Origin of the sequence: Amycolatopsis keratiniphila subsp. keratiniphila (assembly GCF_001620365.2) — a bacterium.
Taxonomy (GTDB): Bacteria; Actinomycetota; Actinomycetes; order Mycobacteriales; family Pseudonocardiaceae; genus Amycolatopsis; species Amycolatopsis keratiniphila.
This window is the reverse complement of sequence record NZ_LQMT02000039.1, coordinates 231,119-341,766: the sequence shown is the minus strand read 5'-3', so window position 1 is coordinate 341,766 and position 110,648 is coordinate 231,119. Positions and strand designations below refer to the sequence as shown.

Below are 110,648 nucleotides of genomic sequence, written 5' to 3'. Positions count from 1 at the left end.
TCGCCACTAGCTTCGCCACTACACTGTTAGTGGCGAAGCTAGTGGCGAAGCTAGGACGGCGACATGCTCCACGAAGAACTGATCGAGATCATCGCGAATCTCCGCGTACTAGGCGGTGATCATGCGTTCGTGGAGGCAAAACGCGCAGAGACGAAGCTGCCCAAGAGCGTCCGCGAGACACTCTCCGCCTTCGCCAACACCAACGGCGGCGTACTGATCCTCGGCCTCGACGAAACCCAGGGGTTCGAAGCGACCGGCGTCCGAGATGCGGCGAAGCTGGAGGCCGATCTGGCCGCGATGTGTTCGGAGAACCTGGAGCCCCCTCTCCGGCCGCTGATCGGGACGCACCGCTTCGAAGACGCTGATCTGGTAGTGGCCGAGATCGCCGAACTGCCCGCCGGCAGCAAACCCGCGTACAACCGCGGCACCGGCATGACACAGGGCAGCTTCATCAGGGTCGCCGATGGAGACCGGAAACTGAGTCCCTACGAGGTCCAGTTGATGCTGGCGAACCGTGGTCAACCCCGAGACGACGAGCAGCCCGTCCCCGGCACCACGGTCGCCAACCTCGACGGAGCCCTGACCGGTACCTTCCTGAGCCGCCTCCGCCGTCACCGCGGCAGGGCCTTCGCGAACCTCGACGACACCTCGGCGCTGCGTCGCGCGAAGATCCTCGTCGGAGACGAGCTGTCCTTGGCCGGGCTCCTCTCGTTGGGCGAATATCCGCAGGAGTTCTTCCCTCAGCTCATGCTGACCTTCGTCCACTATCCGACCAAGTCGGGACCAGACCCTCGGAGTGGCACGAGGTTCATCGACAACATCGCGGCAGAAGGACCGATCCCGGCGATCGTCGACGAAGCCCTTGTCGCTCTTCGCCGCAACATGAAGCGTCGATCCACGATTCGTGGCGCGGGGCGAGCCGAGACTTGGGAGTATCCCGAAACGGCTCTACGTGAGGCAGTGGTGAACGCCTTGGTCCATCGCGACTACTCCGGCCCGTCGCAGGGAACTCAAGTGCAGGTCGAGATGTATCCCGACCGCCTCGTCATTCGCAATCCCGGAGGCCTCTACGGGTCGGTTCGCGAGGAAAATCTCGGCGTGGAAGGCACCTCCTCGGCTCGCAACGCGACCTTGCTGAAGGTCCTGGAAGACACGCCACTGCCCGGCTCGGACCGTCCGATCTGCGAAAATCGCGGCTCCGGAATTCCGGCGATGCTGGCCGCCATGCGAGACGCCAAGCTCAGTCCACCACGGTTCGCCGATGACATCTCCACGTTCTCGGCCACGTTCCCCAATCACACACTGATGGGAGACGGTGCCGTCCAGTGGATCGCGTCACTTCACGAACATGGACTGACCGACAGTCAATGCCATGGTCTCGCGATGTTGTTCCACGGCGAAACACTCAACAATCAGGCTTACCGCAACGCGAACGACCTGGACTCCCGTGTCGCTACCGAAGAACTCGGCGATCTGGTCGCCCGCGGCCTGCTCGTCCCTGCCGGCGGGCGGAGGTACGCGCACTACACGCTCGCCGACGACGTCGTTCCAGCATCCGTCGACGGCCCGGTCCGGGAACAACGCCGTGCCGATCGCCGTGAGGAGATTCTTTCGGCGCTGGACGAAAAGGAAGCGAGCCGTGCCGATTTGGTCGCGGAGACAGGGCTTCCTGACCGGACAGTGTCCCGGTGGATCGGCGTTCTTCTTCGCCAAGGCCTGATCGAGGCGACAGAGAAGAATCTGCGCAGTCCGAACGTCCGCTACCGCCGGACACGGCAGCGGACTCTCGACGAAACAAGTGGCTAGGCGCCGCTCGGCTTCGGGATGTCGAAGTACCCGCTGAACCGCACGGCAGGCGCGTACTCGCCCTTCACCTTCACCTTGCCCGTCACGAACATCGCCGCCACCGCCGCGTTGCCGGTCGCCATCCGGATGAAGTCGTCGACGGAAAGGGTGATGGTGGTGTCCGGAGTCCGCGCGAGATCCGTGCTCGAAACGCAGACACCGTCTTCGATGACGGTTTGAAAACGATCGAAACCGTCTTCTCCGTCACCATCGGTGAAACGCCATGCGACGACGAAGTCCACATGTCGCGCGCGTTCGGGAACGAAATGATCCGACATTCTGCGGAAAATCTCGTCGAGGAACGCCGAACGCAGTTCCGGGTGATCGGCGATCGCCTTGAGCTGCTCCCGTGACGCCCGTTGCACGACGTCGACCAGCACCTCGGTCTCCAGTGAGCTCAGCTCGATGCCCGCACCGGTTTCGCCCAGCATGTGCAGGGTTTCCAGCACCTGCGTGAACTGCTCCGGGCTCAATTTGGCGAGCTCGAGCTTCTCCGCGAACGCGTTGACGACGTGCTCGCCGCCGGTGCGCGTCTTGTGCGTCCTCAACGGACGGGAAAGGCGTACCTTCTCCCGCCAGCGCCGGTTCGGGGAATTTCGGGGCACGGCACGGAAGTGTATCTGCTCGGCCGGCTTCAGGACGGCTTCGGCAGGTCGAAGAAACCGATCAAGCCCGCCGCGAATGCCAGGTCACCTTTTACTTTGATCTTTCCGGTGACGAATAGCACAGCCGGTGTCGCCTGATGGGTGATGAGCCGGAAGAAATCGACGGGCGCGATCGTGATCGTCACCCTCGGCTTCTCCCTCATGTCGCGGCTGACCGTGCACTCGCCGTGCGAGATCACCGTCTCGTAGCGGTCGTATCCGCCGTCGCCGGTGCCACCGGAAAGCCGCCAGTGGACGACGGCGTGCAGCGTCTTCGCGCGGTCCTGCCGGATGTGGGCGCCCATACGGTCGAAGATCTCGCGCAGCACGCGTTCCCGGAGCGGCCGTTCGGCGACGACACTTTCGAGTTGCGTGCGTGAGGCGCGGGCGACGAGGTTCGCGAACCGGGCCGGGTCGACCTTGCGGAGGTCGAACGCGGGCGCGGATTCGGCGAGCCGTCCCAGCGCGGTGAGCAGCCGCCGGACGTCGTCCTTGCCGAGGTCCTTCGGGTCGATGGCGCCCGCGACCTCGTTGACGTCGAGAGAGTGCGCTTCGGCCGAATCCGGCTCGATCCGTTCCAGCGCGTCGACCAGCGCGCGGCCGGTCAGCCCCACGATCTCGGTCATCTTCCCTCCAGTTCCACCTACCAAGGCGTAAGGCTACCCGCCAGTAGGTAGGCGGGCAAGCGTGCCGAAATCACCCACGACGGTGGTAGCCCGGTAGCGTCTTACGCGAGCTAATGGGAGGTCTTGAGTTGTCCGAGGAAGTGCCGCGTCCCGCCGAACGCGCCAAAAGGCTGCCGAGAGCGGTGCGGGAACGCCAGATCCTGGACGCAGCGGTCTCGGTGTTCTCGCGCTACGGCTATCACTCCGCGTCGATGGACGAGATCTCCGAGGTCGCCGGCGTGTCCAAGCCGATGATCTACACCTACCTCGGCTCCAAGGAAGACCTCTTCGGCGCGTGCATCCGCCGCGAAGCCACCCGCCTGCTGGAGGCGGTGCAGGACGGGATCAAACCCGATCTGCCGCCCGACATGCAGCTTTGGCACGGTCTGCGCGCGTTCTACCGCTTCGTCGCCGACTATCGCGAGTCCTGGACGGTGCTGCACCGCCAAGCCATGACCGTCGGCGGAACCTTCGCCGCGGAGATCACCGACATGCGCACCCGCGCGATCGAGCTGGTCGCCGCGCTGGTCGTCTCCGCGGGCACGCGCAAGGGCCTCGGCGAGCAGGCCGAGTTCTCCGGCGCCGGGCTGTCCGCCGCGCTGGTCGGGGCGGCCGAGTCGCTGGCCGACTGGGCGCTCGACCACCCCGATGTCTCCGACGGCGTGCTCGCCTCGTGGCTGATGAACCTGGTCTGGCTCGGGTTCAACGACCTGGTCGAAGGCGAGATCTGGAAGCCGTCAGAGAGCGACGACTGAGCCTTCCAGGTGCGGCTTCGGCTTGCGCGCGTTCCACAGCTCGAATGCCCAGCCGTCGCCTTCGCTCCACGTGGTGAAAGCGGCCTTGGCGGGCAGCAGGACCGGCTGCTTGAACTTGACGTCGACGGTGAACGCCTCCGGCAGCCTGCCTTCGAACGCCGCGAGCGCGTGCGCCTTCGTCCACATGCCGTGCGCGATCGCGGACGGGAAGCCGAAGGCCTTCGCGGTGATCGGGTGCAGGTGGATCGGGTTGCGGTCGCCGGAGACCTCGGCGTAGCGGCGGCCGATGTCGCCGGGCACGTGCCAGATCGCGCTGGGCGAGGGCTGCGAGAGCTGACCGCGTGCGGCCTTCTCGCCACTGCCGCCACCGCGGCGCAGGTACGTGCTGACGTCCGTCCACACAGGACTGTCGTTGACGAGCAGCTCGCTGATCACGTCGAACTGCCTGCCCTTCTCGTGCGGGCGCAGATCCTCGGCGCGCACGCGCAGGGTGAACGACTCGTCGAGCCGCAGCTGCCGGTGCTGGGTGATCCGGTTGGCGACGTGCACCATGCCCAGCAACGGGAACGGGAAGTCGTCCTCGGTCATCAGCGCCATCTGCAGCGGGAAGGCGAGGATGTGCGGATACGTCGCCGGGAGCACGTCGTCGAGCCGGAATCCGCACACCTGGTTGTACGCGGCGAGGTGGGCCGGGTCGACGACGACGCCCTCACGGACGAATTCGGTCGACGGCAGCGTGTTCCCGCCGCTTTTGCGCAGCGAACCGAGCAACGCCTTGGGGTACAACGAAGACAGGCTCGGCGACTCGTGGAGTTCCTTGACCGCCATGTTCACGCCCCCAGCAGTGCCTGGCCGCAGACGCGGACCACGTTGCCGTTGACCGCGGCCGAAGCCGGGTTCGCGTACCAGGCGATCGTCTCGGCGACGTCGACCGGGAGCCCGCCCTGGCCGAGGCTGGACAGCCGCCGTCCGGCTTCGCGGATGAACAGCGGGACGGCGGCGGTCATCTTGGTCTCGATGAAACCGGGCGCGACGGCGTTGATCGTCCCGCCGTACTCGGCGAGCTTCGGCGCACCGACGTTCACCATGCCGATGACGCCCGCCTTGCTGGTGGCGTAGTTGGTCTGGCCGACGTTGCCCGCGATGCCGGCGATCGAGGAGACGCCGATGATGCGGCCGTTCTCGCGCAGCACCTTGTCCGTGAGCAGCTTCTCGTTCACCGCGAGCTGCGAGGCGAGGTTGACCGCGATGACCGAATCCCAGCCGCCTTCGGTCATGTTGCCCAGCGTCTTGTCGCGCGTGATGCCCGCGTTGTGCACGACGATGTCGACGCCGCCGTGGCGGGTGACGAGGTACTCGGCGAGCCTCTCGGGCGCGTCGGCGGCGGTGATGTCCATCTGCAGCGCCGAGCCGCCGACCTTGTTGGCCACCTTCGACAGGTCCGCGCCCTGTGCGGGGATGTCGAGCGCGACGACGTGGGCGCCGTCGCGGCCCAGCACCTCGGCGATGGCGGCGCCGATACCGCGGGAAGCGCCGGTGACCAGGGCGATCTTGCCGTCCAGCGGCTTCGCCCAGTCGGCGGGCGCGGAGGCGGTCTTGGTCTCGGTGCCGACGCGGATGACCTGGGCGTCGACGAAGGCGGACTTCGACGAGAGCAGGAAGCGGAGCGTGGACTCAGTAGCCTCTTCGGCTCCTTCGGCGACGTACACGAGCTGAGCGGTCGCGCCGCGCTTCAGTTCCTTACCGACGGAGCGGACGAAGCCTTCGAGCGCGCGCTGGGCGATCCGCTCGTTGCCTTCGGCCAGCTCCGGCGGCGTCCCGAGGACGACGACTCGGCCCGACGGCCCGACGCTCCGGATCACCGGGTGGAAGAAGTTGTAGACCTCGCGAAGCTGCTTCGGGTCCTTCACGCCTGTCGCGTCGAAGACGAGCGCGGCGTGCCTGTCCGTCGCGGCCGAGACGACCTCGATACCCGCGCGGTGCAGCTGCGCCTCGATCACCTTTTCGAGGCGGCCGCCCGGCGCGGCACCCAGAAGTGCGGGACCCTCGAGAGCGGGCTGGCCGGGCTTGTACCGGCGGAGCGTCGCGGGGTTCGGCAGGCCGAGCTTCGGCACCACGAATTTCCCCACGGGGCTCTTCGTGAACTGCTGGTACCTGTCAGCCATTACGTGCCTCCCGTGCAGTTTGCGTCACGTCGCATTCTAACCTACTCGCTAGTAGGTTACAGTGTGAGAGAGCCTACGGAGGAGTGGAAAAAATGGCCACGAAAAGGACGGCACCCGTGCGCAAGGTCGCGATCATCGGCGGCAACCGGATCCCCTTCGCCCGCTCGAACGGTCCGTACGCGAAAGCGTCGAACCAGGACATGTTCACGGCCGCCCTCGACGGCCTGGTCAGCCGCTTCTCCCTGCAGGACGAGGTGATCGGCGAGGTCGCCGCCGGCGCGGTGCTCAAGCACGCCCGCGACTTCAACCTCGCCCGCGAGAGCGTCCTCGGCAGCAGGCTGAACCCCGCCACCCCGGCCTCCGACGTGCAGATGGCGTGCGGCACCGGCCTCCAGGCGATCATCAACGTCGCCAACAAAATCGCCCTCGGCCAGATCGACTCGGCCATCGCGGGCGGCGTCGACACCACGTCCGACGCGCCGCTCGCGGTCAACGACGACCTGCGCCAGATCCTCGTGCAGCTCAACGCCGCGAAGACGCTCCCCGATCGGTTGAAGCTCGCCGCGAAGCTGCGCCCCGGGCACATCGTCCCCGAGATCCCGCGCAACTCCGAGCCGCGCACGGGCCTGTCGATGGGCGAGCACGCCGCGCTGACCGCGAAGGTCTGGGAGATCACGCGCGAGGCGCAGGACGAACTCGCCGCCACCAGCCACCAGCGGCTCGGCGCCGCGTACGACAAGGGCTTCTTCGACGACCTGGTGACGCCGTACCTCAAACTGGCGCGCGACCAGAACCTGCGGCCGGACTCCAGCGTCGAGAAGCTCGCGAAGCTGAAGCCCGCCTTCGGTGGCCCTGACGGCACGATGACCGCGGGCAACTCGACGCCGCTGTCCGACGGCGCGTCGACGGTCCTGCTCGCGACCGAGCAGTGGGCGAAGGCGCGCAAGCTGCCGGTGCTGGCGTACCTGACGTTCTCGCAGACCGCGGCCGTCGACTACGTCCACGGCGACGAAGGCCTGCTGATGGCGCCCGCGTACGCCGTCCCGCAGATGCTCACGCGCGCCGGGCTCACCTTGCAGGACTTCGACTTCTACGAGATCCACGAGGCCTTCGCCTCGCAGGTGCTCGCCACCCTCAAGGCGTGGGAGGACCCGCAGTTCGCGAAGTCGAAGCTGGGCCTCGACGAGCCGCTCGGCTCCATCGATCGGGCGAAGCTGAACGTCAACGGCTCGTCGCTGGCGGCCGGGCACCCGTTCGCCGCGACCGGCGGCCGTATCGTCGCCACCCTCGCGAAGCTGTTGAGCGAGAAGGGATCCGGCCGCGGGCTCATCTCGATCTGCGCCGCGGGCGGCCAGGGCGTGACGGCCATCCTGGAGAAGTAGACCGTTCGCCTGGAGCGGATCGGGGAAAAACCCCGGTGCCTTTGTCGGTGCCGGGGTCTAGGTTGACCGCATGTTCGCGGTTCAGGCGAAAGCGCTGGTCAAAACCTATGGGTCCACCCGGGCGCTCGACGGGGTCGATCTGTCGATCCCGACGGGCAAGGTGCTGGGCCTGCTGGGGCCGAACGGCGCCGGCAAGACGACGACGGTCCGCATCCTGACCACGCTGCTCCGCCCGGATTCGGGTGAGGCGGAGGTGGCCGGGCACGACGTGCTGGCCCAGCCCGACGCCGTCCGGCGGTCGATCGGGCTGTCCGGGCAGTACGCCGCCGTGGACGAGAACCTCACGGGCTTCGAGAACCTGTACATGGTCGGCAGGCTGTACGGGAGCAAGAAGGCCGCGGCGAAGTCACGGGCGCGTGAGCTGCTCGCCCGGTTCCGGCTGGAGGACGCGGCGGATCGGCCCGCCAAGACGTACTCCGGCGGTATGCGGCGACGGCTCGACCTCGCGGGCGCGCTGGTCGCCGAGCCGACCGTGGTGATCCTCGACGAGCCGACGACCGGGCTCGATCCGCGCGGCCGGATCGACACCTGGGAGGTCATCAAGGAACTCGTCGCCGACGGCACCACCGTGCTGCTGACCACGCAGTACCTGGAGGAGGCCGATCAGCTCGCCGACTCCATCGTGGTGATCGACAAGGGGAAGGTCATCGCGCGCGGCACCGCCGACGAGCTCAAGCAGGAGATCGGCGGCGAGCGGCTGGAGCTCGTCGTGGCGAATACGAGCGACCTCGCCATGACCACGCAGGTGCTCACCGAGGTCGGCTCGGGCACACCGTCGGTCGACGAGCACACCCGCAAGGTCGACGTGCTGGTCGAGGGCGGACCGAAGGCGCTGATCGAAGCTTTGCGGCGGCTGGACGCGCAAGGTGTCGCCGTCCAGGACGTCGCGCTGCACCGGCCGACCCTCGACGACGTCTTCCTTTCGCTGACAGGGCACGCCACGGACGAGGGGGAAAAGAAGTGAGCGCGGTCGCGAAGGCCTTTTCCGACGGTGGCGTGATCACCTGGCGGAACCTGAAGAACGTCCAGCGCAACCCGGACTGGCTGATGGCGGCGACCCTGCAGCCGATCATGTTCGTGCTGCTGTTCGCGTACGTCTTCGGAGACGCGATCGGCGGGGAGGCGGGCGGGCTCGCGTACCGGGAGTTCCTGATCGCCGGCATCTTCGCGCAGACGGTCGCGTTCAACTCGGCGTTCACCGTGATCGGGTTCGCGAACGACCTGCAGAAGGGCATCATCGACCGGTTCCGTTCGCTGCCGATCTCGCGGCTCGCGGTGATCTTCGGCCGCACGACGTCCGACCTGGTGATCAGCGTGGTCGCGCTGGTCGTCATGTCGCTGTGCGGGCTGCTGGTCGGCTGGCGGATCCGCGGCAGCTTCCTCGACGCCGTGCTCGGCTACCTGGTGATGCTGATGTTCGCCTGGGCGCTGTCCTGGGTCGGCGCCTGGATCGGGCTCGTCGCGCGCAGTGTGGAGGTGGCCCAGAGCGCCGGGCTGATGTGGATGTTCCCGCTGAGCTTCATCTCGACGGCGTTCGTCCCGGCGGACAAGCTGCCGGGCGTGCTGAAGGCGATCGCCGACTGGAACCCGTTCACCGCGGTGATCAACTCGGCCCGTGACCTGTTCGGAAACCGTTTCGGCGCACCCCCGACGGGCTGGCCTGCCGAGCACGCGTCGCTGTACGCGATCCTGTGCTGCATCGCCATCATCGCGATCTTCGCGCCGCTGGCGACGGCCCAGTACAAGAAGGTCGCGAGCCGCTAGAAAACTTTTGTGCAGAAATGTCGAACCGCCGTCGAGCCGCTCGACGCGTCGGTGAAGGCGGGGTAGAAACAGCCCCGCCAAGACACTGAGGAGCGACGATGCGGTTTCTGATGATGCACCGGCTGGACGAGAGCGCCCCGGAGGCCTGGAACCCCAGCAAGGAGTTCATCGAGAAGATGGGTGCCTTCATCGAGGACTCGTTCGAGAAGGGCATCCTCATCACGGCGGAGGGTGTGCACCCCTCCGAGCGGGGCGCGCGGGTCCGCAAGGCGCGCGGCGGCAAGATCACCGCGACCGACGGCCCGTTCACCGAGGCCAAGGAGGTCATCGGCGGGTTCGCGCTGATCAACGCCAAGGACCTCGCGGAGGCCGTCGCGTTCGCGGAGACCTACGCGGCGCTGTTCGAGGAGATCGAGGTCGAGGTCCGCACCGTCGTCGAGGCGGAGGACATCGCCGCTTTCACCGAGTGAGGTACCGGTTCGGCGGATGTCATGAACGACCCTTTCCTGACGAAAAACGTCAGGAAAGGGTCGTTCATGACACTCCCGCGGGGAACCGAGCTACTTTGTGATGGCCTTCTCGGCCTTCTTCGCCAGCTTCTCGGCGCGCTTCTCCGTCTTGGCGGCAGCCCGCTTGGCGCGCCAGCCGAGCGACGGCTTGCCCGCGGTGTCGGCGGCGGCGAGCAGCAGGCCACCGGCGAGGCCGGCGTTCTTGATGAACTGGATCTGCTGCTGCTGACGCTCGGCCGGTTCCTTGATCTCCCAGAACCGGTGCGCGGCCAGCGTGGTCGGGACCAGGCTGCCGAGCAGCAGCAGTGAGGCCAGGCGTGGCGCCTTGCCCGCGGCGAGCGCGACCCCGGCGCCGACCTTCACCGCGGCGTCGATCCGGACGAGGGTGGCGGGGTCGCGCGGCACCGATTCCGGCACCACGCCCTCCAGCTTGTCGAAGGACTCGGTGAGGAACGGCTCCACGGCTTTGGCGTGCCCCTGGGTGTCCCTCAGCGCGCCGATCCCGCCGGAGATGAAGATCGCGGCGAGGAGCGGACGTGCGACGCGACGGAGAATCACGGTCGTAAACCTTTCTGGATCCGGACCCGGGAAACAAACCTATCCCCAGTCTTCCCGCCCGCCACCGCGCCGAACCGCGCTAACGGTGTATCCCGGAATATTTCTCTGACGCTAGAAAGCGCTAGATTTCGCTAGCGGGCTCGATACGCCTTCGGCAGCTTGAAGCCGCGATCGGCCGCGACCTGCCGCAGCCGGTCCGGGTAGTCGGTGATGATGCCGTCGACGCCGTCGTCGATGAGCTTGTGCATGGTCGCCGGGTCGTTCATCGTCCAGGGCACGACCTTGATCCCCGCCCGGTGCGCCTCGGTGACCAGCGCCTTCGTGGTGAACGGCCGGTAGTCGGGGTCGCCGATCTTGCCGCCCTGCGGGTTGCCGTGCACCGGCGAGAGCGCCTTCGCACCGAACGACTTCACCGCGCGGACGGGGCTGCCGCCGAAGTCGTCGATGTCCAACCCGCCGAGCCACGGCGATTTGCCCGGCTGCCCGACCTGCAAGAACTCGGGCTGGGTCAGCGCGACCGTCGGGATCCACGGCGCGACCTCGCGGAACCGCATCAGCGCGCCCCAGTCGAAGCTCTGGATCGAGACGTTGTGCGCGAACCCGCCACGCACGATCTCGCGCACCGCCCGCTGGACGAACTGCTCACGCGGCGCCGTCTCGTGCGGGGCGGCGGCCTCGACCTTCGTCTCGATGTTGAACTTGATCCCCCAGGCACGGTGGTCGCGGGCGAGCTGGAACAGCTCGGCGAGCGTCGGCATCTTGGCGCCGGGGGAGAGCGTCTGGCCGGGGTGGGCGGGCTGCCGGATCGAGCCGCAGTCGAGCGTGCGGACCTGCGCGAACGTCAGGTCCTTCACGTACTTGCCGACGTACGGGTACGCCGGGTCGCCGGGAGTCGCGGGCGCGGTGTCGCGGCACTTCGCGGCCGTCGTCTTGCGGTCGTGGGTGATCACCTCGCGACCGTCCTTGGTGATCTGGATGTCGAGTTCGAGCGTGGTCACCCCCAGCTCCATCGCCTTGCCGAAGGACGCGAGCGTGCTCTCGACCGTGAGGCCGAGCCCGCCGCGGTGGGCCTGGATGTCGAAGGCGCGACGCGGCTGCGCGTCGGCGACCCCGGCCGTCGTCAAGGTCAGCGCAGCGGCCATGACCAGCGCGAATGTCTTCATTCGTGAACCATGCCACGGTCGGGTGAACTTCGATTGACTTTGACGCAACGTCAACCTCTACCTTCGTGGACATGCCGAACGAGACGGAGTGGTCGATCCAGGACATCGCCCGCTCGGCCGGGACCACGAGCCGCACACTGCGCCACTACGGCGACATCGGGCTGCTCGAACCGAGCCGGGTGGGGAGCAACGGATACCGCTACTACGACCAGGACGCGCTGGTGCGGCTGCAACGGATCCTGCTGCTTCGCGAACTCGGGCTGAGCCTGCCCGCGATCGGCGAAGTCCTCGAAGGGGAGCAGGACACGACAGCGGCGCTACGCACCCACCTGAAGTGGCTGGAGCAGGAGCGACAGCGGCTCGGACGGCAGATCGAATCGGTCAAAACGACCTTGAGGAAAACAGAGAGAGGTGAACAGCTGATGGCAACGGAAGTGTTCGACGGCTTCGACCACACGAAGTACGAGAAGGAGGTCACCGAGCGCTGGGGCGCCGACGCCTACAAGCAGGGTGACCGGTGGTGGAAGTCGCTGAGCGCCGAAGACAAGAAGGCGCACCAGCAGGAACAGAAGGACATCGCGGCCGCGTTCGGCGAGGCCCGCGCGCAGGGCCTGCCCGTCGACGGTGACGAGGCCCAGGCGATCACGCGGCGGCTGTACGAATGGCTCCGGCCGGGGGTGCGGGCCGTGTCGAAGGGCTACTTCGCCGGTCTCGGGCAGCTGTACGTCGACGACCCGCGCTACGGGCAGTACGACGAGAAGCACGGCGCGGGCACCGCGGAATACATCCGTGACGCGATGAAGATCTACGCGGAACGCAACCTGAGTGAGTAAGAACGAGGGACGGGGCTGCAGACCCGTCCACTCGGAGTAACCCGCCACGACACACCTATCCCTCTATGGCGGAATATCGGGCGAGAGCTAGAAACCCCGATAGCGTGGGAGAGTGGATCCCATCCGCAACCCCTTCGCCCCGGGTGCCGGCCAACGCCCACCCGAGCTGGCAGGTCGCGTCCGCGAGCTCCAGGCCTTCGAGGTCGTGCTCGAACGGGTCGCGCGGGGGAGACCCGAACGCAGCCTCATGCTGACCGGCCTGCGCGGCGTGGGAAAGACCGTATTGCTGGGCGAGCTGCGCTCTCGGGCCATCAAACACGGCTGGGGCGCGGGCAAGATCGAGGCCCGCCCGGACACCGAACTTCGGCGGCCGCTCTCGGCCGCGCTGCACCGCGCGATCCGCGACCTCGCCGTACGGCATCGCGCGCCGGACCGGGTCGAGCAGGTGCTCGGCGTGCTCAAGGCGTTCGCGCTGCGCGCCAACAAACCGGACGCGAAGCTCCGCGACCGCTGGCAGCCCGGCATCGACGTACCCGCCGCACAGGGCCGCGCCGATTCCGGCGACATCGAGATCGACCTGGTCGAACTATTCACCGAGGTCGCCGAGCTGGCGGCCGACGTCGGCACCGGGGTCGCGCTGCTGATCGACGAGATCCAAGATCTGCTGCCGGAGGACGTTTCCGCGCTCTGCGCCGCCTGCCACGAACTTTCGCAGTCCGGGGCGCCGTTGGTCGTGGTCGGCGCGGGACTGCCGCACGTGCCCGCCGTCCTTTCGGCGTCGAAGTCGTACTCGGAACGCCTCTTCCGCTACGCGCGCATCGACCGGCTGGAGCGCGAAGACGCCGACCTCGCGGTGATGGCGCCGATCGAACGTGAGGACGCGGGTATCGAACCGGAGGCACTGGACGCCCTGTTCGACGCATCCGGCGGCTATCCGTACTTCATCCAGGCCTACGGCAAGGCCGCCTGGGACGCCGCGCCGGCGGACCCCATCACCGTGAAGGACGTCCAGGTCGCCGCTCCAGAGGCCGAGTCCGAGCTCGCGGTCGGCTTCTTCGGCTCCCGCTACGAACGCGCGACACCCGCGGAACGCGAGTACCTGCTCGCGATGGCGGAGCTGACGCAAGGCCGGGACGAGTCCGCCGGGACCGCCGATGTGGCCGTCTACCTGGGGCGGAAGCCTTCATCGCTGTCGCCTGCGCGGGACAGCCTGATGAAGAAGGGCCTGGTGTACTCCGCCGAGCGCGGGCACATCGCGTTCACCGTTCCGCACTTCGGCCACTACCTGCTCGGCCGGGACTAAGCCTCTCTCAGGCTTTATAGATTCAGCTTTAGAAAGCGGTAGAGACCTCTACTGCACCACTCGATCGAGTGGCTTTCTCCTCTCGCGCTCGGACGCCGACCGCCTTGAAAGTCGCCCGCGGCGACGAAAACCAGGTGACGACCGGCAGGATGCTGCTGAATTCGCAGCACCATCGAGCGATGGCGGACCTACGCCCCGCAAGAACGGCAAAAAGTCGCCCGGAAGCCCGGCGGCGAGAATCGCTACCGTCGCTGCCATGCAGGCTCGGTCGGCGAAGAGTCGTTCATGAACTTCCGTCGTGTCGGCGGTGCTCCGGGAAGTGCGCCCCCCACCCGATTCCTCCCCCAGACGCTCGGTGTGGTCGCCGACGTGGCGGCGGTATCGGTCCTGATCGTCGGCGGTGGACTGCCGATCGTCTGGGCGACGAGCCTCGGCGCGGTACTCCTCGGAGTGTTCGCCATCTGGCGGCGATGGGGCACCTCGGTCGACGTCCGGCTCGCCGCCGGCGCCGCGGTCGCGGTCGCCGGCGCGGGAGTCTTCGGCTTCTCGCTGGCAACGGAACACAACACTCCCGATCGACCGCCCGGCTCGGGCCCGGCGGCCGGCACGCCACCCTCGGCCTCGTCAGCCCCCGTGCCGGCGGACGGCGGAGCGTGGCTCATCGATCTGCCGAAGATCGAGGGCGGCTACGGAGATTGGCGACGTGGCGAAGCCGCTGTCGGCGGACGGATCTTCAAGCACAGCTATGTCGGCACCACATGCTCGAAATCCGACGACGGCCATGAGGTCTTCACCATCGATCAGCGTTTTCAGCGTTTCCACGTGACGCTGGGCATCGCGGACGGCGCGCCCGCCGAGACCGTCACACGGTTCGCGGTGAAGCTCGACGGGCGAGCGCTGGCCACCCGAGACCTTCGCGCCGGACAGGTCGACGTGCTGGACCTGCCCGTGGGCCAGGGCAAGCAGTTGCTCCTCGAGGTGGACAACATCGACTCGCCGTGCAGCGCCACGGCGGTCTGGGCCGACGCGGTTCTGCGCTAGCCGCACTCTTCCGCCGCATAGAGAGCGTCAGCGTTATCAAGAAGTGACCGGCGCCACCAAATCTCTCCGGTTTTACGCTCATGTTGCCGATGATTCATCGGCAGGTGTGCCAAGTCACCGGATAATCGTTGGCTTCCTTGTGAAAAAGGGTGCATACTAGGAGCACAGCCACGAAGACGCAAGACCTACTCCCAAGGGGATGACAAAAACCGATGAACAACATCGCCGCCAAGCTCCGTGCCCGTCGCGCCGAGGCTCGCACTCGCCGGGCGCTGAACCGGGCGATCGACACCGCGGCCACCGCGACCGTTCGTCAGGAGCTCATCGCTATCTCCCAGGCGCGTCACACGCACATGCGCTGACCCGACAACAACCGTTGTAGGTGTCGCCCGTTCGAGTGACCTACGACACATAGTGCGTGAGGTGTAACGCCGTGGAACGCGGCGTCGATACCCACTACGACCCCGTGATGCTGGCGGACCCCCGACCTGGCAGCATCACGGGGTTTCCATATGTCCGGACCCGAAAGATTTCTTGCCTTCACCGCTTCGCGGAGTAACACTTGACTTCGTCAACGAATCTGTTGAGGTGGTCAAATGAATCGATCCGCGGACCGGGTGGCGACCGTCCGGGCCTTCAACCGCCTGTACACCGGCGTGATCGGCGTCCTCGACGAAGGGCCGGCCGACGCCGAGTACTCCCTGAGCGAAGCCAGGGTCATCTTCGAACTCGCGCAGCAGGATCAGACTCAGGTCACCGATCTGCGCAAACGTCTCGACCTCGACGCCGGGTACGCGAGCAGGCTGCTCGCGAGGCTCGAGGCACGCGGCCTGCTCACCCGTGAACGCAGCGACGAGGACGCCCGCCGTCAGATCGTCCGGCTGACTGAGAACGGCCGCAAGGCCTTCGCCGTCCTCGACGAACGGTCGGTGGGCAGGATCGGCACACTGCTCGGCCGGTTCGGGGACGACGAGCAGCGACGGCTGCTCGGTGCCATGGACACGATCACCTCGCTGGTCGGCGAGCGCGCCGCGGATCCCACGCTGGTCCTGCGCCCGCCCCGGCCGGGTGACTTCGGCTGGGTGGTCCACCGCCACGGCGCCCTCTACTCCCGCGAGTACGGCTGGGACGAACGCTTCGAAGCGCTCGTCGCCCGCGTCGTCGCGGAGTACGTCGACAGGCGCGACGATCCGCGCCAAGCCGGCTGGATCGCCGAACTCGACGGGGAGCGCGTCGGCAGCATCTTCTGCATGCCCGCCGAAGACGGCGTCACCGCGAAGCTGCGGATGTTGCTGCTCGAACCGGCCGCACGCGGGCGGGGTGTCGGGAAACGCCTGGTCACCGAGTGCGTCGAGTTCGCGAGGGCGGCGGGCTACCCGGCGATGGAGCTCTGGACGGTCTCGTTGCTGGAGGCGGCGCGGGCGATCTATCGGAAGGCCGGCTTCCAGCTGGTCAGCGAAGAGACGATCACAGGCTTCGGTTACGAGCTGACCGGGCAGACCTGGCGGCTGGAGCTGTGACGTGTTCGTCGTCTACTGCCCCGTCTGCGATCGGCGGTCCGTGGTCGGGATCGGCTCGATCGATTTCGTCGACGACCTGACCCCGGGCATGATCTCCGTTTCCGGCCGCTGCCCGGACGGCCACTACGCCGTCCTGCTGACCGGGAAGTCCTTCGCGCCAGAAGAGCCCTGCGTGCGCGAAGTCCAGCAGGTGTTGAAACGCCGTCGCCGCCGGACCAGGCTTAGTGCCTGGTTCGCGCGGCAGCGTGAACTGCACGACCGGCTCTTCCGTTATTGATGTCGATTCGCCGGGGGCTCGTTCGTCTAGGGGCCATCGATTCCCCAAGGAGGACACCATGCCCAACTACGTCGGTTTCCTGCGATCCCAGTCGGATTCGCACGATCACCTCGGCCCCGACGAGGCGCAACGCGTGCTCGAGAGCTACATCGCCTGGGCGGACGAACGCACGAAGGAAGGCCGTTTCGTCGGCGGTGGCGGGCTGTCGAGGGGCGGCCGGGTGCTGCGAGGTTCCGGCGGCGAGGTCGGCGCGACCGACGGGCCGCACACCGAAGCCACCGAGATCGTCGGCGGCTATCAGGTGATCGAGGCCGTGGACCTCGACCAGGCGGAGAAGATCTTCGCGACGCATCCGCATTTGAAGTTCGGACCGATCGAGGTGCGCAAGATCGGCGAACGCGGTTGTGAGGACTGATGGGCCCGGCCGGCGTGGTGGAGCATCTGTTCCGGCACAGTGCCGGGCGGATCGTCGCCACGCTGGCCAGGGCGCTGGGCCCCGAACGCCTGGACCTGGCGGAGGAGGCCGTCGCCGACGCGCTGGAACAAGCGCTGCGGACCTGGCCGCAGAGCGGGGTGCCGGACAATCCGCGCGGCTGGCTGTTCCGGGCCGCGCGGAACCGGGCGATGGACGTCGTCCGGCGCGAGCAGACCTTGCGCGCGCTGGTGCCGCGGCTCGTGGAGCTGAACGGCCACGAAGCCGACGGGCGCACGGACGACGAACTCGTGTTGATGTTGCTGTGCTGCCATCCCGCGCTGCCGAAGGTCTCGCAGGTGGCGCTGACGCTGAAGACCGTCGGCGGGCTCGGGGTGAACGAGATCGCGGCGGCCCTGCTGACGAAACCGGCGACCGTGGCGCAGCGGCTCGTGCGGGCGAAGAAATGGCTGCGAGAGTCGGGGAAGCCGCTCACCCTGCCCGGACCGGACGCGCTTGAGTCCAGAGTGGACAGTGTGCTGGCCGTGCTCTATCTGCTGTTCAACGAGGGCTACGACGCGACCACCGGCGAGGTCGCGGTGCGCGGCGAACTGTGCGGCGAGGCGATCCGGCTGGGTCGGCTGCTGCTGGCCGAGCCGAAGACGGATCTGCCGAGGGTGCGGGCGCTGGTCGCGCTGATGCTGTTGCAGGGGAGCAGGCTGCCCGCGCGGGTCGACCGGGACGGTGACCTGCTGCTTCTCGAGGAGCAGGACCGTGACCGCTGGGATCACGCGATGATCGCCGAGGGGACGCGGCTGTTCGAGCGGGCGTGCACCGGGCCGGAGATGTCGGCGTATCACGTCGAAGCGGCGATCGCGCTGTGCCACGGCACGGCTTCGTCGCCGGACTGGCGCCGGATCGTCGGCCTGTACGACGACCTGCTGGCGCTGCGGCCGTCGCCGGTGGCGCGGCTGAATCGCGCGATCGCGCTTTCGATGGTGGACGGTGCGGCGGCCGGGATCGCCGAACTCGAAGCCGTCGAGTCCGACCTGCCGGACTACACGCTGCTGCCCGCCGTGCTCGGCGCGCTGTGGCTGCGGGCCGGCGATCCAGGACGGGCCGCGGAGCACTACCGCCGGGCGCTCGCGCTGCCCTGCTCGGAACCGCAGCGGCGTTTCCTCACCCGACGCCTGGCGGCCTGCTCACCCGATTGACCAGGCCTTTTTCGCCTCCCCGCGCGTACCCCACCCCCCACCGCTCCCAGGAGGGCGCGCCCCGCACCAGCGTATCGGGAGGGGGTGACGCGGGATGGGTTCCGGCGGTCAAGGGGGCCGAGTTGTCCACAACGGCGGGGTGGGTGTGGACAACTCGGGGTGGGCGTCTCAAAGGGGGCCTTTGGGACATTGAGCGTCTCAAAGGGGCCCTTCAGGACTCGGAGATCCGGCGGGTGACACGTCCAGCGCGGAAGACACCCCCAGTTCACGTGGGCACGGTTACCTGGGGGAGTGAACTGGACGGCGTATGTCGACGGCTACTGCGAACGTCACGCCCCCGGCCTCTGGGGCGAGCCGCTCAACAGTCTCAGCAATCTCGCGTTCCTGATCGCGGCGATCGCGGTCTGGCGGCAGCCGAGGGGCCGTGTTTTCGCCGTCCTCATCGGACTGGTGTTCCTCGGCAGCACGGCCTTCCACCTGCTCGCCACCCGCTGGTCCGCGGCCGCCGACACCGCCTTCATCCTGGTGTTCGTCCTGTACTGCGCCGCCGTGTTCCCACATCTGTTCTTCGGCGTCCGCCGCGGGCCGTCGTGGCTCGGCATCCCCGTGTTCCTCGCCTTCACCGCCGTCGTCGCGTCGCTGGGTGGCGGGCTGTACCTCTCGGCCTTGCTCGGGCTCGTGATCTTCGCGATCGTCCTCAGGGGTGAACACCGCCGCAGGTTCGCCCTCGCCGCGGGCGTTTTCGGGGTGTCCCTTTCGTTCCGCACGGCCGACCACACGGTCTGCGGGAGCTTCCCCGCCGGAACGCACTTCCTCTGGCATCTGCTGAACGGCCTCACCCTCTACCTGGCGGCGACCGCGGCCACGAAAAGGGCCGCGTCCCGGCAGGACGCGGCCCCTTCGATCAGCGGTGACTAGTGGACGCCGATTTCGCGGAGGTCCTTGTCGTGTTCGTCGGCGTGGTAGTCCTCGGCCTCGGTGTCGTCCGTGCCGTTGAAGACCTTCAGCCGCCGCGCGATCACCGTGAAGATCACGGCGACCAGCAGGTTCGCGATCAGCGCCACGAACCCGACGTAGATCTGCAGCTGCGAGCCGCTGAACGGGTGCCAGCCGAAGATCGACAGGTCCCCGAGCTTCAGCGCCGAACCACCGAAATGCGCCTTGCCGGTCGCCGGGTTCGGGATGTTGTAGAGCATGATCATGCCCCACCCGATGCCGACCACCCAGCCGGCGATCAGGCCCCAGCGATGGAACCACCGCGTGTAGAGCGAGATCGCCACCGCGGGCAACGTCTGCAGGATCAGCACACCGCCGATGAGCTGCAGGTCGATCGAGAACTGCGGATCGATGAACAGGATGAACGCCACCGCACCGAACTTCACGATCAGCGAAGCGAGCTTGGCCTGCTTCGCCTCCTGGCCCGGCGTCGCGTCCTTCTTGATGTACTCCTTGTAGATGTTGCGGGTCCACAGGTTGGCCGCCGCGATCGACATGATCGCCGCGGGCACCAGCGCGCCGATGCCGATCGCGGCGAACGCGATCCCGGCGAACCACGACGAGAACTGCGAGTCGAACAGCACCGGGACCACGGTGTTCGTGTCGGGCTTGCCGGTGGCGTTGTTGGTGATCGGCTTGACCGAGGCGCTGATCGCGACGTAGCCGAGCAGCGCCAGCAGGCCCAGGACCAGCGAGTACGCCGGCAGCGCGACCATGTTCCGCTTGATCACGCTGCGGCCGCGCGAGGCGAGCACGCTGGTGAGCGAGTGCGGGTACAGGAACAGCGCGAGCGCCGAACCGAGCGCCAGCGTGGCGTACTGCAACTGGTTGTTGGTGTTGAGCAGGATGCCGTCCGCCGGCGACGGCGTCTGGTCGAACTTCGCGTCGGCCGCGTCGAAGATCGCCGACCAGCCGCCGAGCTTCGAGGGCAGGTAGATGATCGCGACGATGATCACCAGGTAGATCAGGATGTCCTTGACGAACGCGATCAGCGCGGGCGCGCGAAGGCCCGACTGGTAGGTGTAGACCGCCAGGATGATGAAGGCGACCAGCAGCGGCAGGTGGCCGACGATGCCGGAGCCGTTGATGCCCATGGTCCGCAGGACCGCCTCGAGGCCGACGAGCTGCAGCGCGATGTACGGCATCGTCGCGACGATGCCGGTGATCGCGATCAGCAGCGCCAGCGTCGGCGAACCGAACCGGCCGCGGACGAAGTCGGCGGGCGTGACGTAACCGCGGACGCGCGAGACCGACCACATGCGCAGCGCCGGCATCAACACGATCGGGTAGACGATGATCGTGTACGGCAGCGCGAACAGGCCCATCGCGCCGGCACTGAACATCAGCGCCGGGACGGCCACGAACGTGTAAGCCGTGTAGAGGTCACCCCCGAGCAGGAACCAGGTGATCCACGAGCCGAACTTGCGGCCGCCGAGACCCCATTCGTCCAGGTGGTCGAGGGTGTTGCCGGCCTTCCAGCGCGACGCGACGAAGCCGAGCACGGTGACCACCGCGAAGAGGATCGTGAAGATGATCAGCTCGGGCCATTGGATGTTGGTCACTTGACGTCCCCCTCGTCGAGCTGGTCCACGGACAGCCGGTCGGGACGCTCACTGGTCGGCTTGTCCTTGGTCATCACGTAGACGATCCAAGTGCACAGGACGCCGACCGCCACGAACACGAATTGGAACCAGTAGAAGAACGGCATCCCGAACAGCCGGGGACCGTCCGAATTGAACAAGGACGTGATCAGCACCAGCAACGGGATGATCAACAGGAGGTTCCAGGGGCTGAACTGAAAACCCCTCACCTTCCCGTCTGCCTTACCTGACGCCATCGGACCTCACCTAACGTTCCCGTACCCCCGGATCGACCCGATGACCCTAGAACCTCTCACCCGCCCGGGTCACGCGTGCCGGATATCGATTTGATCAGCGACACCTCATACGACGAAGGGCGGTTGCCGTCGGAGTCCCCGGCGGATATCAATAGCCGCAAGTCGCGAACAGGAACTTCGCACGCAACATCAAAGGGGCATCGGATGAAGAAACTCCGCTATGCGGTGGTGATCCCGGCTGTCGCCGGCACCATGCTGGCCGGGTTCACGCCTGCGTTCGCAGGTCCGGAGGCTGCCGGGCAGCAGCCGCTGAACTCCACCAATATTCCGGCGAAGTACGCGGACCAGAAGCTGGACTGGCACAAGTGCACCGCCAGTGAGCTGCCGTCCGCGCCGCCTCCGGGGGCCGAGAACATCGAGTGTGCGACCTACCGCGCGCCGCGTAACTGGTACAAGACGAACGAGGCCATCGACCTGACGATCGCCGTCAGCCGCCTCGCCGCCACCAGCGGCAAAGCGACGGCCAGTGTCATCACGAACCCGGGTGGCCCCGGCGCTCCGGGCCGTAACTTCCCGGCCCGTCTGCGTAACCAGACGAAGCTGCGCGCGAACCAGGAGATTATCGGTCTCGACCCGCGCGGCACCGGCAAGAGCACCAACATCACCTGCGGCAACGCGATCGGCACGGGCTCCGACCTGGACCCGCGCGACCGCAGCCGGGCGAACCTCAACCTGATCCTGGACGCCACCAAGTACGCGGCGGACTCGTGCCAGGTGAAGTCCGGCGAGCTGGGCCCGCTCATCAACACCGCCCAGACCATCCGCGACATCGACCTGCTGCGTGTCCTCCTGGGCCGCGACAAGATCAACTGGGTCGGCTACTCGGCGGGCACCTGGATGGGCGCGCACTACGCGCAGCAGTTCCCCACCCGGACCGGCCGCTTCCTGCTCGACTCCTCGACCGAGTTCACCACCACCTGGCAGAACTCGTTCGACGGGCAGCCGCTCGGCTTCGAGCGCCGCTGGCGTCAGGACTTCCTGCCGTGGATGGGCAAGTACGACAAGCTCTACGGCTTCGGCAAGACCGGTGAGGCCGCCCGCCAGACGTACGAGAAGGTCCGCTTCGCGCTGACCCAGAACCCGGTGGAGGTGGACGGCGTCCCGGTTTCGGCCAACGCCCTCGACTCGACCATCGCGTCGTACCTCTACTCGAAGCGCAACTTCCCGGCGCTGGCCGACTACCTGGTCAACCTGAAGACGCTGACCGAGGGCACCTCGACGCAGCAGCAGAAGTCCTCGGCCGCGCAGAAGGTCAAGGCCGAGACGGTCGACGGTGACGGCGTCATCGGCCCGCAGCCGCTGTTCGTCCCGACCGACGGCGACTCGTACAACGCCAGCTTCTGGACCATCCCCTGCAACGAGGGCAAGTGGACCGGCAACCGGAACAGCGTCATCCGTCAGTCGCAGAAGCTGATCGACCGTGATCTGCCGCTGCTCGGCGCGGGCTGGCTGATCCAGCCGTGCATCTTCTGGAAGAACAAGCCGGTCGACCTGCCGAAGCTCGACGGCCGCGGCGTCCCGCCGGTGCTGATCGTCCAGTCGGTGAACGACCCGGCGACCCCGATCGAGGGCGCGACCCGTGCGCACCGCGCGTTCGCCGGTTCGCGGATGATCACCGTGACCGGTGAAGGCGACCACGGTATCTACGCCGGCGGCAACGCGGGTGTGGACAAGGTCGTGGAGGACTTCCTCGTCGACGGCAAGGTGCCGAACGACCAGAGCCTCCCCGGACTCCCACTTCCGGTGCCCGCGGGCGCCTGAAGCCACTAGGGATTGTGGCCCCGTCGAGTTCCGGCTCGGCGGGGCCCTTTTCTTGGGGTTGTCCACGACCTGTGCACAGAGTTGTCCACAGGCTGGGGGTAACTCGGCACGCGAGCGGTATTACTATTGGGCTCATGGTGCGAGTGCCGTTGACGGACGAGGAACGCGAACGCGGCGAGCGGCTGGGGCTGGCGCTCCGGGACGCGCGCGCGGCGTCGTCGCGGAGCATGGTCGAGGTCGCGGCCGAGGCCGGGATCTCGGTGGAGACGCTCCGGAAGATCGAGACCGGGCGGATCCCGACGCCCGCCTTCTTCACGGTGATGGCGATCGCGGACGCCGTCGCGCTGCCGCTGGACGCGCTGCGTTCGGCCGCCGAGGGCGGCGCCGAAGAGGTCGCCGAAGCGAGTTGACGAGGGCTTCAACACCGCTTCGTGAGCAATGGGCGTACGCGACGGCGGTGAAGGACGCTTTCGCCGCATCGCATGCGGTCAAGGCCCCCTTCATCCCACTTTCCACAGGGCCCCGCCGTTGTGGACAACTACCGCCGCCGATCACCTTCCGCCCCGTTCCCGTCCCCCACCGCCGATACGCTGGTGCAGGGCGCGCCCCCCAGGGACGGGTGGGGGGTGGGGTGCGCGCGTGAGGCCGAGATCAGGGGCGCAGCGCGGCCAGGGCGTGTGCCCGGTCGTTCAGGTAGAGGAAGCCGTCGATCGGCAGGTCGAAGCTGTTCAGCAGGCTGTCCAAGGTGGCGTATTCGTCCACGCCGAGGTGCAGGTTCTCGTTCATCGCGTGCGCGACGAGGACGTCGGCCAGTTCTTCCCACTCACCCGACCAGTGCAAGGTGCGGTAGAAGGCCAGGAGGTCCGGCGCGATCCGGTCGCCGATCTGGTCGAGCAGGCTGTCGCCGAAGAAGCTGATCCGGCCGGCGGCGAGGTCGGCGACGGTGGGGTTCGCCGGGTCGGCGGCGGTGTCGGGGTTGCGGACCACGCCGGGGCCCGCCACCGGATAGCCCGTCTTGACGTGGCCGTTGTCTTCGACCAGCACGATCAGGTGCACGCCGTACCGTTCGCCGGCGCAGCGCCAGCGGCCGTTGTGGAGTCTGAGGCGGGGTTCGCTCGGATCGTTCGCGACGTCCTTGATCACCGCGATGATCTGCTCGTCGGTCCAGCCCGCGGGGAACTCGCTGGTCGCCCGCCGCCCCTTTCCCGGTGCGTGCCCGCCGCCCACTCGTGCTCCTTTCGTCGCATCGAGGGTAACCCGCGTTCGGAGTATCCGAATGATCCGAACGCGGGAACGGGTGACCTCAGGTGATCACGCTGAGCAAGACGGCACCGACCACGAGCACGTCGACGCCGCGCAAGGCCTGTAGCCCGGCCGCACCGCCGCTGACGTCGTAGTTCATCGGCGGCCGGGTCGCCGTCCGCACCGCGGCGAAGACCGCGAGCGGGAGCGCGAGCCACACCGGCCAGGCCGGGACCACCCCGAGGAGCAGCGTCGCCAGCCCGAGCAGGATCCCCCAGGCGAGCCCGAGCAGCGCGATCACCAGCCCGTTGACCAGCCGCAACTCCCAGTCGGACGCGCCGAGCCACCGCCGGCGGCCGGGGTTGCGCCACAGCTCGCCGAGCCCGCCGACGAACGGCACGAGCGCCGCGTACGCGCCGAGCGTGAACAGCGCCGCCGCGGGGATCGCCGGGAAGGCCAGGTGAGCGACGCCCACCAGGCTCGCGATCACCACACTCGCCGCCGCGTATCGCGTCCGGCCGAGCACCCCCGCCCAGGCGAGCCGCAGCGTCGTCGGACGCCGGAGCGACAGCCACGGCACCGGCTTCGACTCCGGGATCAGCAGCATGGGATCCATGAAGACCGCGGCCATCGCCCTCAGGAGCCGCGCGTTCCAGCCGTCGACGAGTTCCTGACGGCCGACCCCGGACATCGGCTCGCCGCCGAAGGCCGCCGCGACCGCCACCACGAACAGGGCACCGGCCAGCACCTCGACCGCGACCGGGCCCAGGCCCGCGGCCGCGAACGCCAGGCCGGCGACCGCGAGCACGACCGGCGCGAGCGTTTCCCCGCGGATCGCCGTCCGCCGCGCGGTGACGGCGGCCAGGATCGCGCCGGAGGCGGTCAACGCCGACATCGCGATCCACACGTCCCTCGCCCCGCCGCCGATCGCGGTGACCAGCGCGCCGGTGTAGCCGACCACCAGGACCAGCCCGGCCCAGAGCGTCCACATCCGCTTGACCACGACGCGGCGCCTGTCGACGCGGGCGAAGTCCATCCACGTCAGTGCCGCCGGTTCGGCCCAGACGAAGCCGCGGCGCAGCAGGGCGCGCCAGAACATCGCGCACAGCACGATCAACAACCCGAAAACCGCCGGAAAGTCCACAAGGGACTGTCCAAAGAGGAAATCGCGGAGCTTCGGCAGGTTCTGGAAAGCGGTGAACAGCGCACCGAATCCGAACAGTGCCAGGAAGGCCTGGTAGTCGCCGTTGAACAGGCCGCCGAAGCGCTGTCGTCCCGGGACATGCGTGGGGGCTTTCGTGGTCACCACAACTCGAGGGTGGAGTCGGCCGCTTCGAGCAGCGGAGGATGATGTGTGGCCACGACGACGGCGGCTCCGGCGGAGGTCGAGCGCTTGATCAACGACGTCAGCCATTCCTTCCCGGCGACGTCGAGCGCCCGCTCCGGCTCGTCGAGCAGGAGGACGTCGTGCGGTCGCGCCGTCGCGCCGAGGAGCAACAGTCGGCGGCGTTGCCCGGCCGAGAATTTGCCCGCGGTGACCTTCGCCCGCTCGGCGAGCCCGGCGTCCGCGAGGAGCGCGTCGTAGTCGCCGAGATCGGCGCCGAACGAACCCTCCAGCAGTTCGAGATGCTGGAGCGGGGTCAGCTCGGCGAAGAAATCGGAATCGTCGAACAGGACGGAAACCTTGCGGCGGAAGGAAACATCGCGTTCGTCGGGTTTCCCGCCCGCGACGACGACCCGGCCGCGCTGCGGTGTCTGCGTTCCGTACAGGCACCGCAGCAGGGTCGATTTCCCGACCCCGTTGGGGCCGACGATGACCGCGCATTCGCCCGCCTCGACCTCGAAGTCGAGGCCGTCGAACAACCAGTGCTCCCCGGCCTGGACGCCGAGCCCGCGTACGTCGATCATCGGCCGCGCAAGGTTTCGATCACCGGCGCGAGCGCGTCCATGTTGTGCTCCAGCACGGTGAAGTAGGTGAAACCGAAACGTTCGCGATGCGCCAGGATCTGTTCGGCGATCTGCTCGTGGGTGCCGACCAGGGCCGTCGGCAGTTCGGCGAGCTGATCGACGGTGAGCTTCCCGTCAAGCAGCTCTCGCAGGCTTTCCAAACCCTGTCGCCGATCTTCGACCACGGCGACGAAATGCGAGAGGATGTTGAATTCGACGGTACGGCCGTTCAATTTCCCACGGACGAAATTCACCCGTTCTTCGATTCCGGCCGCGTCGTCGACGGCGAGCGCGCCCCCGTCGGGAACGGCCGCCGTGCCGGTGAAGCCGATGATGTCGGCGTGTTCGGCGGCGAGACCGAGAAGCCTGTCGCCACGGCCGGCGATCATCAGCGGCGGGCCGGGTTTCTGCACCGTCGGCGGTTTGTGGTTTTCGTCGGCATAGAGCCTTTTCAGCACTTTGATGGTGTTTTCGAGATGGTCCACGCGTTTGCCCGCACGCGGGAACTCCATTCCCGCCGCTTGGAATTCGGCCTTCACGTAACCGGCCCCCAGGCCGAGCTCCAGCCTGCCTTCGGTGAACTGGTCCGTGCCGGTGACGTCGCGGGCCAGCAGCACCGGGTTGTAGAAGGCGGTGTTGATGACGAAGGTGTTGAGCCGAGGGCGGTCCGTCACCTCGGCGGCGAGCACGAGGGCCGGGAACGGCGGTGCCATGCCGAGATGGTCGGCCGCACCGATCACGTCGAAGCCGAGATCCTCGGCCTTCCGGCACTTTTCGACCCACGCGGCACGGCTTTCCGGGACGACCATGTTGACGCCGAATTTGACCATGCGGCCACGGTACCGAGCGCGAAAGAAGAAGGCCTCATCCTCGGGAATGACTCCGAGGATGAGGCCTTCTCCAGCACCAATCGGTCTCCCCAAGGGCGCCCCCGCGCCCGACGGAGACTTCACCGCTCGAGCGCCCTCTCTCGGGCCGAAGGCCCCCGGAAACTCGATGAAGGGGCGCCTCCCCGCATCACGTGAGTGAGATGCGGAACGGCGCCCCTTCGGCGAGTTTTCGTCAGCGCTCGAGCCGAGTACGCAGCGCGTCCAGCTCGTCACGCAGCGACGACGGGACCTTGTCGCCGATCTTCTCGAACCACTCCTCGATGAGCGGCAGTTCCTGGCGCCACTCTTCGGCGGAGACGTCCAGCGCGGCCTGGATGTCGGCCAGCGGCTCCTTGAGGCCCTCGGTGTCGAGGTCCTCGGCGTTCGGCACGAAGCCGACCGGGGTCTCGTTCGCGTTGCCCTTGCCCTCGACGCGCTCGATGACCCACTTCAGGATCCGCGAGTTCTCGCCGAAGCCCGGCCACAGGAAGCGGCCGTCGTCGCCACGGCGGAACCAGTTGACGTAGAAGATCTTCGGCAGCTTGTTCGCGTCGGCGTTCTTGCCGAGGTCCAGCCAGTGCTTGAAGTAGTCACCGGCGTGGTAGCCGAGGAACGGCAGCATGGCCATCGGGTCGCGGCGCACGTTGCCGACGGCGCCGGCGGCGGCCGCGGTGGTCTCCGACGACATGGTGGCGCCCATGAACACGCCGTGCTGCCAGTCGCGGGCCTCGTTCACCAGCGGGACCGTGGTCTTGCGGCGGCCGCCGAACAGGATCGCCGAGATCGGCACGCCCTTCGGGTCGTCCCACTCCGGCGCGAGGATCGGGCACTGCGACATCGGGGTGCAGTAGCGCGAGTTCGGGTGCGCGGCCTTCTCTTCCGACTCCGGCGTCCAGTCCTGCTTCTTCCAGGAGGTGGCGTGCTCGGGCTTCTCGCCCATGCCCTCCCACCAGACGTCGCCGTCGTCGGTGAGCGCGACGTTCGTGTAGACCGTGTTGCCCTTTTCGATGGTGCGCATCGCGTTGGGGTTGGTGTGCCAGTCGGTGCCCGGCGCGACGCCGAAGAAGCCAAACTCGGGGTTCACCGCGTACAGGCGGCCGTCCTCGCCGAACCGCATCCACGCGATGTCGTCACCGAGGGTCTCGGCGCGCCAGCCGGGGATGGTCGGCTGCAGCATGGCGAGGTTGGTCTTGCCGCAGGCGCTCGGGAAAGCCGCCGCGACGTAGTGGACCTTGTCCTCGGGCGAGATCAGCTTGAGGATCAGCATGTGCTCGGCCAGCCAGCCCTCGTCGCGGGCGATGACCGAGCCGATGCGCAGCGAGTAGCACTTCTTGCCGAGCAGCGAGTTTCCGCCGTAGCCGGAGCCGTAGCTCCAGATCTCCCGGGTCTCGGGGAAGTGCGAGATGTACTTGGTGGTGTTGCACGGCCACGAGACGTCCTCCTGGCCCGGCTCCAGCGGCGCGCCGACGGAGTGCAGGGCGGGGACGAACTCGCGCTCGGTGCCGTCCTCGGTGACGAACTTGTCCAGCGCGGCCTTGCCGGCGCGGGTCATCACGCGCATGGAAGCGACGACGTAGGCGAAGTCGGTGATTTCGATGCCGAGCTTGGGGTCGTCGGCGCCGAGGGGGCCCATGCAGAAGGGGATGACGTACATCGTGCGACCGCGCATGCATCCGCGGTACAGCTCGGTCATCGTGGCCTTCATCTCGGCCGGGTCCATCCAGTTGTTGGTGGGACCGGCGTCGGCTTCGTTCTCCGAACAGATGAAGGTGCGCTCTTCGACGCGGGCGACGTCATTCGGGTCGGAAGCCGCCCAGAACGAGTTGGGCTTCGCGTCGAGCTGCACGAACGTGCCGGCGGAGACCAGCTCGGCGTTGATCCGGGCGGCCTCTTCGTCGGACCCGTCGACCCACACCACACGGTCCGGAGTGGTCAGTTCGGCGACCTCCCGGACCCAGGACAGCACGCCACTGTGCGTCGTCGGCGCATTTTCCAGTCCGGGGATGGCGACTGCGGTCATCTCTACTCCTGACTTCCGACGGCAGAAGCCCACACCGGGAACGACGCTGTTCCGATGCGGGCTTCGATGCCGGCGACCGAATGGCTTCGCACACCGGCGGGAAGACCGGCGTGCAGGTTTTGGGATTCCCCGAGAGTAGCCGGATGACCGGCAGGTAACCGAGAGCTGACCTGTCGGTTCTCTCACAAGAACGATAAGGGAATCGATTCAGTATCACCGGAATGGGCCATACGCAAAAATTCTTCCGGTGATCGATCGCACAGCCCTCGGACGAATCGGACATGAGAAAACCCGGCACGAGGTCTCGCGCCGGGTTGTCCTGTGACCAGGATTACATTTGTCGCCTATAAAATGGACTAAACCATTCTTGTATTGGTCCAGGCCATTTCAGGATTCAGTTCGGGCTGATCCACTGACCGGTGGCGGAATCGATCTTCGCCACACCTTCGAGTGTTTCGGTGCCCTCGCCACCCCACGCGGCGTCGCCGGCCGGGTCGGCTGCCGTGTTGCCTTCGGCCGCCGGAGCGCTCGTGAAGGCCGAGTCGATGTCGTTGCTGACCAGGCCACTGCCGACCTCGGTCCACTGGCCGGGGCCGGTGTGCTCGTAGGTCTTGGAGTTGCCGGAGGCGTCGGTCTCCACCGCGATGTCGGCGCTGCCGTCGCCGTCCTTGTCGGTGAAGGCGATCGTGCGGCCGTCCTCGGTGTGGACGATGGCGGTGTCCGGGGTCCCGTCGTTGTTGGTGTCGACGGTCGGCGGGCCGACCTCGACGTCGCCGCTGGGCATGTCGGCGTGCATGGTACCGCTGGTACCCGCGTCGGAACCGTCGTCGCTGCCACTGCCACCCGCTTCGACCCAGGAGCCGGACGCCTCGTCGTAGACGGCTTCCTGGACGACCTTGCCGTTCTCGTCGAGCACCGCGTACTGGTCGGCCTCGCCGTCACCGTCGCTGTCGACGAACGCCTGGCCGGTGCCGTCCTCGTGCTGGATGACCGCGGCGTCGTTCACGCCGTCCTTGTCGAGGTCGTAGTTGAGCTCGGCCTGGTACTCCTCGCCGTCAACGTGGACGGTGACCGCTTCGGTGGAGCCCGACTCGGTGTCCGTGCCGCCGCTCTCGTCGACCCACATGGGATAACCCCCTCGTTGACCTGCTGGTGTGTCGAAGCTTAAGACTCACCGTAAGCCGGTTCGGTTCCGGTCCACAACAGGACCACCCGCGCGGGCAGTCCGGAGGTTCGTCAGGCTGGGAGCCCCGTGCCGCCCAGACCGACGCACCACGAGCCGCCCTCCTCCTGCGTCACCCACAGGATGCTCGGGTCGGGCGCCGCGTCCGTCCTGCGGATTTCCACGTCGAAGGACACCCGCGTCGCTTCGTTCTGCCGTCGCGCACCGATCATCACCGTGGTGCCGTGCTCCGCGAACCCGGCCACTGATTTCGAAGCCGGGTACTCGGCCGAAGGGGCACAGTCGACATTCGTCAGCTTGGCGGGATCCCGAGTCTCCACCGCGTCGGCGTAGGCACGGGCGATCTCGTCCGGGCCACCGGGAAGACGCTGATAGGCCACCTTGTCCGAGTTAGCGACGACGACGCCCAGCACGACCACCGTCGCGATGGTCAGCACGATCACCCCGGCCAAGACCCCGAGGCCGATGAAGAGCCTCTTTTTCTTCTTCGCCCTCTTCTCGACCACCCAAGGCGGCTCGGCGAACGGCTGCTGCGGCTGCTGAGGAAAAGTCACGCTTGATTGTCGCGCAGTGACCGGATGCGACCGAGCAGTGCCTCGGCGCGGTCTCGGCCGTCCGAGACGTCCTTCAGGCGCTTCGCGACGACCGAGATCTTCTTCGCCCGTTCCTGCGCGCCCATCTTGATCGTCTTGTCGACTTCCTTCAGCTCCGCCTCGATCGCGTCGATGCGGCGGCCGAGGGCTTCGTCGAGCGCCATCGAGAGCTGCTGTTCGGCTTCGATCAGCTGCTCCGCGACGAGCTGGTCCAACGTGGACCGCGCGTCGGCGATCGCCTCGACCAGCCATTGCTTCATATGCTGCTTGTCCGACGCGTGTTTGCGCGTCCGCGCCATCCACCAGCCGGCCCCGAGCCCGATGACGATCGTGGCGGGCAGGATCACCGGGTTCAGGATCGCGACGCCCGCCAGCGGCAGCGCGGCGACCTTCCCGGCGCCGAGACCGCCGGAAACCCCCATGAAGATGAGCAGTTTGTCCTCGGCCGTCGGCGGCTTCTTGTCCGGCGGGCGCAGCACGACCGGTGGGCCGCCCGCCCTGGCGAACTGGCCGCGGATGATGTCGAGCTCCTCGGCCGAGAACAGCTCCGAAAGCGCGACGTTGGTGACCTGGTTGAGCCGCTGGGAGAGCAGCATCGAGATCCGCTGCGACGTCGTCTGCAACGCGATGTCGACCTGCTGCGGCAGCGCGGCGAGCTCGTCCCGTTTCGCGCCGTCGATCCGCTGGCGGAAGCGGGTCGACGCGTCACGCATCTGCCTGCTGGTCTCGTGCCCGACCTCGACGCGGGTCCGTTGGATCTCCGCGCGCAGTTTCAGCTGCCAGCCGCGGGTCGAAGACCGGCGCTCGGTGGTCAGATCGTCGCGGCGCTGGCGCAACTGCTCCGCTTCGGCCTCGCCTGCGGACAACGCGCGGCTTTCCGCCTGCAGCTTCGCCTTGAGTTCGCCGAGCGCGCTCGACAGCGCCCGCAGGGTGTTGGCCTCGCCCAGCATCGCCGACCGGCCGACCAGCATCTCCTGCAACGCGCCCTGCAGCGCGGCGATACCCGCCTTCTCGCGCAGCATCATGGCCATCTGCTCGTTCGGGGCCTTGGCCGCCGTCTCGAACATACGCGCGGACACCGGGTGGAACACCGCGTCGGCGAACCGGGGGGCGTGCTCGGCGAGCAGCCGCCGGTCGGCTTCGAGCACCTCGCGCCAGCCGCGGAACTGGTCGGTCTTCGTCAGCGCGAACAGCACGGTCTCGACGCGTTCGCCCATGTCGTGCAGGAACTGGAGCTCCTGCGCGGTGAACGGTGAGGAGGAGTCGACGACGAACAGGAGCGCGGTGGCACCGGCGGCGGCCTCCTTCGCCAGCTCGCCGTGCATCGAATCGAGCCCGCCGACGCCCGGGGTGTCCACAATGGACACCCGCTCGAGCAGCGGGACCGGACCGGAGACCTCGACGTACCGCGGCGGGATCTGCCCTTCCGGCAACTCGTGGGCAGCCGAGACCCAGTGGATCAGGTCGTTCAGGTTGATCGGCACCGGCGCCAGCTGGCCCGGGTAGCAGGCCTGCGCGGACCACTGCTCGGCGTGCTCGAAGACGAGATACGTGGCCGTGGCGACGTCGGCGTCCACAGGGGACAGTCCCGGCATGGACAGGAGCGCGTTCACGAGCGAGCTCTTGCCGCGGTTGGTCTCGCCGACCACCACGACCGACGGCTTCTTCGGCCGCGCCTTCCGGATGTCTTCGACCCATTTCGCGGCCTGGGGATCGGCTTCGCGGACGACCGTGAGCAGCTGTTCGCGAGTGCTCTTCACGACCGCGGGCAGATTGGCCGCCGCGCTCGGAGCGGTCACTGTGCCTTCTTCGCGTAGACGATGACGATCGGCGCGCGCAGCACCCGGTCGTGATCGGCGAACCCGACGACCTCGGTCTCCGCGACGAGCCCTTCGAGTGCCGGATCCTCGGTCGCGACCGCGCCGCCCGCCTCGTGCACGGCGGGGTCGAACCGCTCGCCGTCCGGGCGCAGGGCACGGACGCCGATCGCGGCGAGACCGTGTTCGAGCCGCTCGACGACACCGCCGCTGCGGGCGCGATCGAGGGCGTACAGGCACATCTGGATCAGTGCCTGCCTGTCGGCGAGAGCCTGTTCGAGGTCGGCCGGACCCGTGGTCGTGGACTCCACATCGGGTTTCGACGCGGCTTCGACCTCCGTGGTTCCCTCGGATCGCGAAGTCTCGCCGTCCGCTTCGGCGATGATCGCCGCCGAGATCTGGCCGGTCGGCACATCGTCCGGATTTTCCTCGTCGACCGCCTTCTTGCGCAGCCAGGCACCCACCGATTCGACCCCCGTAACTGATGTCCCGGGCTTACCGATCAGCCCGGGGAGATTTCACCAGTGTCGGCCACCCGCCCGGCCGCCGGGGCCGAAATCGCCAGAACGGGACGAAGGAATCTGGCGATCAGCTCCTTCATCACCGCGAGTTCCGCCGCCGGATCGAGGTCCGGCTCCAGAATCACGCGGGAAAGCGGCGCGTCGACCAACGCGACGAGCCAGCTGGCCACCGTCGGCGGGGGCAACCCGGGGTCGATCCGGCCCGCGTCCACCGCCCGCGTCACGAGGCGGGTGAGCCCGTCGCGCAGGGCGCGGTCGTTGCCCTGGATGAGCCGGGCCAGGTCGGCGTCGCGGGAGCACTGCGCGGCGACCTCGAGGACGAGCTTGGCCGCGACCGGGTGCAGGAGCTGTTCGGACACGTGGACGACGACGTGGAGGACCGACTCCCACGGATCCTCGATCTCCCCGGCCTCCGCGAGCAGGGCCGCGGTCTCGTCGGCGTCCTGCTCGAAGATGCCAATGAACACCGCGCGTTTGTTCGGGAAGTAGTGGAACAGGCTGCCGGTGCTGATCCCCGCCGCGCGGCAGATCTCCGCCGTTGTGGTCTTCTCGAAGCCCTTCATCGCGAAACAACCGGCGGCGGCGTCGAGGATCGCGCGGCGTTTGGCCTCGTGCTTGGCGGGATCGACCGTCCTCATTTCACCGCCGGCGGCTCGTCGAGCCACGGATAGCCGTGGTCGAGGAAGGCCTTGGCGACGGCTTTGCGGTCGACGTCGCCCTTTTGCCGCACCAGTTCCCTGCCGTCGGCGGCGAGGAGGACGAGCTCCTTGCCGTCGAGGAAGACGGCTTCCAGCTCGGCTTCGTACGCGCGGCTGCGGCCCTTCGTGGTGAGCGTGATGCGGGCCGGCGTCACCTTGACGATCAGCCGTTCGTGCGCCCAGACCGCGGCGAACAGCAGGCCGAGGACCAGGCCCACGCCGATGCCGACGACCGTGCCCCAGGGCTGGGGGATCTCCGAGACGAGCTGGAACGGGCCTTTGAACGGGATCCAGCTCAGGGACGCCACCCAACCCGAGATCGACTGGAGGAACCAGCCGAGGGCCGCCCCCGCCAGCGGGCAGCCGATCCAGGAGGCCGTGCGCAGCCACTGGGGCTCGTCGACGATCGTTTCCATGCACTCATTATTAGACCGAGCGCTCGGTTTATCAATGCGGGAGGTCAGTCGCGGATCTGCTGCCAGATGAGGAAGTAGGCCCGGTGCACGACGTGCGCGACGCGGCTCTGGGCGGGCGTCGCGCCGAAGGACGCGAAGGAGCGCCACCAGCCGGCGCGTTCGAGGGCATGGGCGGCGAGCTCGGCGCGGGGAGCGCCCGGCTTGCCGAGCTGGGCGCCGATGTCGGCGTTGCTCCCGACCCTCAGCACCTCCTCGGACAGGTCCTCGGGCATGTCGACCGCGCCGGACGCGACCAGCGTGAGCGCTTCGAGCAGCCGCAGCTGATGCGCCTCGGGTTTGGCGAGGAGGACCTCGATCGCGTCGTGGACGCGCTGCCGCTCGGCCGGGTCGCCGGACGCGTGGGCCAGCGCGGTGACCGAAGCCAGCGCGGCGGCGGCCTTGATGCCGTCGGCGCGGGCGGCGAAGACGATGCTCAGCCGCTGGCGGACGGCTTCGAGCCCGGAGGCGTCGAGCAGCTTCCGCCGCAACGAGCCCGCGGTGATCTCGGGTTCCTTCCGGATCGCCTCGACGGCGTACCGGATGCCGAACAGGTCCAGTTTCTCCAGCAGCCGCAGCCGGGTGCCCGCCGCGACGTCGCATTCCCAGCTCGTGAAGATGTCCGCCGAGATCAGCATGGTCTCGAGGATGTCGTCGTCCATCTCGGCCAGCTGGCGCAGCGCCTCGGCGTCAGGGGAGGTGAACCCGCCGGACTCGGCCGACTCCGCGATCAGCCCGATCACCGGCAGCACGTCCGCGACGCGGGGCTTCAGTGTCGAGGCCTGCTTTTCCGACAGCAGCGTCGCGGCCTTCCACACGTCGCCGCCCGAGCCTTCGACCGACTCCGGCGCGATGGTGTCCGCCTTGTTGAGCACCGCGATCGCGTTGACCGGGCCCGCGTCGCGGCTCGCGGTCGCGGCGGTGAACGCGGCCAGCGCCTGCTGGTCGTCGGCGCGCACGCCCTGGGTGACCACGTAGAGCACGGCCTCCGCGCCCGCGACGGCGTTGCGCGAGGTGTCGTCCAGCTCGTCGGAACCTTCTTCTTCCTCCTCGTCATCGTCGGGCTTGCGGTGCTTCGCCGCGCCCAGCAGCTCCTCGGTCCGCGACACCGAAGCGGCGTCGAGCGAGCCGAGGCCCGGGGTGTCGATGACGGTCATGCCCTGCAGGACCGCGTTGGTGAGGTACGCCTCGATATGCGAGACCTGGTCGATGTCGATGCCCAGCTCGGCCGGGATCATCCCGTCGGCGGAGAAGGGCAGCACCTGTTTGCGGCCGTCGTTGAAGACGATCTCGACGCGGTCGACCGTGCCGTACTGGAACCGGGTGACCAGCCGGGTGCACTCGCCGACGTCGGTCGGTGCGACCCGGCGCCCGATCAGCGCGTTGACCAGGGTGGACTTCCCCGATTTGATCCGGCCCGCGACGGCGACCTGCAGCGGGCCGCCCAGCCTGCGCAGCACTTCGGCGAAGCCCGCCGCGGTCCGCGCGGACACCTGGGGCTGGAGGCGATGGCAGAGATTCGCCACCGACATCGACAACGGACCGGCGAGACGGCCCTGCTCCGTCGCTGAGGTCACGGCGCCCACCCCTCCCAGTCGTCGAGCACGCCGAGGAGAATCGTGCCATGCCGCTCATCCTCGGGTCGCACCGAAGGTGGTACCGGCGACCGACGCGCGGACGGCATCGCCCGACATAGTGTTACCAGGTGCGACGGTTAAGCCTCTGGATGCGTGCCCACCCCATGGCCGGGGACAGTGTCATCGCCGTCGCCCTGCTGCTCACGGACCTGCTGTTCTTCGTGGCGGCGGCCGAGACTCCCGAAGTCCCGATGCCGCCCTGGTACGTGGTCCTGCCGCTGGACATCGCGATGGTCGCCCCGCTGGTCTTCCGGCGGAAGGCGACGCTGTGGTCGGCGTATCTCCTGCTGCTGATCGGCATCCCGCACAGCGCGCTGGAGCTGGGCGCGGCCAGCGCGTTCGCGATGATGATCAGTATCTACTCGGTGCTGGTGTACGTCGGGCGCAAACAGGGGCTGCTGTACCTGCTGGCGACCGTCGTCGTCTCGGGGCTCCAGCTGTGGATCGACACACCGGAGGACGTGTGGATCCTGGCGATCATCGCCCTGTTCTCCACCGCGCTGTGCTGGACGCTCGGTGAGTTCGCCGGCGCGAGGCGCGCCTATCACGAGGAGGTGGAAGCCAGGTTGCATCTGCTTGAGACGGAACGGGACCAGGCGACCAGGATCGCCGTCGGCGAGGAGCGCGGACGTATCGCCCGTGAGCTGCACGACGTCGTCGCGCACGCGGTGAGCGTGATGGTCGTGCAGGCCGACGGCGCGTCCTACGCGGTCGACGGGAATCCCGAGATGGCGAAACGGGCCCTGCAGACGATTTCGGAGACCGGCCGCGGCGCGCTCGCCGAACTGCGGCGCCTGCTGGACGTGCTCCGCAGCGACGGTGACGACGAGCCGCGGGTGCCGCAGCCGGACGCCACCGCGCTGACCGACCTGGCGGACCGGATCCGCCAGGCGGGTGTGCCGGTGACGCTGGCGATCGGTCCGGAAGCGCTGGCCGGGCTGCCCGCCGGTGTCTCCCTCGGCGTGTACCGGATCGTGCAGGAATCGCTGACGAACACGCTGAAACACGCCGGTCAGGGCGCGCAGGCCGAGGTGGTGGTGCGCCGCGAGGCCGACGTGATCGACGTCAAGGTCACCGACGACGGCGCCGGCCGCGCGAAACAGCTGGTGCCCGTGGCGACGAAGGTGGCGGCGCACACCGCGCCGCCGCGGAAGCTCACCGTCCCCGGTGGGAACGGATTGATCGGAATGAGGGAACGGGCGAACGTCTTCGGCGGCACGCTGGAGGTCGGCCCCGCTCCCGGTGGAGGGTGGCAGGTGCACGCGAGGCTCCCGGTTAGGTTGGCGACGTGATACGGGTGGTGGTCGTCGACGACCAGGAATTGATGCGCGTCGGGTTCCGGATGGTCCTGGGCGCGCAGGCCGACATCGATGTCGTCGGTGAGGCGGGTGACGGCGCGCAGGCCATCCGGCTGGCCGAAGAACTGCGGCCCGATGTCGTGCTGATGGACGTCCGGATGCCGGTGCTGGACGGGGTCGAAGCGACTAAGCGGATCGTCGAGGCCGGGACGGCGCGTGTGCTCGTGATGACGACGTTCGATCTGGACGAGTACGTCTATTCGGCGTTGCAGGGCGGGGCCAGCGGCTTCCTGCTGAAGGACACGCAGCCGGATCACCTGGTGTCGGCGCTGCGGGCGGTCGCTTCGGGCGACGCCGTGGTCTCGCCGTCGGTGACCAGGCGGCTGCTCGACCGGTTCGTCGGCGGCGGCGGGAAGCCGATGCGCGACGCGGCCGAGCTGGACGTCCTCACCGAACGGGAGCGGGAGGTGCTCGTGCTGATCGCGAAGGGCCTCTCGAACCTGGAGATCGCGGAGACGCTGTTCCTGTCCGAGGCGACGGTGAAGACGCACGTGGGGCGGATTTTGTCGAAGCTGGATCTGCGCGACCGGGTGCAGGCCGTGGTGCTCGCCTACGAGACCGGGCTGGCGCGTCCCGGGGTCACCTGAGCCTCACTGCGCCACTGTCACGCTCGCTCGCTCATGTAGTACATGAAGGCCCCCTTCATTGCGCCTAGCGCAGTGAAGGGGGCCTTCATGTACTTGGGGAAGGTGTGAAGGTCGAGTTTCCTCGGCTGAGCCGAGGGAAGGGGGCCTTCACGCGCACCTGCTGTGACTGGCGGGACTGATGGGTCTGGTGGTGTCGCAGAGCAGTCTCGCCACTCACGAGTCCCTTCGGAAACCCGATCACGCGTGCTTGGAGGCGGAACTCGCGTGATCGGCCTTCGATCACGCGAGTTCGGAAAAGTGGTCATTCGGTGAGCACTTTGCAGTGAATCCTTCTTCTCAGAGCCACTACCTGAGGAGAAGGAAATGCTGCGAGGTCTCACCACCACCACGTTCTACGCTGACGACATGGCCGCCGCGATCGAGTGGTACTCCGATCTCTTCGGGATCGAGCCGTACTTCGTCCGCAACGGCCCCGACGGGACGCCGGCGTACGTCGAGTTCCGGATCGGCGACTACCAGCACGAGTTCGGCCTGGTCCGCGGCGACTTCCGGCCGCCGATGGCCCAGCCCGGCCCCGGTGGCGCCATCGCGAACTGGGCCGTCGACAACGTCGAGGACGCCTTCGCGAAGCTGCTGGAGAAGGGCGCGAAGGAGTACGAGCCGATCATCGAGCGCGGGCCGGGCTTCGTGACCGCGGCCGTCGTCGACCCGTTCGCCAACGTCCTCGGCGTCATGTTCAACCAGCACTACCTGGACGTGCTGGCCGGGAAGAAGTAGCTCCCCGGCCGGCACGATCCCTCAGCGGTACAGCGAGTGATCCGCCGTCGCCGGGTCCTTGCCCGTGTCCCGGACTTCGGCCATCCACTTGCCGAAGTCGGGACGCGAGCCGTCGACGTCGGTGAGGCCGTACTCGTTCATCAACGTCCACGACGCCAGCGTCTTGCCCGCGAACCGCGAGACCTCCGGGTCGGTCGCCAGCTTCGCGACACCGCGCCCGAGCAGCGCCGGGGTCTCCGAGATCGCGAAATCGACCGGCGCGGCCTTGCCGACCGCGTCACGCCACGTCTCCTCGGTGACCTTGAAGTAGTCGAGCATGGCTTCCGAACGCAGGAAGCCCGGCGTGACGGTCATCCCGACGCAGCCGTACTTCTTCAGCTCGGCGCCGAGCGCCCTGCCGATCGCGCGGATCCCGCATTTCGCGAGGAAATACGGGATCCCCGCGCCGACGTACTCGTCGTGGTCGCCGTCGGTGACCTCGAGGACGAGCCCGCCCTCCCGCTTCACCACCAGCGGGAGCAGCCGGTGCAGCGCGATCAGATGCGTGTCGATCGCGTTGTGCACCAGCGTGAGCGCGTCGTCGAGGCTGGAGTCCCAGTACGCCCCCTCGAAATCCGCGAACTGGTCGCCGCCCCAGACGTCGTCGACCAGGACGTCGATCCGGCCGTCCACTTCGGACTCGATCCGCGCCTTCAGCGCGTCCACATCGGACACGACGGTGAAGTCGGTCCGGACGGGGATCCCCCGGCCGCCCGCCGCGTCGACGAGCTCAGCGGTGTCTTCGATCGTCTCCGAACGCTTCATCGGGGACTGGTGCTCCCGCGTCGTGCGGCCGGTGACGAACACCGTCCAGCCGAGCCTGCCCAGTTCCACCGCGATCGCCCGGCCACATCCCCGCGTCGCCCCCGTGACCACGGCCACTTTCCGGTCCATTCAGGACACTCCCTTCCACGCGGTCAGCACCGCGTCCACGTCTTGCCCCAACCGTTCGGTGATCCGGCCCTTCGGCCGGATCGACCAGTCCAGCGCGGCCCCGTTCGCCACCCCCAGCAGCACTCGCGCGGCGCGGACGACACCGGGCGCGCCCGGCAGGTCACGCGCCGCGACGCGCACCAGCTTGCGCAATTCCGCTTCCACGGCGGTGAAATGTTCACCGAGCAGCGCACGCAACCCCGGATCGCCGATGTCCACCCCCAGCTGCCCGAGATGGTTCGCCGCGGTCTCCCCGTCGCCAAGGCCCTCGTAGACCACGACGACCGCCGCCCGTAGCGCTTCCACGGGATCGGCCAGCTCACCGCATTCCCGCATCGCTTCCACGACGGAGCGCGTGTTCTCCCGGCTCAACGCCAGCAGGAGACCGTTCTTCGAACCGAACCGCTGGGCGACGGTGCCGACCGCCACCCCGGCCTCCGCCGCCACCTGGGCCAGCGTGAAACCCGGCCCGACCATGCCGATCACGGTTCCCGCCGCGGTCAGCAATCGTTCGTCCGTGATGCTCCGGGGCCTCGCCATGCGATTATTGAACCACGGTTCATTAACCCTGGCGAATCAGGGTCACTCTCAGGGGTATCACCGATCGCGTACGCCGCCGGAAGACGGCAAGCTACGTCTCAGGTCGGGTATCAGGTTGGCACCTCAGGATGACGCGCTCGGCCACCCACATGGACGACGATTGTTCTCGCAGTCGCCGAGGGGAGCAGACATGATCGAGGCAGTGGGCCTCACCAAGCGGTACGGCAAGACACTGGCGGTGAACGACCTGTCCTTCTCCGTCGCGGCGGGTGAGGTCACCGGGTTCCTCGGCCCCAACGGGGCGGGCAAGTCCACGACCATGCGGATGATCCTGGGCCTGGACAACCCGACCGCGGGCCAGGTGCGCATCGGGGGCAAGCTCTACCGCGAGCTCAAGGAACCGCTGCGGACCGTCGGCGCGCTGCTGGACGCCAAATGGGTGCACCCCAACCGGTCGGCGCGGGCGCATCTGCGGTGGATGGCGAAGTCCAACAAGATCGCGGAAAGCCGGGTCGACGAGGTGCTCGAGATCGTCGGGCTCACCAGCGTCGCCGGAAAGCGCGCCGGCGGTTTCTCCCTCGGCATGTCGCAGCGGCTGGGGATCGCGGCGGCACTGCTGGGCGACCCGGAGGTCCTTCTCTTCGACGAGCCCGTCAACGGCCTCGACCCCGAAGGCATCCTCTGGATCCGGAAGTTCATGCACCGGCTTGCCGACGAAGGCCGCACGGTATTCGTTTCCTCGCACCTGCTTTCGGAGATGGCGCTGACCGCGAGCCACCTGGTCGTGATCGGCAAGGGCCGGCTGATCTCCCAGTCCTCCACCGAGGACTTCGTGGCGCGGGCCGCCGAAAACACGGTCAAGGTCCGTTCTCCGCAGCTGCCCGCGTTGCGCACCGCGCTGACGCAGGCGAGCGCTCAGGTCACCGACGCCGACCGCGCGCTCGTGGTGTCCGGTTTGGACAGTGACAAGATCGGCGAGATCGCCGCGGCCAATCAGATCGTGCTGCACGAGCTCAGCCCGCAGACCGGCTCCCTGGAGCAGGCCTTCATGCAGATCACCGGCGATTCGGTCGAGTACCACACCGGTCTCGAAGCCGAGGCCGCCGAAGTGGTCACCGCCGCCCAGTAGCCGCCACCTTTCGAGGAAAGAAAAGCCATGACTCTGCTCGCCGTGGAACGCATCAAGCTGTTCACCACCCGCTCACCGTGGTGGTGCGCGCTGGCCGCACTCGCGGTCGTGATCGGCTTCGCCGCCATCATCTCCAGTGCCGCGCCCGACGGGGAACTCACCGACGTCAGCCTCACCCAGTTCGGTTACGGCTTCGGCATGGCCGTGATCATGGTGCTCGCCGCGCTTTCGGTGACCACCGAATACCGTTTCAGCACCATCCGGACCACCTTCCAGGCCGTGCCGAACCGCACTTCGGCACTGCTGGCCAAGACCGGCGTGGTCGCGATCCTGTCGCTCGTGATCGGCGAGATCGCCGCGTTCGGCGCCTGGGGCCTCGCTTCGGCCATGCGGCCGGAAGACCTCATGCTGAACACCACCGCGGAATGGATCAGCGTCGCCGGGGTGGGCGTGGTGTTCGCCCTCGCCTCGGTGATCGCGATCGCCGTCGGCATCCTGATCCGGCACAGCGCCGGCGCCATCTCGCTCGTGCTGATCTACGCCCTCGCGGTGGAGAACCTGATCCAGCTCATCCCGAAGATCGGCAAGGACATCTACGACTGGATGCCGTTCCACGTCGCCGACCGGTTCCTCACCGGGGGCCCCGCCGCGGCGGACGCTCCGCTGAGCCAAGCCGGCTCGCTGGCCTACTTCGCCGGTTTCGCGCTGGTGCTGCTGGTCATCTCGCTGGTCGTCGCGAACAAGCGCGACGCGTAAGGACTTCCACAGGGGAGAAGGCCGGACGTCCCACTCGGGGGAGCGAGACGTCCGGACGGGGAGAAAAAGGGGAACAAGGACCGGGCCGCCTTATCGGGGGGCAGCCCGGTCCTTTCCCGCGTAATGTCGGAATCCACCTGGAGGGAGGGCTGATGATCGAAGCCACCGGACTCACGAAACGCTACGGCGACAAGCTCGCCGTCGACGATCTTTCCTTCACCGCCGAAGCAGGACGGGTGACCGGATTCCTCGGCCCCAACGGGGCGGGGAAGTCCACCACCATGCGGATGATGCTCGGCCTCGACAACCCCACGTCGGGTTCGGTGACGATCGACGGCAAGGCCTACCGCGAGCTGCATGATCCACTTCGGACGGTCGGCGGCATGATCGACGCCACCTGGCGGCATCCCGGCCGCACCGCGCGCGAACACCTCCGGTGGATCGCCGCGACCAACGGCCTCCCGGACAAACGCGTCGACGAGGTGCTCCGGCTCGTCGGGCTGGAGCCGGTCGCCCGCAAACGAGCCGGGCAGTTCTCGCTCGGGATGTCGCAGCGGCTCGGGATCGCCACGGCGCTGCTGGGCGACCCCCGGGTGCTGCTATTCGACGAGCCGGTGAACGGGCTCGACCCCGAGGGCATCGTCTGGATCAGGAAGCTGATGCACGCGCTCGCCGCCGAGGGGCGCACCGTGTTCGTGTCCAGCCACCTGCTGCCGGAGATGGCGCAGACCGCGCAGGACCTCGTCGTGATCGGGCGGGGAAAGCTGATCTACCAGGGCACGATGGAAGACTTCGTCGGCCGCGCGAAGGGCCTCGGCGTGCGGGTCCGCAGCCCGCATCTGCCCGAGCTGCGGACGGCGCTGACCGAGAAGGGCGCCGAATTCCGCGAGGAGGACGGCGCGCTCGTCGTGTCCGAAATGGACAGCGACACCATCGGCGAGCTCGCGTTCGCCGCGGGGGCGACCCTCCACGAGCTGAAGCCGCTCGCCGGCTCGCTCGAACAGGCATACATGCAACTCACCGCCGAAGCCGTCGAGTACGGCGCCGGCCAGGTACCGGAGGTCGTCGGATGACCGCGGCGAACATGCTCCGCGCGGAGCGGATCAAACTGCTGAGCACCCGCGCACCCTGGTGGTGCGCGGCCATCGCGGTCGTGGTCGCGCTCGCCTACACCGCGCTCTTCTTCGGCTTCGTGCCGCTGGAGGGCCAGACAGGCGTGAACTCGACACAGGTCGCCAGCGCACTCGGCCGCACCGTGGTGCTGGTGCTCGCGATTCTCGCGGCGGCGACGGAGTTCAACTGGGGCACGATGAAGCTCACCTTCCAGGCGGTGCCCTCGCGCGTGCCCGCCTTGCTGGCGAAGGGCGCCGTCGTCGGGGTGTTCTCGGGGCTGATCGGGCTGCTGGTGGGTTTCGGCTCGTGGGCTGTCGCGTATCTGATCAAACCGGCCGCCGACCTGGGCCTGGCTTCGGGCGCCGACTGGCGCGCGGTGGCGGGCCAGGGCCTGACCTTCTTCCTGACCGGTCTGCTCGGGGTGGGCCTCGGGCTGCTGTTCCGCAGCCCCGCGTTCGCGCTCGGGTTCGCGCTGGCCTGGACGCAGGTGCTCGAGGGACTCGTCGTGCTGATCCCGAAAGTCGGCGACGACATCTACCAGTGGATGCCGTTCTTCGCGGCGAATCAGTTTTCGGGACCGGATCTGACGGTTTCGATGCTGAAACTCGAACCACCGTTGGGACCGTGGGGCTATTTGGCTTATTTCGGCGGCATCTGCGTGATTGTTTATGCGGCCGGGCTGATGATCACCCATCGAAGGGACGCGTGAGCTTTTACCGCGGCCAAAGGAGTTAAGTCCACGTTAAGAGCCTGTGGCTTCTCTCACAGGGAGCGGACATACTGTTCCTGACCGGGCGATGCTCGGGACGAGCCTATTTTTCGGCTCTCGGCCCCGGAGGTGATCCTTGACGGTGGATTCCGGTCAGGGAGTAGAACGCATGATCCCGCAAGCCCGCACGGAAAGTATGCAGCCCCGCCTCGAGCCCATGCTCGACCTCGAATGGTCACAGGCGATCGAACTGCCCCGCACGGTGGCGTCCGCGACCCGGCCGTCGGATATCCGCCGCGCCTGGGTGCATCGCGCCCCCGAAGATCTCGTCGTCGCGTTGTACCGCGCGTCGAGCGGAATGCACGGCGAAATTCCCGCGCCTTGGTGGCTTCGCGCCATCGTGGAAGGACGGCTCGAATCGCGGGAGCTCGGTTTCCGCATCGAAGATCGCATCGCCGGCCTGCTCGGCAGGCGACCCGGCTGGGAATTCGTGCCGTGGGCCGCGGACGGAGAATCCGGTTACTGGGAGTTCATGCCTTCCGAACGCGGCGCGTCCGGGCATTCGATCCCGACCACGGTGCTGAACACCAGCCGCCACGACGGCTGGATCGACGTTCTTCCCGCGCACTCCAGCCCGACGCCCACCCCGATCGCGGTCGGCGGATTCGCCGGGCTGCGCTCGCGGCTGGGGGAGTTCGAAGCCGTCAGGTAACCGCCGCGTTTAATGGGCTGGTGGAAAACGAGGACCAGCCACGGATGCGCAGCGTGGTCAGCTATGTCAAACGCGGCGGCCGTATGACCGTCGGGCAGCAGCGCGCCTGGAACGAACTCTGGCCGTCCCTCGGCCGCACCGTCGGCGAACTGCCCGAAGGACCGGTGGACTTCGACGACTGGTTCGGCAGGCAGGCCCCGGTCATGGTGGAGATCGGTTCGGGCATGGGCGAGACGACGTCCCAGCTCGCCGCCGCCGCGCCGGAACTCAACTACGTCGCGGTCGAGGTGTACGACCCGGGGCTCGGCCAGCTGATGCTGCGCGCCGAGAAGCTCGGGGTGGAGAACCTGCGGCTGATGCACGGTGACGCCGTCGTGCTGCTGACCTCGCACGTGGAGCCGGGCTCGCTGTCCGGCGTCCGGCTGTTCTTCCCGGACCCGTGGCCGAAGAAGCGGCACCACAAGCGGCGGATCGTGCAGCCCGGGTTCGTCGCGCTGGTGGCCTCGCGGCTCGCGCCGGGCGGGACCTTCCACATGGCGACCGACTGGGAGAACTACGCCGAGCAGATGATGGAGGTCTGCTCGGCCGAGCCGCTCCTGCGCAACCGTCACGCCGGCGAGCCCGGCGGCTGGGCGCCGCGGCCGGAGTGGCGGCCGATCACGAAGTTCGAGAACCGCGCCGACGTCGAGGGCCGGATCTCGCACGACCTGATCTTCGAGCGGGTCTGAGCGCATTGAAAGGGCCGGTCAGGACGTCCCCACGTCCCTGACCGGCCCTTTCTTCACACCCCCGCACCTCGGAACGCCCCCTGCGCGTCCCCGGTGCCCGTTCGTCCCTCCCCCGACAGAGAGACGACCGGGCACCCGGCCCGTGGGTGGATCACCACCGACTCCACCCACGAGACCTGCCCGCCCAGGCGCCATGACGCCATTCGGGCGAACCTTTTTCCTACTCGTCGGCCAGGGGCTCCGACTGCACCCGCTTGAGCGCCGGGGTCGAGACGGATGCCCCGAGCAACGCCACCCCGATTCCCAGCACCACGGGCGCCAGCAGCCACGGGCTCAGCACGACCGCGTCCTTCTCGACCAGGCTGTAGAGCCCCATGCCGACGCCGATCCCGACCGCACCCGCACCGATGGTGGCCACCATCGCGGGCAGGGCCGCTTCCATCCGCAACGCCCTCGCCAGCACCCGGACCGGTGTCCCGGCCGCGATGAGCGCCCCGAAGGTGCGGCGGCGGTCCATCACCGAACCGGCGGTCGCCACGGCCGCACTGCAGCCGGCGAGCACCCCGGCGGCGATCAGGCCGATGACGGTGACCCGGCGCAGGTCGCCGAGTTCCTGCTGCTGGCCGATCAGGTGCAGGCCGCGGCTGCCGACCTCCTGGCCGGGAGCGGCGCCGACCAGGGCGGTCCGCACGGTCTCGGCGTTCTGCGGGGTCGTCGGCACGATCACGTCGAAGCGCTCCGGTGTGACCCCCGCGGGCACCAGGGCCGGGTCGATGACGATCGTGCTGGACGTGTCCTCGTCACCCTGCGGGAAGAGGTGCACGGGAGCCTTCGGGTCCAGCGGCGGACCGGCCTTGTCGTACTCCGCCAGCACGCGGTACTCCGCCGGATTGATGGCGTACCTGCTGTAGATCGCGGGTCCCGGTTGGCAGGAGCCGCCGAGATTCACCCGCAGGAGTTTCGAGGCGTCCTCGCAGGTCATCACGAAGGCTCGGTTCAGATTCTGTGAGCGGGTGCCCGGCTCGCCGGTGGACAGGTAGACCTGCCCGACCGAGACGGCCTTCTCGGTGATGCCGTAGCGGGCGAGGGACGCGTTGGTCTGATCGGCGATCTGCTTCGCCTGGGTCGCGTCGGATTGGGCGTAGAGGACGTTGTCCTTGAAGGTCCGGCCGCCGCCCGCCATCGACTCGAACGAGGGCAGCAGGGTGAGCGCCATCGAGCCGGTGAAGACGGCGAGCACGACGCCCGCGGTGGCGCGGTAGGCGCTCTTCGGGTCGTCGCGGAGCCTGCGTCCGGCCAGCAGCGACGCCGGTTTGCGCCAGATGCGGACGAACGTGCCACCGACCGCCGAGGTGACCCAGGGGCCGATGATGGCGGCCGAGCCGACCAGCAGGAACAGGCCGAGCATCACCATCGGCAGGCTGGCGTCGTCCTGGGCGACCGCGAAGAGGAAGAACGCGCCGGCCACCGGGACCGCGAGCAGCCGCCACCAGTGCAGCGGCTTTCGAGCGTGCGCCGATGCCGCGAACAGCGGCGTCTTCAGCACCCGGCGGATGCCGAGGATCCCGGCGAAGACGACCAGCAGCGGGATCGCGACGGCGACCGCGATGGTCGAGCCGACCGACAGGCTGAAGTCCGACGCGAGCCAGGTGCCGCCGCCCCACGGGACGAACGTCGAGAGCCCTTGCAGCGCGGGTGCCACGAGGATGCCGAGCAGCGCGCCGACGGTGGCGGACAACGCCGTCTCGGCGGCGACGATCTTCGTCACCTGGCCAGGGGTCGCCCCCGCCAGTCGCAGCGCGGCCATCCGCAGCTCACGCCGGGCGGCGGTGAGCCTGGCCGAAGACGCGACGAGCACCAGGCTCGGCACGAGCAGAACGATCACGCCGACCCAGGCGAGCAGTTCGAGCAGCGGATCGGGCTTCGCCTGCTTGTTGGGGAAGCCGTCCGCGGCGAGCGCCGTCTGCGGCATCGACTCCGGCGTGTGGCCGACGACGGCGACCAGCTGCTCCGGGTACATCAGGGATTCGGGTCCGAGCGCGTCGACGAGTTTGCCGAACCGGTCGCCGAGTTGCTCCTTCGGCGCGGACTGGATCAGTTTCCCGAGTTCGGGGGAAACGATCGACTCGCCGGGGCCGGGCAGCCTCGGGATACCGGGCGGCAGGCTGAGCATCGGTGAGGTACCGGTCAGTGCGATGTCGACGCGGATGATCTCGCGGTCGCCCGAGTAGTCCTTGTTCGACGCCATCAGCAGCGGCGCCGGCCGCTGGCTCTCCCCGGATTGGGAGTAGTAGCTGCCGATGTCCTGCCAGATCGCCCGCTGCGAACGGGCCTGCGTGGCACCGGGAAGTGAGGCGAGCAGGAGCACCAGACTGGTCGCGACGGCGACCCCGACCGCGGTGAGGATGGCCGACGTGCGGGTCCGGCGGTCGACCCGGAGCACCCGCATGGCCAGCTGGAAGCTGTTCATCAGGCGGCCAGCCTCGTCGCGATCAGGCCGTCCCGGATGGAGACGGTGCGGGGCATGGCTTCGGCGAGCTCGCGGTCGTGGGTCACCACGATCACCGCGGCGCCGCTGTCGGCGGCCGCGGCGAGCAGCGCGTCCATGGTGGCGCGGCCGGTGCGGGTGTCGAGTGCGCCGGTCGGCTCGTCGGCGAAGATCACCTTCGGCCGGTGCGTCAGCGCACGGGCGATCGCGACGCGTTGCGCCTCACCGCCGGAAAGCTCGCCGGGGCGGCGCTTCTCCTTGCCCGCGAGGCCGAGCTTCGCCAGCCATTCGCGGCCGGCTTCGATGGATTCCTTGCGGCCCTTGCCACCCAGCAGCGACGGCAGGGCGACGTTCTCCTCGGCGCTCAGTTCGGCGACGAGCATCCCGGACTGGAACACGAAGCCGAACTCGGTGCGCCGCAGTTCGCTGCGCTTGCGCTCGTTGAGCTGGTCGACGCGCTGGCCGGCCAGGAAGATCTGCCCGGAGTCGGCGCGGAGGATGCCGGCGAGCACGTGCAGCAGGGAGGTCTTGCCCGAGCCGGAGGGCCCGACGATGGCGACCGCGTCACCCGGCTGGATGTCGATGTCGATCCCGGCCAGCGCGTGCTGTGTGCCGTACCGCTTCACCAGCCCCCGGCCCGAAAGCACCGGCTGCCCTGTCCACTGTGGATCCACCACCGTGATTCTCCCTAGTCAGTCACTGTGTGTTCTGCTTCGGGAAAGAGCTTCGCGGTGAACCACCTGTGTCCACTTCGGGCAGACGGCCAGTGCTGATCACCCGCGCATCGGCCGATCGGCCGACCCGGCTCGGGCCGGTCGGCCAAGGTGCGGACGGCGGCCGATCCTCTACCGTCACGGTGTGACAGCAGGTCCGGCCCAGAACAAGTTCCCCGCGCGGGTGAGTGCGCTCGCGCGACGTATCGGCATGCCCGCCGTCGTCCTGCTGGCCGCGCTCGTGTTCGACCTGGTCTTCGTGACCGACGCGGCTTTCGACGACACGGGGCCGCGCGGCATCGACCTCCTGCTGTTCCCCGGCATCTTCGCGATGGTGTTCTGCGCGCTCTGGGCGCAGAAACGGGCCGCCGTCGCCGCTGTCGCGGCCTCGGTCGTGCTGGTGGCGTACACGCTGGTCGTCCGGTACTTCAACATCCCGACCTACTCGAGCGTGCTCGCGCATCTGTCCATCACCGAGGTGGTGGCGGGGGTCGAGATCCTGTTCTACGCCGCGCGCCGGACGCGGCCGGGGGTCGCCTTGGCCGTGATCTCGGGTCTGGTGCTGGCCACGTTGACCGCGGTGTCGGGCCGGTACTACTACGGCAGCGAGTCGAACGGCACCATGGCGCAGGCGATGCTTTTCGGCGGCATCCTGCTGGGCGGCACGCTGCTCTTCGCGATCCCCGGGCGCGACCGCGCGGCGAATCCGAGACGCTACGAGAAGCTGCAGAAGCTCAACAAGCTGGTGATGGGCCAGTGGCCGCTCATCGGTCTGCTGGGTGTGGCGCTGCTCCTGGAGTTCGGCTTCACCTATGAGAGCGGCGCGCACGGCTTCCCGATCCTGGTCTGCTCGATCGTGGCGGCGATCATCGCGGTCGCGGCGCCGCGGCGGCCCGCCGACGCGATGGTCGCGCTCACCGCGGTCATGCTGCTTTCGGCGCTGGTGACGCCGTTCCTCCGGCTCCGCTACGACTACGCCACGCCCGGCGGGGTACCGGGGACGCAGATCGTCGCGGGGATGGGGCTGGTCGTCACCCTGGTCCGGGCGGTCGGGCTGAGCAAGGCCGTGTCCCGGATCGTGGGGCTTTCGGCCGTGGTCGCCGTCGCCTCGATCCTCAACACCAAACGGCCGGGCCCCAAGCTGATGACCGACCCGGACGAGATCGCCGGTCTCGCCGTGGCCGCGGTGCTGCTGCTCGGCATCTCGGTGGCGGTCGGTCTGGCGTTGCGTTCGCGGGATTCGGAACGCACGCAGGTCATCCAGTCGGCGATCACCGACGCGCAGACGTCGGAACGGATGGCGCTGGCGCGGGAACTGCACGACGTGGTCGCCCACCACGTGACCGGGATCGTCGTGCAGGCGCAGGCGGCGAAGATGATGGGCGAGAAGAATCCGCAGGTCGCGGTCGAGGCGATGGGCCGGATCGAGGACGCCGGGGTGGAGGCGCTGGCGGCGATGCGGCGGCTCGTGCGGAGCATGCGCGGCGACGCCCCGGCCGGGAGCAGCGAGTTCAGCGAACAGGCCACCACCGATCTCGCCGCCGACCTGCGGACGTTGATCGAACGGTCGAACCACGGTGTGAAGACGTCGATGAAGCTCGAACTGCCGTCGAACGTGCCGCACGAGGTCGGGCGGTCGGCGTTGCGGCTGGTGCAGGAGTCGCTGACGAACGTCGGCAAGCACGCGTCGGGGGCGAAGGAGGCGCTGGTCATCGCCGAGGTGAGTGGGAACGAACTGCACCTCCAGGTGACCGATGACGGACAGGAGCCCCAGCGTCGTCCGGCGGGCGGGTCGGGCGGCTACGGTCTGATCGGCATGCGCGAACGGGTCGCCCTGCTGCACGGCCGGCTCTCCGCCGGACGGGCGCCGGGCGGCGGATGGCGCGTCGAAGCGTGGCTACCACTTGAAGGAGAAGAGTGATCCGGGTATTGATCGCCGACGACCAGGACATGGTGCGGATCGGCTTCCGGATGATCCTGGACGCGCAGGACGACATCGAGGTGGTCGCCGACGTGGCGGACGGCGTCTCGGCGGTCGCGAAGGCGCGCGAACTGCGGCCGGACGTCTGCCTGCTGGACATCCGTATGCCCGGCATCGACGGGCTCGAGGTCACCAAGCAGCTGGCGGGCCCGGACGTCACCGATCCGCTGAAGGTGGTGGTGGTCACGACGTTCGACCTCGACGAATACGTGCACACCGCGCTGCGGAACGGTGCGAGCGGTTTTCTGCTGAAGGACGCCGGGCCGGCGCTGCTGATCGAAGCCGTGCGCGCGGCGGCGCGTGGGGACGCGCTGGTCTCGCCGCAGATCACCGTCCGGCTGCTGAAGCATTTCGACGGCGGTGCGGTGAAGCGCGACGTCAGCCCGCCTTCGGAGCCGCTGACCGCGCGGGAGCTGGACGTCGTGAAGGCGGCCGCGAAGGGGCTGACGAACACCGAGATCGGGGCGGAGCTGTTCCTGTCGCTGTCGACGGTGAAGACGCATCTGGCCTCTGTGCAGGGGAAGGTCGGTGCGCGGAACCGGGTGGAGATCGCGGCGTGGGCGTGGCGGAGTGGCGTCGTGGAGTGACCGTAAGCTCGGGTCATGCAACGCCGTTTCCACGCTCCCGTCGTTCTCCCCGCCGACCCCGCCTGCTCGTTGCTGCGTGACGCCGTGGTCGACGTGGACGAGGCGGGGCGTATCGCCCATGTCGGTCCCGCTTCCGAGGCGCCCGGAACTTCCGCTCCCGTGACCCGGTTGAGCGGCATCCTCCTGCCCGGTCTGGTCAACGCGCACGCGCACAGCCCGATGACGCTGTTGCGCGGGATGGGCGGCGACCTGCCGCTGCTGCCGTGGCTGACCGAGATCATCTGGCCGACCGAAGCGAAGCTGAAGCCGGCCGACATCCGCACCGGCATGCTGCTGGGCTCGGTCGAGATGCTGCGGCACGGTGTCACGACCAGCGCGGAGATGTATTTCGAAGGTGAGCAGCTCGCCGACGCGGTGCTCACCACCGGTGGCCGCGTGGTGCTGGGCCCGCCGATCATGGAGCTGCCCGGGATGGACTGGCGCGCGATGCTGACGAGCATCGAACGCTGGATCGACACCGACGGCCTGCGGTTCGGGCCGGGCGAGCGGATCGAGGTCGGCTACGGGCCGCACTCGGCGTACATGCTGAACGAGGAGGCGCTGCGGGCGACCGCGGAATCGGCGGCCGAGCGGGGCGCGCTGGTGCAGATCCACGTGGCCGAGGCGGCGCTCGAAGACGTCAAGCAGCGTGAGGCGCACGGCTCGGTGCCTGCGCTGCTGGAGAAGGTCGGGATGCTGCGGGGCCGGACGCTGGCCGCGCACGCCATCCACCTGTCCGACGAGGACATCGCGCTGTTCGCCGCGCGTGGTGTCGGCATGGCGCACTGCCCGGGCTCGAACGCGAAGCTCGCTTCGGGCATCGCGCGCGTGACGGAGCTGCGAAAGGCGGGCGTCGCCATCGGGCTCGGCACGGACGGCCCGGCGTCGAACGACGACATCGACCTGTGGGAGGAACTGCAGCTCTCGGCGATGTTCGCGCGGCTCGCGACCGGCGACTCGACCGTGCTGACCGCGGCAGACGCGTTCCTGCTCGGCACCCGCGGCGGCGCGGACGCGCTGGGCCGGACCGACATCGGCGCGCTGGAAACCGGCCGGTGGGCGGATATGGTGCACGTCGACCTCGACGACCCGGCCTTCGCGGCAGGCATCGACGTGCCGGACGTGCAGCTGCTCTCGAACCTGGTGTGGGCCGCGGGCTCGCGCCGCGTGCGCGACGTCTGGGTGGCCGGCGAACAGGTCGTCGGCGACGGCGAATCCCTGCGGGTGGACCGCGCCCAGGTGCAAGCCGAAGTCGCCGACACCTCCGCACGCCTTCGCTCTTAACTCACCTACCCAGCCCCCCACCCGTCCCAGGGGGCGGCCCCGAAGCCAGTCTATCGGGGGTCGAGGGCGGGGCCTGCGGAAAAGTGCTGCTCAGGGGCTGGTTGTCCACAATGGGGCGGGGCTGTGGACAACTGGGCTCGTGCGCCCAATGTGGCATTGGGGACGTTGAGCGCCCCTAATGCCACATTGGGCGCACACCGCGAGCTGGCGGCGGGCGAGCGGAGCCGCGTTACACCAGGCCCCGCGGCCGGAGGGTCACCTCGGTCGGGTGCGCGTCTCCGGTCGCGGAGACCGCGGCGAGGACGGCGGACGCCACCGATTCGGGGCGCAGGAAGCGTTCCGGCTCGTAGGCGCGGCCTTCGTCGGCGATGATCGCCTGCTGCATTTCGGTGTCCGTGCGGCCGGGGTAGATCGACGTCACCCGAAGCGTGGACTCCTCCTCCCGCAGCGAGTCGGCGAAGGCGCGGACGGCGAACTTGCTCGCGGCGTACGGGCCCCAGCCCGGGCGGGCGTTGTGCCCGGCGCCCGAGTTGATCACGACGACGTGCCCCTTCGAAGCACGCAGCGCGGGCAGCAGCCGCCTGGTCAGCGTGACCACCCCGAGCACGTTGACCTCGAAGTTCGCCCGCCAGTCGGCGTCGGTCGCGGTCTCGACCGTGCCGAGCCGTGCCACGCCCGCGGAGTGCACCAGCACGTCCAGCTCGCCGAATTCGGCCGTCGCCGTTTCCAGTGCCTCGTCGTCGGTGAGGTCGATCGGCCACGGCCGGGCGTCGGGCAGCGTGCCCGCGAGCTCGCCGAGCGCGTCGGCATCGCGACCGCCGAGCAGCAGCCGGTGGGTCGGAGCGAGCGCGCGGGCGACCGCGGCACCGATGCCGCGGGTGGCGCCGGTGACGAGAGCCAGGGGGAGATCAGCCATGGCCGCCACGCTAGTACGGCGGCCTCACGTGATCGAAAGCGTGTCTCGCGTGATTGGGAAGCGAACTCACGTGATTGGAGGGCGAACTCGCGTGATTGGAGGCGTAACTCGCGTGATCAGGGGGCGCACACGACGGGAGGGGTCACCACCCGCGGGAACCGTACGGAACCGCGCGTGAACGAACCGGCGAAGTTGTCCGCGAAGCGGGCGGCGGTGAGCGGGTCGCGTACCGAAGCGTCGATCGCGCGGAGGGCCGGGCAGTCGAGGGCGGCGCGGGCGGCGGCGACGTCCTCGGCGCGGGCCGGGCCGCCCTCGGCGATCGGGAGCCGGGCGGAGTTCGCCAGTTCCCAGACCGGCGGCAGCCATTTCTGGTGACCGGGGCGGCCGTTGGGGAGCGAAGTCGAATGCGCGGCGAACGGGTTGGCGAGGCCGTAGCCGTCGCGCAGCCGCATGTCGAGCGGGATCAGCAGGCCGAGGGCGCCCATGCTGTCCGCCGCGACGGTCACGTACGGCCGGTCCGTCGGGTACGCGTACCAGCGCCTGGTCGCGTAGTCCTGGACAAGCACCGCCGGGCCGGTCGCGCCGTGGACGGCGTCCAGCGCCGACGGCATCAGCGGGTGGTCGGCGTAGTCGGCGGCCAGGACCGGGTGTTCGTGCCCGGTCGACCGCGACCAGAACGCTCGCTCGTCCGTGACGCCGACGGCGCGCGGAGAAGCCGAGGACGCCGGACGAAGCGACGCGGCGGCCACCAACGCCCAGACCCCGACGACGACCAGGAACACCACGGTCAGTCTCGTCACCGGTAAGGCCAGCACGGGCAACAGCAGGCAGAACAGCGCAGGAAGCAGCATGCGGCCGTGCATGAAATCCCCGCCGACGCGGATCACGTACCCCGCGAGCAGCACCGCGCCGACGAGCGGGACCGCGGTGAGCACCACGAACGTCTTGTCCACAGTGGACGAAACCGTGACGGCCGCGGCGGCGAGCACCAGCAGCGGGAGCCACAACCAGTACGGCTGGACGAGATCGACCAGGTAGGCCCAGCCGCGGGCCCAGTTCGCCTCCGACGCTTCCTTGACCAGGGCGGTGTTCGGTGTCAGCAGACCGTAGTAGCCCATGCGGAACACCTGATACGCCAACGGGAGCGCACCCGCCGCGGCCAGCAGACCCAGCGCACGACGGCGTCCCGGCCGCACCAGCACGAGCAGCGCCACCAAGGCGACGACGCTGAAGAGCGCGAGGTCCGGCCGCACCAACGGCCCGAGCCCGGCGACCACCGCGACCGGCCAGGTCCGCAGATCGTCCATTGTGGACGAACGGCGGACGAGCAGCCACCAGGTGCCGCCCAGCCACAACGTGATCAGGCCGGTTTCCAGCCCGGACGTCGCGAAGTCACGGAACGGCGGCAGCGCGCAGACCACCAGCGCCCCGGCGGGCGCGAGTCCGTGGAACGCCAGCGGCTGGTAGAGCCGCCGGGCGCCGTCCAGGCCGAAGAACAGCCCGGCGACCGAGAAGACCAGCCCGGTGACCACGGAGATCCACTCCAGCGGCACGCCGGGAAGCAGCCCGAGCACGCTCAGCACCGCCGTCCACAAAGGACTGGTGTTCGTCTCGACGCGTTCGCCGATGTTGAACACCGGCCCGTTGCCGGCGAGGATCTGGCGAACCGTGCGCAGCACGATCAGCCCGTCATCGCTCATCCAGCGACGGCGCCAGGCCAGGTCGGCGTAGACCATCAGCACCAGGCCGAACCCGAACCACGTCCAGGTCGACGGCCGGCGGAACCAGGCGCGCGAAGGCCAGTCGGGCGTGTTCTCACCCGTGGTCGTGTTCGTCTGCGTCATGGCCCCGCCCGGCTCGGTTGCGTGCGCAGGAGATCAGGTCCGCGGCCCGCGCGTCAAACCGCGCGGGCGGACAGACAGGCTTGTGGCCATTTCCTCCCTTCCATGGTCAGCCGCGCGGTGACCTCGAAGCCGGCCTCGCCCAGCTGGTCGGCGATCCGGCCGGGATCCAGCAGGTAGGCGTCGTAGCTGACCGGGTGGCCGTACGCCGTTTCCGGGCTCAGCCGCTCGTCACCGACGTGGAATCCGACCAGGAGACGGCCTCCGGGCGCGAGCGTGCGGCGGAACTCCGCGAACACCTCGGGGAGCACCTCCGGCGGTAGATGGAAGATCGACCACCAGGCGACCAGACCACCCAAAGAGCCGTCGCGGAAATCCAAGGCTGTCATCGAGCCGACGAAAAACCGCTGGTCAGGATACTGACGACGAGCCACCTCGATCATTTTCGGCGACAAGTCGACACCCGAGACGTCGAGGCCGAGCGACGCCAGGTGAGCGGTGACGTGACCGGGACCGCAGCCGACGTCGGCGACCGGCCCGCGTACCTGCTCGGCGAACGCGGCCAGCATCGCGCGGCTGATCGGCTCCTGGTCGAAGCGCGGGCCGATCAGCGCGGCGTAGTCCTCGGCGACTGTGTCGTAGGACTCGCGGGTGGCGTCGAGATGTGAGGTCACGGTGGGCGACGCTAGCGGCACCCACCGACAATTCACGGTTCGAGCAGCCCGGCGTCCCTGGTCAGGTCCTCCGGCGCCGCCACCGAAGCCACCGGCGTGCACCCGGTCGCGGGATCCGCCGCCGAATCCGTGCCGTTGTGGTGCGCGGCGCCGGATCGGGTCAGCTGACGCGAGCCGACGTCGAAGCACACCTGGTACGAGCCCGGAGCCAGCCGCTCGAAGGCGTATCGGCCGTCCGGCCCGGTGACGGCCGAGCCGACCTCCTTGCCCGACGCGTCCTTCAAAATCACCTTCACGTCCGGGACGCCGAGTTCGTCGCGGCTCTGGAGGCCGTCCTTGTCCTTGTCCAGCCACACGAAGTCGCCCAGCCTGCTCAGCGGCGCGACGAGACCCGCGGCGAGTGTCAGGTCGATCCGTTTGCGAGGGCCGACGGTGGTGGTCGCGGTGCAGCCGGTCGCCGGGTCGGCGTCCGAATCCTTCGCGTCGTCGCCTGCGTCCTTCGCCGTGTACGTGTAGGGAAGCCCGGCGATGTCGAAGCAGACCTGGTAGATGCCGTCCTTCAGCTTCGTGAAGCGATACTTCCCACCGGCGTCCGTGGTGATCGTCCCGAGCGCCTTGCCCGAGGCGTCCTTCAATGTCACCTTCACGCCCTGAACGCCCGGCTCCCCGGCGTCCTGCAGGCCGTCGCGGTCGACGTCGTCCCAGACGAGCTCGCCGATCTCGTCGATCGCGGGCGGCGGGGTGACCTTGATGGTCGTCGTCGCGGTCTTCTTCGGCAGGGTGCCGCTGGAGACGGTCACGGTGCTGACGTGGCCGTTGTCCGCTTCGGTGACGTTCTTGTGGTCGCAGGTGACGGTCGCGGACTTGCCGCTGTCGAGGGTCGCGATCGGCGCTGGTTTCACGTCGCAATACGGGTCTTCGACCTTGATGTCGGTCAGCGTCGTGGTGCCGTCGTTGGTGACGGTGAACCGGTAGTTCGCGGTGGTGCCCGCCTCGACGGTGGCCGTGGCGCCCCAGGTGCCGCTCGCCGGATCCCGCACCTCGGCCTTGGCCGAGAACGAGGCGACCTGCAGGTGGACGCAGTCCCACATGACCCAGTTGCGGTCGGTGGCGGCGAAGAACTTCACGGAGCCCGCCGACGGCGGCGCGATGGACGGCGGGAAGTCCTGCCGCGCCAGCGCGCCGTCGCTTTCGACGGCGTGCGTGACCTTGAGCTTGTTCTCCAGGACGACCTTGCCGGACCCGTCGTAGAACCGCAGGCCCGTCTCCTGGACGGCGTCCGTGCGCTGGAGGTTCGTGCCGGTCCAGTCGGTCAGGGTGTACACGGCACCGGGCACGAACTTCAGTGCCGCGTAGGCGGTGCTGACCATCTTGTCCGGGGTCGCGATGAGGGCGTATCGGCCGCCGTCGGGCTGGTAGCCACTCGCCGTCGACAGCCGCGGCTGCTTGCTCCGCGGCGTTCCTGGTGGCACCGGGGCGGCCGGGCTGAACGTGTACCCGGCGGGCGGGCTGCCCTGCTCGACGCTCGGATTCGGCGCGGCGCCGCCGGTGCAGCCGGACGGGATCGCCGCCGCCTGCGCGTAGGAAGGGACGAAGCCGAAGACGAGCGCGCCCGCCGTCATGAACACCAGTGCCCTTTTCACAGGGCTGAAGCTAATGAGCGCGGCGGGCTTCCGTCATCACCGAACGGTGTCGTCCGGCGCCCCGATCAGGGAGAACAAGTCTCGCCGAGAGTGATCGGGGCGCCGGAAGCGACTACTTGACGCCGATGCGGCCGACCTGGCCCCAGCGACCCTTCTTCCACACCGACACGATCGACGGACGCGGCTGCGAAGTGCCGCCGTCCGGCCAGTGCGACGTCGGGTTCGCGGAGCTGTCCGCGTCCTCACCCGGGTGCTGCACGGCGACGAGCACCAGGTGGTCGGTCACCACCGGGCCGCAGCATTCCGCGCCGACCGGGACCGACAGGAACTGCTTGACGTGCCCGCGTTCCGGACCGTCGACCGGCACCGAGAACAGACCGTCGTGCGCGCCGAGCGCGTTGCCGTCGGTGGAGATCCACAGGTTGCCGTGCCGGTCGAACGCGACGTTGTCCGGGCAGGAGATCGGGCTGACCTGCTCCTTCGGGAAACCGCCGAAGTAGGTGTCCGCCGTCTTCGGGTCACCGCAGACCAGCAGGAGGCGCCAGGAGAACTTCGTCGACGCGGCGTCGCCCCGGTCCTCTTCCCATTCCAGGACGTGGCCGTTGCGGTTGTTCGGCCGCGGGTTCGCCTCGTCGACGTTCGCCTTGCCGGCGGGGCCACGCTGGCTGTTGTTGGTCAGCGCGGCGTAGATCCGGCCGTTGACCGGGTTCGGCTCGATGTCCTCGGGGCGGTCCATCTTGGTCGGCTTGACCTTGTCCGCCGCCTCGCGGGTGAAGATGTAGACCTCTTCGGCGGTGAAACCGTCCACAAAGGACTTGTCGCCCGACGCCAGCGGGATCCACTCGCCGACACCGTCGAATTCACCGTCCGAGGGCAGTTTCCCGGTGCCGTCGATCTCGGCGGCCGGGCTGTCGCCGGTGAAGCGGCCGACGTACAGGGTGCCGTCGTCGAGCAGCGCCGAGTTGTGGCGGCGCGCGTGCGCGCTCTTGCCCGGCTTGTACTTGCCCTTGGAGACGAACTTGTAGATGTACTCGAAGCGCTCGTCGTCACCCGAGTAGACGGCGACGCGGCCGTCCTTGGTGATCTTGATGTTCGCGGCCTCGTGCTTGAACCGGCCGAGCGCGGTGTGCTTGATCGGCGTCGAGTTCGGGTCGTTCGGGTCGATCTCGACGACCCAGCCGAAGCGGTTGGCCTCGTTGGGCTCCTTCGCGAGGTCCCAGCGCTTGTCGAACCGCTCCCACTTACGGGTGCTTTCGGTGCCGGAGAAGCCGTACCGCTTCAACCGCGCGGCGGCGACCGGGTCGGTGACGCTCGCCGCGTTGGCGAAGTACTGGTTGACGTTCTCCTCGCCGGAAAGCACGGTGCCCCAAGGGGTCACGCCGCCGGCGCAGTTGTTCTGCGTGCCGAAGACCTTGCGGCCCGTCGGGTCCGCGGAGGTCTTGAGGTACTTCGAACCGGCGGCCGGGCCACGCACCTCGAAGGCGGTGTTCAGCGTGATGCGGCGGTTGAACGGGCTCGGCGTCACGCGCAGGGCGCCACCGATCGGGTCGCGGAAGGCCTGGACGACCGAAAGGCCGTGCGCGGCCCACGCGATCTTGACCTGCTCCTCGGTCGGGTTCTTCGGGTCGTACTGGTCGGCCGGGAACATGTGGACCTCGGTGGTGTACTCGTGGTTCACCACCAGCAGGTTGCGGATGCCCAGCGGATCCTGCGGGATCAGACCGACGAAGTCGCAGTTGTAGCCGAACTGCTTGGCCTGCGCGGCCGCGGTCTGCTTGTGGAAGTCGAACTTCGGCGCGCCCCATTCGACGGCGTCGCCCCAGCGGATGACGACACGCTGCTCGTAACCCTCGGGGATGGTGATCGCGTCGAGGGTGTTCGGCGGCACCGCTTCGAAGTCGGTGCCGGGCACCGGACGCCCGGGGCGGCCCGGCTTGCCGTGGCCCGCGGCGGAGACGTCAGCCGGGGTTTCGGCGGCGGCCGTGCCGGACAGCGCGGCGAAACCGCCCGCGGTGGCGGCCATCACGGCGCCCGCCTTCAGCGCGCCACGACGGGAAAGCACGTTCTTGACGACGTCGCCGAAGTATTCGTTGTCCGACGTGTTCGGCTCGGGGTGGGCGCACGCGTTGCCGCAGCGGTACTCGCAGGTGACCGCGGAGCGGCCACCGGGGTGGGAGGTGATCAACGGCAGGAGCCGCTGAGGCTCGAAGGACACAGGGCCTCCATGGTCGCGGTGGGTACACGTAGTCCAGTCGGGGGAACGCCGTGACGTTAAGCGACCAAAACGATCCAGCTCTGGCCAGAAGATGAACAGCGCGCGAACGAGCGATGGCGCGCTGCCGGACCCGGCAGCGCGCCATCGACCAAAAGTACTGCTAGATCGTTGCTTTTCGACTAGGAGCCGATGTCTTCCAGGCCATGCCTGCCCGGTTTCCACACCGCCACCACGGAGGGACGAGGCTGGGTTTCCTCGCCGTCCGGCCAATGGGAGGCCGGTTTGTCGGCGTTCGCGCCGTCCACTTCACCCGGATGCTGGACACACACCGTGACGATCTTCCGCTCGACGATCGGCCCGCAGGTCTCCGCGCCGCGGGGCACGGTGAGGAACAGCTTCAGCTCGCCGCGGTTGCGGCCCTCCAGAGGCACGGAGTAGAGGCCGTCGTTGATGCCGAGCGCGCCGGCCGAGTCGGTGGAGATCCAGAGGTTGCCGTGCCGGTCGAAGGCCACGTTGTCCGGGCTGGAGATCGGCGAGACCTGGTCCTTGGGGAAGCCGGCGAAGTAGGTGTCCGGCGAGGCCGGATCGCCGCACACCAGGAAGAGCCGCCAGCTGAAGGTCAGCGCGAGCGCGTCCCCGCGCCGCTCTTCGAGTTCCAGCACCTGGCCGTGCTTGTTGTTCAGCCGCGGGTTGGGCTCGGTGGCGCCTTCCTTGCCGGGGTTGCCGCGTTCGACGTTGTTGCTGAGCGCGCAGTAGATCCGGCCGGTGTACGGATGGGCCTGGATGTCCTCCGGGCGGTCCATCTTGGTGGCGCCGACCCGGTCGGCCGCCTCGCGGGTGAAGACGTACACCTCTTCGGCGGTCATTCCGTCCACAAAGGACTTCTTGCCGGACGCCAGCGGGATCCATTCGCCGCCGCCGTCGAATTCGCCGTCACTGGGCAGTTTCCCGGTGCCGTCGATCTCGGCGGGCGGGCTGTCGCCGGTGAACCGGCCGACGTAGAGCGTGCCGTCGTCGAGCAGGGTCATGTTGTGGCGCCGGGCATGCGCGCTGTTCCCCGGCTTCATCCGGCCCTTCGAGATGAACTTGTAGATGTACTCGAAACGCTCGTCGTCGCCGGAGTAGGCGACCACGCGGCCGTCCTTGGCGACGCGGATGTTGGCCGTCTCGTGCTTGAACCGGCCCAGATGCGTGTGCTTGACCGGGGTGCTGTCGGGATCGTGCGGGTCCAGCTCGATCACCCAGCCGAAGCGGTGGGCTTCGTTCGGCTCCCTGGCGATGTCCCAGCGCGCGTCGAACCGCTCCCATTTGCGGGTGGTCGCGGTGCCCCTGATGCCGTAGCGCGCGTAGCGCTTGCGCTTCACGGGATCGGTCACCGTTTCGGCGTTCCCGAAGTACTGGTTGATGTTCTCCTCGCCGGACAGGATCGTGCCCCACGGCGTGACGCCGCCCGCGCAGTTGTTCATCGTGCCCAGCACCACCGTGCCGGTGGGGTCGGCGGCGGTTTTGAGCAGGTCGCTGCCCGCGGCGGGCCCGGTCACCTTGAACGGCGTGTGCAGCGTGATCCGCCGGTTGTAGCGGGACATCTTCGGCCGCAGGTGCCCGGTGTCGCGTCCGCGCGACACCTGGACGACGGTCAGCCCGTGGGCCGCCCACGCGATCTTGACCTGCTCCTCCGTCGGGTTGTCCTTGTCGTAACCGCGGAACATGAACTCTTCCGAGGTGTACTCGTGGTTCGTGACCAGGAGCGAAGTGAGGCCCCAGTGGTCGAGCGGCAGCAGCGCGGCGAAGTCGCAGTTGTAGCCGAACTGCTTCGCCTGCGCCTCGGCGGTCTGGTGGTCGAAGTCGAACTCCGGCGCGCCGGGCAGCACCGCGTCACCCCAGCGGATCACAATGCCCTGTTCGTAGCCTTCGGGCACCACGACGGCGTCGAGCGTGTTCGGTTGAACCCGCTGGTAGTCGGTGCCGGGCGGCGGTTTCGGGCGCCCCTCGGGAGCGGCGGACGCCGGCGCCGCGAGCGCGAGCGGCGTCCCGGCGGCCAGTGCGACGACGGCCGTCGCCTTCAGCGCGCCACGGCGGCTCACCGCGCCGAGCACGTCGGCGAAGGTGGGGTTGTCCGAGGTGTTCGGCGCGTCGTGGAAGCACGCGTCGCCACAGCGGTAGGTACAGGTCACTGACGCCCGGCTTGGTGAGTGGCCGGCCAGCAACGGAAGGAATTTCACGCGGACCTCGCATCTGCAGTTCGGGAGGTCGACGCTAAGGCACCGGACCGACGAGAGGAAACCCCTCGTTGGTCCGGTGTTCACCCTTTGTTCCGATTTACATCTCTTCGCCGACGAGGACCGCTTCGGCCGGGATCGTGCGCGGGTCGGCGGTCTTCTCGCGGATCGTCAGCAGGGCACCGGCGAGCACGCACAGGATCGCGGCGATCACGAACGGCGCCTGCTTGGCACCGAACCACTCGGCCAGGTGACCGACGACGGTCGCGGCGACCGCGCCGCCGAGCCAGCGGCAGAAGTTGTACCCGGCGCTCGCGACCGGACGCGGGGCGCCGCTGATCGACATCGCCGTCCCGGTGAAGAGCGTGTTGAGCAGGCCGGACACCAGACCGGACAGGATGATGCCGACCACCAGCACCGGCTTGCTCGGGATCGCCATGATCAGCAGCAACACGGCGTAGCCGAAGACGGCGACGACGGTCGCGTGCCGCTCGCCGAGCTTCGCGGCGAGCTTCGGCGCCAGCACCACACCCGCGACGGCGACCGAGAGGCCCCAGCCGCAGAAGATCAGGCCGACGGCGACGGCGCTCCACTCCAGCACGAACGGCGACCAGGCCAGCACCACGAAGAACGCGGCCGTGTACAGCGCGGAACCGATCGAAGTACGCAGCAACCCGCCGTGTTTCAGCGCGCGGAACGGGTCGAGCAGGCGGATCTTCGGCCGCTTCTCCTTCGCGTCGGCGGTCAGGAAGATCGAGCAGAGCACGAGACCGCACAGCATCAGCAGCGAAGTGCCGAGGAACGGGCCGCGCCACGAGATGCTGCCGAGCAGGGCACCCAGCAGAGGGCCGACCGCGAGGCCGACGCCGAGCGCGGCTTCGTACAGCAGGATCGCGCCCGCCTGGCCGCCGGTCGCGGCGCCGACGATCACCGAAAGCGCGGTCGCGATGAAGAAGGCGTTGCCGAGTCCCCAGATCGCGCGCAGCCCGATGAGCTGCTCGATCGACCCGGACGCGGCGCACAGCGCGGTGGCGACGACGACCAGCGTCAGCCCGACGACCACGGTCCGCTTGGCCCCGAACCGGGCGCTCATCGCGCCGGTCACCAGCATGGCGACCGCCTGGACGCCGAGATAGCTGGAGAACAGCAGCGTCACTTCGGACGGCGTCGCCTTCAGGCCTTCCGCGATCGACAGCAGGATCGGGTCGACCAGCCCGATGCCCATGAACGCGATGACCGCGGCGAACGCGGTGATCCATACCTGTTTGGGCTGCCCCTTGACGGCGTCCAACAGGCTCGAGTGGGGCTCAGCGCTCATCGCGGATCAGTTCCTCCTTCTTGTCTTCGTGCAGCAACCTGGTGAGGGCGGGAAGCGCGGCTCGCGGAGGAACTCCTCCCGCGCGACGATCAATCGCCGATGGAAGCGCTGCCCGACCTCGGTGACCTCGACGAGCACGGCGCGGCCGTCGGCGGGATCACGGCGACGGCTGACCAGGCCCAGCCGTTCCAGGTCGGCGAGCGTGCTCATCCGGCGCGGACCGCCGTTGAGCAGCTGCGACAGCACCGAACCCTGCGTGAGGGTGAGCAGCACCTGCGGGTCGGCGACTTCCGTGGCCACTTAGCTATGCTAACTAAAATTACTGAGCATGGCTAAGTAATCTGCCGCACAGGTTTCAACGGCCTAGGGTTGAAGGCGTGGAAGCGGTGATCTTCGATCTCGACGGTGTCCTGGTGGATTCGGAAAAGATGTGGGACGAGGTCCGCCGGGCGGTCGTCCACGAGTTCCACGGCACCTGGCGGGAGGAATCGACCAGGGCCATGCAGGGGATGAGCACCCCGGAATGGGCCGCCTACCTGGCGCACGACCTCGGCGTCCAGCTGCGGCCCGAGGACGTGGCGCAGGTGGTGATCGACCGGATGGCGCGGCGGTACGCGGAAAAACCGCCGATCATCCCGGGTGCGCCGGGCGTCGTCCGCGAGGTCGCGAAGCACTGGCCGGTGGCGATCGCCAGCTCGTCGCCGCCGCTGCTGATCAAGGCGTTCCTCGACATCACGCGGCTGCCGGTGCCGACTGCGGTCTCGTCGGAGCAGGTCGGCGCGGGGAAACCGGCGCCCGATGTGTATCTGAAAGCGGCCGAGCTGCTGGGCGCGGAGCCGAAGAACTGCGCGGCCGTGGAGGACACCACGAACGGGCTGCGCGCGGCGCTGGCGGCGGGGATGACGGTGTACGCGGTGCCGAATCCGCATTTCCCGCCGGATCCGGCGGTGCTGGAGCAGACGACGGTGGTCTCGGTGATCACGGACCTGCCGTCGGTGCTTCAGGCGGACTGAAGGGCCTTGGACGACCGCGGCCGACGTTGCGAAAGCCACTTTCGCAACCTTCAACGTTGCGAAAGTGGCTCTCGCAACCCCGCCGGTCAAGGCCGGCACCCAGCGGGGCCACGGCGAGCAAGAAACGCGTGGACGACCGCGTGATCGCCAGTAGGTACCCAGGACACGGTTGGCTCTGCCCCTCTTTGCCACTCACGACTCTCCGCAAAGTGACCTACGGTGGAGCACGGCCTGGAGTCCTCGCTCACAACACGCAGCGAAGGCTCCCTGTATGTCATGAAAGGGCCGTTCCTGACGAAAAACGTCAGGAACGACCCTTTCATGACATTTGAGCGACCGGGAGGGTCACGCCTCGCCGGCGATGAACTTCTCCACCGCGTCGCGGGCGGTCGCGTCGTCGTACTGCTCCGGCGGCGACTTCATGAAGTACGAGGAAGCCGAGAGGATCGGGCCGCCGATGCCGCGGTCCTTCGCGATCTTCGCGGCGCGCACGGCGTCGATGATGATGCCCGCCGAGTTCGGCGAGTCCCACACCTCGAGCTTGTACTCCAGGTTCAGCGGCACGTCGCCGAAGGCGCGGCCTTCGAGCCGGACGTAGGCCCACTTGCGGTCGTCGAGCCACTGCACGTAGTCGGACGGCCCGATGTGGACGTTGCCCTTGCCGAGCTCGCGGTCGACCTGTGAGGTGACCGACTGGGTCTTCGAGATCTTCTTCGACTCGAGCCGCTCCAGCTCCTTCATGTTCAGGAAGTCCATGTTCCCGCCCACGTTGAGCTGCATCGTCCGGTCGAGCTGGACGCCGCGGTCTTCGAACAGCTTCGCCAGCACGCGGTGCGTGATGGTGGCCCCGACCTGGGACTTGATGTCGTCACCGACGATCGGGACGCCGGCCGCGCGGAACTTCTCCGCCCACTCCGGGTCGGAGGCGATGAACACCGGCAGCGCGTTGACGAACGCCACACCGGCGTCGATGCACGCCTGCGCGTAGAACTTGTCGGCCTCTTCGGAACCCACCGGCAGGTAGGAGACGAGCACGTCGACCTCGGCCTCGCGCAGCGCGGCGACGACGTCGACGGGGGTCTCGTCGGACTCCTCGATGGTCTCGCGGTAGAAGCGGCCGAGACCGTCGTAGGTGTGACCGCGCTGCACGGTGACACCCAGCGGCGGCACGTCCGCGATCTTGATCGTGTTGTTCTCCGAGGCGAAGATCGCCTCGGACAGGTCGCGGCTGACCTTCTTGGCGTCCACGTCGAACGCGGCGACGAACTCGATGTCGCGGACGTGGTACTCGCCGAACACGACGTGCATCAACCCGGGCACGCGGGTGCCGGCATCCGCGTCGCGGTAGTACTGAACGCCCTGGACCAGCGAGGCCGCACAGTTGCCGACGCCCACGATGGCCACCCGAACGCGGCGGTTCTCGCCCATGCCGGTTTCTCCTTCATTAGTCCAACAGTTGTAGGTAATGCGCAGCCGGGACCGCGGAGCGCCTCAGGTCTCCGGTCCTCGCTGCTCGGCCTGTTCGTGCGCGATCAGCTCGTTGAGCCAGCGCACCTCCCGCTCACTGGACTCCAGCCCGAGCCGGTGCAGCTCACGGGTGTAGCGGTCGATCTTCTCCTCGGCCCGCGCCATTGCCGTCCGAAGTCCTTCTCGGCGTTCCTCGACCCGACGACGACGGCCTTCCAGGATTCGCATCCTGACGTCGGCCGGTGTCCTCGAAAAGAACGCCAGGTGGACGCCGAAGCCTTCGTCGTCCCACGTCTGCGGCCCGGCGTCGCCGAGCAGTTCGGCGAACCGTTCCTTGCCCTCGGCGGTGAGCTTGTACACCCGCTTGCCCCGGCGTGCCCACGCCCGGTCTTCCACCTCTTCGAGCTCCTCGACGAGGTAACCGGCGCGAAGCAACCGGCGCAAGGTCGGATACAGCGAGCCGTACGAGAACGTCCGGAACATCCCGAGCGTCTCGTGCAAACGTTTGCGCAGCACGTAACCGTGCATGGGGGTCTCGTGCAACAGCCCCAAGATCGCGAGCTCCAGCACACCGCACCCCCTTCCGGGAACAAACCGCGACCGGTCGCGTTGGCCACCGTGACCGGCTCGGTCAACCTACCGGCCCACTATATCGCGCCGATACATCGAAGTGGCGTAGCTAACCCGATCGAGACCCGGTGGATCCGGACGAAATTCACCGGAGAGTTATCGAATCGTCGGCGTGTCCGACCGTGCGCGGACCGTCTCCCCGAGAACGGGGCGTGGACCACACAGCAAGAGCCCGTACTCTGTTGGCGTGCGAAACCAGCGGCAGGTCGTGGACTACGCCTTACAGCGGCGCGCGCTGCTCAAGGGCGTCCACTCCGGACGGGTCGGCACATACGACGTCTGCGACGCGGGTCCGTACCTCCTGCGGGCCGCGAAATTCCACGGCCGACCAGGCGAGCAGGACTGCCCGGTCTGTCATCGGGAGGAACTGACCCTGGTGTCCTGGGTGTACGGCGACGAGCTCAAGCACGCCGCCGGATCGGCCAAGACGCCGGAGGAACTGATGCGGATGGACGGGCTCTTCGCGGAGTTCACCGTCTACGAAGTCGAGGTCTGCCGGAGCTGTCACTGGAACCACCTGGTGCGGTCCTACGTCCTCGGAACAGGAGAACCGGGAACCACCCGGCCACGGACCCGGTCGCAGAGGACAGCGGGTCAGTGACAGGTATCGAAAACGCAGTTGACCACAGAGCGGCGTCCCCCGAAGCGCCGGTCTGGGAGGCCCATTCGTGAACGACGACCGCAAGCGCTCCTGGCCTGGCCAGGAGCCTGATGCACCTCGCCGTGCCCAATGGCCGGGCGAAACCGACGATCCGGGCTGGCCGAGCGAAGAACCGCCGCGCCGCCCGCAGCGCCGGACACCTCCGAACGGCACCCCCCGCTCGGCCCGGCCCCGGTCCGCGAACGATCCGCAGTGGCCGGGCGCCGACGCCGGCGGCCCGGAGTGGCCCTCCGACAACGAACCCCGCCGTCCAGCGGCCCCGCGTCGCGCGAACGGCATGCCCCCGCGCAGGCAGGGGCCCCCGCCGCCGGGAGCCCGAGGCCCCGCCGGTGACCCGCGGTCCCGCCAGGGTGCCGCCGGGCACCGCCCGCCGCCGCCCCCGCCCGGCAACCGCCGTCCGCCGGCACCGGCCGACCAGGCGACCGCGATGGTCCGGCCGGTGGAGCCGGAGCCGTACGAGCGCGAGCCCGAGCTCATCACGCATCACGCGCACAACGGCACCGAAGACCCGTACGGCTACGACCCGTACGACGACCGCTATGACGATCGTCACGAAAGCACCGCCCTCGGCGCCGAGGGCGAGGAGCCCTACGACGACGAGCCCGCCGAAGACGATCAGGACGGCAAGAAGAAGGTCCTCACGCCGAAGCAGCGCAAGAAGCGCCGCTGGCGGATCGTCCGCCGGGTCCTCTACGCGATGTTCGGCCTGTTCGTCGTGGTGCCCGCGATCGCGTTCGTCATCACCTACTTCCTGGTGGACGTCCCGTCGCAGGAAAGCGTCGCGAGCCTGCAGAGCCAGCCGATCACGCTGATGTACGCCGACGGCAGCCCGATGGGCAAGATCGCGCCAGCCAGCGGCGGAAGCCGGTACCTGCTGCAGCCGGGCGACGTCCCGGAAGTGGTCAAGAAGGCCGTTTACGCGGCCGAGGACTCGTCGTTCGAGACCAACTCCGGTTTCGACGTCGGCGGCATCCTGCGCGCGGTCTACAACAACCTGACCGGCGGCCAGGGCGGCGGTTCGACGATCTCCCAGCAGTACATCAAGAAGGCCACGGCCAACGAGGCACCGACGCTCACGCGTAAATGGACCGAGCTGGCGAAATCCTTCAAGATGAACAACCAGATGTCCAAAGAGGAGATCATCACCGCCTACCTCAACACCATCTACTTCGGTCGCGGGGCGAACGGCATCGAAGCGGCCGCGCAGGCTTACTTCAAGAAGCCGGCCAAGGAGCTCAACGCGTCCGAGGCGGCCCTGCTCGCCGGTCTGATCCAGGGCCCGAGCAAGTCCGAGAACGAGGCTTACGCCACCAGGCGGTGGACCTTCGTGATGGACCAGATGGTGGCGAACAAGTGGCTCGACCCGGGTGCGCGCGCCACCGCCACGTTCCCGAAGCCGATCCCGAAGGCGCAGGCGAAGGCCGACAACGCCGGGACCATGAGCCTGCACATCCGCAACCGCGTGATCGACGAGCTCGAAGCCCGCGGTTACGACCAGGACCGGCTCCACCAGGGTGGCTACAAGATCACCACGACGATCGACCCCAAGGCGCAGAAGATGGCCGAGGAATCCGTCGCCGAGGGGATGAAGGGCCAGACGGACGAGAACATCCTGAACGCGCTGGTCGCGATCGACCCCAAGACCGGCGGCGTGGTCGCGTACTGGGGCGGCCCGGACTGGACGAAGAACGCGCAGGGCCAGGACGTCCAGGCCATGGACTGGGCGAACGTGCCGCACAACCCCGGTTCGGCGTTCAAGGCCTTCGACCTGGCCGCGTTCCTCAAGATGGGCCGCGGTCTCGGCGAGACGTTCGACGGCTCCAACAACCGGAAGTTCGACGTCGGCGGCGGCAACTACCGCACGATCCGGAACGCGGGCGAGAGCTCCAACTGCGGCACGCAGTGCACTGTCGCCGAGGCGATGAAGGTCTCCGCGAACACCGTGTTCTACGACATGGTGATCAACAAGACGAAGGTCGACCCTGTGGCGAAGGCCGCGAAGGAAGCCGGCGTCAAGACCGAGGACGAAGGCGGCAAGTCGGTTCTCTACCCTGACCTGAACATCGCCCTCGGCGGTGGCCGAACGGTTACGACCGCCGAAGACATGGCAGCCGGGTTCGCAACCTTCGCAAGTGAAGGCGTTCGGCAGAAACAGCACTTCGTCGCCAAACTCACGAACTCCCAGGACGAGGTCGAGTTCGACGAGACGGCTCCCAAGGGCGCTCCCGCCTTCAGCGACGACGCCGACAAGAGCAAGCAGATCGCGGGCAACGTCACCGACGCGCTCGAAGAGGTCATCCCCTATTCGAAGCTGAAGTGCCCGTCGAAGCACGAGTGCGCCGGCAAGACCGGGACGCAGCAGTACGACCCCAGGGACAGCGATCCGGCAAATTACCGCGACCGCAACGCGCAGACCTGGATGGTGGGCTACACGCCGAGCATTTCGACCGCGGTATGGGTCGGCGGCGACGGCAACAAGCCGCTGCACGACAAGAGCGGTAAGCCGATCTACGGCCGGACGATCGCCGGGCCCATCTGGGAAGATTTCATGTCCCGGTACATGACCGGCAAGCCGTCGGAGAAGTTCGACAGCGTCAAGCCGATCGGCAAGGACGCGCGTTCTGTGCCGACGACGACGGTTCAGAAACCGCCGCAGACATCGACGCCTCCGCCCGAGACACCGTCAACCACCACGACGCCGACAACTCCCACCGAGCCCACCGAGCCGACGGACACTGGCAAGCCGACGAAGCCCACCAAGCCGAGCTGGACGAGGCCGGGGCCGGGGACTTCGGATCCGTTGTTCCCGAACGGCGAAGATCCGTGACGATCGGGCGGATAGCATAAAGAAGGTGTGCCGGGCCATGCCTGGCACACCTTCTTTATCGGACAGGACGAACTACGGTCCTACGATCATGAAACCCGCTCAGTGCCAGCGTGAAAGCACCTGAACACCGCCGTCCCGTGCGCCTGCGCGGAAGACCCATTGAGAACTTGAGCTGGTCTGCTTGGCTGCCGACGTGATGGACATCTTCCCCTTCGAGTTGTAGAACGGCCCGCACTGCAACCAAGTGCGGCCCCCGTCCTGTGACCAGTCCAGCCACACGCTGCTCTCCTTCGGCAGCCAGTCCTGCACAGGTCCGTTGTCGCTCGCGAACAGCATCGCCCAGCCACGGGTCACACCGTTGACCTTGCCGAAGTTGAGAACCAGCCAATGTGAACCGCTTCTGACCTGTTCGACCTCCAGCCCTGACAGGTTGTCCGGGATATCGACGAAGCCGTTGGCTCCGCCTGCACAATCCCTCGCTGCGGCCATCGCGGGCGACGGCGCGACAACGCCGACCCCCGCGATCAGTCCCACGACCGCCGCCAAGGCTCCGACACGTGCGAGGAAACCGTGGGTACCGAGATTCTTCACATGAACCCCTCGAATTACCGCCGATTAGGTGACCACTCAGATCGACCACCGACCGGAAACCTTAGCAGCAAAGACCCTCCAAGCAAAGAAGATACTGCGAACATGAGTTCGACCCGATACTTGCGATTTTTTGCGTAAACTCGTCAAATTCTTCGTTATTCGAAGAATTTTTCATTCAAACATACGAAAACCTGGGCCGGCCCGCACGCTACCCGAATGGCGGATGACACCGCGTGCACCAGGCCGGTTTGATGATCAGCATCACCAGCCCGCGCTGGCGAGCGCTCGCGGGAGCACTTCTCTGCAGCACACCGAGGACACGGTTACTCATTTGTTTGATTTGCCGAACGCTTCACCGAAAGGAAGTAACCTGCTCGATCGAATCACGCCTTCGTTTTGATGAGCTTTCGAAGGGGGAAGAATGAGAAAGGTCGGCCATAGAGCCGCAATAGCCGCTTTAGCCGTGGTGTCCGTGATGTCCAGTGTCGCGATGACCACGCCTGACGCCGTTTCTTCCGGTACCGAGCAAGCCCCTGCGTCGCCCGCGCCCTCGATCCGACCGGCAGCGGTCGACCTCGCCCAGCGAAACGACCTGCTCGGACCAGGTTGGAAGGCGTCCCAAGACCGGCTGTGGACGACCAGCGGCGACGCAAATGGCTTTCACGTCCTAGTGGCCGAGGCTAAGACAGGATATTCCTGGCGAACTGCCGCGACCCTGCGTCAGCCTGGTCTGGAAGCTGATCAGTGGATCGGCAACGCCTGCATCACCGGCTCCGGCGACCGAGCAGTCGTCGTCTACGCGCCGCGGACGTTCACGAACAAGGAGAAGCTGACCTCCAGGGGTGGTTTCACCGCGATCGTCGATCTTGTTTCCGGCGCGATCACCCAGCTGCCTGTACGCACTTCGCTCGCGTATTACAACCCCGGCTGCGGCGCGGGCGAAACCGCGGCTTTGACTCAAGAAGCCACTGAAGACCTTGGCAAGACCGGCGTACTCCTCGCCGATGCCGCCTCCGGCAAAGTCGGCTCCCGTAAGGAGCTGGCAGGGCAGGTCACCTCGGCGCTGCCTGTCCCGGACGGCTTCGTGGTCGCGGACTCAAAAGGCCTTCTGAAGGTCGCGGATGACGGGAAATCGACACGCTTGGTCGCGAACACCGCAGGTGTCCCATTCGCCGTGAAGGCCGACGGCGATCGCGGCATCGTGTTCATGGACCAGACAAGAGACGCCACGAGGATCTTCCGCGCAGTTACGGAAGGGTCGGGCAAGAAGGCGCAAGTGCACCAGCTGGCGTCGGGCAAGCGCGGCGCCCTTGGCCTGTCGTCCGGCTCAGGAGGGCGGCTGTTCATCACCGGCGCGGCCGATAGCCTCACCCAGCTGCCCCCCTCGATCTCAAAAGTGGACGCACCGGTGTCCGCCAGCGTCTCCACCCTCGGCGAGGCGGTTGCCGAGGTCGTTCGGACGACCCCGTCGTCACCTGACGCAAGCACTCCCGAACTGGTACATATCGAGGCCAGGAGCGCGAGGACGGGCAAGGCGCTGGCCTTCACCGTGAACCCCGGCGAGACGTTGAAGCCCCGGTGGACCGACCCACGGGATCCGGCTCGGACCTGCGCCGTTCCACGGAACAGCACCGGCAGGCAGGTGTATCAGCCCAAACCCAAGCAGGTGGAATGGGCGGCGAACATGGCCGTCAAGGGGCAGCTCTCGATCACCCGTCCCGCCAACTGGCGAGGTAACGGGCTGGGCGCGTATGTACCTCAGCAGCTGTTCAGGTCCATCGAAACAGGGGGAGACGTGCAAGTCCCGGCACAGATCCTCTTGGGGATCCTTGGCCAGGAGTCCAACCTGTGGCAGGCGAGCAGGCACACTCTTCCAGGTGAGGTCGGAAATCCTCTGATCGGCAACTACTACGGTCTCGCGATCTACGACGAGCCGACCACCAATGACTGGGATATCCGGTGGGACAGGGCCGATTGCGGCTACGGAGTCTCCCAGCTGACCGACGGAATGCGCCTTGCCGGTCACGCGCGGCCAGACGAACAGCTGCTGCCAGCTGACGAACAGATCGCAGCAGCCACCGACTATGCAGCGAATCTCGTGGCCGGCCTCCGGATATTGAAGTCGAAATGGAACCAGCTGCAGCGCGCCGGAGTAACCATCAACAACAACGATCCGTCGAAGATTGAGAACTGGTTCTACGCAACCTGGGCGTACAACTCCGGTTACCACACCGGAAAAGGCAAGGACGACGACGGTGTCGCTGGATTGGGCTGGCTGAACAACCCGGCCAACCCGCGTTACCCCCCAGGCCGTACCGCGTTCGGCAAGAACCCTCGAGACTTCGCGACGCCAAGCCGTTGGCCTTATCCGGAAAAAGTACTGGGTTTCGCGTCGTATCCACCGAGCGGTTACGAGAATCCGGAGCTTGCCGTTCCCTTCTTCCGCGCCGCGCGATGGCTCACCGACCTCTTCAGGGAAGCAGCCGTGCCGCCCCCTTGGCTGTTCTGCGTCCAACAGAACTCGTGCGCATGGGGGACATCGACAAAGCCCGACGGCGAGGGAGTGGAAGACGAACCCGCCGGCCCTTGCCAGCACAAGAACGCGGCGGGCAAGTTCGACTTGAAATGCTGGATAACCTATCCGCTCATGTCGAAAGACGATTGCGCCAGAACCTGCGGGTTCGAATTCATTCGATATCCATATCCGGAGTACGCACAGGAGCCCGACGACGGAATCAGCTATCCTCCCGTCTGCACCCCGGCAGGCCTGGTAGCGGATGCCATCACCGTCGATGACGTGCCCAATGAAACAAAACCGGTCCAAAACCCCGGCTGCAACGGAATCGGGAGAAACTACGGAAGTTTCGACTTCACCTTCAAGAAGAACGCTCAAGGGTTCGAACCCGGAAAGATCGACCTCCACCAACTCGGCGGAGGACTCGGTTCTCATTTCTGGTTCAGCCACACTCGCGGTAGTTATCAAGAGGGCTTGGACCTCGAAATCAACGGGACCTGGACTTTCGAACCAATCGACGGTCTAGCGCGCGTGAAGGTACACATACCCGCCCATATGAACAAGGGTTCGCTCGTCACGTATCGTGTCGAGAACGCCAACGGTACCGTCCCGGTTATCGTCGACCAGAAATCTAATGACAATCGATGGGTCGATCTGGGCGTGCACCCCTTTTCGAAGTCTTCCCCGCCGAAGATCCACCTCGGCACAATTCAGCCGGAAACCAACGGGGAGAAGACCATCGCCTGGGATGCCGCCGCCCTGGAACCCGCCTACCAGACCGGATCAACCACTCTGTACCAGCCCACTGTATGGAATGACGCCAACGGCAGATGCATGATGTTGCGCAACAATTCCACTTCCGAAACCGTGGTCGAGCAACGCGATTGCAACAAATTCAGCGCCAACTACTGGTACTTCGAAAAGGTCGGCACCGAACCCGAAAGCAATGCGGCGATCAGCAGAATCATCGACCGAGGGAATGGCCGATGTCTACAGTCGCCCGACGGGTCGACCGGCTGGGGGGTGCCAGTCATAGAAGCCACTTGCGACAGCAACAACCTTGCTCAGCTATGGGTTGTACCCGACCTTGTGAACACTCCCGAACCGAAAATGATCCGCAATCGAGATCGCGGAATGTTCATAACACCGAAGGACTCTTCATACCTGAGCGGAACTCCACTGGTACTGGAACCCGAAAAGGCTGACGAAAACGGCAACTCGACCGATCCCAGCCAGTCATGGCGACTGAGTATGGAGGCGCCGCCTTCGTGATACCCGCTCTCGCGGTCAGTGTGATCGTTCTCCTCGGCTCCCCGGCAGGCGCGCCTGCCGGGGAGCCGCAGTGGGTCGATCAACTCGGCCTTGCCCAAGCCTGGTCCCACTCGCGTGGTGAAGGTGTCCGAGTCGGCCTCGTCGACACGGGCGTGGACCTGTCCGAGCCCGCACTGACGGGGCGAGTCTTAGCCCAAGCGGACTTCCCCGACCTCGGTGGTGGCGCGGCGAGCGGGGAAGGCCACGGCACCATCATGGCTTCCCTGGTCGCAGAAGTCGCACCACAAGCGAAGATCCTCTCCGCGCGGATGACCGGCGGCCCCGAGGACGCGAACAGCGCCATTCGCTGGGCAGTCGACGACGGCGCCACGGTGATCAACCTCTCACTCGGCGGGCCGGTCGATTCGCCTGCGTTCGACACTGGACTCCGGTACGCGATGGAACACGACGCGGTCGTGGTCGCCGCCGCGGGCAACGCCGACGTCGACAGCGAAGTCACAAGCCCCGCCGACCGACCCGGCGTGGTCGCGGTGTCCGCTGTAGACAAAAACGGTCATTTCGCCCGAAATGTAAGTGTGTCGGGACACGAGGTCAGCTTCGCTGCCCCTGGTGTTGGTATCACCACGGCTTCGAAGAGAGCGGCGCCGACATCGGGTACCAGCCATGCAGCGGCTCTGATGACTGGCGTAGTCGCACTGGTCAGGGCTCGTTTTCCTCAGCTGACGGCCGAGCAGGTGGTTGAGCGGCTCGCTCGCACCGCCAAGGACATGGGGGCTCCCGGGCGGGATCCGGAGTACGGATACGGGACGGTCGATCCCGTCGCTGCTTTGCTCTCGCCGGCTGCGACGGAGACGGAAAGCAGCGCTTTGACGTGGTGGCTCGGCCCCCTCGGGCTACTGGTCATAGTGGGAGTGTGGCTACTGATTCGTGGGCGTACGCGGGTTTTTTCGTCGCATCGGTGAACCTGAACCGATCCGATACGTCTTCAGTAGAAGGAGACCTGCGACCGCAGGACCGCGCTCACCCACGGAAGGTTCGGAGGACGTCCCAGTGAACGACGATCCCCACGGCGGATGGCCAGGTCAGGACCCTGACCCCGCCCGTCGTCCGCAACGCCCGGCCGGACCGCCCCGTCGTCCCGCCGGTCCGCCCCCGGGATACGGGCAGCGGCCGGGACCCGGTCCGCAGGGACAGGCGCCGTGGCAGCGCCAGGGTCCGTCCCAGCAGCAGCCACCCCCGCGCCGTCCGCAGCGGCCGCCGGTCGCGCCGCAGCACGAGCCGGACCTCATCACGCATCACGAGCACAACGGCACCACCGATCGCGGGTACGAAGAGCCGTACGAGGACGAGCAGTACGGCCCGGAGACCGACGAGAACGGGAAACCGATCCTCACCCCGGCCCAGCGCAAGAAGCGCCGGTGGAGACGGATCCGGCGGGTGCTGCTCGCGCTGTTCTGCCTGTTCGTCGTCATCCCGGCGATCGCGTTCGTGATCACCTACTTCTCCGTCGACGTGCCGTCGCCGCAGTCCGTCGCGGCCACACAGGGCCAGGCGGTGACGTACTACTACGCCGACAACACCGAGATGGGCAAGGACGTCCCCAAGGGCGGCAACCGGCAGATCCTGACGCCGGAGCAGATCCCGGACATCGTCAAGAAGGCCGTGATCGCCACCGAGGACGCCTCCTTCGAGACGAACTCGGGCTTCGACATCGGCGGCATCCTGCGCGCGGTCTACAACCAGGTCACCGCGGGCAAGGGCGGTGGTTCGACCATCTCCCAGCAGTACATCAAGGTCGCCAGCGGGGACGACGAATCGTCGCTCGCGCGCAAATGGACCGAACTCGCCAAGTCCTTCAAGATGAACCAGACGTACGAGAAGAAGGACATCATCACGGCGTACCTGAACATCATCTACTTCGGGCGCGGTGCGTACGGGATCGAGTCGGCCGCGCAGGCGTTCTTCGGCAAGCCCGCCGGTGAGCTGAACGCGTCCGAGGCGGCGCTCCTCGCGGGCCTCATCCAGCAGCCGGGCCGCTCGGAGAACCCGAAGGTGGCGAACGAACGCTGGACCGTCGCGCTGAACCGGATGGTGCAGAACGGTTTCCTCTCCGCCGCCGACCGCGCGAACCTGCAGTTCCCGACGCCGATCCCGCAGGAGGACAAGCAGCAGGCCGGCGTGGTCAACCCGTTCATCCGCGACAAGGTCAAGGAAGAGCTCGCCGCGAACGGCATCACCGACGACGTCTACTACCGCGGTGGCTACAAGGTCTACACGACCATCGACCCGAAGGCGCAGGCCGCGGCCGAGCAGGCGGTGGCCGACGGGATGAAGGGCCAGACCGACGAGAACCTGCTCAACGCGCTCGTCGCGATCGATCCCAAAACCGGTGGGGTGAAGGCGTACTACGGTGGCCCGACCATCGTGAAGGGGCCCAACGGCAAGGACCAAAAGGGCCGCGACTGGGCGAACACACCGCAGAACCCCGGGTCGTCGATGAAGCCGTTCGACCTCACCGCGTACATGCAGCTCGGCAAGGGCGGCATCAATTCGACGTTCGACGGCTCCAACAACCGGCAGTTCGGGAAGCAGACGATCCGGAACGCCGGTCCCGGCAGCACCTGTTCGCAGCAGTGCACGGTGTCCGAGGCGATGCAGCGGTCGGCCAACACGGTGTTCTACGACATGGTCGTGAACGTGACCAAACCCGGGCCGGTGGCACAGGCGGCCAAGGACGCCGGGGTGAAACCCGCCCCCGACGGCAGCTCCGAACTGTTCGCCGACAACAACATCGCGCTCGGCGGCGGCAAGACGGCCATCACCCCGGAGGACATGGCCGCCGCGTACGCCACCTTCGCGGGTGAAGGACAGCGGCGGGACAAGCACTTCGTCGTCAAGGTGACCAACTCGCAGGACGAGGCCGCGTACTCCGCTCCGGAAGAGGCGAAGCCCGCGTTCGCCGACGACGCCGACAAGAGCAAGCAGATCGCCGGCAACGTCACCGAGTCCCTCAAGGGTGTCGTCCCGTTCTCGAAGCTCAAGTGCCCCAACAACCACGAGTGCGCCGGAAAGACCGGGACCCAGCAGCACACCTACCGGCCGGGCGAGCCCGCGTCGGCGAAGGACGCCAACTCGCAGACCTGGATGGTCGGCTACACGCCGTCGATCTCGGCCGCGGTGTGGGTCGGCGGCGACGGTGACAAGGCGCTGAAGGGCAAGAACGGCAAGTCGATCTTCGGTTCGACGATCGCCGGCCCGATCTGGCAGAAGTTCCTTTCCCTGTACCTGAACGGGAAACCGGGGGAGCGCTTCGACAAGGTCAAGATCATCGGCGGGGACGACAACAACACCGTCCCGTCGACGCAGACCCCGCCGGACGACGACGAGGGCTCGACCGAGACCGGCACGCCGTCGACCGGCCCGTCGACCGGATCTTCGTCTTCGCGGAACGAAGAGGACCCGCCTTCCAGCTCGAAGAACCCGCCTTCGTCCAGTGAGAACAACGAAGAGGGCGGCAACGGTCCCGGCCGGGGCGGCGGGGGCAGAGGCGATACCGAATAGCTAGAGGGTGACGACGCGCCGTTCGGCACCCGCGAGGTGAGCGGCTTCGATGACCCGGAGCGTCTCGACCGCGGAGGCGGGATCGACCGGGAAGCCGCCCTTGCCGAGCAGCGCGTCGCGCACCTGCGCGTAGAAGTCCTCGTAGCGGCCGACCTCGGTGGGCACGGTCTCGACGTCTTCGTTCACGCCGAGCACGCCCGCGTCCGACAGCGGCTCGATGCCCCAGCCGGGGTCGCCGGGCCGCAGGCCGTCCTTGATCTGCGGCTCCTGGACGTCGAGGCCGTACTTCGTGAAGGTCGCCTTGTCGCCGAGCACGCGGAATCGCGGGTTCCGGGTGCCCGCGAGCGCGGACGCCCACAGGTGCGAACGCACGCCGTTGGTGTGCTGAAGGGCGACGAAGGCGTCGTCGTCGACCGACACCCCGGCGCGGCGCCTGTCGACCTCCGCGTAGACCTCGGAGACCGGGCCGAACAGCTGCAGCGCCTGGTCGACGATGTGCGCGCCGAGGTCGTAGAGGAGCCCGCCCGCCTCGGCGGGGTCGCCGAACTCGCGCCAGTTGTCCCGCGGCTTCGGCACCCAGCGGTCGTAGCGTGACTCGAAGCGGAAGACGTCGCCGAGGCGTCCGGTTTCGAGGACCTTCCGGACGGTGAGGAAGTCCGAGTCGAACCGGCGGTTCTGGAACACCGTCAGCCCGACGCCCTTGGCCTTCGCGGCTTCGACGACCTTCGACGCTTCGGCCGCCGTCGGCGCGAAGGGCTTGTCGACGACGACGGGCAGACCCGCCTCGATCGCCCGGAGCGCGAGCGGAACGTGGGTGCGGTTCGGCGTGCTGACGACGACCAGGTCCAGCTCGCCGGCCTTCGCGAACAACGCGTCCGCGTCGGGCAGCACGTCGGCGGCCGGGTAGTCGGCGCGCGCCTGCGCGACCCGGTCCGGGTTCGAGGTGACGATGGCGGCCGGGGTCAGCCCCGGTGTCGCGTCGACCAGCGGCGCATGGAAGACGCGTCCGCCGGTGCCGTATCCGAAGATCCCCACTCGCAAGTCAGCCATGACCCCATTAAACAACAGTGTTGCGTAATCAGCCAGCCATGGCAGGATGCGCGCTATGCCGGAGACCGGGGTCAATCTGCGCGGCCTGCGCCAGCACAATCGGACACTGCTGCTCACACATATCCTGCGCGCGGGCGGTCTCAGCCGCGTCGAACTCGCCGAGCGCACCCGGCTCACCCAGCAGGCCGTCTCGAAGATCGTCCCCGAACTGCTCGAAGCCGGCCTGCTGGACGAAGAACGCCAGCCCGCGACCGGTGTCGGCAAGCCGCGCACCCTGCTGCGCGTCCGCGCGGACGCCCGGCACGCGCTCGGCGCCCAGCTCGACCGGGACTCCTTCCGGGTGGTCATGACCGACCTGACCGGCAAGATCATCGCGTCGCGCGGCGGGCCGCTGATCCCGGGATTCACCCCCGCCGAGGCCGTCTCCGCCCTCGGCGAAGCGGCCGAAGCGCTACTCGACGGCGTCGACGGTGTCCTCGGCCTCGGCGTCGGCAGCGTCGGCCCGCTCGATCACCACGAAGGAGTGGTCCGGGACGCCACGAACATGCCGGGCTGGCACGACGTTCCCCTGCGCGACCTGCTCGCGGAACGCACCGGGCTGCCCGTGCGGCTCGACAAGAACACCAACGCCGCCGCCTTCGCCCAGCACTGGCCGGAGGGCGACCAGGCCGCGACCGCCGTCGTGCTCGTCGGGACCGGGATCGGCGTCGGACTGCTGATCGACGGCAGGTTGTACCGAGGACCGCGGACCAACGCGGGCGAGTTCGGGCATACGACGCTCGCCTTCGACGGACCTCGCTGCGCGTGCGGCCGCCGCGGCTGCGTGGAGGTGCTGCACAACGCGGCGGCGACCACGGAGGAGGCGGCGGGCCTGCTGGCGATCGGGCTCGCCGACCTCGTCCAGGTGCTCGACCTCGAACGTGTCGTGCTCACCGGCCGTTCGGTCCGCGCGGCACCCGGGGTGTACCGCGACACCGTCGCCGCGCGGCTGCGCGAACTCCTGCCTTTGCCGCACTGGCAACGGATCCAGGTCGATCTCGACGAGATGGGCGACGACGTCGTGGCGTTCGGCGCGGCGGCGGAGGTGCTGGCGGGGTTCTACGAGAGCGGCGACATCACCTAGGAAGCCGTTTGTAACGGACGATGCTCCCACGACGACCTTGCATCGACATTCGGTAGCAAAGGGAGTCAGTTGCGCGCCAGGACGATCATCGCGACCATCACCGTGACCTGCGGGGTTCTGCTGTCCGGATGCGGCACCGCCGTGTCGCCACCCGATCCCAAGGCCGAATGGACGGCCGCGATGAAGAGTGCGGGTTTCGTACCGAACTCCCCGCGCACTTATGACGAGATGTTCGAGGCGGCGAAGAATTTCTGCAGCGCGGGATCCGCGCTGGCGATCAGCGGGCTCGCCCGCACCGTTCTGACACCTGAAATGGCCGACCGGACGGCGATGCCGGCTCGCGGCAAGGACCCCGACACCGCGGCCAAGGCATACGGGGACGCCACCTGGAAGTGGGCCTGCGGACACCAGTAGATCGCCGGCGGGGTTCTACGAGAGCGGCGACATCACCGGGTGGTCACCCGGATAGGCGCTAACATCCGCCACGTGCCCGACCAGACGCCCCAGCCCGAGGCTCCGCTCTCCCTCACCCCCGGCGAGCGGGTCATCCCGAGCTGGAACGAACCGCTCGTGGCCGCGGCGACCCGGCCGATCGGCGGTCCGCTCGGCGAGCACGCGGCCGTGGGGCGGCACTGGTTCTGGTCACCGCAGCGGGTCGGGCTGCTGCTGGCCTGCCTCGCGCTGGTGCTCTCGTGGTTCGGCAAGGCGTCGTGCATCCAGCAGTACACCGACGACTCCGGCACCCATCAGCTCGACTGGCGGGCGGGCCGCCCGTTCGTCGCGATGTGTTACTCGGACATCGTCCCGCTCTACAGCTCCGAGCGGCTGAACGATCCGGACACCTTCCCGTACGTGACTTCGTGGACCGAAAACGAGGGAACGGCGAAGGAGACCACGCGGTACATGGAGTACCCGGTGGCGACCGGGCTGTTCCAGTGGATCAACGCGAAGCTCACCGAAGCCTGGCTCTCGGTCGCGGAAGCGGGCTGGCTGCCCGGCGCGCTCCCGGTGGCCGTGTACTTCAACATCTCGGCACTGTGGCTCGCGCTGGCCTGGCTCGTGACGGTGTGGGCGACCGGCCGATCGCTGAAACGTCGCCCGTGGGACGCCGCGCTGGTCGCGATCTCGCCGCTGGTGCTGGTGCACGTCTTCACCAACTTCGACGCCATCGCGACCGCGTTCACCGCGACCGCGCTGCTCGCGTGGGCGCGGCGACGGCCCGAGGTCGCGGGTTTCCTGCTCGGGCTCGGCGCGGCGGCGAAGCTGTATCCGCTGCTCCTGCTCATCCCGTTGCTCTTCCTGTGCCTGCGCGCGGGCAAGGTCAAACAGTGGGCGCTCACCGCCGGGCTCGCCGTGGCGACGTTCGTCGTGATCAACGTCCCGTTCGCGCTCGCCGCGCCGACCGGCTGGTGGGAGTTCTTCCGGCTCAACACGGCGCGCCCGATGGACCCGGACTCGCTCTACAACGTGATCTCCCACCTTTCCGGCTGGGCCGGATTCGACGGGAAGCTCGCCACGGGTGAGACACCGGTCGTGCTCAACGCCGTCGTCGCGGTGCTTTTCCTCGCCGCCTGCGCCGGCATCGGCTACGTCGCGCTGAAGGCGCCGCGCCGTCCGCGGCTCGGCCAGCTCGCCTTCCTCGTGGTGGCCGCGTTCCTGCTGACCAACAAGGTGTGGAGCCCGCAGTACTCGCTGTGGCTGGTCCCGCTGGCGGTGCTCGCGATCCCGCGCTGGCGGCTGCTGCTCGGCTGGATGATCCTCGACGCGCTGGTCTGGGCGCCGCGGATGATGTACTACCTCGGCGTCGACAACAAAGGCCTGCCGCAGGACTGGTTCCTTGGCGCCGTCGTGATCCGCGATCTGGCGGTGATCGGCCTTTGCGCGCTGGTGATCCGCGACGTCTACCAGCCGCGCAAAGACCCGGTCCGCCTCGCCGGCGACGACGATCCGATCGGCGGATTCCTCGACGGCGCCCCCGACCTACGCGCGGTCAAGCACGCTTCAACACCTCAGGTCCAGGACGTTCGAGCCTGATGTGCTTGCCGAAGTCCTCGGCCCCGAAGTCTTCGATCCGCACGACGACGGCTTCGGGCGAGGTCTCGACGAGCCTGCAGGCGAACCAGTCTTCGCCGTGCCTGACCGACCAGCGCTCGGCGAGGATGGCCAGGCCCTCCGCCTCCAGCAACGCGACGGAGTCGTCGAAGGCGGCGGGCCCGCCGAGCGGGTAGCCGAAAACGGTCAGTGCCTGCCAACGGGTTACCGGCGCGGGGACGACGTAGCCGACGTGCTCGCCGTCCTCCGCCCGGTACACGGTCCGATTCTTCATGCGGCCAAGACTCGACCCTCCCGTGGCGAGAGGGTCAAGCCGATTCAGCGCACGAGGTAGCCGCCCGTGCTCGTTTCGAAGAACGGCACCGGCCCGGTGCAGGGCAGGACGTCCTGTTCGAAACCGCCGTACCCCCAGCTCCAGCCGATCCGGTCGTGGCCGCGCGGCACGTCCCGCACCGAGAAACCGACGCGGCGGCCGACCACGTTCACCGGGAAGGCGGGGATGTCGGCGCGTTCGATCACGCCGGTCAGGACGGCGAGGTCGCCGTCACGCGAGACGCAGTCGACCTTGCCCTCGAAATCGGCGACGAGTTTGCCGTCCTTCGTCAGGTGATTCACGTGGAACCGGCCGGAAGACCTCCCGGGTTCCCCGAAAGCGGCGAAGTCGAATCGGACCGGCTCGCCTTCGTAAGCGGGGAACGTCAGCGGCCCGCCCGCCGACCCGATGACCGCGGACCCCGCCGCCTGCGTCGCCGTCGCCTGGGTCGCCCCCAGCGTTCCCGCGGCGACGGCGAGCACTGCGACGGCGGCGATCTTGGCCTTGAGCTTCATGGCTTTCCCTCCAGTACCGGGTGTGTCCCGGCTGGATTCGAGCCTTCCTCGATCGGTGTGCCTGGCACTCCCGCTGGAGAGGGAACGGCCTCCCGCGCGAGTAGCCCTAGGCGGACGCGACGCGCTCCCGGACGAAGGCGATGTCCGCCGCCTGCCCGTCCGACGGAGTCTCGACCACCACCGGAGCGCCCGCTTCGGCCGCGACCGCGGCCAGCACCTCGGGATCGATCGTGCCGTCGCCGCCGACCACGTTGGCGTGCCGGTCCCGGGTGGAACCGAACTCGTCGCGCGAGTTGTTGAGGTGCACGAGGTCGATCCGGCCGGTGATGGCCTTGACCTTCTTGACCGCCTCGGTCAGATCCCAGCCGGCCGCGTACGCGTGGCAGGTGTCGAAACAGAAACCCGCGCCGAATTCGCCGACCTTGTCCCAGAGCCGGGCGATCGTGTCGAGGTCGCGGGTCATCGCGTTGTCGCCGCCCGCGGTGTTCTCGATCAGGATCGGCACGGCGAAGCCGCCCTTTTCCTGTTCCCGCTCGAAAAGCTTGCGCCAGTTGACGAGGCCCTCTTCGACGTCTTCCCCGGAACCGACGTGGCCGCCGTGCACGACGAGCCCTTTCGCGCCGATTTCGGCGGCGCCGTTCGCGTGCTGCGTGACGTTCTTCCGCGACGGGATGCGGATGCGGTTGTTCATCGACGCCACATTGATCAGGTACGGCGAGTGGATGAACACCTCGACCGGCGATTCCTTGATCGCTTCGCCGTGCGGGTGGGGTTTGGGAGCCTTCCAGCCCTGCGGGTCCGAAAGGAAGAACTGGAGGACCTCGGCTTCGCGTTCGGCGACCGCGGAGAGGGGATCGTCGTCGCGGACATGGGCACCGATTTTCATGCCAGCAAACTACCCTTGGCCAATTCTCACCGGCGCGCCCCAGTCCGTCACGCTCGTGGGGTAGCGTGAGCGCGTTCCGTTAAAACCGCGTGGGTCTTTGAGGGGCGGAGGACGAACTCGATGGGGAAGACTGCCGGGCGGATCACGGCTTGGGGATTCGCGCTTTCGGTCACGGCCGGACTCGCGTTCCCGATGACCGCGACGGCCGCCGAGGAACCGAGCCCGACCCTTTCCGGTGAATGCGGATCGACCCTGCAGAACGGGAAGTCCGGCAACGGCCTCACCGCCGACGTGGGCGCGCCGCTCGGTTCGTCCGAGGTGCTGACGGTCGGCCTCGATTCGAAGGCCAAGACCGCCGAGGGCCGGAAGCCCCTGCTTTCGCTGCCGGTCGGCGATCTCGTCAAGACGACCGGCCTCACCGACAACGCGGCGGGCGACCTCGTCGCGCAGGGTGTCTGCAAACCGGCGCAGGGCGCGGTGAACGCGGTCGGGAATCTGACCCAGGGCGTCGTCGGGGAGATCCCGGGGGTCCCGGAGATCCCACCCGGCCCGAACCCGCCCCAGCCGGAGCCGCCCAAGCCTGAGCCCCCGAAGCCGGGCCCTGGACAGCCCGGTGGCCCGGGCAGCGAACTCCCGGTCGAGACCGCCCCGGGTTCCTCCACCGGCATCGGCGGGGACTCGATCGCCGGCGTGATCAGCAACGCGGCACTGCTCCCCGGCAGCTTCGTCCAGGCGCCGGTGATCACCGAGATCATCCCCGGCGAGGTGCCGCCGCCCACCGTCGACGAAAAGGACACCGGCAACGCGCAGGCCGTCCAGGCGCCGGTCGCCCCGGCCAAGCTGCCGCTGCTGCTCGCGGTGCTGGCGCTGGCCGTCGTCGCCGCGGCTCTGGTCCGCGCCTGGCTGCGGGGCAAGCCCGCCTGATCTTCACCGTCAGTGACGCCCGCTTCCACTCGAATGCCTGACCTCTTCGAGTGAGCGGGCGTTACTTGTCTCCATTAGCGTCGTTGTCCGGGTAGGTGACCCCGACGACGGAGGAGTCGAAGGCATGCGCGAACGGACACGGAGGGCGACGGCCCTGGGTGCGTCGGCCTTCATTCTCGCGGGCTCGGCCGCCCTCGCCATGCCCGGCACGGCCGCCGCCGCGGAGACCAAGACCGCCACCTGCGGCGGCTCGGTGACCGCGAAGACCGGCGACACGATCCTCGGCAAGACCCCGTTGCTCGGCATTCCGCTCAACCTCGGCCAGGCCGGACCGGTGTCCGGGGTGCTCACGGGGACGATCAACGCGCTGCTCGGCACGGTCTGCAAGGTGACGGTGACCGTGGTGAACACCGTCGTCGCGCCGGTCCCGGTCGTCGGCGCGCCCGCCGCGGAGGCGCTGAACGGCGCCGTCAGCGGAACCCACGAAGCCCTGACCGGTGGTGGCGCCAAGCCCGCTCCCGGAACCCAGCCTCAGCCTGGGAAACCCGCTCCCGGAACACCCGGCAGCGGCGGTCCGCAGACCGGCGGACCGGGTGCTCCCGCGCAGGGCGGCGCCCCGGCGGGCGGCATTCCGGCGGCGAACAGCCCGCTCCTGCCCGGCACCTTCACCCCGAACTTCGGCGGCCTGCCGTGGGGTATCAGCACGGGCTACGCCCCGATGCGCGACTACAGCTCCATCCCGATGGCGACGGCCGGTCTCTTCAGCCCGTCGCCCGGCCTCCGGTACGGCGGCCAGATCCCGGGTTACGCGCCCCAGTTCGGCATCGAGACCGAGAACCAGGCCGGAAACCCGGACGTCCAGAACGCGGGACAGGCTGAAGCGCTACCGAGTGTGAGCGACGGATTCACTCAGGACGGGAAACTGCCGCTGCTGATCGCCGTTTTGGCACTCTCCGGAGTCAGCGCGGGCCTCGTACGCACCTGGGTCCTCCGCCGAATGGCCGCTACAAGTTAGGCCTACCGCCTAGTATCTTTCTGGTCACTCCCTCGTTATCCCCGTTGCAGTGATTCCTCATGCACTGCTTCACGCCCCCACCGACCCGGAGGATCGCGCCCGTGCGGAAGACCACCATCTGGCAGACCACCCGCAAGGCGCTCACCGTCACCGCACTCGCGACCATGGTCACCGGTGGCGCGCTCCTGACGGCCGGTACCGCCTCGGCGGCCACCACGCTGGCGAACGCGTGCAGCGGCACCGTGAACGGCGGGATGGGCGACACCGTCGCGATCACCGGCACCTCGGTCAAGGAACTGGTGCGGGCGGGCGCGCGGGAAGCGGGCACGCTGGCGCTGTACGACGTCGCCGCGAACGACATCGCGAAGGTCAACAAGATCGACCTCGGCTCCGTCCCGAACGCCGCGGGCGGTTCGATCGACGGCAAGGCGATCGGCGCGGCCGTGCGCCAGGCCGTCAAGGACACCAAGTCCTGGGGTCTCGGGCTGAACCCCGAAAAGACGCTGAATTCCATCGAGCACAAGGTCGCCGGCAGCTGCGGGCTGACCACGGTCGCCACGAACTACGTCGCGCCCACCCTGCCGTCGCCGGGCACCACCGCCCCGCAGCAGGGCGGCAACGGCGGCGGCACCAACGGCCTCCCGTCCTCGCCGAGCCTGCTGCCCGGCGGCAGCAACAACGGCACCGGCTACGCCCCGCCGCGCGACTACGGCAACCTGCCGGTCGCGCAGCCGGGTGTCGCGGTGGCGCCGGGCGTGCGCTACCCGGCCAACAGCCCGCTCCCCGGCGAGGGTGCCCCGCAGTACGGCACCGAGGGCCAGGCGGGGCAGGGTCCCGACGTCCGCAACGCGGGCAACGCCGAAGCGCTCGCGACCGACGGCATGCCCGGCGGCGACGTCCAGCTGCCGATGCTGCTCGCGGTGCTCGTGCTCGCCGGGGTGACCGCCGCGCTGGTCCGCACCTGGGTCCTGCGCCGCGTCTCCTGACCGCCAGGTACGCTTACCTGGACAAACCCTCCTGCCACGGACAGTCCGTGGCCGCGAGCCCATAGGAGGTGAGTGGTTGTGTCACGCCATTACGAGGTAATGGTCATCCTGGACCCCACGCTCGACGAGCGTACGGTGGCCCCGACCCTGGACAACTTCCTCAACGTGATCCGCACTTCGGGCGGAAGCGTCGAGAAGGTCGACGTCTGGGGCCGTCGCCGGCTGTCCTACGAGATCAAGAAGCACGCCGAGGGCATCTACGCGCTCCTCGACCTGAACTCGACTTCGGAAGCGGTCAAGGAGCTGGACCGTCAGCTCTCGCTGCAGGAGACCGTGCTCCGCACCAAGGTCATGCGCCGCGAGATCAAGCGCGCCGCGACCGCCGCCGCCAAGGCCTGAGCCGAAGGACTTTCCCGATGGCTGGAGACACCGTCATCACGGTGATCGGCAACCTCACGTCCGACCCGGAGCTTCGCTTCACCCCTTCCGGTGCGGCGGTCGCGAACTTCACCGTCGCGTCCACCCCGCGCACGCTGGACCGTCAGTCCGGTGAGTGGAAGGACGGCGAGGCCCTGTTCCTGCGCTGCAACATCTGGCGTCAGGCGGCCGAGAACGTCGCCGAGTCGCTGACGCGTGGCGCGCGAGTCGTCGTGCAGGGGCGCCTCAAGCAGCGGTCGTTCGAGACCAAGGAAGGCGAGAAGCGCACCGTCGTCGAGCTCGAGGTCGACGAGATCGGCCCGTCGCTGCGCTACGCCACCGCCAAGGTGAACAAGGTCAGCCGTGGCACCGGTGGCGGTGGCGGCGGCTTCGGTGGTGGCGGTGGTGGCCAGAGCGCCCCGCCCGCCGACGACCCGTGGGGTTCCGCCCCGCCCGCCGGTGGCGGTGGCGGCGGTTTCTCCGACGAGCCGCCCTTCTGATCCGGCGTCCACCGCGGGCGAGCAGCTCCGCGAGACGCCTCGAGACAACCACTACGTAGAAATTCAGGAGTAATACCGTGGCCAAGCCACCCATCCGCAAGCCCAAGAAGAAGGTCTGCGTGTTCTGCAAGGCCGAGAAGAAGGGCCGCCCGGAGAACATCGACTACAAGGACACCAACCTGCTTCGGAAGTACATCTCCGACCGCGGGAAGATCCGTGCCCGCCGGGTGACCGGCAACTGCAGCCAGCACCAGCGTGACATCGCCATCGCGGTCAAGAACTCCCGCGAAATGGCGCTGCTGCCCTACACCTCGACCGCGCGCTAAGGAGGCACGTCAATGGCGAAGATCATTCTCACCACCGACGTCGCCAACCTCGGTGGGCCCGGCGACATCGTCGAGGTCAAGGACGGCTACGCACGCAACTACCTGCTCCCCCGCGGCTACGCCATCGTGGCCACCAAGGGCGCGGAGAAGAACGTGCGCACGATCAAGCGGGCGCAGGAGAGCCGTCGCATCCGCGACCTCGACCACGCCAAGGAGATCAAGGCGACCCTGGAGGGCCTCGGCGCCATCCAGCTGAGCGGCAAGGCGGCCGAGGGCTCGAAGAAGCTCTTCGGTTCGATCACCACCGCCGAGATCGTGGACGCGATCAAGGCCGCGGGCGGCCCGCTGCTCGACAAGCGCGTCATCGAGCTGAAGGACCACATCAAGACCGTGGGCAAGCACTCGGTCGGCGCCCGTCTGCACCCCGACGTCCGCGTCGACGTGCGGCTCGAGGTCAAGGCCAAGTAACACCGCTTCGGCAACGGGCGGGACGTCTCCATCACGGAGGTGTCCCGCCCTTTGTTTTACGGGGAACCGCACCCCATCAGGTCACGTCTTAAGCTTGACTGGGGATCGAGGCATTATCGAGACTCGACGTCGAGGCACGGGGAGATCTGGACGCAATGGCTTACGACAGCAACGCCGAGCAGAACCGGCAGGAGAAGGTCTCGGTGTCCGCACCGGCCAACCCGGACAAGCCGGCGTCGGGCGGAGGCGGCGGCGGGTTCACCTTCGACAAGGACAAGATCGACGGCATCATCAAGAAGTGGACGGACCTGCAGGCCGAGCTCAAGCGGGACTACGCCGACGCGAACCTGATGGCGAACGTCAAGGCGCCCGGCAAGGAGTTCGCGAGCGGGGACTGGGAGAAGCTCGCCAACCCGTCGGGCAAGGCGTTCCTGGAGCAGAACCAGAAGATGCAGGACTACGTCAAGAACTACATCGACCAGCTGACCGCCGCGAAGCAGAAGATCGCCACGAACGAGGCCGAAACGCAGGCTTCGCTCAACAAGCACAAGGCCGTGTGATGCGACGTTCCCTCGTTCTCCTCCTGGCCGCGGGCGCGCTGGTCGCCGGCTGTTCCGGCACCAAGAACGGCACCGCCTCGTCGGAGCCTTCCTACACGACCGGGGCCGGCGCCTCGAGCGAGTCGAGCGGCTCGTCCGGCTCCGCGCCCAAGGTGTCGAACCCGCTGAAGACCTCGTCGATCGAGAGCGACGCCTGCGCCGCGCTTTCCGCGGCGAAGCGGACCGAGCTCGGCCTCGGCGAAGGCGAGCGGCGGACCACGAGCGCCGGACCCGGCTGCTCGATCTTCGCCGCCGACGACAAGCTGAACCAGATCGAGATCAGCCCGGTGCTCGCGAACAAGAACGGCCTGAGCGACGTCTACGACACGAAGGCCAACAACGAGTACTTCGAGCCGACCGAGGTCGCGGGCTACCCGGCGGTGTACGCCGCGTCGCTCGACCACCGCAAGAACGGCAAATGCGGTCTGTTCGTCGGCGTGACCGACCAGCTCTCCGTGAACATCCTGGTGCAGTACGACAACGGACCCGGCGCGAGTGATCCGTGCCCGGTCGCGCTCAAAGTGGGGGAAGCGATGATCGAGACGTTGAAGGAGGGCTGACACGTGTTCCTGCTGCCGATCATCGCCGGGTATTCGGCCTACAACCTGGCGACCACGAAATCCGGCGACTTCGAAGCGTCCGGCGGCGATCGCAAGATCGACTGCTACCACATCTGGGAGAAGATCGTCACCGGTCCGGGTACCGGGTCGATCCAGGAGGGCCAGGCCGCCGCGACCCGGCTCAAGGCCGGCTACCAGGACAGGCTGACCACCATCGACAACCTGTCGAAGGAGATGGACGCCGCCTGGACCGGTAAGAGCGCCGAGGCCGCGCAGCAGTCGGGCGCGCATCCGCTGCGGGCGTGGATGGAGGACTCCGGCAAGAAGCTGGTGGACTCCGACAAGTACCTCGGCGAGCAGAACACCGCCTTCACCACGGTGAAGGCGAAGGTGCAGCAGGTCCCGAAGGACCCGCCGAAGAACAACCTGCTCAACTCCATCACCCCGTGGACCACCGACACCGACCGCGCGATCCGGGACTACAACCAAAAGGGTCAAGCGAACGTCGACGCGTTCAACGAGTACTTCAAGGCCAGTTCCGAGAACGGCAAGAAGCTGCCCACCTACAACAAGCTGGAGGGGCAGAACACCAACGTCGACGTCAACGGCGGCGGCAAGGACAAAGACGGCAAGGACAAGGACGGCGGCGGCCAGGGCGACCGGAACGGCCACAACGGCATGCCGGGCATCTCGACGCCGCCCGGTTCGATGCCGAGCATCCCCGGTTCGGGCACACCGAACATCCCCGGTTCGAACATGCCGGGTATCGGCACGCCCGGCTCGAACCTTCCGGGCAGCAACCTGCCGGGGTCGAACCTTCCCGGCTCGAACCTGCCGGGTTCGAACCTGCCCGGCGGGCAGTACAACCCGAACATCCCCGGCAGCAACTACAAGCCGCCGTCCTGGGACGACGGGACGAACGCGTCCGGCTACACCCCGCCGAAGATCCCCGGCGCCGGCGGCTTCGGCCCGGGTGGCGGCGGAGGCGGCGGTGGCGGTGGCTTCGGCGGCACCGACATCCCCGGTGCGGGCGGCTTCGGCCCGGACGGTGGCTTCGGTCCCGGTGGCGGCTTCGGTCCCGGTGGCGGAAGTGGCGCGGCCCTGCCCGGCAACGCGGGTGCGATGGGTGGCGCCGGCGTGGGCGGCGGCGCCGGTGGCGCCGGTTCCGGAGCGGGCCGCGGCGCGGGCGGAATGATGGGCGGCATGGGCGGTATGGGAGCCGGTGGCGCCCGGGGTAAGGGCGGTGAAGACGAGGAGCGCAGCGCCAAGTTCCTGGTCGGCGACGACCCCAACGAGATCTTCGGAACCGACGAACTCACCGCACCGCCGGTGATCGGCGAATAAGTGTCGGGGCGGAGCCGGCGCTATGGCGGAATACGGCACAGAAGTGAACCCGCCTCTTCGATCGCGGTCGCGGGTTCACCGATGAAGGACTAGCTATCACGAGCAGGCCGGGCGCGTGCCAAGATTGGGGCCGCGCGCCCGGCTTGTCTTGTTCCGGGCTGGACGAACAGAACGACTAGGGGGCAGTTCCGGTGCTGGACAAACAGGTCACGATCACGACCGGCACCCTCATCACGCTGATCCGCCGCCGAGGCGGCGAACCGCACACGATCCTGTCGGAGACCCCGACCTGGTACGACGAGGACGCGCAGCGGGCCGAGGACGAGCGGACCAATGAGGAACTGGCAAGCCAGGGCCTCTTCGGCGCACGAGGACTGCACCCCGGTTTCAAGGCGACCCTCGAAGCGATCGCCAGGCCGTCGCTGGAGTACTACGGCTGGGTCGACGGCGGGTTCGAGGGCAAGGCGCTGAGCTTCAGCCTGCTCGCGGGGAGCGCCGGCGGCGAGGGTTTCGTGCTCGCCCGGCACAGCGAGCACGACGGTGTCGCGCTGGCCTCCGCGCGGCCGGAAGAGCTGCTCACCGAGTTCCTCGACCAGATCCCGAAGCTCGCGCCGGGACGCGGCCGTCCGCTCGCCGTGCCGAAGAGTCAGGTCGAGGCTCCGCGCTCGTCGTCGACGGCGCAGGACGAGGGCTTCGAGGTGCTTCGCAGCGGGCGGCAGAGCACCGGGAGCCAGGAAGCCGACGAGCTTCGCCGTATCCTCGCGTTACGCCGTTTGGGGAGCGGAAGCCTCTACGTCGCGGCCCGCGGCCGGAGCGGCGCGCGGCAGCGGATCGAACGCCCGGTGAACTACATCGATACGACCGAGGGCCGGTGGCTGACCGAAGAGGTACCGGGAAGTGGCGAGCCGAGGATCGCCTTCACACCCGCCGACCAGCAGGTTCTCGCGGAACGACTACGGAGCGCACAGGGCAGGTTGTTCGCGTCCTGAGTTCCGGCCCGTTCAGCCCGGCGGGTCACCCCTCTACCCTCCGTAGCATTCATCCACAGGGCGCCCCTGTGCGCCCGCGTGCGACACGCCGAACGACGAGTTTTGCCCGACACGCCGTCGCGAGGTGAATAAAGTTCTCCACAGTCTCTCCACAGGGGCTGACCAGCGCTTTTGTCAGACCATCCCAGCGTTGCCCACAAGTTGTACACAGGGTTTCGGCCACCTGTGAAGGGATGCCCGCAGTCATCCCCAGGTTGTCCACAGGGCGGTCCCCAGGCGAAATTGCGCTCGTCCTTTCGGGGGGCCTAGCGTGCCCGCCGGGCCGGTACACACCGTGGTGGTCGACCGGCCGGCAAGGGGAAGACAGGGGAGGGCCCGAAGCCGCGGGAGGGGCGGACGGGCACGGGCGGATCGACCGGGGAAATTCTGGCATAATCGAACGCGTGTTCGATGTCTTGAGGAGGTGGCAGCAGCGGTGGCGCTGACCGACGACCGCAATCCGATGTACGCGGAGTCCGACCCGGGTCCCAGCGACCCCGGTCCGCGTGGCGGCGAGTACGACCGCCAGCCTCCGCAGGACATCGCGGCCGAGCAATCCGTGCTCGGCGGCATGCTGCTGTCGAAGGACGCGGTCGCCGACGTCATCGAAGCCCTCGGCCCCGACGACTTCTACCGCCCCGCCCATCAAGCGATCTACGACGTCATCCTCGATCTCTACGGCCGAGGCGAACCCGCCGACCCGATCACCGTCTCCGCCGAGCTGGAACGCCGAGGCGAGCTGGGCCGCGTCGGCGGCGCCCCGTATCTGCACACCCTGATCGCGACGGTGCCGACGGCGGCGAACGCCGGGTACTACGCCGAGATCGTCTCCGAGAAGGCGGTGCTGCGGCGTCTGGTCGAGGCGGGCACCCGGATCGTGCAGTACGGCTACGGCGCGGCAGCGGCCGACGGCGCGAACATCGACGAGGTCGTCGACCGCGCGCAGGCCGCGATCTACGACGTCACCGAGCGGCGCACCAGCGAGGACTACGTCGCGCTGGAGGAGCTGCTCCAGCCGACCATGGACGAGATCGACGCGATCGCGTCGCGCGGCGGCCAGTCGCAGGGCATCCCGACCGGATTCGCCGACTTCGACGATCTGACCAACGGCCTGCACCCCGGCCAGATGATCATCGTCGCGGCCCGGCCCGGTGTCGGGAAATCGACGCTGGGACTCGATTTCGCGCGTTCGGCGTCCATCAAACACGGTCTGACCAGCGTCATCTTCTCGCTGGAAATGAGCAGGACCGAGATCGTCATGCGCATGCTCTCGGCCGAGGCTCGAATCCGCCTGGCGGATATGCGCGGTGGCAAGATGTCCGACGACGACTGGACGCGGCTCGCGCGCCGGATGAGCGAGGTCTCCGAGGCGCCGCTGTTCGTCGACGACTCGCCGAACATGACGATGATGGAGATCCGCGCGAAGGCCCGGCGGCTCAAGCAGCGCAACGACCTCAAACTCGTCGTCCTCGACTATCTCCAGCTGATGACCTCGGGGAAGCGCGTCGAGTCGCGGCAGCAGGAGGTCTCGGAGTTCTCGCGGCAGATGAAGCTGCTGGCGAAGGAGATCGAGGTCCCGGTGATCGCGATCAGTCAGCTGAACCGTGGTCCCGAGCAGCGGACCGACAAACGCCCGATGCTGTCCGACCTCCGTGAGTCCGGTTCGCTGGAACAGGACGCCGACCTCGTCATCCTGGTCAACCGCCCCGACGCGTGGGAGCGCGACGACCCGCGGGCGGGCGAGGCGGACCTGATCATCGCGAAGCACCGTGCCGGGCCGACGGCGACGATCACCGTGGCGCACCAGCTGCACTACAGCCGCTTCGTCGACCTGTCACACGACTAAAGCAAGAACTCGAAGACGTCCTTGGTGAAGCGCCGATCGCTCATCACGGTGTGGTGCCGCCGTCCCGGGTAGACCTTGAGATCGCCGCGGCGCGTCTTGTCGGCCACCCGCTCGGCGAGTTCGAGCGGGTAGAGGGCGTCCCGCGAGCCGGCGATCATCAAGGTGGGCGCGGTGATCTCGCCGAGCCGGTCTTCGATGTCGAAGGCGTCTTCCGCCCGCAGCATGGCCACCATGCCGTTCGGGTCCGCCGGGCGGCCGGAGGTCAGCGCCAGCAGCCCGGCCAGCAGAGCCCGGCCGGGCCGGGTTTCCGCGACCGTGGGCGCCAGCGCCATGGCCGCCGCCCGATGCCGTCCGGCGGCCAAAAGATCCGCGTATTCACGCTGGACGCGGCGGCCGGTCGAGCCGAGCCGGGTGCCCGCGGCCCCGACCACCAGCCGCCGCACCAGGCCGGGGTGGTCGGCGGCGAACTGCAGCGCCAGGCAACCGGCCATGGACACGCCGAGCACGTCGACCGGGCGGTCGAACCGTTCCCGCAGCTCTTCGGCGTGGTGGGCGGCGAGATCGGCCATGGTGACGCCGGGTTCGAGGCCCGGTCGCCTGCCGACCGTCAGCACGGTGAACCGCGCGGCCAGCGGTTTGAGGGACCGCACCTCCGCCCAGCGGGCGACGCCGGTGGGGTTGGCCGAGTCGGGCAGCACCGTCCGGAAGACCACGAGCGGGCTTCCCGTGCCGAACTCGAAGTACGGGGCACCACCGGCCAGTACACCTTCGCGCATGGTCACTCCTTGATCAGTCCCGCCGCGACGATGTCGATGAGCCGGTCGAGTACGGCGGGGTAGCGCTGCTCGCCGATGTCCTGCCGGTGCATGGGAAGCAGCAACACGGCTTGGAGCACCCCGGTCAGCTCGTCGTCGTCGGCGTCGACGAGCTGACCCTTTGCTCTGGCCGCCGCCAGGAATCCGGGCAGCGGCAGGACCTGCTCGGCTCTGGCCATCTCCTCGGGACCCATCCGCCGCGCCACCGCCCGCATCTCCTCGGGATGGGTGATCAGCCGGTGGTAGAGCGGGTTCTCCGCCAAGATCCGTACCGTGGCACGCAGGAAACCGCCGAGGGCCTCGCGCGCGTTTTCGGCCTCCTTCGTCACCGTGGCCAGCTGTTCGTGCAGCTCGGGGGCCTGGCGCAGCACAAGCTCCAGGTACAGCGCCTCCTTCGAGTCGAAGAAGGCGTAGAAGCTGCTTTTGGCGATCCCGGCCGGGGTCACGAGGTCGTCCAGAGAGGTCTTGCGCAGGCCCTGCGTGGCGAAGAGGGCACGTCCGGCGTCCAGGAGCCGCTCGGTGATCCTGGCGCGGTCCTCGGCACTGAACGGGCTCGGCATCCGGCTCCCCGTGGGCTATGAACGAAATCAGTTTTCGTTCATAGCACCTTAGCCTCAGTCTCGCTGGAAGAACGCGAGCATTTTCCGGGAAGCGTCCGGAGCCGTCAGGAGTTCGTGGACCCGCTCGGACATCCGGGCGGCGGCACTGGTGCGGTCGAACATCTCCCGTTCGTACTCCTTGACGGCGGCGGGGAAATCGCCCGGCTGCCCGGCCAGCGCGAGGCCGAGGAGGGCGCCGTCGAGCAGGGCCATGTTGGCACCTTCGCCCACCGCCGGCATCAGATGCGCGGCATCGCCGAGCAGGGTGACGTCCGGTGCCGATGGCCAGGTCAGGCCCACGGGGAGGGCGGTGACCGGCCGTGGCACGACCACGTCGTCACAGGCTTCGATCAGCGAGGTGAACCGCGTGTCCCAGCCGTCGAGCCGCCCGATCAGCCACTTCCGGGCGGCGGCCGGATCGTCGAGCGGCATCCCGCCGGTGGCGAACCAGTCCTCGGCGGTGTTGTAGAAGCTGAGGCCGACGCGAACGGTGCCGTCGCCGTTGCGCTGCGCGGCGAGGGATTTCCCGTCGCCGAGCACCCAGTAGGTGCCGCGTCCGACCATCGCCGCGAGGCCGGGATGGGTGCGGTCGATGTCGGGGATGCGGAGTTCCACCAGGTTGTGGCCGAGATGCGCCGGGCGGGCGTCGGTGACCAAGGCACGCACGCGAGAGTTGGCGCCATCGGCACCGACCAGGAGGTCGTACGTCGCGCTGTGCCCATTCGCGAAGCGCAAGACGCCGTCCCCGGCCGATTCGAACGCGTGTCCCCAGCGCACCGTGTGCTCGGGGAGCGAATCCAGCAGCAGGTCACGCAGATCGGCCCGATCGACCTCGGGTCGCTCGAAAGGCGCGTCGTCCGGCGTGTCTTCCTGCAGCAGCAGGGTGCCGTCCGGTTCCAGAAGCCGCATGTCCTGGCCCTCGCCGCGGGCGATCTCGGAGAACCGGTCGATCAGGCCTGCTTCGCGGAGCGCCCGCTGCCCGGTGTCGGCGTGGATGTCGAGCATGCCGCCCTGGCCACGGGCGTCACGTGACGTCTCCCGCTCGTACACGACGGCCTCGATGCCGTGGCCGTGCAGGACACGGGCGAGGGCCAGGCCGCCGAGGCCCGCTCCGACGATGGCGATGGTCATGATTCACACCTCTCGATACACTGTATTGGTCAATACACTGTATCGAGCGATGCGATGTATTGTCACCGCCATGGTGGTGTGGGAGCGGCCGGAGCCGCCGGAACGGCCTGCTCTGGCCCCGTTGAGCCGGGAGCTGATCGTGCGGGCGGCGATCCGGCTCGCCGACGCGGACGGCCTGGACGCGGTGTCCCTGCGCAAGATGGCGACCGCGCTGGACGTCGGCCCGATGCGGCTGTACGGCTACATCGAGAACAAGGAGGAGCTGCTCGACCTGATGGTCGACGCCGCCCACGCCGAGATCCGGCCGGCCGGGGACGGCTGGCGGGAAGTGCTGCGGTCGCTCGCCGACGCGATGCGCCGCGCCGTCCACCGGCACGAATGGCTCGCCGATCTCCTCGGCGGCAGGCCCCAGCTGGGCCCGCACGCGCTGGCCACCGCCGAGGCCGTCATGTCGGCGCTGGGCGACGTCGGCGTGGATTCCGCGATGCCGGTGGTCTCGGCGGTCAACGCGTACACGATCGGTGCGGTCCGCCGGGAGATCGCCGAGCGGCGCGCGGAACGGGCCACCGGGCTGGACGAGCAGCGGTGGCAGACCACGCTCGGGCCCTATCTGACGCGCGCGTTCGCCGGCGGGAATCTCCCCTCGCTGGCCACGGTCGTCCGCGACGCCGTCCACCTCGACGCCGACGAGACCTTCCGGATGGGCCTTGATTTCCTCCTCGACGGCATCGAGGCCCGCGTCTCAGGCTGACGCGCGTTCGAGGGCGGCCCTGGCCGCCGGCTCCCAGGTCGGCTTTCCGCCGGGACGGCCGAGCCTGCCGTTGCGACCGATGCCGATCAGGTGCAACGCGCGCAGGACGGCCCAGCCGCGGGCCCGCGCGATGGTGGCCTCGTCCGCGACCGCGTAGGCCTCGAAGAACCCGCCCGCCGTGCCTTCGGGCAGCAGGAGCCAGGCAGCCGACAGGTCGGTCGCGGGATCGCCCGCGCACAGGTCGCCGAAATCGATCACCCCGGCGAGTGTTCCGTCCCGCACGATCACGTTCGCGGCATGAAGGTCGCCGTGCAGCCAGATCGGCGCCCCGTCCCACGTGGGCGCCGCGAGGGCCTTGTCCCAGATCTCCCGTGCGGAGTCGGTGTTCGCGTCGCCCTCGATGAACTCCAGCCCCTGGTCGAAACCGTCGCGCAGGTCGGCGAGCGGGATGCCGCGCGTCGAGCTGACGGGGGCATCCGCGGGCGCCTCCCGATGCAGTGCCGCGAGAAAACCCGCGAGTGTCCCGGCGGCGTCCGGACGGGTGATCGGCGCACGATCCGAAGGCTCGCCCTCGACCCAGCGCGTGACCGTCCAGGTGTGCTCGAACAGGGCCGAAGGCTCACCGATCCGGACCGGCACGGGAGTGGGCAGCGGCAGGCACCCGGCCAGCACGGGAAGCCATTTCTGCTCGCCGCGCAACAACTCCGGCGCGCGTTCGGTGCGCGGCAGGCGCACGGCCAGCTCCGATCCGAGGCGCCACTGCTGGTTGTCCCAGCCGCCTTCGACGTCGCGGAGTTCGAGCTCCGCGAGATCCGGATGCTGTTCCCGCAGCAGAGCCCGCACCAAGTCCTGCTCGAACCTGAATTCGTCCATGATCGAGACTCCCATGTCAGCGCCGTGACCGTCCCGTGTCAGCGCGGCCCGCGAACGTGGTCGCCATGACCAAGACACTGAAGACCTTCCGCCGCATCGGTCTCACCGCGTTGGCCGCCGCGCTGCTGGCGGGCGTCACCGCGCCCGCCGCCTCCGCCGGCCAGGACCGCCCGGAACTACGGCAGGCGGCCCAGGAATTCGTCGACGCGGGCTTCGGCGGGATGCAGCTGCGCGTCCGTGACGAGCGGGGCGAGTGGACCGGCAGCGCCGGGGTCCGCGAGCGGGGCGGGACCGCGAAACCGCCGACGAACGGCCATTTCCGCGTCGGCAGCACGACGAAGAACTTCACCGCGACGCTGGTGCTGCAACTGGTGGCCGAGGGCCGGATCGGACTCGACACCCCGGTCGCCGGGTTCCTCCCGCAGTTCGGGCTCGATCCGCGGATCACCGTGCGGATGCTGCTGCAGCACACCAGCGGGCTGTTCAACCACACCGGCCAGTACCACCCGGACGGCACGGTCACGCCGGGGATCCCGTGGGCCGGACAGGAATGGGTGGACAAGCGCTTCCACACCTACCAGCCGGAGGAGCTGGTGCGGCTGGCCGTGTCCAAGCCCGCGGTGTTCGCGCCGGGAGCGAGCTGGAGCTACTCGAACACGAACTACGTGGTGGCGAGGCTGCTGGTCGAGAAGCTCACCGGCCGTCCCTTCGCCGACGAGCTGGACCGGCGGATCCTGCGGCCGCTCAAGCTGCGTGACACCGTTTCGCCGGGGGCGTGGGCAGGCATGCCCAAGCCGTACGCCCACGCCTACTACCGCTACGAAGACGCCGGCCAGTGGAAGACGATCGACGTCACCCACCAGAACCCGTCGTGGATCTCCAGCGCGGGCGACATGATCTCGACGACCAAGGATCTCCAGACGTACTTCTCCGCACTGCAGAGCGGAAAGCTCCTCCCGGCCCGGCTGCTGGCCGAGATGCGCGAGACGCACCCCGGCAGCGAAAGCCTTTACGGTTTCTACGGTCTCGGGCAGTTCACCCAGGACTTGGGTCCGGGCTGCGGCACCGTCCTCAACCACAACGGCGGCGTCAACGGCTACGGCTCGCTGATGTACAGCTCGCCCGACGGCAGCAAGACACTGACCGCGTCGATCACCGGCGGGGACTCCGCGAAGGACCCGCTGCCGTCGTACCCGGCGGCGCTGGACAAGCTCGTCCGGACGGTGTTCTGCGGCAAGTGAGCGATCAGCGCGCCCGCTCGGCCAGCCGGGCCGCCAGCGCGCCGAACAGGTCACGAAGCTCGGCCGGCCGTTCGATGTCGAACGGCCGGTCGAGTGCGGCCAGCAGCGGCGGGATCCAGTCCAGCCGCTGCGCCCGGATGCGGGCACGCACCCGGTCGCCGTCGGTTTCGAGGGTGGCCACCGACGGCGGGAAGACCGCGCGGATCTCCTCCGGCGTCGCCTGGATCCGCACGGAGACGTCGTGCCGGTACGGCGTCTCGGCCAGCGCGGTCAGCACTCGCTCGGCCGGATCGAAACCGTCCGGCGCCTCGAAGGTCCCGGACCGCGTCTCGGCCGACTTGATCCGGTCGACGCGGAAGGTGCGCACCTCACCGCTGGCCGAATCGAAGCCGGTCAGGTACCACCGTCCGGAGTGCGCCACCACGCCGTACGGATGGACGACGCGTTCGCTCGCCCCGCCGTGACCGGCGAGATACGCGAGCCCGACGGGACGCCGGTCCCGCGCCGCCTCCGCGACGGTGAGCAGCACTTCGGCCTCGGCCGACAAGGCCTTGCGGGCGGGAGCGGTGAAGTCGGCGGTCTCCAGCAGTGCGTCCAACCGGCGTCCCAGCGCTTCGGGAAGCACCCGCCGGACCTTCGCGACCGCGCTCTCGACGGCCGCGACCGACGTGGTGATCAGCCCCGCACGCCGTCCCGCGACCAGGCCGAGCAGGACGGCCAGTGCCTCCTCGTCGGTGAGCATCAGCGGCGGCATCCGGTAGCCGGGGGCCAGCCGGTAGCCGCCGTACCGGCCGCGCACCGAGCGGACCGGGATGTCCAGGTCGACGAGGTGTTCGGCGTAGCGGCGGACAGTGCGCTCGTCCACGTCCAGCCGCTCGGCGAGCTCCCCGACGGTGCGTGTGCCGCCGCTCTGCAGGATCTCCAGCAGGGCGAGCACACGGGCGATGGGCCTGGTCACAAGCCGGAGAATACCGGGCGGATTCTGCCCGGTATTGCTCCTAGCGTGACCGGTGTCCCGCTTTCTGGCACCCGAAAGGATCCATCGTGCAGTTCGTTTCCGTCCGTGTGATCACCCACGACGTCGCCCGCCTCGCCGGTTTCTACGAGAAGGCGACCGGCCTCGACGCGCGGTGGCGCTCCGAGCAGTTCGCCGAACTCGTCGGCCCGTCGTGCACCTTGGCGATCGGCAGCGCCGAGACGATGCGGTTGTTCGGCGCGGGCGCCGCCGTGCCCGAATCGAACCGGACCGTGATCCTCGAATTCCGCGTCGAGGACGTCGACCGCGAGTACGAGCGGCTGGCGGACCTGACCGAGATCGTGCAGGAGCCGACCACGATGCCGTGGGGCAACCGGTCGCTGCTGTTCCGCGACCCCGACGGCAACCTGGTCAACTACTTCACGCCGAGTGCCCCGTAGTTCCGGACGAACGCGGTCAGCAACCGCGCGAATTCGCGACGGTCGCCGTCCGGCCAGTCCGCCATCGCCTCGGCGAACACAGAGCGGCGGAATTCGTGCATCCGCGTCACTTCGGCGCGCCCGGCCTCGGTGAGCACGAGGACGGCGCGGCGGCCGTCGCGCTGATCGGCCTCGCGCCGGAGGAAACCACCCTCGACCGCGCGGGCGACCAGGCGGCTCGCCCGCGGCTGGTCGATGGCCAACGCCGCCGCGAGGCTGGTGACGGTGCCCGGTTCGCCGCTCTCTTCAGCCGCCTCGACGGCGTCCAGGAGCCCCTGTATCGCCTGGTCCGGCATCGTTTCGGCGCGGTCGCGGGCGAGTTTCGACAGCGATCGCCTCGCCTGGCTTCGCCGGATGGCGATCATCGCGCGTTCCACGTCGGCCACGGCGTCCGTCATTGCCCGTCCTCACCAAATGCATGTATTTTTACATGTAGTTGTCGTCTGCCTCAGGAGTATCCATGAAGCCCATCGGATTCTGGTTCGCCCACCTTCACCAGGCTCTCGAATCTTCACTGGACCGCATCCTCGCCACCGAGGCACTGACCCGCCGCCACTGGCAGGTCCTGAACACGGGAGCGTCGCCCGCCGAGGCACTGAAGCCGTTCGGAGATCTCCGGGAAACCATCGCCGACCTGCGCCTTCGCGGCTGGATCGACGAGGACGGCCTGACCGGAGCAGGCCGGGCGGCGCACCTCCGGCTGAAGACCAAGGTCGATGAGTTCCGAACTCGCGTGACCGAAGGCATCGGCGACGACGAGTACCGGGCGACGGTCGGCGTACTGGAACGCATGGCGGCGAACCTCGCCCGGGAATAAGGCGAAGGCGGCCGACGTCGTCTATCCTGGTAGTTGAAAGTTCAAACACCTGGAGCTGACATGACGCCGGTGCTCTACCTCAGCCACGGCGCGCCGCCGCTCGCCGACGACGCCACCTGGACCCGCCAGCTCGCCGGCTGGTCGGCGGACCTCGAGAAACCGAAGGCGATCCTCGTCGTCTCGGCGCACTGGGAAGAGGCGCCGCTGACCCTCGGCGCCACCACAACGGTGCCGCTGGTCTACGACTTCTGGGGCTTCCCGGATCGCTACTACCAGGTGGAATACGCCGCGCCCGGCGCTCCCGCACTGGCGGACAAGGTGCGCAAACTCCTGCGCTCGTCCCAGACTCCGGTCCACGACGCGCCCGACCGCGGCCTCGATCACGGCGCGTACGTCCCGCTCGTGGAGATGTACCCCGACGCCGACATCCCGGTGCTGCAGGTGTCGATGCCGTCGCTGGACCCGCGGGAGCTGTTCGACCTGGGCCGGAAGCTCGCGCCACTGCGCGACGAAGGCGTGCTGATCATCGGCAGCGGCTTCTTCACCCACAACCTGAGCGCCATGCGCGAGACCGACGGCACCGACGGGACGCCGCCGTCATGGTCGAGCGAATTCGACCACTGGGGTGCGGAAACCCTGCGCGAAGGCGACCTCGACGCGTTGCTGGACTTCCAGCGCAAGGCCCCCGCCGCGGCGATCGCGCACCCCAGGATCGAGCACTTCGCGCCGCTGTTCGTTTCGCTCGGCGCGAGCTCTTCGGAGGGCAAAGGCGAGACCGTGATCGACGGCTACTGGCACGGCCTCGCCAAGCGTTCCCTCCAGTTCGACTAGCGGGATCGCAGTACACCGGCGCCCGCCACCAAACCGAGCGCCAGCAACGTGACCACCGCGAAGGACACCGTCAGCGACGTCAGGTCGGCGATCCCGCCGATGAGCGACGGCGCGACGAGACCCGACGAATAGGTGATGGTCGCGACGCCAGCGATCGACTGGCTCGGCGTCGGCCCGCTGCGTCCTGCCGCCGCGAAGGCGAGCGGCACGACGACGGAGACACCGAGTCCGATCAAGGCGAAACCGGCCATCGCCATCACCGGATGGACGGCGAAGACGACCAGCAGGCCGCCCGCGGTCGCGAACACCCCGCCCGCGCGGACGGTCTTGACCGAGCCGAAGCGCCGCACCAGCGCGTCGCCCGAGAGCCGCGCGACCGCCATCGTGCAGGTGAACGCGGTGGTCGACGCGGCCGCGATGCCCGGTGAGGTGCCGAGGACGTCACGCAGGTAGACGGCGGACCAGTCGAGGCTCGCCCCCTCGGCGAAGACGGCGCAGAACGCGACGGCACCGATGATCACGGCCGACTTCGGCGGCAGCGCGAACCTCGGCGGCGGGTGCTCGTCGGGTGCGCTCCGGACGTCGAAAACCCCCTGGCAGATGAGTGCGCCGGCGACGGTGAGCACGGCCGACGCGATCACGAAGTGGATCCGGGCGTCCAAGCCGGCGTGCGCGGCGAGCGTGCCCGCCGCGGAGCCGACGAGCGCGCCCGTGGTCCACATGCCGTGCAGCCCCGACATGACCGACTTGCCCATCTTCTCCTCGACGTCGACGCCGAGGGCGTTCATCAGCACGTCCGAAGTCCCGGCCGCGGTGCCCATGACGAACAGCGCGAGACACAGGGTGACGAGGTTTCCCGCCAGGGACGGGAGGATCAGCGCCAGCGTCCAGTACGCGAGCAACAGCCGGAGCCCCAGCCTGCCGCCGAGCCGGTGCCCGATCCGCGCGGCGAGCGGCATGGTGAGCGAGGCACCGATGGCGGGAAAGGCGAGCGCGAGGCCGAGCTGGCCCGCGCTGATCCCCGCGTGTTCCTGGATCCAGGGGATCCGGGTGGCGAAACTGCCGGTCACCGCGCCGTGTACGGCGAAGACGGCGGCGATGGCGACCCGCGCCTGCCGCACCCGCCGCGTCGGCCCGCCGACGGTTTCCACTGTGTTGGTCACTGGGCCCCCAAGGTCCATGAGACGACTCGACGGCGTCAGCGTAAACTATCAGGAAGGGAACCTGATAATTAATTCTGGGAGGATCTGCCGGTGAGTGTCATCCGGACGCCGTCCGCCTCCCCGAGCACGGCGCGTGCCATCAACGACCGTCTCGCCCTCGACCTGCTCCACCGCGAGGGCTCGCTGACGGCCGCCCAGCTCAAGACGTTGACCGGGCTTTCCCGGCCGACGGTCGCGGACCTCGTCGAGCGGCTGCGGGACGCGGGCCTGATCGAAATCGTCGGCGAGGCGGGCGCGGACCGCCGGGGCCCGAACGCGAAGCTGTACGGCATCGTCGCCGAACGCGCGTACCTCGCCGGGCTCGACGTCCGCACCCACGGCATCGCCGTTTCGGTCGCCGACCTGCTGGGCCTGACTCGCGCGGAGGCGTCGCTGCCGTTCGACCTGGACGTCGACACCGACGAGGCCGTGGAGCGGGCGATCGCCCTGCTGAAGTCCACCACCGCCGAAGCGGGCGCGTCCGCGCTGCACACGATCGCCGTCGGCGCCCCCGGTCTGGTCGACCCGGCGACCGGCGGGCTGCGGCACGCCGGGGGATTGCCCGCGTGGCACGGGAAACTCGTCGACGAACTCCGGCGGCGGCTGGGTGTCCCGGTGCTGCTGGAGAACGAGGTCAACCTCGCGGCCGCCGCCGAACAGCGGCTCGGCGCCGCCCGCGACCGGGACACGTTCGTCCTGCTGTGGCTGGGCTTCGGGGTCGGTGCGGCCGTCGTCCTCGACGGTTCGCTGCGGCGGGGCGCGTCGGGCGGCGCGGGCGAGATCGGGTTCCTGCCGATGCTGGGCCCCGGTCGGCTCCCGACCGCGACGGACTGCGACGGCGGCTTCCACACGCTGGCCGGCAGCGCCGCGCTCTGCGAACTGGCCCGCGCGCACGGCATCCCGGCGTCGCCTGCCGACGACGCCGCCGCGGCCGAAGCGGCCATCGGGTACGCGATCGACTCGAACGCCGAGGACTTCCTGGAGATCGTCGCGGAGCGGATCGCGATCGGCGCCGCCGCGGTCACCGCGGTACTGGACCCGGGCTGTCTCGTCCTCGGCGGGGAGATCGGCCGGGCAGGCGGCGACGCGCTGGCGGCACGGGTGAGCCGGCGGCTCTCGGAGATCTCACCGCTGCGGACCGAGGTGCGGGCGGGGACCGTCGGCGGGGGCGCGGTGCTGGCAGGCGCGGTGCTGACCGCGATGGGCGCCGCGCAGGACGCGCTTTTCACCCCGAGGGGCTGAACACGCAAAGCGGGCCCGGGAGTGTCTCCCGGGCCCGCTTCGGTTCATTCAGTGGCGCTAGCCGACTGGCAGGTTCACATGGTGTGGAACTTCTTGCCGGTCAGGGTGCCGATGAAGCGCTGGAACATGCTCAGCGGCGACGAGTCGACGCCAGCCAGAGCCGGGACCTGCGCGGTCGGCATCGCCGGGGTGCTGTTCACCGCGGGCAGGGTGCCCGTGGTGGGCAGCTGCACCGGCAGCGCACCGGCGGTGGGCAGCGCACCCGCGGTGGGCAGGTTGCCCGCGCCCGGGAGCTGCACCGGCAGCTTGCCCGTGGTGGGCAGGCCCTTGGTCAGCGCCGGGAGGGTCGGCAGCTGCGCGACCTTGGGGGCGTCCGCACGAGCGGCGTCACCGGGCAGACCCGGGGTCTTCGGCAGGGCCGGGACACCGGGCAGGGCCGGGGTGCCGGGCAGCTCGGGCAGGTCCGACTTCGGCAGCTGCGCCGGGATGTTCTGCAGCTGCTTCAGCGCGGTCAGGCCGGCCACCTGCACGGGCAGGGTCGCCACCTGGGGACCGTCGGCGCGGGCGCCACCGATCGCCGGGGTGGACGGCAGTGCGCCGGCACCGTCGAGCGCGGGGGCACCGAACGGCAGCGCGGGCAGCGCGTCGATCGGCATCTCCGAACCGACCGAGTCGGTGAAGGCGCGGGTGAACTCCTCCTCGTTGATCACGGTGGAGTCGGTCGAGTTCTCGTCCGCGATCGCCAGGATCGGGATCTCGAACTCGTTCAGCGGGATCACGAAGACCAGCGGGTGGTGGAAGTTGAAGCCCGAGAGGGCCGATCCGCTGCCGTCGGTGATGCTGTCGCCACCGGCCTGGCCGGTGATCATGCTGTCGGCTTCGGTCTCGGACACGGCACCCGCCACCGCGACGGCGTTCCCGAACACCTCGGGGTCGACCGCGGCCGGGATGTCGAGGATGTTGCCCGAGAGCGATCCGTCGAGACCGGAGGTCTCCACGTCGCCACCCGAAAGGGCGTCGACGGTGTTGGCGCCCTCGGCGTCGGCCAGACCGGCCGCCGCGACCGCGTCGTGGGTGACCGGCACGATCGGCAGCGCCTGCGCGCCGATGATGTTGCCCGAAACCGCGCCCTCGTCACCGGTGGTGGTGGCGTCGCCGCCGGCCTCCGACAGGACGTCGCTGACGCTGTCGCCCTCGGCGATGCCCGCACCGGCGATGCCGTGCCCGGTCACCGGAACCGCGCCGCCGACCGGCGTCTGGACGATGTTGCCCGCCAGCGCGCCTTCTTCACCGTTCGCGGTGGCGTCGCCGCCCGCGTTCGAGTCGGTGAGGTTCGTGCCCGTGCCCGAGGCGATCCCGCCGAGCACCGCGGCGAAGTTGTGCGCCTGGACCGGCAGGGAGACCGGACCGTAGACCAGGTTGCCCGAGCCCGCGCCACCGTCACCGGTCGCGTGGACGTCGCCGCCCGCGTTGGAGGTGGTGTCACCGTCGGCGCCGCCGTGGCCCTGGCCGATGAACGCGCCACCGATCCCGAACGCCTGCACCGGCAGCGAAACCGGCACGGTGCCCAGGTTGGAGCTGAGGAAGCCGTTGTCGTCGGCGGTGTTCCCGCCGCCGCCGCCGGAGACGACCTTGGTCTCCTCGGCCGAGGCGGTGCTCTGACCGATGAACGAGCCACCGACGCCGAAGACCTCGGCCGGAACGGCGGCCGGGACCTGGACGATGTTGCCCGAGCCGGACGAGTCGTTGCCCGTGGTGCCGTCGTACGCACCCGCGGTCACGGTCTTCGTCTCGGACGCCTCGGCGGTCGCCTGTCCGATGTGCGAGCCGGCGACGCCGAACACCTCGGGGGCCAGCGCGGCCTGGGTGTTGACGACGTTGCCCGCCAGGGTGGAGTCGTCACCCGTGGTGTGGGTGCCGTTCCCGGCGTTCGCGTCGACGGTGTTCTCGCACGAGGCGACGTTGGCGCTGCCGATGTAGGTGCCCGCGATGCAGGTCACCTCGACGGGAGCGGCCACGGCCGGGTCGACGATGTTGCCGCCGCCCGCGGAGCCTTCGCCCTCGCTGCTGATGAACCCACCGGCGTCGACGGTGCTGGACTGGCTGGTCCCGCCTTCCGTGCCGGTGTTCGCGAGGCCGATCCAGCTGGCGGCCACGCCGCCGACGTTCGCGACGTCCGCGGTCTGCGGCACGATCGCGTTACCCGCGACGGCCGAGTCCTCGCCGGAGGTCTGCACGTAGCTGGGGACGTTGCTCCAGCCGGGGGTGGTGTCACCGGCGGTGGCGTCCGCGGAGGAGCTGCTGTTGGAGTTCGCGAGCGAGCCCCACGCGGCGGCCGCGTTGTCGTTCACCTTCACCGGGAGGGCGATCGGCACCGCGCCGACGTTGCCGCCGAGGGCGGAGTCGTCACCGTCGGTCTCGACCCAGCCGCCGGAGGTGGCTTCGGTCTCGGCCTCGTAGCCGGAGCTGTTGGCGTTGCCGATGATCCAGGAGGCGGCGTTGCCGGTGACCTGGACCGGGGTGGCGAACTGGCCGGCCACCACGTTGCCGGACAGGGCGGAGCCCTCGCCGTCGGTGGTGATGTTGCCGGTCTCGGTGGTGCTCTGGCTGGCGGAACCGCCGACCACGCGGCCGGTGCCGCCGGCGAGCCCGCCGCCGTTGCCTGCGATCTGCACGGGCAGTGCCCAGTCGAGGGACACGACGTTCCCGGCGAGGCTGGAGTCCTCACCGGTGGTCTCGATGTCCTGGTTGTGCGCCCAGGTCTGGTCGTGCGTGCCGCCCTCGACCTCGGCGTCGCCGATCACGCCGATGGCGTTGTCGACGATCTGGATCGGGACGACGACGTCACCGACGACCTTGTTGCCCTTGAGGATGTCGTCGGTGGTGGTGAACCCACCGCCGGTCACCCCGCCGCTGACCTGACGGGCCGAGTCCTTGGCCGCCAGCGGGGCCGGGACCGCGTTCTTGCCGGAAAGGCTGGGGAGCCCTCCACCGATGCCGTCGGTGCTGCCGCCGGGCGACGAAGCCGAGTCCAGCGCCTCCGAGACGGGCTTGGTGACGGCCTTGGTGCTGATCTCGCCCTTGTAGCCGGGGAGGTCGGCCTGGCCGAGGGGCGTGCCAACGGCGTTGTTGTCGATCTCGACCGGAACGGTGACGTTCGCGTCGAGCGGGGAGGCCGGGGTGTCGGGGTTGACCTGTTCGTCAGCCGAGGCGATGCCGGTGCCCAGCATCAACAACCCACCCGTGACCAACGCGGTCTGGAGTCCGCGCTTTGCCCAGGATTGCATGGGGTTTTTCTCCTTCATTTCGGGTTCCCTTTCGGGTCTGAGGAGGTGCCTTCGAACAGGCACCAGAGGGGGGTGGAGCGAGTGCGGGCGCGACAAAGCGCACCGCCGTTTCGCGGGGGATCAGGAGCGGACGCGAAGCCAAGCCCGGAATCGGGAGGCGTGAGGCGCGTCGGCTACCCCGCGGAGGGAGGTGTTCAGTCGGGAGTGACGCCGGGCTGCGAGCCCGGGGTGAGCGGCATGTACCGCGTGCCTGCCAGCGCGTAGCCGGTCAGGGAACGCTCGACGGCGGCGGCGACCCAGGCGGGAACGCCGTGGGTCAGGCCGTCGAGGTGACCACCGGGGGCGGAGCCGCCGGGGACAGTCGGGAAGGAAGGCGCGGCGGGAAGCGGCGCCGGGGTGATCGGACGCGGGAGGTCACCACGGTGACCGTCACGCGACGGGACGTCCTCGACCTGGTCGAAGGCATCGTGCGACTGCACGAAGGCCGGCATCGGGAGGACGGTCTCGGCGGAAGCGGGGAACTGCGTCGTCGCCAGCTGCGCGAAGTCGGTGACCTGTTCGCCGGCGCCGATGGTGTCCAGCGGGGAGTCGGGGTCCACCGGGGATTCGCCGACCGGGAGTTCCGGGACGAGGTCGCCGTGGCCGTTCCGGTCCAGGAGTTCCCAGACGCCGGGCGTCGGAGCGAAGGTCTCGTCCAGCACCTGTCGGGTGTCCTGCGGCTTGCGCACGATGTGCTCGACCGCGCCGAGGGTCCGCTTGACCGGGGTGACCACCGAGCGGTCCGCGAAGTCGGTGACCGCGTCGCTGACGCGGGTCGAGACCTCGTGCTGATCGGCACGGAGGTCGCCGCAGTGGTGCTTCGCGGGAGCGGACGCGTTCTCGCCCGGCATCGACCACGTGGTGGCGTCCTGGTGGGCTTCGCCGCACATCGCGCCTGCGACGTCGCCGGCGAACTTCGAGGCGCCGCCGGAAACATCGGTCAGGCCTGCCGCGGTGGCGTCGGTGACCGGGGTGACGCTGGTTTCGGGAGCGGAGACCACCGGGGCGACGTCCGCGGAGGCGGAAGCACCGGAAAGGGCCCACGCCGCGGCGGAACCGGCGACGGCACCACCGAGCACGAACAGCGCACGCGAAGCGAGACGGCCGAAGCGCACAGCGCCCCGCCTCTCGTTCTTCGCCGCGTTCGTCACTCGGTCTCCTGTCGCTTCGGTTCGTGGTTGCGGGACCGAGGTAAGCAAAGTGCGGAAGGCTTGCGCGAGTTTGAAGGGACTTGATGGCACGATCGTGTGAAGAACACACGGTGTAACCCGAAATCACGATCGGTGATCAAGGCTGGCGGGGCCCGGTTACTCCCGAGTCGATCAACGGGCGATGTGTCAAGCGTCGCATCGGGCGAATTCGCCTCTCGCGCGTTGCCCTGAATGTTCAAGAAACGTCGCCTCGGACCGATACGGTGTCCGCGTGAGCGAGCCCCAGCGCAAGCAGCCGGAATTCGACCCGGCGAACCCGTTCCTTTCGGAATCCACCGAAGACGTCACCAACCTCGTGCCCCGCGGCCTGCGGATCGGCGCGGCGTTGTCGTGGCGCTTCATCGTGGTGATCGCCGCGCTCTACGTCATCGTGTTCCTCATCGGCTATCTGTCGGTGGTCGTGATCCCGTTGTCGATCGCGCTGCTGCTGGCCGCGCTGCTCGCGCCGGCGGTCTCCAAGCTGACGGCGCTGAGATTCCCGCGCGGGCTGGCCGCCGGGATAGTGCTGATCGCGGGCCTCGCGGTGCTCGGCGGGCTGCTGACGTTCGTCGTCGCGCAGTTCTCCTCCGGCCTGCCGGAGCTGCAGAAACAGCTGACGGAGAGCCTCAACCAGATCAAGGTCTGGCTCATCGACGGGCCGCTGCACCTGCGCCAGGAGCAGATCCAGGAGTTCATCAACCAGGCGATCAGCTTCCTGCAGAACAACCAGGCGTCGATCACCACCACGGCGCTCACCACCGCGGGCACGGTCGGCGAGATCGTCACCGGTTTCATCCTGACGCTGTTCATCCTCATCTTCTTCCTCTCCGGCGGCGACCAGATCTGGAAGTTCCTGGTCCGCGGGGTGCCGGGCCGGGTGCGGAACCGCGTCGACGTCGCGGGACGGCGTGGCTTCGCGTCGCTGGTCAGCTACGTGCGCGCGACGGCGGCGGTGGCCGTGGTCGACGCGGTCGGTATCGGCATCGGCCTGGCGATCGTCGGCGTGCCGCTGGTGATCCCGCTGGCGACGCTGGTGTTCCTCGGCGCCTTCATCCCGATCATCGGCGCGGTGATCGCGGGCGCGGTCGCGGTGCTGATCGCGCTGGTGACGAAGGGCGTCGTCGGCGCGCTGATCGTGCTGGCCATCGTCATCGGCGTCATGCAGCTGGAGAGCCACGTGCTGCAGCCGATCCTGCTCGGCCGCGCGGTGAAGCTGCACCCGCTCGCCGTGGTGCTCGCGATCACCGCCGGTCTCGTCGCCGCCGGGATCGCCGGCGCGCTGCTGTCGGTGCCGCTGCTCGCGGTGCTCAACGCCGGTATCCGGTCCCTGTTGCACGAACAAGATCCCGATCCGGCCGAGATCGACGTCCTGCGGGATCAGGCGGCGCAGCCGAACGATTCCGGGGAAGAGTCCGAAGCCAAGTCATGACCGAACCCCCGCTCTGGCGCGCCGTTTCGGCGCTCGGCACGCGGGACCCGGCCACCCCGCTGTGGCGCGGGGTGATCGTGCTTCGCGTGACGACGCTGCTCTTCGCGCTCGGCTCGTTCATCGTCCATTACGACGGCTACGCGAATAAGTGGCTCGCGTGGACGTCGTTCGGCGTGATGACGCTGTGGACGGTGCTGAGCAGCGTGTTCTACGCG

105 protein-coding genes and 1 pseudogene (1 of these 106 cut by a window edge) are annotated in these 110,648 nt (G+C 68.5%); 58 read left to right on the top strand and 48 right to left on the bottom strand.

Features of this window, described 5'->3' with window-relative positions; all coding sequences use genetic code 11:
• Positions 1–63: 63 nt before the first annotated feature.
• Positions 64–1,806, top strand: a complete 1,743-nt coding sequence (locus tag AVR91_RS36960) for an ATP-binding protein (RefSeq protein WP_063274061.1) — start codon at positions 64–66, stop codon at positions 1,804–1,806.
• Here AVR91_RS36960 and AVR91_RS36955 read toward each other — a convergent pair.
• A complete protein-coding gene (locus AVR91_RS36955) occupies positions 1,803–2,393 on the bottom strand; it encodes an SCP2 sterol-binding domain-containing protein (RefSeq protein WP_063274062.1) in 591 nt (196 codons plus the stop codon). The two genes, AVR91_RS36960 and AVR91_RS36955, sit on opposite strands and share 4 nt — an antisense overlap.
• Positions 2,394–2,479: 86 nt before the next feature.
• Positions 2,480–3,115: an SCP2 sterol-binding domain-containing protein gene (locus AVR91_RS36950; RefSeq protein ID WP_063274063.1), complete on the bottom strand. Its 636-nt coding sequence runs from the start codon at positions 3,113–3,115 to the stop codon at positions 2,480–2,482.
• 128 nt (positions 3,116–3,243) lie between these two features.
• Between AVR91_RS36950 and AVR91_RS36945 the strand changes: the two genes are divergently transcribed.
• Positions 3,244–3,909 carry a TetR/AcrR family transcriptional regulator gene (locus AVR91_RS36945; protein ID WP_016338219.1) on the top strand — a complete coding sequence of 222 codons (666 nt, stop codon included), beginning with the start codon at positions 3,244–3,246 and terminating at the stop codon, positions 3,907–3,909.
• On the opposite strand, the gene AVR91_RS36940 is transcribed toward AVR91_RS36945, so the two are convergent.
• Positions 3,892–4,737 (bottom strand): MaoC family dehydratase, encoded by an 846-nt coding sequence (locus AVR91_RS36940; RefSeq protein WP_063274064.1) that lies wholly within the window; start codon positions 4,735–4,737, stop codon positions 3,892–3,894. The two genes, AVR91_RS36945 and AVR91_RS36940, sit on opposite strands and share 18 nt — an antisense overlap.
• Before the next feature lie 2 nt (positions 4,738–4,739).
• Complete coding sequence (locus tag AVR91_RS36935; protein WP_063274065.1) at positions 4,740–6,074, bottom strand: 3-oxoacyl-ACP reductase; 1,335 nt, start codon at positions 6,072–6,074, stop codon at positions 4,740–4,742.
• Positions 6,075–6,166: 92 nt separating this feature from the next.
• On the opposite strand from AVR91_RS36935, the gene AVR91_RS36930 reads away from it, so the two are divergent.
• The 4 genes from AVR91_RS36930 to AVR91_RS36915 all read left to right on the top strand — a co-directional run bounded on the left by AVR91_RS36930 (position 6,167) and on the right by AVR91_RS36915 (position 9,750).
• Positions 6,167–7,456 (top strand): acetyl-CoA C-acetyltransferase, encoded by a 1,290-nt coding sequence (locus AVR91_RS36930; protein ID WP_037334323.1) that lies wholly within the window; start codon positions 6,167–6,169, stop codon positions 7,454–7,456.
• Positions 7,457–7,526: 70 nt separating this feature from the next.
• Complete coding sequence (locus AVR91_RS36925; protein WP_016338223.1) at positions 7,527–8,480, top strand: daunorubicin resistance protein DrrA family ABC transporter ATP-binding protein; 954 nt, start codon at positions 7,527–7,529, stop codon at positions 8,478–8,480.
• Positions 8,477–9,280 carry an ABC transporter permease gene (locus tag AVR91_RS36920; RefSeq protein ID WP_037334316.1) on the top strand — a complete coding sequence of 268 codons (804 nt, stop codon included), beginning with the start codon at positions 8,477–8,479 and terminating at the stop codon, positions 9,278–9,280. The genes AVR91_RS36925 and AVR91_RS36920 overlap by 4 nt, the downstream gene beginning before the upstream one ends.
• A gap of 98 nt (positions 9,281–9,378) precedes the next feature.
• Positions 9,379–9,750, top strand: a complete 372-nt coding sequence (locus tag AVR91_RS36915; protein ID WP_083715311.1) for a YciI family protein — start codon at positions 9,379–9,381, stop codon at positions 9,748–9,750.
• A gap of 90 nt (positions 9,751–9,840) precedes the next feature.
• On the opposite strand, the gene AVR91_RS36910 is transcribed toward AVR91_RS36915, so the two are convergent.
• Positions 9,841–10,347 carry a DoxX family membrane protein gene (locus tag AVR91_RS36910; RefSeq protein WP_063274066.1) on the bottom strand — a complete coding sequence of 169 codons (507 nt, stop codon included), beginning with the start codon at positions 10,345–10,347 and terminating at the stop codon, positions 9,841–9,843.
• A 131-nt stretch (positions 10,348–10,478) separates the two neighbouring features.
• Positions 10,479–11,510 (bottom strand): glycerophosphodiester phosphodiesterase family protein, encoded by a 1,032-nt coding sequence (locus AVR91_RS36905; RefSeq protein ID WP_063274067.1) that lies wholly within the window; start codon positions 11,508–11,510, stop codon positions 10,479–10,481.
• A 71-nt stretch (positions 11,511–11,581) separates the two neighbouring features.
• Between AVR91_RS36905 and AVR91_RS36900 the strand changes: the two genes are divergently transcribed.
• The 9 genes from AVR91_RS36900 (at position 11,582) to AVR91_RS36865 (ending at position 19,028) form a co-directional block, all read left to right on the top strand.
• Positions 11,582–12,343, top strand: coding sequence for a MerR family transcriptional regulator (locus tag AVR91_RS36900; RefSeq protein ID WP_063274068.1), 762 nt, complete (start codon positions 11,582–11,584; stop codon positions 12,341–12,343).
• Between the two features lie 112 nt (positions 12,344–12,455).
• Positions 12,456–13,646, top strand: coding sequence for an ATP-binding protein (locus tag AVR91_RS36895; RefSeq protein WP_007032375.1), 1,191 nt, complete (start codon positions 12,456–12,458; stop codon positions 13,644–13,646).
• 285 nt (positions 13,647–13,931) lie between these two features.
• Positions 13,932–14,687, top strand: coding sequence for an NPCBM/NEW2 domain-containing protein (locus AVR91_RS36890; protein WP_076857522.1), 756 nt, complete (start codon positions 13,932–13,934; stop codon positions 14,685–14,687).
• 212 nt (positions 14,688–14,899) lie between these two features.
• Positions 14,900–15,049, top strand: a complete 150-nt coding sequence (locus AVR91_RS43450; protein WP_007032374.1) for a hypothetical protein — start codon at positions 14,900–14,902, stop codon at positions 15,047–15,049.
• A 234-nt stretch (positions 15,050–15,283) separates the two neighbouring features.
• Positions 15,284–16,207, top strand: coding sequence for a bifunctional helix-turn-helix transcriptional regulator/GNAT family N-acetyltransferase (locus AVR91_RS36885; RefSeq protein ID WP_063274070.1), 924 nt, complete (start codon positions 15,284–15,286; stop codon positions 16,205–16,207).
• Between the two features lies 1 nt (position 16,208).
• On the top strand, positions 16,209–16,484 hold the full coding sequence (locus AVR91_RS36880; RefSeq protein WP_016338230.1) for a hypothetical protein: 276 nt from the start codon (positions 16,209–16,211) through the stop codon (positions 16,482–16,484).
• A 58-nt stretch (positions 16,485–16,542) separates the two neighbouring features.
• A complete protein-coding gene (locus tag AVR91_RS36875; RefSeq protein WP_063274071.1) occupies positions 16,543–16,899 on the top strand; it encodes a YciI family protein in 357 nt (118 codons plus the stop codon).
• Positions 16,899–18,110: an RNA polymerase sigma factor gene (locus AVR91_RS36870; protein ID WP_063274072.1), complete on the top strand. Its 1,212-nt coding sequence runs from the start codon at positions 16,899–16,901 to the stop codon at positions 18,108–18,110. Before AVR91_RS36875 ends, AVR91_RS36870 begins: the two co-directional genes overlap by 1 nt.
• A gap of 291 nt (positions 18,111–18,401) precedes the next feature.
• Positions 18,402–19,028, top strand: coding sequence for a hypothetical protein (locus AVR91_RS36865; protein WP_063274073.1), 627 nt, complete (start codon positions 18,402–18,404; stop codon positions 19,026–19,028).
• On the opposite strand, the gene mctP is transcribed toward AVR91_RS36865, so the two are convergent.
• Positions 19,025–20,668: a monocarboxylate uptake permease MctP gene (gene mctP / locus AVR91_RS36860; protein WP_063274074.1), complete on the bottom strand. Its 1,644-nt coding sequence runs from the start codon at positions 20,666–20,668 to the stop codon at positions 19,025–19,027. The genes AVR91_RS36865 and mctP overlap by 4 nt on opposite strands.
• Complete coding sequence (locus AVR91_RS36855; RefSeq protein WP_063274075.1) at positions 20,665–20,943, bottom strand: DUF3311 domain-containing protein; 279 nt, start codon at positions 20,941–20,943, stop codon at positions 20,665–20,667. The genes mctP and AVR91_RS36855 overlap by 4 nt, the downstream gene beginning before the upstream one ends.
• A gap of 204 nt (positions 20,944–21,147) precedes the next feature.
• Between AVR91_RS36855 and AVR91_RS36850 the strand changes: the two genes are divergently transcribed.
• Together AVR91_RS36850 and AVR91_RS36845 are read left to right on the top strand one after the other, a co-directional pair.
• Positions 21,148–22,764, top strand: a complete 1,617-nt coding sequence (locus tag AVR91_RS36850; RefSeq protein WP_063274076.1) for an alpha/beta hydrolase — start codon at positions 21,148–21,150, stop codon at positions 22,762–22,764.
• Between the two features lie 134 nt (positions 22,765–22,898).
• Positions 22,899–23,174, top strand: a complete 276-nt coding sequence (locus AVR91_RS36845) for a helix-turn-helix domain-containing protein (protein WP_016338237.1) — start codon at positions 22,899–22,901, stop codon at positions 23,172–23,174.
• A 241-nt stretch (positions 23,175–23,415) separates the two neighbouring features.
• Here AVR91_RS36845 and AVR91_RS36840 read toward each other — a convergent pair whose 3' ends face one another.
• The 12 genes from AVR91_RS36840 to AVR91_RS36785 form a co-directional block, all read right to left on the bottom strand.
• Positions 23,416–23,991 carry an EndoU domain-containing protein gene (locus tag AVR91_RS36840; RefSeq protein ID WP_063274077.1) on the bottom strand — a complete coding sequence of 192 codons (576 nt, stop codon included), beginning with the start codon at positions 23,989–23,991 and terminating at the stop codon, positions 23,416–23,418.
• Between the two features lie 76 nt (positions 23,992–24,067).
• Positions 24,068–25,315 (bottom strand): DUF6297 family protein, encoded by a 1,248-nt coding sequence (locus tag AVR91_RS36835; protein WP_063274078.1) that lies wholly within the window; start codon positions 25,313–25,315, stop codon positions 24,068–24,070.
• Positions 25,309–25,914 (bottom strand): ABC transporter ATP-binding protein, encoded by a 606-nt coding sequence (locus AVR91_RS36830; RefSeq protein WP_063274079.1) that lies wholly within the window; start codon positions 25,912–25,914, stop codon positions 25,309–25,311. The genes AVR91_RS36835 and AVR91_RS36830 overlap by 7 nt, the downstream gene beginning before the upstream one ends.
• Positions 25,911–26,783, bottom strand: a complete 873-nt coding sequence (locus tag AVR91_RS36825; protein WP_083737884.1) for an LLM class F420-dependent oxidoreductase — start codon at positions 26,781–26,783, stop codon at positions 25,911–25,913. Before AVR91_RS36825 ends, AVR91_RS36830 begins: the two co-directional genes overlap by 4 nt.
• A 232-nt stretch (positions 26,784–27,015) precedes the next feature.
• Entirely contained in the window at positions 27,016–28,842 is a 1,827-nt protein-coding gene (locus AVR91_RS36820; protein WP_063274080.1) for a phosphoenolpyruvate carboxykinase (GTP), read from the bottom strand.
• Positions 28,843–29,236: 394 nt separating this feature from the next.
• The gene (locus tag AVR91_RS36815) at positions 29,237–29,968 is read right to left on the bottom strand and encodes a hypothetical protein (RefSeq protein ID WP_063274081.1); all 732 of its coding nucleotides are present in this window, start codon (positions 29,966–29,968) and stop codon (positions 29,237–29,239) included.
• Between the two features lie 110 nt (positions 29,969–30,078).
• The gene (locus tag AVR91_RS36810) at positions 30,079–30,579 is read right to left on the bottom strand and encodes a hypothetical protein (protein ID WP_076153344.1); all 501 of its coding nucleotides are present in this window, start codon (positions 30,577–30,579) and stop codon (positions 30,079–30,081) included.
• A complete protein-coding gene (locus AVR91_RS36805) occupies positions 30,576–32,417 on the bottom strand; it encodes a dynamin family protein (protein ID WP_063274083.1) in 1,842 nt (613 codons plus the stop codon). The genes AVR91_RS36810 and AVR91_RS36805 overlap by 4 nt, the downstream gene beginning before the upstream one ends.
• Entirely contained in the window at positions 32,414–32,899 is a 486-nt protein-coding gene (gene grpE / locus AVR91_RS36800; protein ID WP_016338245.1) for a nucleotide exchange factor GrpE, read from the bottom strand. The genes AVR91_RS36805 and grpE overlap by 4 nt, the downstream gene beginning before the upstream one ends.
• Positions 32,900–32,937: 38 nt before the next feature.
• Complete coding sequence (locus AVR91_RS36795; protein WP_063274084.1) at positions 32,938–33,594, bottom strand: TetR/AcrR family transcriptional regulator; 657 nt, start codon at positions 33,592–33,594, stop codon at positions 32,938–32,940.
• Positions 33,591–34,070 (bottom strand): YqeB family protein, encoded by a 480-nt coding sequence (locus AVR91_RS36790; RefSeq protein ID WP_063274085.1) that lies wholly within the window; start codon positions 34,068–34,070, stop codon positions 33,591–33,593. The genes AVR91_RS36795 and AVR91_RS36790 overlap by 4 nt, the downstream gene beginning before the upstream one ends.
• A 44-nt stretch (positions 34,071–34,114) precedes the next feature.
• Positions 34,115–35,638, bottom strand: a complete 1,524-nt coding sequence (locus AVR91_RS36785; RefSeq protein ID WP_143254223.1) for a dynamin family protein — start codon at positions 35,636–35,638, stop codon at positions 34,115–34,117.
• Positions 35,639–35,832: 194 nt separating this feature from the next.
• Here AVR91_RS36785 and AVR91_RS36780 point away from each other — a divergent pair, with 194 nt between their 5' ends.
• From AVR91_RS36780 to AVR91_RS36770, 3 genes are all read left to right on the top strand, one after another.
• Entirely contained in the window at positions 35,833–37,035 is a 1,203-nt protein-coding gene (locus AVR91_RS36780; RefSeq protein ID WP_427846414.1) for a sensor histidine kinase, read from the top strand.
• Positions 37,032–37,688 carry a response regulator gene (locus AVR91_RS36775; protein WP_005167029.1) on the top strand — a complete coding sequence of 219 codons (657 nt, stop codon included), beginning with the start codon at positions 37,032–37,034 and terminating at the stop codon, positions 37,686–37,688. Before AVR91_RS36780 ends, AVR91_RS36775 begins: the two co-directional genes overlap by 4 nt.
• Before the next feature lie 363 nt (positions 37,689–38,051).
• A complete protein-coding gene (locus tag AVR91_RS36770; RefSeq protein ID WP_063274087.1) occupies positions 38,052–38,465 on the top strand; it encodes a VOC family protein in 414 nt (137 codons plus the stop codon).
• A 21-nt stretch (positions 38,466–38,486) separates the two neighbouring features.
• Here the strand turns inward: AVR91_RS36770 and AVR91_RS36765 are convergent, their stop codons facing one another.
• On the bottom strand, positions 38,487–39,398 hold the full coding sequence (locus AVR91_RS36765; RefSeq protein ID WP_016338252.1) for an SDR family NAD(P)-dependent oxidoreductase: 912 nt from the start codon (positions 39,396–39,398) through the stop codon (positions 38,487–38,489).
• Complete coding sequence (locus AVR91_RS36760; protein WP_063274088.1) at positions 39,399–39,977, bottom strand: TetR/AcrR family transcriptional regulator; 579 nt, start codon at positions 39,975–39,977, stop codon at positions 39,399–39,401.
• Positions 39,978–40,167: 190 nt separating this feature from the next.
• Between AVR91_RS36760 and AVR91_RS36755 the strand changes: the two genes are divergently transcribed.
• The 6 genes from AVR91_RS36755 to trmB all read left to right on the top strand — a co-directional run bounded on the left by AVR91_RS36755 (position 40,168) and on the right by trmB (position 45,124).
• A complete protein-coding gene (locus tag AVR91_RS36755) occupies positions 40,168–41,106 on the top strand; it encodes an ABC transporter ATP-binding protein (RefSeq protein ID WP_063274089.1) in 939 nt (312 codons plus the stop codon).
• 27 nt (positions 41,107–41,133) lie between these two features.
• A complete protein-coding gene (locus AVR91_RS36750; protein ID WP_063274090.1) occupies positions 41,134–41,862 on the top strand; it encodes an ABC transporter permease in 729 nt (242 codons plus the stop codon).
• A 152-nt stretch (positions 41,863–42,014) separates the two neighbouring features.
• On the top strand, positions 42,015–42,935 hold the full coding sequence (locus tag AVR91_RS36745; RefSeq protein ID WP_063274091.1) for an ABC transporter ATP-binding protein: 921 nt from the start codon (positions 42,015–42,017) through the stop codon (positions 42,933–42,935).
• A complete protein-coding gene (locus AVR91_RS36740) occupies positions 42,932–43,684 on the top strand; it encodes an ABC transporter permease (RefSeq protein WP_063274092.1) in 753 nt (250 codons plus the stop codon). Before AVR91_RS36745 ends, AVR91_RS36740 begins: the two co-directional genes overlap by 4 nt.
• Positions 43,685–43,853: 169 nt before the next feature.
• Positions 43,854–44,396, top strand: coding sequence for a hypothetical protein (locus tag AVR91_RS36735; RefSeq protein WP_063274093.1), 543 nt, complete (start codon positions 43,854–43,856; stop codon positions 44,394–44,396).
• 44 nt (positions 44,397–44,440) lie between these two features.
• Positions 44,441–45,124, top strand: coding sequence for a tRNA (guanosine(46)-N7)-methyltransferase TrmB (gene trmB / locus AVR91_RS36730; RefSeq protein ID WP_063274094.1), 684 nt, complete (start codon positions 44,441–44,443; stop codon positions 45,122–45,124).
• A gap of 220 nt (positions 45,125–45,344) precedes the next feature.
• On the opposite strand, the gene AVR91_RS36725 is transcribed toward trmB, so the two are convergent.
• Positions 45,345–47,594, bottom strand: a complete 2,250-nt coding sequence (locus tag AVR91_RS36725) for an FtsX-like permease family protein (RefSeq protein WP_063274095.1) — start codon at positions 47,592–47,594, stop codon at positions 45,345–45,347.
• Positions 47,594–48,289 carry an ABC transporter ATP-binding protein gene (locus tag AVR91_RS36720; RefSeq protein ID WP_063274096.1) on the bottom strand — a complete coding sequence of 232 codons (696 nt, stop codon included), beginning with the start codon at positions 48,287–48,289 and terminating at the stop codon, positions 47,594–47,596. Before AVR91_RS36720 ends, AVR91_RS36725 begins: the two co-directional genes overlap by 1 nt.
• 181 nt (positions 48,290–48,470) lie before the next feature.
• Here AVR91_RS36720 and AVR91_RS36715 point away from each other — a divergent pair, with 181 nt between their 5' ends.
• From AVR91_RS36715 to AVR91_RS36705, 3 genes are read left to right on the top strand one after another with little or no spacing between them, the layout of a single operon-like run.
• On the top strand, positions 48,471–50,246 hold the full coding sequence (locus tag AVR91_RS36715) for a sensor histidine kinase (RefSeq protein WP_063274097.1): 1,776 nt from the start codon (positions 48,471–48,473) through the stop codon (positions 50,244–50,246).
• Positions 50,243–50,893 (top strand): response regulator, encoded by a 651-nt coding sequence (locus AVR91_RS36710; protein WP_063274098.1) that lies wholly within the window; start codon positions 50,243–50,245, stop codon positions 50,891–50,893. Before AVR91_RS36715 ends, AVR91_RS36710 begins: the two co-directional genes overlap by 4 nt.
• 15 nt (positions 50,894–50,908) lie before the next feature.
• Positions 50,909–52,216, top strand: coding sequence for an amidohydrolase family protein (locus AVR91_RS36705; protein ID WP_063274099.1), 1,308 nt, complete (start codon positions 50,909–50,911; stop codon positions 52,214–52,216).
• A gap of 229 nt (positions 52,217–52,445) precedes the next feature.
• Here the strand turns inward: AVR91_RS36705 and AVR91_RS36700 are convergent, their stop codons facing one another.
• From AVR91_RS36700 to AVR91_RS36665, 8 genes and pseudogenes are all read right to left on the bottom strand, one after another.
• Positions 52,446–53,132 (bottom strand): SDR family oxidoreductase, encoded by a 687-nt coding sequence (locus tag AVR91_RS36700; protein WP_063274100.1) that lies wholly within the window; start codon positions 53,130–53,132, stop codon positions 52,446–52,448.
• A 116-nt stretch (positions 53,133–53,248) separates the two neighbouring features.
• Positions 53,249–54,976 carry a hypothetical protein gene (locus tag AVR91_RS36695; RefSeq protein ID WP_063274101.1) on the bottom strand — a complete coding sequence of 576 codons (1,728 nt, stop codon included), beginning with the start codon at positions 54,974–54,976 and terminating at the stop codon, positions 53,249–53,251.
• 53 nt (positions 54,977–55,029) lie between these two features.
• Positions 55,030–55,647, bottom strand: a complete 618-nt coding sequence (locus tag AVR91_RS36690) for a class I SAM-dependent DNA methyltransferase (protein ID WP_063274102.1) — start codon at positions 55,645–55,647, stop codon at positions 55,030–55,032.
• A gap of 32 nt (positions 55,648–55,679) precedes the next feature.
• Entirely contained in the window at positions 55,680–57,275 is a 1,596-nt protein-coding gene (locus AVR91_RS36685; RefSeq protein ID WP_063274183.1) for a DUF7850 domain-containing protein, read from the bottom strand.
• A 127-nt stretch (positions 57,276–57,402) separates the two neighbouring features.
• Entirely contained in the window at positions 57,403–59,505 is a 2,103-nt protein-coding gene (locus AVR91_RS36680) for a PhoX family protein (RefSeq protein ID WP_063274103.1), read from the bottom strand.
• Between the two features lie 179 nt (positions 59,506–59,684).
• Positions 59,685–61,727, bottom strand: a complete 2,043-nt coding sequence (locus AVR91_RS36675) for a PhoX family protein (RefSeq protein WP_076857520.1) — start codon at positions 61,725–61,727, stop codon at positions 59,685–59,687.
• A 97-nt stretch (positions 61,728–61,824) separates the two neighbouring features.
• Complete coding sequence (locus AVR91_RS36670) at positions 61,825–63,042, bottom strand: MFS transporter (protein WP_063274105.1); 1,218 nt, start codon at positions 63,040–63,042, stop codon at positions 61,825–61,827.
• Positions 63,032–63,321: pseudogene (locus AVR91_RS36665) on the bottom strand (MarR family winged helix-turn-helix transcriptional regulator); the annotation flags it as partial. The gene AVR91_RS36670 and the pseudogene AVR91_RS36665, both read right to left, overlap by 11 nt.
• 98 nt (positions 63,322–63,419) lie before the next feature.
• Here AVR91_RS36665 and AVR91_RS36660 point away from each other — a divergent pair.
• Entirely contained in the window at positions 63,420–64,055 is a 636-nt protein-coding gene (locus tag AVR91_RS36660) for an HAD family hydrolase (protein WP_063274106.1), read from the top strand.
• 345 nt (positions 64,056–64,400) lie between these two features.
• Here AVR91_RS36660 and AVR91_RS36655 read toward each other — a convergent pair whose 3' ends face one another.
• Complete coding sequence (locus AVR91_RS36655; RefSeq protein WP_016338274.1) at positions 64,401–65,483, bottom strand: inositol-3-phosphate synthase; 1,083 nt, start codon at positions 65,481–65,483, stop codon at positions 64,401–64,403.
• A 63-nt stretch (positions 65,484–65,546) separates the two neighbouring features.
• Positions 65,547–66,092, bottom strand: a complete 546-nt coding sequence (locus AVR91_RS36650) for a PadR family transcriptional regulator (protein ID WP_005168208.1) — start codon at positions 66,090–66,092, stop codon at positions 65,547–65,549.
• Positions 66,093–66,339: 247 nt separating this feature from the next.
• Between AVR91_RS36650 and AVR91_RS36645 the strand changes: the two genes are divergently transcribed.
• Positions 66,340–66,753 (top strand): DUF5318 domain-containing protein, encoded by a 414-nt coding sequence (locus AVR91_RS36645; protein ID WP_043848473.1) that lies wholly within the window; start codon positions 66,340–66,342, stop codon positions 66,751–66,753.
• 487 nt (positions 66,754–67,240) lie between these two features.
• Positions 67,241–69,640, top strand: a complete 2,400-nt coding sequence (locus AVR91_RS36640; RefSeq protein ID WP_083715308.1) for a transglycosylase domain-containing protein — start codon at positions 67,241–67,243, stop codon at positions 69,638–69,640.
• A gap of 99 nt (positions 69,641–69,739) precedes the next feature.
• Here AVR91_RS36640 and AVR91_RS36635 read toward each other — a convergent pair whose 3' ends face one another.
• A complete protein-coding gene (locus AVR91_RS36635; RefSeq protein ID WP_063274108.1) occupies positions 69,740–70,231 on the bottom strand; it encodes a hypothetical protein in 492 nt (163 codons plus the stop codon).
• A 475-nt stretch (positions 70,232–70,706) separates the two neighbouring features.
• Here AVR91_RS36635 and AVR91_RS36630 point away from each other — a divergent pair, with 475 nt between their 5' ends.
• The 3 genes from AVR91_RS36630 to AVR91_RS36620 all read left to right on the top strand — a co-directional run bounded on the left by AVR91_RS36630 (position 70,707) and on the right by AVR91_RS36620 (position 77,579).
• Positions 70,707–74,018 carry a golvesin C-terminal-like domain-containing protein gene (locus AVR91_RS36630; protein WP_143254216.1) on the top strand — a complete coding sequence of 1,104 codons (3,312 nt, stop codon included), beginning with the start codon at positions 70,707–70,709 and terminating at the stop codon, positions 74,016–74,018.
• Positions 73,985–74,980 carry a S8 family serine peptidase gene (locus tag AVR91_RS36625; protein ID WP_063274110.1) on the top strand — a complete coding sequence of 332 codons (996 nt, stop codon included), beginning with the start codon at positions 73,985–73,987 and terminating at the stop codon, positions 74,978–74,980. The genes AVR91_RS36630 and AVR91_RS36625 overlap by 34 nt, the downstream gene beginning before the upstream one ends.
• Positions 74,981–75,068: 88 nt before the next feature.
• Positions 75,069–77,579 carry a transglycosylase domain-containing protein gene (locus AVR91_RS36620; RefSeq protein WP_063274111.1) on the top strand — a complete coding sequence of 837 codons (2,511 nt, stop codon included), beginning with the start codon at positions 75,069–75,071 and terminating at the stop codon, positions 77,577–77,579.
• On the opposite strand, the gene AVR91_RS36615 is transcribed toward AVR91_RS36620, so the two are convergent.
• The gene (locus tag AVR91_RS36615) at positions 77,580–78,629 is read right to left on the bottom strand and encodes a Gfo/Idh/MocA family oxidoreductase (RefSeq protein WP_143254215.1); all 1,050 of its coding nucleotides are present in this window, start codon (positions 78,627–78,629) and stop codon (positions 77,580–77,582) included.
• A gap of 55 nt (positions 78,630–78,684) precedes the next feature.
• Between AVR91_RS36615 and AVR91_RS36610 the strand changes: the two genes are divergently transcribed.
• The 3 genes from AVR91_RS36610 to AVR91_RS36600 all read left to right on the top strand — a co-directional run bounded on the left by AVR91_RS36610 (position 78,685) and on the right by AVR91_RS36600 (position 81,786).
• Positions 78,685–79,752, top strand: a complete 1,068-nt coding sequence (locus AVR91_RS36610) for an ROK family transcriptional regulator (protein ID WP_063274113.1) — start codon at positions 78,685–78,687, stop codon at positions 79,750–79,752.
• 69 nt (positions 79,753–79,821) lie between these two features.
• Positions 79,822–80,166, top strand: a complete 345-nt coding sequence (locus AVR91_RS36605) for a hypothetical protein (RefSeq protein ID WP_063274114.1) — start codon at positions 79,822–79,824, stop codon at positions 80,164–80,166.
• A gap of 72 nt (positions 80,167–80,238) precedes the next feature.
• Positions 80,239–81,786 (top strand): glycosyltransferase family 87 protein, encoded by a 1,548-nt coding sequence (locus AVR91_RS36600; RefSeq protein WP_063274115.1) that lies wholly within the window; start codon positions 80,239–80,241, stop codon positions 81,784–81,786.
• Here AVR91_RS36600 and AVR91_RS36595 read toward each other — a convergent pair.
• The 3 genes from AVR91_RS36595 to AVR91_RS36585 all read right to left on the bottom strand — a co-directional run bounded on the left by AVR91_RS36595 (position 81,743) and on the right by AVR91_RS36585 (position 83,518).
• Positions 81,743–82,078, bottom strand: a complete 336-nt coding sequence (locus AVR91_RS36595) for a hypothetical protein (RefSeq protein ID WP_063274116.1) — start codon at positions 82,076–82,078, stop codon at positions 81,743–81,745. The two genes, AVR91_RS36600 and AVR91_RS36595, sit on opposite strands and share 44 nt — an antisense overlap.
• A gap of 44 nt (positions 82,079–82,122) precedes the next feature.
• Positions 82,123–82,632 (bottom strand): hypothetical protein, encoded by a 510-nt coding sequence (locus AVR91_RS36590; RefSeq protein WP_063274117.1) that lies wholly within the window; start codon positions 82,630–82,632, stop codon positions 82,123–82,125.
• A 106-nt stretch (positions 82,633–82,738) separates the two neighbouring features.
• The gene (locus AVR91_RS36585; protein ID WP_063274118.1) at positions 82,739–83,518 is read right to left on the bottom strand and encodes a deoxyribonuclease IV; all 780 of its coding nucleotides are present in this window, start codon (positions 83,516–83,518) and stop codon (positions 82,739–82,741) included.
• A gap of 120 nt (positions 83,519–83,638) precedes the next feature.
• Between AVR91_RS36585 and AVR91_RS36580 the strand changes: the two genes are divergently transcribed.
• The 12 genes from AVR91_RS36580 (at position 83,639) to dnaB (ending at position 93,531) form a co-directional block, all read left to right on the top strand.
• Positions 83,639–84,442 (top strand): hypothetical protein, encoded by an 804-nt coding sequence (locus AVR91_RS36580; protein ID WP_063274119.1) that lies wholly within the window; start codon positions 83,639–83,641, stop codon positions 84,440–84,442.
• A 124-nt stretch (positions 84,443–84,566) separates the two neighbouring features.
• Entirely contained in the window at positions 84,567–85,457 is an 891-nt protein-coding gene (locus AVR91_RS36575) for a hypothetical protein (RefSeq protein WP_063274120.1), read from the top strand.
• Positions 85,458–85,558: 101 nt separating this feature from the next.
• Positions 85,559–86,443 carry a hypothetical protein gene (locus AVR91_RS36570; RefSeq protein WP_063274121.1) on the top strand — a complete coding sequence of 295 codons (885 nt, stop codon included), beginning with the start codon at positions 85,559–85,561 and terminating at the stop codon, positions 86,441–86,443.
• Positions 86,444–86,521: 78 nt separating this feature from the next.
• On the top strand, positions 86,522–86,842 hold the full coding sequence (rpsF, locus tag AVR91_RS36565) for a 30S ribosomal protein S6 (RefSeq protein WP_016338288.1): 321 nt from the start codon (positions 86,522–86,524) through the stop codon (positions 86,840–86,842).
• A 17-nt stretch (positions 86,843–86,859) separates the two neighbouring features.
• Positions 86,860–87,360, top strand: a complete 501-nt coding sequence (locus AVR91_RS36560; protein ID WP_016338289.1) for a single-stranded DNA-binding protein — start codon at positions 86,860–86,862, stop codon at positions 87,358–87,360.
• Positions 87,361–87,437: 77 nt separating this feature from the next.
• Entirely contained in the window at positions 87,438–87,686 is a 249-nt protein-coding gene (gene rpsR, locus AVR91_RS36555; protein ID WP_005168122.1) for a 30S ribosomal protein S18, read from the top strand.
• A gap of 12 nt (positions 87,687–87,698) precedes the next feature.
• A complete protein-coding gene (gene rplI, locus AVR91_RS36550; protein ID WP_005168124.1) occupies positions 87,699–88,154 on the top strand; it encodes a 50S ribosomal protein L9 in 456 nt (151 codons plus the stop codon).
• A gap of 155 nt (positions 88,155–88,309) precedes the next feature.
• Positions 88,310–88,714 carry a hypothetical protein gene (locus tag AVR91_RS36545; protein WP_063274122.1) on the top strand — a complete coding sequence of 135 codons (405 nt, stop codon included), beginning with the start codon at positions 88,310–88,312 and terminating at the stop codon, positions 88,712–88,714.
• Positions 88,714–89,313, top strand: a complete 600-nt coding sequence (locus tag AVR91_RS36540; RefSeq protein ID WP_016338291.1) for a DUF3558 domain-containing protein — start codon at positions 88,714–88,716, stop codon at positions 89,311–89,313. The genes AVR91_RS36545 and AVR91_RS36540 overlap by 1 nt, the downstream gene beginning before the upstream one ends.
• Before the next feature lie 3 nt (positions 89,314–89,316).
• Entirely contained in the window at positions 89,317–90,657 is a 1,341-nt protein-coding gene (locus AVR91_RS36535; protein WP_063274123.1) for a PPE domain-containing protein, read from the top strand.
• A gap of 191 nt (positions 90,658–90,848) precedes the next feature.
• Positions 90,849–91,646 (top strand): ESX secretion-associated protein EspG, encoded by a 798-nt coding sequence (locus AVR91_RS36530; RefSeq protein WP_063274124.1) that lies wholly within the window; start codon positions 90,849–90,851, stop codon positions 91,644–91,646.
• A gap of 475 nt (positions 91,647–92,121) precedes the next feature.
• Positions 92,122–93,531, top strand: coding sequence for a replicative DNA helicase (gene dnaB, locus AVR91_RS36525; RefSeq protein ID WP_016338295.1), 1,410 nt, complete (start codon positions 92,122–92,124; stop codon positions 93,529–93,531).
• Here the strand turns inward: dnaB and AVR91_RS36520 are convergent.
• The 3 genes from AVR91_RS36520 to AVR91_RS36510 are packed head-to-tail and all read right to left on the bottom strand — an operon-like array spanning position 93,528 to position 96,076.
• A complete protein-coding gene (locus AVR91_RS36520) occupies positions 93,528–94,307 on the bottom strand; it encodes an alpha/beta fold hydrolase (protein WP_063274125.1) in 780 nt (259 codons plus the stop codon). The two genes, dnaB and AVR91_RS36520, sit on opposite strands and share 4 nt — an antisense overlap.
• 2 nt (positions 94,308–94,309) lie before the next feature.
• Positions 94,310–94,906 carry a TetR/AcrR family transcriptional regulator gene (locus tag AVR91_RS36515; RefSeq protein WP_063274126.1) on the bottom strand — a complete coding sequence of 199 codons (597 nt, stop codon included), beginning with the start codon at positions 94,904–94,906 and terminating at the stop codon, positions 94,310–94,312.
• Between the two features lie 54 nt (positions 94,907–94,960).
• Entirely contained in the window at positions 94,961–96,076 is a 1,116-nt protein-coding gene (locus tag AVR91_RS36510) for an FAD-dependent oxidoreductase (protein ID WP_063274127.1), read from the bottom strand.
• A 70-nt stretch (positions 96,077–96,146) separates the two neighbouring features.
• On the opposite strand from AVR91_RS36510, the gene AVR91_RS36505 reads away from it, so the two are divergent.
• Positions 96,147–96,827 (top strand): TetR/AcrR family transcriptional regulator, encoded by a 681-nt coding sequence (locus AVR91_RS36505; protein ID WP_063274128.1) that lies wholly within the window; start codon positions 96,147–96,149, stop codon positions 96,825–96,827.
• On the opposite strand, the gene AVR91_RS36500 is transcribed toward AVR91_RS36505, so the two are convergent.
• Positions 96,819–97,700: an aminoglycoside phosphotransferase family protein gene (locus AVR91_RS36500; RefSeq protein WP_063274184.1), complete on the bottom strand. Its 882-nt coding sequence runs from the start codon at positions 97,698–97,700 to the stop codon at positions 96,819–96,821. The two genes, AVR91_RS36505 and AVR91_RS36500, sit on opposite strands and share 9 nt — an antisense overlap.
• 65 nt (positions 97,701–97,765) lie before the next feature.
• On the opposite strand from AVR91_RS36500, the gene AVR91_RS36495 reads away from it, so the two are divergent.
• On the top strand, positions 97,766–98,941 hold the full coding sequence (locus AVR91_RS36495) for a serine hydrolase domain-containing protein (protein ID WP_063274129.1): 1,176 nt from the start codon (positions 97,766–97,768) through the stop codon (positions 98,939–98,941).
• Positions 98,942–98,945: 4 nt separating this feature from the next.
• On the opposite strand, the gene AVR91_RS36490 is transcribed toward AVR91_RS36495, so the two are convergent.
• A complete protein-coding gene (locus tag AVR91_RS36490) occupies positions 98,946–99,899 on the bottom strand; it encodes a helix-turn-helix transcriptional regulator (RefSeq protein ID WP_083737882.1) in 954 nt (317 codons plus the stop codon).
• A gap of 86 nt (positions 99,900–99,985) precedes the next feature.
• On the opposite strand from AVR91_RS36490, the gene AVR91_RS36485 reads away from it, so the two are divergent.
• Positions 99,986–100,357 carry a VOC family protein gene (locus AVR91_RS36485; RefSeq protein WP_063274130.1) on the top strand — a complete coding sequence of 124 codons (372 nt, stop codon included), beginning with the start codon at positions 99,986–99,988 and terminating at the stop codon, positions 100,355–100,357.
• Here AVR91_RS36485 and AVR91_RS36480 read toward each other — a convergent pair.
• Positions 100,333–100,794, bottom strand: a complete 462-nt coding sequence (locus AVR91_RS36480; protein WP_063274131.1) for a MarR family winged helix-turn-helix transcriptional regulator — start codon at positions 100,792–100,794, stop codon at positions 100,333–100,335. The genes AVR91_RS36485 and AVR91_RS36480 overlap by 25 nt on opposite strands.
• A 62-nt stretch (positions 100,795–100,856) precedes the next feature.
• On the opposite strand from AVR91_RS36480, the gene AVR91_RS36475 reads away from it, so the two are divergent.
• Complete coding sequence (locus tag AVR91_RS36475; protein ID WP_063274132.1) at positions 100,857–101,213, top strand: hypothetical protein; 357 nt, start codon at positions 100,857–100,859, stop codon at positions 101,211–101,213.
• A 60-nt stretch (positions 101,214–101,273) separates the two neighbouring features.
• Entirely contained in the window at positions 101,274–102,044 is a 771-nt protein-coding gene (locus tag AVR91_RS36470) for a dioxygenase family protein (RefSeq protein WP_063274133.1), read from the top strand.
• Here the strand turns inward: AVR91_RS36470 and AVR91_RS36465 are convergent.
• The gene (locus AVR91_RS36465) at positions 102,041–103,207 is read right to left on the bottom strand and encodes an MFS transporter (protein ID WP_063274134.1); all 1,167 of its coding nucleotides are present in this window, start codon (positions 103,205–103,207) and stop codon (positions 102,041–102,043) included. The two genes, AVR91_RS36470 and AVR91_RS36465, sit on opposite strands and share 4 nt — an antisense overlap.
• Positions 103,208–103,297: 90 nt before the next feature.
• Between AVR91_RS36465 and AVR91_RS36460 the strand changes: the two genes are divergently transcribed.
• Positions 103,298–104,488, top strand: a complete 1,191-nt coding sequence (locus AVR91_RS36460) for an ROK family transcriptional regulator (protein ID WP_063274135.1) — start codon at positions 103,298–103,300, stop codon at positions 104,486–104,488.
• A gap of 74 nt (positions 104,489–104,562) precedes the next feature.
• Here the strand turns inward: AVR91_RS36460 and AVR91_RS36455 are convergent, their stop codons facing one another.
• Both AVR91_RS36455 and AVR91_RS36450 read right to left on the bottom strand, forming a co-directional pair.
• Entirely contained in the window at positions 104,563–107,775 is a 3,213-nt protein-coding gene (locus AVR91_RS36455; protein WP_083715340.1) for a beta strand repeat-containing protein, read from the bottom strand.
• A gap of 194 nt (positions 107,776–107,969) precedes the next feature.
• The gene (locus AVR91_RS36450; RefSeq protein WP_063274137.1) at positions 107,970–108,965 is read right to left on the bottom strand and encodes a hypothetical protein; all 996 of its coding nucleotides are present in this window, start codon (positions 108,963–108,965) and stop codon (positions 107,970–107,972) included.
• A gap of 271 nt (positions 108,966–109,236) precedes the next feature.
• Between AVR91_RS36450 and AVR91_RS36445 the strand changes: the two genes are divergently transcribed.
• Both AVR91_RS36445 and macS read left to right on the top strand, forming a co-directional pair.
• The gene (locus AVR91_RS36445; RefSeq protein WP_063274138.1) at positions 109,237–110,433 is read left to right on the top strand and encodes an AI-2E family transporter; all 1,197 of its coding nucleotides are present in this window, start codon (positions 109,237–109,239) and stop codon (positions 110,431–110,433) included.
• Positions 110,430–110,648, top strand: partial view of a MacS family sensor histidine kinase gene (gene macS, locus AVR91_RS36440; protein ID WP_063274139.1) — the start only. Its footprint extends 948 nt past the window's final position; the window shows 219 of its 1,167 coding nt (coding positions 1–219); it begins with the start codon at positions 110,430–110,432; its stop codon lies off the right edge, out of view. Before AVR91_RS36445 ends, macS begins: the two co-directional genes overlap by 4 nt.

Coding starts and splice junctions, on each gene's coding strand:
- AVR91_RS36475 (WP_063274132.1), top strand. CDS start 100,857: ATGAAGCCCATCGGATTCTGGTTCGCCCACCTTCACCAGGCTCTCGAA.
- AVR91_RS36655 (WP_016338274.1), bottom strand. CDS start 65,483: ATGGGCGAGAACCGCCGCGTTCGGGTGGCCATCGTGGGCGTCGGCAAC.
- AVR91_RS36760 (WP_063274088.1), bottom strand. CDS start 39,977: ATGGCGAGGCCCCGGAGCATCACGGACGAACGATTGCTGACCGCGGCG.
- AVR91_RS36795 (WP_063274084.1), bottom strand. CDS start 33,594: ATGAGGACGGTCGATCCCGCCAAGCACGAGGCCAAACGCCGCGCGATC.
- AVR91_RS36560 (WP_016338289.1), top strand. CDS start 86,860: ATGGCTGGAGACACCGTCATCACGGTGATCGGCAACCTCACGTCCGAC.
- rplI (WP_005168124.1), top strand. CDS start 87,699: ATGGCGAAGATCATTCTCACCACCGACGTCGCCAACCTCGGTGGGCCC.
- AVR91_RS36830 (WP_063274079.1), bottom strand. CDS start 25,914: ATGATCGACGTACGCGGGCTCGGCGTCCAGGCCGGGGAGCACTGGTTG.
- AVR91_RS36950 (WP_063274063.1), bottom strand. CDS start 3,115: ATGACCGAGATCGTGGGGCTGACCGGCCGCGCGCTGGTCGACGCGCTG.
- AVR91_RS36905 (WP_063274067.1), bottom strand. CDS start 11,510: ATGAAGACATTCGCGCTGGTCATGGCCGCTGCGCTGACCTTGACGACG.
- AVR91_RS36770 (WP_063274087.1), top strand. CDS start 38,052: ATGCTGCGAGGTCTCACCACCACCACGTTCTACGCTGACGACATGGCC.
- AVR91_RS36595 (WP_063274116.1), bottom strand. CDS start 82,078: ATGAAGAATCGGACCGTGTACCGGGCGGAGGACGGCGAGCACGTCGGC.
- AVR91_RS36790 (WP_063274085.1), bottom strand. CDS start 34,070: ATGGAAACGATCGTCGACGAGCCCCAGTGGCTGCGCACGGCCTCCTGG.
- AVR91_RS36515 (WP_063274126.1), bottom strand. CDS start 94,906: ATGCCGAGCCCGTTCAGTGCCGAGGACCGCGCCAGGATCACCGAGCGG.
- AVR91_RS36780 (WP_427846414.1), top strand. CDS start 35,833: ATGCGTGCCCACCCCATGGCCGGGGACAGTGTCATCGCCGTCGCCCTG.
- AVR91_RS36580 (WP_063274119.1), top strand. CDS start 83,639: ATGGGGAAGACTGCCGGGCGGATCACGGCTTGGGGATTCGCGCTTTCG.
- AVR91_RS36885 (WP_063274070.1), top strand. CDS start 15,284: ATGAATCGATCCGCGGACCGGGTGGCGACCGTCCGGGCCTTCAACCGC.
- AVR91_RS36695 (WP_063274101.1), bottom strand. CDS start 54,976: ATGACGCAGACGAACACGACCACGGGTGAGAACACGCCCGACTGGCCT.
- AVR91_RS36740 (WP_063274092.1), top strand. CDS start 42,932: ATGACCGCGGCGAACATGCTCCGCGCGGAGCGGATCAAACTGCTGAGC.
- AVR91_RS36745 (WP_063274091.1), top strand. CDS start 42,015: ATGATCGAAGCCACCGGACTCACGAAACGCTACGGCGACAAGCTCGCC.
- AVR91_RS36615 (WP_143254215.1), bottom strand. CDS start 78,629: ATGGCTGACTTGCGAGTGGGGATCTTCGGATACGGCACCGGCGGACGC.
- AVR91_RS36960 (WP_063274061.1), top strand. CDS start 64: ATGCTCCACGAAGAACTGATCGAGATCATCGCGAATCTCCGCGTACTA.
- AVR91_RS36755 (WP_063274089.1), top strand. CDS start 40,168: ATGATCGAGGCAGTGGGCCTCACCAAGCGGTACGGCAAGACACTGGCG.
- AVR91_RS36930 (WP_037334323.1), top strand. CDS start 6,167: ATGGCCACGAAAAGGACGGCACCCGTGCGCAAGGTCGCGATCATCGGC.
- AVR91_RS36610 (WP_063274113.1), top strand. CDS start 78,685: ATGCCGGAGACCGGGGTCAATCTGCGCGGCCTGCGCCAGCACAATCGG.
- AVR91_RS36820 (WP_063274080.1), bottom strand. CDS start 28,842: ATGACCGCAGTCGCCATCCCCGGACTGGAAAATGCGCCGACGACGCAC.
- AVR91_RS36545 (WP_063274122.1), top strand. CDS start 88,310: ATGGCTTACGACAGCAACGCCGAGCAGAACCGGCAGGAGAAGGTCTCG.
- AVR91_RS36855 (WP_063274075.1), bottom strand. CDS start 20,943: ATGGCGTCAGGTAAGGCAGACGGGAAGGTGAGGGGTTTTCAGTTCAGC.
- AVR91_RS36520 (WP_063274125.1), bottom strand. CDS start 94,307: ATGCGCGAAGGTGTACTGGCCGGTGGTGCCCCGTACTTCGAGTTCGGC.
- AVR91_RS36735 (WP_063274093.1), top strand. CDS start 43,854: ATGATCCCGCAAGCCCGCACGGAAAGTATGCAGCCCCGCCTCGAGCCC.
- AVR91_RS36670 (WP_063274105.1), bottom strand. CDS start 63,042: ATGAGCGCTGAGCCCCACTCGAGCCTGTTGGACGCCGTCAAGGGGCAG.
- AVR91_RS36935 (WP_063274065.1), bottom strand. CDS start 6,074: ATGGCTGACAGGTACCAGCAGTTCACGAAGAGCCCCGTGGGGAAATTC.
- AVR91_RS36640 (WP_083715308.1), top strand. CDS start 67,241: ATGGTCCGGCCGGTGGAGCCGGAGCCGTACGAGCGCGAGCCCGAGCTC.
- AVR91_RS36540 (WP_016338291.1), top strand. CDS start 88,714: ATGCGACGTTCCCTCGTTCTCCTCCTGGCCGCGGGCGCGCTGGTCGCC.
- AVR91_RS36825 (WP_083737884.1), bottom strand. CDS start 26,783: ATGGTCAAATTCGGCGTCAACATGGTCGTCCCGGAAAGCCGTGCCGCG.
- AVR91_RS36590 (WP_063274117.1), bottom strand. CDS start 82,632: ATGAAGCTCAAGGCCAAGATCGCCGCCGTCGCAGTGCTCGCCGTCGCC.
- AVR91_RS36915 (WP_083715311.1), top strand. CDS start 9,379: ATGCGGTTTCTGATGATGCACCGGCTGGACGAGAGCGCCCCGGAGGCC.
- trmB (WP_063274094.1), top strand. CDS start 44,441: ATGCGCAGCGTGGTCAGCTATGTCAAACGCGGCGGCCGTATGACCGTC.
- AVR91_RS36510 (WP_063274127.1), bottom strand. CDS start 96,076: ATGACCATCGCCATCGTCGGAGCGGGCCTCGGCGGCCTGGCCCTCGCC.
- AVR91_RS43450 (WP_007032374.1), top strand. CDS start 14,900: ATGAACAACATCGCCGCCAAGCTCCGTGCCCGTCGCGCCGAGGCTCGC.
- AVR91_RS36750 (WP_063274090.1), top strand. CDS start 41,134: ATGACTCTGCTCGCCGTGGAACGCATCAAGCTGTTCACCACCCGCTCA.
- AVR91_RS36585 (WP_063274118.1), bottom strand. CDS start 83,518: ATGAAAATCGGTGCCCATGTCCGCGACGACGATCCCCTCTCCGCGGTC.
- AVR91_RS36700 (WP_063274100.1), bottom strand. CDS start 53,132: ATGGCTGATCTCCCCCTGGCTCTCGTCACCGGCGCCACCCGCGGCATC.
- AVR91_RS36850 (WP_063274076.1), top strand. CDS start 21,148: ATGAAGAAACTCCGCTATGCGGTGGTGATCCCGGCTGTCGCCGGCACC.
- AVR91_RS36870 (WP_063274072.1), top strand. CDS start 16,899: ATGGGCCCGGCCGGCGTGGTGGAGCATCTGTTCCGGCACAGTGCCGGG.
- AVR91_RS36500 (WP_063274184.1), bottom strand. CDS start 97,700: ATGGACGAATTCAGGTTCGAGCAGGACTTGGTGCGGGCTCTGCTGCGG.
- AVR91_RS36875 (WP_063274071.1), top strand. CDS start 16,543: ATGCCCAACTACGTCGGTTTCCTGCGATCCCAGTCGGATTCGCACGAT.
- AVR91_RS36455 (WP_083715340.1), bottom strand. CDS start 107,775: ATGCAATCCTGGGCAAAGCGCGGACTCCAGACCGCGTTGGTCACGGGT.
- AVR91_RS36940 (WP_063274064.1), bottom strand. CDS start 4,737: ATGGCGGTCAAGGAACTCCACGAGTCGCCGAGCCTGTCTTCGTTGTAC.
- AVR91_RS36785 (WP_143254223.1), bottom strand. CDS start 35,638: ATGTCGGTGGCGAATCTCTGCCATCGCCTCCAGCCCCAGGTGTCCGCG.
- AVR91_RS36625 (WP_063274110.1), top strand. CDS start 73,985: ATGGCGACTGAGTATGGAGGCGCCGCCTTCGTGATACCCGCTCTCGCG.
- AVR91_RS36575 (WP_063274120.1), top strand. CDS start 84,567: ATGCGCGAACGGACACGGAGGGCGACGGCCCTGGGTGCGTCGGCCTTC.
- AVR91_RS36900 (WP_063274068.1), top strand. CDS start 11,582: ATGCCGAACGAGACGGAGTGGTCGATCCAGGACATCGCCCGCTCGGCC.
- AVR91_RS36925 (WP_016338223.1), top strand. CDS start 7,527: ATGTTCGCGGTTCAGGCGAAAGCGCTGGTCAAAACCTATGGGTCCACC.
- AVR91_RS36470 (WP_063274133.1), top strand. CDS start 101,274: ATGACGCCGGTGCTCTACCTCAGCCACGGCGCGCCGCCGCTCGCCGAC.
- AVR91_RS36815 (WP_063274081.1), bottom strand. CDS start 29,968: ATGTGGGTCGACGAGAGCGGCGGCACGGACACCGAGTCGGGCTCCACC.
- AVR91_RS36845 (WP_016338237.1), top strand. CDS start 22,899: ATGGTGCGAGTGCCGTTGACGGACGAGGAACGCGAACGCGGCGAGCGG.
- AVR91_RS36765 (WP_016338252.1), bottom strand. CDS start 39,398: ATGGACCGGAAAGTGGCCGTGGTCACGGGGGCGACGCGGGGATGTGGC.
- AVR91_RS36705 (WP_063274099.1), top strand. CDS start 50,909: ATGCAACGCCGTTTCCACGCTCCCGTCGTTCTCCCCGCCGACCCCGCC.
- AVR91_RS36480 (WP_063274131.1), bottom strand. CDS start 100,794: ATGACGGACGCCGTGGCCGACGTGGAACGCGCGATGATCGCCATCCGG.
- AVR91_RS36890 (WP_076857522.1), top strand. CDS start 13,932: ATGAACTTCCGTCGTGTCGGCGGTGCTCCGGGAAGTGCGCCCCCCACC.
- AVR91_RS36495 (WP_063274129.1), top strand. CDS start 97,766: ATGACCAAGACACTGAAGACCTTCCGCCGCATCGGTCTCACCGCGTTG.
- AVR91_RS36505 (WP_063274128.1), top strand. CDS start 96,147: ATGGTGGTGTGGGAGCGGCCGGAGCCGCCGGAACGGCCTGCTCTGGCC.
- AVR91_RS36725 (WP_063274095.1), bottom strand. CDS start 47,594: ATGAACAGCTTCCAGCTGGCCATGCGGGTGCTCCGGGTCGACCGCCGG.
- AVR91_RS36630 (WP_143254216.1), top strand. CDS start 70,707: ATGTCCAGTGTCGCGATGACCACGCCTGACGCCGTTTCTTCCGGTACC.